This window comes from Flavobacterium gyeonganense (assembly GCF_029625295.1).
Taxonomy (GTDB): domain Bacteria; phylum Bacteroidota; class Bacteroidia; order Flavobacteriales; family Flavobacteriaceae; genus Flavobacterium; species Flavobacterium gyeonganense.
The window spans coordinates 1,211,100-1,326,442 of sequence record NZ_CP121112.1 but is presented as its reverse complement, the minus strand read 5'-3'; the positions used below and the strand labels follow the sequence as shown (position 1 = coordinate 1,326,442).

The following is a 115,343-nucleotide window of genomic DNA, read 5'->3' as shown; positions in this document are numbered from 1 at the left end:
AACAGGTTAAAAACTTTGTATTAAAACCTTTTGATGTTATTAATATTCGAAGAATGGCAGTTTATGAAAAACCACAAATGGTAACAATTAGTGGAGCAGTTTCTTATCCGGGTAAATACGTATTAGCAAACAAAAAAGAATCTGTTTACAATATAGTGATGCGCGCTGGTGGATTAACTTCTGTTGCTAATTTAGAAGGGATGAAAATTAAAAGACCTATTAAGCAAGAACAAATTGATCAAATAGAAAGAGTTGATCTGAACCTGGCTAAAAATGATACCTTAAAGGAAGATCTTGCAAAAAAATTAAAAGAGGAGTTGAAATATGTTACCATTCCTGTAGATTGGAAAAAAATTATGAAAGATAAAGATCATTATTCTAATGTGACTTTATTTCCAGATGATGAAATAGAAATTTCGATATTGAATGAAGGGGTTAAAGTTACGGGAAGTGTTTTACTTAATTCCGAAATCCCTTATCGAAATGGCAAAGGGTTTAGATATTATATAAATGCAGTTGGGGGTGTTGATAATAAAGGATGGAAGAAAAAAGCTTATATTATTTATCCTAATGGGAAAGCTGCAGTGACAGGGTCATTTCTATTCTTTAGATCATACCCTAAAGTAGCACCGGATTCCCAGATTGTAGTTCCTGAAAAGCCGGAAACTAAAAAAATATCTACGGGAGAATGGGTTAGCATAGGAAGTGTAATTACTAGTTTAGCATTATTAATTGTTACTGCTTTTAAATAATTAATTTTTTATGGAAAATAGTTTACCAGTTAAAAAGGATGAAGTTTCATTGAAAGAATTATTAGTGACATTAAAAGAATGGTGGTGCTATTTAGTTTCGCAATGGAAAATTATTTTAATTGCTGCTATAATTGGTGCCGGTTTGGGATTGACTTATTCAGTTATTAAAAAGCCTGTTTATACAGCTACTTTGTCTTTTGCATTAGAAGATGAGAAATCAACGGGATTAGGAGGAGCGTTAGGCTTAGCAAGTTCATTTGGGTTAGATATTGGAGGAACAGGAGGAAGTGTTTTTTCGGATTCTAATTTAGCGGAATTATTTAAATCCCGGAGCATGGTAGAAAATACATTATTGACATCTGTTTTAGTTGATGGAAAAAACATTTCTTTGGCAGAAATGTACATTCAAAATGAAAATTGGCGAGAAAATTGGAAAGATGAACCTAAGATTAAAGATATTCAATTTTTGCCTATCATTAATCGTAAAGGTTTTACTCGAGTTCATGATAGTATTTTAGGTGAAATTTATAGAGATTTATCAAAAAAAATTGTTTGTTTCTAAAAAAGATAAAAAAATAGATATCATTAGTATGGATGTACTTTCTACAAATGAACTATTTGCCAAGTATTTTTGTGAGGCTCTTGCGAGACAAGTAGGGCAATTTTATATAACAACTAAAACTAAGAAGGCAAGAAGCAATATGAATATTTTGCAGAGACAAACAGACTCTATTCGCAGTGCATTAAATAGTGCAATTTCAGGAGTAGCGGTGGCTAATGACAGAACATTTAATTTGAATCCTGCACTAAATGTTAAACGTTCTCCTTCTATAAGAAGACAAGTTGATGTTCAGGCTAATACAGCTATTTTAACAGAGTTAGTTAAACAAACTGAATTAGCTAAAGTGGCTTTAAGAAAAGAAACACCATTGATTCAGGTAATTGACAGGCCTATTTTACCTCTAATGAATGATAAGTTTGGAAAGTTTAAAGGAATTGTTTTTGGTTTGATTTTAGCTGTTTTTTTTGCTACATTAATTTTAGTTTTTAAAAGAATAATAACAAAATCCATAATTAATTCTTAAATAATTTTAAGATAATCAATAAAGGTATTTATGAATGTAATTGAACGATTAGATTGGGATTCCTCTTTTTTTGGTTATGAAGTAGGTAGAATACAGATTGAGGATATTAATGATTTGACTACATCTGATTTTATAGAAAAATCTATTAAGTTTAGATTAATTTATATTTTTTCTAAAAATATTATTGATATTCCTAATATTAGAATAATTGATAAAAAAATAGTTTTATCCCAAAAAACGTTTTTCTTACAAAGCAATAAAAATATATTAATTCGGTCATTCGATATAAATAGAGATAGTTTTGACAGATTAAAGGAATTAGCAATACAAAGTGGTAAATATTCAAGATTTTTCTTGATAAAAACTTCGTTAATCAAGAGTTTGAAAGATTGTATATCAGATGGATTGAGAATTCCTTAACGGATAAATCTAAATTTGATGTATTGGTTGCTGTTATTGATGATCTTATAGAGGGGTTTATAACATTAATAAAGAAAAGTGAAACTGTTGTTGAAATTAGTTTATTAGCTGTTTCTCAGGAATCAAGAGGAAAGGGAATAGGGAAGCAATTAATTGTTGAATCAATTTCCAGATCAAAAGAAGCAGGACTTGATGAAATTAGAGTTACAACGCAGTTAGACAATATACCAGCAATGAGTTTATATAAATCAGCAAATTTTAAAATAATAGAATCAATAAATATTTACCATTTATGGAATTTATAATACCTTTTAATAAACCATATTTAACAGGACAAGAAACAAATTATATAAATCAAGCTGTTGAATCAGGAAAGATATCAGGCAATGGTATTTTTACAAAAAAATGTCAAAGTTTTTTTGAAGATAAATATGGGTTTAAAAAATGCTTGCTTACTACATCTTGTACTGATGCGCTTGAAATGGCAGCTATTTTATCAAATATTAAAGAAGGTGATGAAATTATAATTCCTTCATATACTTTTGTATCTACTGCGTTGGCATTTATAAGGCAAGGAGCTAAAATAGTTTTTATAGATAGTGAAGCTGACACCCCTAATATAGACGTTTCACAAATAGAAAGTTTAATTACTGCTAAAACAAAAGCTATAGTTCCTGTTCATTATGCCGGAGTGGCTTGTGATATGGATTCTATTATGGATTTGGCAAATAAATATAATTTGTTGGTAATTGAAGATGCTGCGCAGGCAATAGATTCATTTTATAAAGGTAAACCATTAGGGAGTATTGGTCATATGGCAGCTTTTTCTTTTCATGAAACAAAGAATATAATTTCAGGAGAAGGAGGACTATTGGTAATTAATGACGAGCGTTTTATTGACAGAGCTGAAATTATTTGGGAAAAAGGGACAAATAGGGCTTCTTTTTTTAGAGGAGAAATAAATAAGTACGGATGGGTGGATACCGGAAGTTCTTTTTTACCTTCTGAGATTATTGCTGCGTTTCTTTGGGCACAGTTAGAAAATCTTGATTTAATTCAAATTAGGAGAAAAAAATATCTGAAATTTATTTTAAAGGTTTAGATGGGCTAGCCAAAAAAAATAGCATCAAGCTATTTTGTGTTCCGGATTATGCAACAAACAATGGTCATATGTTCTACATCGAAACTAAAAATATAAGCGAGAGAACGGCATTATTGTCATACTTTAAGGCTAATAATATTTTAGCAGTATTCCATTATTTGAGTTTACATAAAAGTTCTTTTTATGAACAGAATTATCCCCATTATGCAAACAAACACCTGCCTAATTCAGATAGATATTCAGATACTTTAATTCGTTTGCCTTTATATTATGATTTATCAAATGAAGAAGTAAATTTTATAATTGAAAAAATTAATGTTTTCTATAATAGTCAGATATGAGTGTTGTAAAATCAAGCTTTTATTTAGCAATTTCAACAGTATTAAAAATTATATTAGGTGCCTTAAGTTTAAAAATAATTGCCTATTATATAGGTAGTAATGGTTTTGGGGTCTTGGGACAATTTATGAGTATCATATCTATTATTTCTTTAACAGCTGGATTAGGTATAACCAATGGTGTGATTAGTAATATTTCCAAAAATAAAGATTCTAAAACCGAGATGAGTCATGTTATTTCTGCGGGTTTTTGGATAGGATTTGTTTTTTCGTGTCTTCTCTTTTTTTTATTTGTTTTTTCAAATTTTATTTCTTTTCAATTATTTAAGACTAGTGAATATTCAATTGTAATTAAAGCCCTTGCATTTCTTCAGTTTTTCAACTTGTTTTCTGTGATTTTTGGAGGGTATTTAAATGGAAGGCAATATTCAAAAGACTTTTCATTTATAACAATAATATCTTCTATTATTGGTACTCTTATCTTAACGCTGTTAGTTTATTATTTTAAGGAAATAGGCTCAATGTTAGGTTTAATTATTTTATCAGTTTTTCCGGGGCTAATTCTTTTATTTCTTTATTTTGTAAAATTTAAAAAAGAAATTACAATTTTATATTTCTCTGATCTAAAATATGATACCGTAAAAAGTTTGTTGAGACATTCTGTAATGCTTGTTTTCTCATCTTGTTTACTCCCATTGAGCCAAGTTTTTGTTAGGGATTTAATTTTGATCAATAATAGTTGGAGTAATGTGGGATATTGGCAAGCAGCTCTGAAACTTTCAGAATCAGGAGTGATATTTTTGAATGTTATAATGGTTAATTATTATTTTCCTGAAATTGGAAAATGTAATCATACTGAATTAAAAAAACTAATTAATAAAGCTTATTTAATACTTGGATCATTACTTTTAGTTTATATACTATCTATGTTTTTTTTTAGGGAAATCCTGATTAGTATTTTTTTCGATGTATCTTTTAAACCTGCCCAGGATTTATTGGTTTGGCAAGCAATAGGTGATGCCTTTAAAGTTTTATGCTCTGTGTTTGGCTTTTTAGTTGTGTTTAAAGAGAGTGTTAAAATTTATTTGATACTTGAAACTATTTTGTTTTTGACTATTGTTTCTCTTTCTTATTTTTTTGTTCCTATTTACGGAACTTTAGGGGCTAATTACGCTTATGCACTTTCCTATTTTATTTATTTTATTATTGGATTATTTTATTTGAAAAACTATATTAAAAAATTTAACGTTTTATGAAGATTTTATTTGTTTATTTTGGTTTGCCAATAGGAGGAATAGAATTATTCATCGTTAAAATTGTTAAAAGGCTTAAAAAAAAATATTCATGTAAAGGTTTTATTTTATTCTAATAAAGTTGACAAAACTTTATTAGAAGAATTAAAAGTTAATGCTGATATATATTTTCTCGATGATTATTTATATATACCTGATTTTGTTAAAAAAAACAAAGCTGTATTTAAATTATTATTTCCAATAAAGGTAAATAAAATTAAAAGGGACATTTTAAATGACATATCCCATATACATGCACCAGATGTATTTTCAATTTTTTTCAGTTGTAAAATTAACCTATTAAAAGTTCCGGTTACGACAGGAGTTTATCATATCAATGAATTTAATTTCAATAAGTTCAATGCATACTTTTTTGGAAGAAAGATGGGGAATTTATTAAAGTTAATACCTGGAATGAATGTGCTTTTTTTAATGAGATTTCAAAGGAATTTTATAATCAAGAGTACAATAATAAGTTTACGAATGCTTATATCGCCCCAATTGGTGTGGAATTAGAAAAATACTTTGGTAATTTTTCAGGTGTTCAGAACGACAGAATTGTTTCTATTGGTCGCTTAACTCCTTGGAAAATGTATAATTATCATATGATTGAAGTTGTCAAAAAATTTAATGACTTAGGACTTTCTCTTCGTTATGAATCATATGGTGATGGAATAGAAAGAAAGAATCTGATGAATTTAGTGAAGCAGCTAAAGTTAGAAAAACAAGTGTTTTTTCATAATGAAATACCGTATAGTCTTTTTAAGGAGAAGATAAATAATTCTTTAATGTTTATTGGTGCCGGTACAGCATTAATAGAAGCTTCTGCTTGTGGAATTCCTTCCTTGATTGGAATTGAAAATGAGCAAAAAGCTTTAAGTTATGGATTTCTTCATGATACAAATACTTATTCCTATCAAGAAAAACAATTAGATTTTAAAATGCTTGATATAAAAGATTTTATATTGAAATTGAAAAATAGTGATTTAAAAGATTATTATGAACAATGTAATAAAGCAAGAAATAGATCGAAAGATTTTGATATAGAAAAATCGTCCATGATTTTCATGCAAATGATACAAAGTTCTGAAAGATGGACATGGAAAAGTAACTGGATTACAAATTTATTGATTTTAATTTCATTAATAAAGCACGAGTTACTTTACAAAATTAAAAAAAATGGTAAATCTTTTTCTTTGACCCGACATTAAAATGATTCCTAGTTTATTTAAACTTTATCATGCTTAAGGTATTAATAGTATTATATATACTGCTTGTTTTCTTTACTTTTTTTGATTACATAAAACTTGTAGCGAAAGTAAAACTATCAATAGCTATATTGTTGTATTTTATATTGGCTTTAATATGTGGGCTTCGGTTTGGTGATAGAGATTACGGGGTTTACATGGCGAGTTTTGATCAAGCTCCAAACTGGGGCGAGTCTGCAATGAATATGGAACCTAACTATAGGTATTTAGCTTATGGATTTAAAATGTTGGGATTTTCATGGGAGTTTTTTGTTTTATTCTTTGCTTTTTTTAGTGTTGGTTTAATGTTTCTGTTTTTGAAGAAATATACTCCTTTTATATTTTTAGCAGTACTCATTTATTTTTCACATGCTTTTATATTAAGAGATATGATGCAAATACGTTCATCTCTTGCTATAGGTATAGTTATGTTTAGTATCCCCTATATTGAAAATAGAAATTTTTTAAAAACTTTATTTATAGTATTGTTTTCAGGGCTTTTTCATTTTGTAGGATATTTTTTTATTATTATTTATTTTCTATACCCTTGGTTTAGCATTAAGAGAGCTATCTATGTACTCTTAATAGGTATGATAATAGGAGGCGTTTTAAATCAGACTTTTTTTGAATATATATTAGAAATAACAAACCTTCAAATAATTTATTATTATTTGAATGATGAACTATATAATTATAATTTAGGATTGTTAAATCCCGTTTTAATAAAACATATTTTAGTTATTGTTGTATTGTTGATAAATTATGATTTTTTTAAACAAAAAGTACCTTGCTTTGATGTGATGATAACGAGTTATTTAGTCGCGTTTTTTTGCCTTTCAGCATTTAATAGTTTCGCATTGTTAGCGGGAAGAATCGGAACACTTTTTTCCAATGTAGAACATGTCTTAATTCCCTCACTATTCTTTTTGAAATATAAAAGAATCACTTTGTTTTTAATTATAGCTTATTCATTTGTCGCCTTTCATGCTAAATGGGAAGATTTATCGTTGGTACAATTTGTATTTGACAAATAATAGAATATATGAAAATTGCGTTTATAATTCCTAGCTTAGCCAATCAAGGTCCCGTAATAGTTGTGAAGGATCTCATTAATGAATTAATAAAAAAAGTAGATCACATTGATGTATATTATTTTGATGAAAATCCTGAGCTAAAATTGGCATGTACCACTACGAGAATATCTTTTAGGGAGAAAATTAAGTTTGATGATTATGATATTATACATACTCACATGTTAAGACCTGATTTGTATATATGGTATCATTCTAAAAGCGTAAATAGAGCAAAATGCGTATCTACATTACATCAGGATATTTTTCAAAATTTGAAGTCCAGTTATAATTTTCTAATAGCTGCCATATTTGAAAAAATTTGGATTGAATCTTTGAAATCCAAACAAGCAATTGTTACCTTAACTCACACAATGCGAAATCAATATGCTAAAAAAATTAAAGTAAGCAAACTTCATACTATTTACAATGGGAGACCATTTTTTCAATTTGATGAATTGAAAGAGATAGATGAAATGGATAAAAAAGAAATAATAAAGTTAAAAAAGAAATATAAAATTATTGGGATTTCAGCTCTGTTAACAAAAAGAAAAGGAATTGCTCAAATAATAATGGCTTTGCCATATCTAAATGACTTTGCATTAATTGTTATTGGAAATGGAAAAGAAAAAGACAATTTAGTTAAGTTGGCAGCTAATTTAAAAATTAGTCATAAAATCTTATTTTTGGGTTATCGATTGGAAGCAATTAGATATTTTAAGTTTTTTGATTTTTATGCAATGTCTTCTTATTCAGAGGGTTTTCCGTTAAGTTTATTAGAGGCTGGCAACGCATCATTACCAACACTATGCTCTAATATTCCAATTTTTAAAGAATTATTTTCTAAAAATGAAGTTTCTTTTTTTGAATTAGATGACGTAAAATCACTGGTGAATTCAATTATTAATTTAGAAAAAAATAGTGAAATGTTTTCACAAAACATTTATAAAAAAGTTAATAAACTGTACAGTGTCAATAATATGTCAGAAAATTACTTACTACTTTATGAAAAGATGCTTAAGTAGAATGAAATTTGTAAATAAATCTAGTTAAACAAATAATAAAATGAAAATTTCATCAAGTATAGTTCTATACAATAACAAAAAAAATGAAGTTTCGAGAACTATTAAATCAATTTTTGAAAAAGAAATATCATTACATTTATTTTTAATTGATAATTCATTAAATAGGGATCTAGAAGTTTTAAAAGATATTAATATAAACATAGAATATATCCATAATCCTTCTAATCCAGGCTTTGGTGCTGCTCATAATATAGGTATAGAAAAGGCCATTCAAATGGGATCTGAATATCATTTCATAATTAATCCAGATATTTATTTCACAGTAAATGTAATTGAGTCAATGGCTAATTATATGAAAAATAATTCCACTGTAGGTATGATGATGCCACAAATATTGAATGTAGACGGAACAATTCAAAATTTGCCAAAGTTATTACCTAGCCCTTGGAGTATTATTCTGAGAAAATTGAGCAAGAATACAGTACTATATCAAAAATTCATAAATAATTACGAACTTCGAGAGGCTCAGAGTAAGATATATAACGCTCCCGTTCTTTCTGGTTGTTTTACATTGCTCAATATGGAGGCTATTAAAAAAATAGGAATGTATGATAGTAAATTTTTCATGTATTTTGAAGATTGGGATTTATCAAGGAGAATGCATAAAAATTATAAAACGGTTTATTATCCATCAGTTTCAGTTTTTCATGGATATAATTCTGGTGCAAATAAAAGTTTGAAATTGTTCGTGGTCTATATTACATCTGCAATTATTTATTTCAATAAGTGGGGGTGGTTTTTTGATAAAAATAGAAAAGAAATTAATAAAAAAGCCTTGCTTCAATTTCAATAAATGAAAATAATAATTACAGGAGTGTCTGGCTTTGTGGGAGGGAATCTTCATAATTACTTAAAGACCTCAAATGTTGTAGAATCTTTAAATGCTAGGTATTTATCTAATCAACATTTTGAAATAGATGGAAATGCTGTAATTCATTTAGCAGGAAAAGCACATGATTTAAAAAAGGTATCAAATCCTTCAAATTATTATGAGGCCAATTTTGAGTTGACAAAACAATTATTTGATGGTTTTTTGGCTTCTGAAGCGACAGTTTTTATTTTCATGAGTACAGTAAAAGCTGTAGCAGATCGGGTTAAGGGAATATTAAATGAGGATGAAATTCCAAACCCTAAAACACATTATGGTGTTGCAAAGCGTCAAGCAGAACAATATATATTAAGTAAAGAATTGCCAAAAGGTAAACGAGTGTATATTCTAAGGCCTTGTATGATTCATGGGCCAGGAAATAAAGGAAATTTGAATTTGTTATACCAAATGACTATAAAAGGATGGCCTTGGCCATTGGGAGCATTTGATAATAAACGTTCTTTTTTGAGTATTGAAAATCTTTGTTTTGTGATTAAAGAATTGCTTGAAAATACATCAGTTCCTTCAGGAGTCTATCAGGTAGCGGATGATATTTCCTTGTCTACCAATGAACTGATTCAATTGTTAGGAGAAAGTTTGGGAAAGAAAACGAAAATTTGGAAAATTAATGCAGATTTTATAAAATTTTTAGCCCATATGGGGGATAAAATTTGTCTTCCGCTTAATTCTGAACGTTTACAAAAACTAACGGAGAATTATGTGGTTAGTAATTCGAAAATAGTTAAAGCTATAGGAAAGCCAATGCCTGTTGAAGCAAGGACAGGGTTGTTGAAAACTTTTGAGTCGTTTAAAACTTAGCGACTGGTGATTTTTATTTTTAATGTTTTTACTACAGATTTTAAAAGTATAAGAATATATCATACATCCGATGTGTTATATCAGCATATCAGCTTTTTTAAATAATGAAATAAATGCAATACACAATATTAGGTTTTCTCTTAATGATTTTAATGCTACTGTACTTTAAGGTAGCAAATCATTTTAATATCATCGATAAACCCAACGAGAGAAGCTCTCATACAGAAATCACATTACGAGGCGGCGGGATTATTTTTTGGTTCTCTGCCCTAATTTATTTTACAAAACATATGCAGACTAATTATTTATTGTTTACAGGCATTACATTGGTCAGCTTAGTCAGTTTTTGGGATGATATTCAGAGCTTATCAAATAAAATAAGGATTTCAGTTCATTTTCTGGCACTCACCCTGCTGCTTTTGGATTTAGGAGTTTTTAATAATACGTCATTTTTTATTATTGTATTGATTTATATTGCAGGAATTGGTTTTATAAACATTTATAACTTCATGGACGGTATAAATGGTATTACAGGCTTATACACTTTGGTAATTATGGGGTCATTATTGTATGTCAATAAAAATATTCAGTTATTTACAGACGGCATTTTTATAAAATACTCCATGATTGCGAGTTTGGTTTTTCTGTTCTTCAATTATAGAAAAAGAGCGAAGTGTTTTGCAGGTGATGTTGGAAGTATAGCAATTGCTTTCTGGGTGATTTATTTTATATTAAAATTAATTTTAATAACAAATTCGGCGATCTGGATTTTGTTTTTTGCAGTTTATGGAACGGACGGTGTGTGCACTATATTGCATCGTTTGTATCTGAAACAAAATATTTTTAAAGCTCACCGTTTATATTTATATCAGATTTTAAGCAACGAATATAAAATTGAGCACAGATTAGTTGCACTATATTACGCTTTAGTACAAATAGCAGTATCTGCGGTGGTAATATTTTTATATCAAAAAGTTCATACTTTAGTAATATTTGTAATAGTTATAGTTCCTTTATTTTTAATCTATACTTCTAAATTTTATTTAATGCAAAAAAAGAATTTAAAATTAAGTTAATGGAGGCTAAAGTAATTCAAGGAGGAAATTTTTCCGATCACAGAGGAACTATTTCTTATGTAAATGATTTTAGTTTTAAGAACATCGAAAGATTTTACATCATCAGCAATTCTGATGAAAATCCAATCCGCGCATGGCAAGGACATAAACTAGATGCTAAAAATTTTTATTGCATTAATGGTGCATTCAAAATTCACTTTGTGAAAATTGATAACTGGGAAAATCCCTCAAAAGATTTACAAGTTGAAACTATAATCATGAATACTGAAGAAAGTAAAATTGTACATATCCCTGCAGGTTATGCAAATGCAATTGAATCTTTAGAAGCAGGGTCAAAATTAATGTCATTTTCTACTTTGCCATTGGCTGCAGTCGCAGAAGATGATGTTCGTTATGCTTCAGATTATTGGCAAATTAATGAAGAATAAACGAATTTTTTTATCACTCTCAAAACAAAGCGGTTTTGAAAAACAGTATATCCAGAAAGCATTTGATGATAACTGGATTACTTCAGGAGGGCCAAATGTAAATGATTTTGAAAAAGTTTTAGAAAATTATCTTGGTGCTGACTCGCATGTAACAGCAGTAAATTCGGGAACATCTGCAATTCATTTGGCTTTAGTTTCATTAGGAGTTGGAATTGATGATGAAGTAATTTGTCAAAGTTTAACGTTTTCGGCATCGGCTAATCCAATTTTATATCAAAGAGCAATTCCGGTATTTGTAGACAGCGAGCCCGAAACCTGGAATATGTGCCCTGAGAACCTTGAAAAAGCAATTTGCGAAAGAATTGAAAAAGGAAAAAAACCTAAAGCAATTATAGCTGTTCATTTGTATGGTACTCCATACAAAGTTGATGAAATTCATGCAATTGCCGGACGATATGAAATTCCAGTTATTGAGGATAGTGCAGAGGCTTTAGGAAGTTCCTACAAAGGCAAGAAATGCGGGACGTTTGGGACATTTGGAGTTTTGTCTTTTAATGGTAATAAAATCATAACCACATCAGGAGGAGGGGCTTTAATTTCGAAATCAAAACAAGCAAAAGAGAAAGCCATTTTTTATGCAACCCAATCAAAAGATGAAGCGGTGCATTATCAGCATAGTGAAATAGGCTATAACTACAGGATGAGTAATATTTGTGCCGGAGTCGGACTTGGTCAGATGGAGATTTTGGATAAAAATATAGACTCCAGAATAGAGATGAATCACTTTTACAAGGAAATCTTTAAGAATGTAAAAGAAATAGAAGTATTCCAGACAGCCAATGATGATTTTTTTCTAATTATTGGTTAAGTACAATTTTAATTAATGAGAATAAAAATATAAACCGGAAAACTTTAAGGCTTGCATTTGAAACTGCCAATATTGAATGCCGGCCTATTTGGAAACCCATGCATTTACAGCCGCTTTTTTCAGGTTATCCCTATTACGGCGGTAATGTAGCTGAAAATTTATTTACAAGAGGGCTGTGTCTGCCTTCTGGCTCTCATCTGACAGAACAAGAAAAAGACAGAATAAAAGAGGTAATTCATAACTTCTTGAATAATTATAATAGTTAAAATGAAAATTGAAGAAACATTTATAAAAGATTTATTAATAGTTGAGCCAACAGTTTTTGGCGATGAGAGAGGTTATTTTTTTGAAGCTTATAGTAAGACAAAATTTCAAAATTTAGGAATAGATATTGAATTTGTTCAGGATAACCAGTCTTTTTCTAAAAAAGATACTTTACGTGGTTTACATTATCAAAACCCTCCTTTTGCACAAACAAAACTGGTTAGGGTTCTGGAAGGAGAAATAATGGATGTAGCAATAGATTTAAGAAAGGATTCTTCAACTTACGGAAAGTCATTTAGTATATTACTTTCTGCAGAAAATAAAAAGCAATTGCTGGTTCCTCAGGGATTTGCTCATGGTTTTTCTGTTCTCAGTGAAACAGCATCTGTAATGTATAAATGTGACCAATTTTATAACAAAGGTTCAGAAGGCGGAATCAAATTTGATGATCCATCCTTAAGTATTGATTGGGGAATAGATCTAAATGATGCAATTGTCTCTGAAAAAGATCAGGTTTTGCCTTTTATCCAAAACTGTAATAGTCTGTTTTAATGAAAAAAATTTTAGTAACAGGAGCGAAAGGACAATTAGGGTCAGAACTTTCAGAACTTTCCTCTGATTATTCTCAGTATGAATGGATCTTTGCAGACAGAACTCAGGTCACTTTAGATAATCTGGATCTGCTAAAAACTCAGTTGAATGAAATAAGACCGAATATAATTTTAAATTGTGGAGCTTACACAGCTGTTGATAAGGCAGAATCAGAAAAAAAACTGGCTTTTACAGTAAATCATTTAGCAGTAGAATTAATAGCGAAATATGCAAAAGACAATAATGTAAAATTAATTCATATTTCTACAGATTATGTATTTGATGGCACTTCTTCAGTAGCTTTGGATGAAGAGGCGCAAACAAATCCAATAAATAGCTATGGTGCCAGTAAATTAGCAGGTGAAACAGCTTGTTTAAAAGAAAATCCAGACTCTATTGTTATCAGGACTTCCTGGGTGTATAGTAAATTTGGAAATAATTTTGTTAAAACAATGCAGCGACTTATGAATGAGAAGGATACAGTTAATGTAGTAAATGATCAGGTTGGTTCTCCTACTTATGCTGCAGATCTGGCAAAAGCCATGATACTTATTTTGGAAGCCGAAAAATGGTTACCCGGAATCTATAATTATTCTAATGAGGGTGAAATAAGCTGGTATGAATTTGCGTTGAGTATCCAAGAACTTGGAGATTATAATTGTGATGTAGGAGGTATTCCATCTTCATCATATCCAACTCCGGCAAAACGTCCTGAATTTTCATTATTGGATAAGAAAAAATAAAAAAAGTTTATAATTTGGATATTCCCAATTATAAAGAAAGTTTAAAGAAGATGTTTTAAATTAGAAATTACGATTTAGTATATAAATAACACTAGCTTATGAAAGGAATTATACTTGCGGGAGGTTCCGGCACCCGTTTACATCCATTAACACTAGCTATGAGCAAGCAAATGATGCCAGTGTATGATAAACCAATGATTTATTATCCATTATCAACACTAATGATGTCGGGGATAAATGAAATATTGATTATTTCTACACCTCACGATTTACCTAATTTTAAAAAACTGTTAGGAGACGGTTCTAACTTAGGATGTAAATTCAGTTATGCGGAACAGGCTGTCCCAAATGGTTTGGCTCAGGCTTTTGTAATCGGTGAAGAGTTTATAGGCAATGATGATGTAGCTTTAATATTGGGAGATAACATTTTTTTTGGATCTAATATGCAGGAACTTTTAAAGTCAAATACAAAGCCTAACGGAGCTGTAGTTTTTGCATATCATGTTTCTGATCCCGAAAGGTATGGAGTAGTAGAATTTGATGAAAATCTACAAGCTATTTCTATCGAAGAAAAGCCTCAAAATCCAAAATCAAGTTATGCAGTTCCGGGATTATATTTTTATGATAATTCAGTTGTAGAAATTGCTAAAAGTATTAAGCCAAGTGCCAGAGGTGAATATGAAATCACCGATGTAAACAAAGCATATTTAGAAAAAGGTTTGTTAAAGGTTGGTATTTTAAGCAGAGGAACAGCCTGGCTTGATACAGGGACCTTTAATAGCTTAATGCAGGCGGGACAATTTGTTCAGGTTCTAGAAGAAAGACAGGGATTAAAAGTAGGTTGCATTGAAGAAATTGCGTGGCGACAAGGGTTTATCTCAGATGGAGAACTAGAAGAACTTGCTTTACCATTGATTAAATCAGGATATGGTTCTTATCTAATGGAATTTTTAAGGCAGAAAAAAAGGAAACCGATTTTAATTTTAAAAGGATTTTTAAAACCATTAATTAGTATTTTTGTAAGTGTAAATTTTCAATACTAAAAATAACTAGCTTGGATACAAACCCATTAACTGAAATAGCAGCTTTGTTGTATAATAAATTTTCTCCAAGAAATATTAAGGCAAACATTAATAATCTTAGTTATCTGCCAAGATGGATTATTGTTGCGATTGATATAATGGTTCTTTTATTTTCATTTACATTTACTTATATGTTGTTTGAAGGAACAGCCATAGGTTATATTGTAACTTCATATCATTTTTATTTTATATCAAGTCTTATTATTGTTAATGTGTTTTTTTTCTGGCTTTTTAGAACATATTCAGGAATAATTAGGCACTCTTCATATATAGATGCAATAAAGCTGTTATTTTCTCAAATCTCAGTTTTAATTTTCTTTTTGATTATTAATTTAGTTTTTGAATTATATTCTGGACATAAGGCATTTTTAAATACAGCACTTTTTATAAACTTAGTACTGTCTTTTTGTGGATTATTTTTATATAGAGTAGTTGTAAAACAGACTTTTGAAATTTATTTTTCTGAAAAAACTGATTCAAAATTAATTCGGACGGTTATTTATGGAACAGATGCTAACGCAATTTCTGTAGCAAATGCACTAAAATTTGAAACTCCTTCAAGATTTAAGATAGTTGGTTTTGTAGATAAAAACAGCCAGAATGCATCTAAAAGAATGTTGGATTTGCCTATATTGATTCAAAAGAAAAGATTACCTGCTTTAATGCGTTCCGTTGCCGCAGAGGGTGTTATTATTGCAGACAAAAGTTTATCTAAAGATGAACAGTTGATTATTGTTGACCAATGTTTGGAATTCAATTATAGAGTATACACAGTGCCGTTAATTTCTGATTGGGAAAACCAAAAAGAAATTTCTCAAAAAGTAAAGAATATTCAGATTGAGGATTTGTTAGAAAGAAAGCCGATTGTATTAGACAGTAAATCAATATCTAAACAATTAAAGGATAAAGTTATACTCATTACCGGTGCGGCTGGTTCAATTGGAAGTGAAATTGTAAGACAGGTTTTAGGCTTTAATCCCAAAACAATTGTGATTTTAGATCATGCAGAAACTCCTTTGCATAATTTATGTTTAGAAACCTTTGCACTAGACTCTCAAACTAAAATAAGAGCAGTTATTGCAGATGTTAAAAGTAAAAAAGCTTTAGAAAAAGTATTTGCTGATTTTAGGCCACAGGTAGTTTTTCATGCGGCTGCTTATAAACATGTTCCTTTGATGGAAGAAAATCCTTCACAAGCAATACTTACAAATGTTAAGGGAACAAAAAATTTAGCAGATTTGTCTTGTAAGTATAATGTAAAGAAATTTGTCATGGTTTCTACTGATAAAGCTGTAAATCCTAGCAACGTGATGGGAGCCAGTAAACGTATTGCTGAAAAATATGTACAGTCGTTATTTTTAAAAAATCAAAGAGAACAGCCAGAATGTAAAACTAAGTTTATTACAACCCGTTTTGGAAATGTTTTAGGTTCTAATGGTTCAGTAGTACCTCTATTTACAAAACAAATTGCAGAAGGAGGGCCGGTAACAATTACCCATCAGGATATTATTCGCTATTTTATGACTATTCCTGAAGCTTGTCAGTTGGTTTTGGAAGCAGGAGCAATGGGAAATGGGGGCGAAATTTACATATTTGATATGGGAAAACCGGTAAAGATTATTGATTTAGCTAAAAAAATGATTAAGTTAGCGGGCTTTATTCCTGAGAAAGAGATAAAAATAAAAATTGTTGGTCTTAGGCCAGGTGAAAAATTATATGAAGAACTGCTAAACGATACTTCTAAAACGTTGCCTACTTATCATAATAAAATTATGATAGCACAGGAAATCCAGGATGAATATGAAAGTTTACATTCTGAAATTGAAGAACTCATAGCAATTGCAAATTTTTACACTAATGATGAAATAGTAAGTAAAATGAAAAAAATAGTTCCTGAATTTAAAAGTATGAATTCTACTTTTGAAGTTTTGGATAAATAAACAGTTTGATTAATATTATATAAATAGGTGTTTTTTATAGAAAAACGCCTTTTTGCTTTTTAACCTTTTTTTAAACGGGTAAAAATCCTGTTAATTACAAAATGAATAATACAGATAACAAAGATTGGTTGTTTGAAATAACACCGAAAAATAACTTCTTTTCTCTAAATTTTAAAGAAATTTGGCAATACAGGGATTTATTATTTCTTTTCGTAAAACGGGATGTTATTACAGTTTATAAGCAAACAGTTTTAGGACCCCTTTGGTATTTGATACAACCCTTGTTTACATCTGTGACATTTACTATAATTTTTAATAATGTAGCAGGAATTAACACAGGTACAATACCTCCATTTTTATTTAATTTGGCAGGAATTACAATTTGGAGTTACTTTACAGCTTGTCTTAGTGGAACTTCTGATACTTTCAAATCCAATGCCTACATTTTTGGCAAGGTTTATTTTCCAAGGATTATAACGCCGCTTTCAGTTGTAATTTCTAATTTAATTAAATTCGGGATTCAATTTTTAATATTTATAGGATTTTATTTTTTTTATTATTTTCAGGGGTATAATTTAGTATTGAATATTTCGATATTATTTTTCCCGGTTTTAATCGCTGTTATGGGGATTTTAGGATTGGGTTTAGGAATGCTAATCTCATCATTGGTTACTAAATACAGGGATTTTAGCCATCTTGTTACTTTTGGAATACAATTATTAATGTATCTGTCTGCTGTAATGTATCCAATGGCATTGATAAAAGACAAATTGCCTAAGTTTGGCTGGTTAGTAGAGTATAATCCATTGGCATACATTATCGAAACTTCCCGCTATATGCTTTTAAGTACAGGGCAAATTTCAATATTTGGATTATTCTATACGTTTTTCGTTACTATAACATTATTTTTTACAGGTCTTTTGATTTTTAATAGAACTGAAAAAAGTTTTATAGATACTGTATAAAGAAATAATATTAAAAATCAATTTTAATATATTCCAGAATAACATTTTTTACCTTAATACAATTCTAAATTGAAAGATATAATTTTAAAAGCTGAAAATATTTCTAAGCAATATCGTTTAGGACAAGTTGGCACTGGCACTTTAAGTCATGACCTGAATCGTTGGTGGCATCAGATACGGGGTAAAGAAAATCCGTATTTAAAGATAGGTGACACCAATGACCGATCTACAAAAGGGACATCAGATTATGTATGGGCATTGCAGGACATTAATTTTGAAGTAGAAAGAGGGGAAGTACTTGGGATTATTGGCAAAAACGGAGCAGGAAAATCAACACTTTTAAAAATTCTATCAAAAGTAACCGCACCTACTACCGGAAGCATTAAATCACGTGGTCGAATTGCTTCGCTTTTAGAAGTCGGTACAGGATTCAACGGAGAAATGACTGGGCGTGAAAATATTTTCTTAAATGGAGCCATTTTAGGAATGACCAAAAAAGAGATAAGCTCAAAATTGGAAGAGATTATAGAGTTTTCAGGTTGTGAGCGTTACATTGATACACCTGTAAAACGATATAGCAGCGGAATGACGGTACGTTTAGCATTCGCAGTAGCTGCTTTTTTAGAACCTGAAGTTTTGGTTGTCGATGAGGTACTTGCTGTAGGTGATGCCGAATTTCAAAAAAAAGCCATTGGAAAGATGCAGGACATTTCGAAAGGTGAAGGGAGAACGGTTCTTTTTGTGAGCCATAATATGGCAGCTGTAAAGGGTTTGTGTACTAGAGGATTAGTCTTGGAGCATGGAAAAGTTGTTTTTGAAGGTGGAATTAATGAAAGTGTTGGACATTATTTAAAATCAGATGTAGAACAATTAAGTTGGAGAGGAATTGATGGAGATCATACGGTACAATTAATAGCCACAGAAGTTTTTGTAGAATCCAAATCTGCTGTGTTTATGAATTTTGACACTATTAATATTACTATGAGTTTTATTTTAAATGAAAACTTTAATGATTTAGTTATAGGTTTATCTATTGCTTCAGTGTCTAAAGGGCCAATTATTGGGATGCTGTATAATGATTATAATAATTATCAGAAATTTGAAAAAGGGAACTATACCATATCTTTTGCGATACCGCCTTACAGCTTAGCGACGGGTGACTATGAAGTAAATTTCAATATGTCCATTCACAATGTAAAAAAGTTTACAAGTGATAAATCTAAACTTACTTTTAGTGTTTTATCTGAAAGTGAATTGGGAAATAAATTTTATATACAAAATCATCCAGAATATAATTCAGTTTGTCGCCCTAATTGGTTTTCATATTTAAAAAAATTATAAGAATTCAAAAACTAAGATTTAAAAAGGAATAAAAAAAGGAAAATAACTATTGATTTTGAATGTTTTAAGTTAATGTAAACTTGTTTGTAGGTCATGGGCAATAATAAAAGTAATGTAACTTTTGAAATAAAAGTTTATGAAAATGATTGGGAATATATTTTAAAAGGCAATTATCTTGATAAAATTATTGAGAGATGCAATTATCAGTTTACAAACCGCATTTTATTAATTAATAATGTTACTAATGTTGAAAAGGTTAAAAAATACGCAGAGAAAAAAGTATTAAATGGTGTTTTAGATGCTTATTTCTTAGTTGAAGATTATGCTAATGAAGTTTTAAATTATTTTGGTATTCAAAAGGACTCTTTTGCTGGAGGTTATTATTATTCAATATCTGAACTAGTGAGTATTTATTTATGCAAAACAGAATTTTTACTTCATTTTTCGAGTGATTCTTTTTTGGAAGATAGTAATGTAAATTGGATAGATAGTGCAATCAAGATTTTTAATGAAAGAGATGATATTGTTGTTGCAAATCCAGCTTGGAATTTTGCGTATGAATATGCTAAAAAGTCGTCTATTTCTGAAATAGATGACTTTTATATTGGGTATGGATTTTCTGACCAATGTTTTTTAATTAAATGCATTGATTTTAAAAAGCCTATTTATAATGAATATCATATTGATTCTGAAAGATATCCAAAGTATGGGGGGGAATTATTTGAAAAAAGAGTCGATAGTTTTATGCGTAATTATAATAAATTAAGGATTACAAGCAAAAAAGTAAGTTATATACATATCAATTTTCCTAAAAAAATTAATTTCCTAAAAAAATATATTTTAAATACTTTATTAATAGGCGATTGAAAAAAAGATAAATTTTAAATAATGATAAAAGTTGGATACTTAGTTTCTTATGACTATTGCTTTTTATTGACTTCTCTTAAACAATTATATAATAATGTTGACAGAATCTATCTTGCCATCGATAAAGACTTAAAAACATGGAGCGGAAATGATTTTGAATTACCGCAAACTTTTTTCGATGAATTAAAAGCTTTTGATTCTGATAATAAAATTGAATACTATTTTGATTCATTTTATGTACCAGATTTTTCACCTTCAATGTGTGAAACAAGAGAGCGTAATATGTTGGCACAACGGATGGGTAAAGGCTGGTTAATACAATTGGACGTTGATGAATACATTTATGATTTTGAAAAAGTATCTCATTACTTGAAAAAATATTGGTATCTAAATTTATTACCTAAAAAAACACCAATTGTATTTAGAGGTAAATTAATTACATTATTTAAAAAACTTCCTGATGGCTTTTTATATATTGAAAATAATGAAAAATTTCCTTTTATTACAAATGTTCCTAAATACATAGGGGCGAGGTTCAATAACAATGTAAGAAATCATTTTACAAATATTGCTGCAATACATCAATCATGGGCGCGTTCTGAAAATGAGATTAGTTTTAAAATAAAAAACTGGGGACATAAAGATGCTTTTGATACTAAAAATTTTTTGGCTCTTTGGGACTCTTTAAATAGTACAAATTATAAGGATTTTAGAAATATACATCCTTTAGTTCCTGAAGTATGGAATGAGTTGCAGTTTCTTCAATCTGATTCTATTGAAGAATTTATAGATAAATATTCGAAGAAAAATAAACAAAAATTAATCTATATAGAACCGAAAAAGATTTTAAAAGCGCTTCTTAATAAAGTTTTCAAATAAATGCTTGCTTTAGTTATTCCCTATTTTAAAATAAAATATTTTGAAGAAACCTTAGCATCTCTGGCCATACAAACTGATAAGCGTTTCAAAGTTTATATTGGTGATGATGCAAGCCCTGAATCGCCGGAAAATTTGCTGGAAAATTATGCCAATAAATTTGATTTAGTTTACAATCGGTTTGAAACAAATTTAGGCGGAACTTCTTTAACTCAACAGTGGGAACGTTGTATAAAACTTGCAGATACGGAAGAATGGGTGATGATTTTAGGTGATGATGATGTTTTGGATAAAAATGTAGTTGAAACATTTTACTCAAATCTGAAGGAAGCAAAATCAGAAAATGTAATTAGATTTGCAAGTTGTAAAATAGATGAAAATGGAGATGTATCATCAAATGTTTATTATCATCCTCAAAAAGAATCTTCAGTTGTTTTTTTATTTAAAGAGAAAAAAAGAAACTCATTAAGTGAATATGTTTTTAGAAAAAGTCAGATTATTGAAATCGGTTTTAAGAATTTCCCTTTAGCCTGGTGTTCAGATATTTTAGCTGTTTTAGAATTTTCAAATTTCGGTTTAATTTATTCCATAAACGAAGCTATAGTTTCGATTAGGGTTTCTGGTTTAAGTATTTCAGGAAACCAAGAAAATAGCAGATTAAAGCATATGGCATCTGAAGAGTTTTCTCGCTATATTATTTTTAAAAAATTCCAATTCTTTAATAAAACCCAAAGGCTATCAATACTAAATGGATATGAAGTAGCCATGAAAAGAAACAGAAAATTAAAAATAGATGACTGGTTAATTTTGTTTAACTTATATTTTAGAAATTTTAGCATTGTTCACATATTTAAGCTTTTTCGAAGATTTTTTATCTATATTTTTCAATTATAATTTTGAAAGAGAATATTTTTATGATGAAGATTAAATATATTTTATGCCTCTAATTTCAGTAATAATACCCGTTTACAACTCAGAATTATATATCCGAAAGGCAATAAATTCTGTTTTGGAACAACCGGAGGATATAGAAATCATTATTATTGATGATGGCAGCATTGATTCATCATTTTCTATATGTGAAAATATTGCTAATGAAAATAAAAATATCCGAATACTAAGGCATCCTGATAGCAAAAATCATGGACGTTCAGCAACAAGAAATCTCGGGATTACAAATGCAAAAGGAAATTATATAGCATTTCTTGATGCTGATGATTATTACTTGCCTAATAGATTCAAAAATGATATAGAACTATTAAAAGATGAATCTGTAGATGGTGTTTATAACGCTATAAGTGCTCACTTTTACAGAGATTTTACAGCTATAGAAAGAGAAAAACTAAAATTAACCACGTTAAAAGAAGTAATCTCTCCTAAAAATTTGTTTGAAAAAATAGGTCCAATAGGTCATTTTGGATATTTCTCAGGAATTGGGTTAACAGTAAAAAAAAGTGCTTTTAAAAAGACTGGTCTTTTTAATCAATTGTTAGATGTGGCTGAAGATACAGAGTTATGGTTAAAAATGGCTCTTAAAATTAATTTGAAATCGGGGAATATCAGTGAACCTGTAGCAATGAGAGGAGTTCATAATACAAATAGTTCCTTTAGGGACAAGGAGATGTACATTGTTAATAACTTAAGAATGTATGAATCTCTTTTGAATTGGTGTTTTGAAAATAAAATAGATCTTAAACGAATTGATTTAATCTGGAAAAAAGTATGGATTAACAGAGTTTTAAATGATAAAAAATTAAATTCTGATTTTATTTTCTGGATTTCAAATGTTGTAAGGCATCCTTCTTTGCTGCTGCTAAAAAGAGTTTATAAAACGTTCCCTTTTTTTAGAAGAATAAAAAATATGAAATTCTTTAAAAAATGACTGATAAATTAATTTCAATCATTATACCGGTTTATAATAGAGCACTTTTAATTGGTGAAACCTTAAATAGTGTATTGGAGCAATCTTACTCAAATTGGGAATGCCTTATTATTGATGATGGCTCAACAGATGATACGAATCAGGTGGTTAATGAATATATTTTAATAGATAAGAGATTTCAGTATCACTACAGACCACAAAACAGAAAGAAAGGGGCGAATGCCTGCAGAAATTTTGGATTTGAATTGTGTAAAGGAGATTATATTCAGTGGTTTGACAGTGATGATTTGATGCATAAGGACAAATTAAAGTTAAAGGCAGAATGTTTAGAAAATCATAATGTTGATTTTGTAGTTTGTGAAGGTATAGAATACAGAAATACAATAGATAATGTGATACACCACTGGAATGAAATTCAAAGCGACCATATATTGTTGGATCACATTATCGGAAAAGCAAATTTTCATACCAATGGTCCAATGTTTAAAAAAGACTTTTTGATAGATATTCCTTTGTTTAATGAAGATTTACAAAGAAAACAAGAATGGGAATTCTATTCCAGACTACTTACTTTTTCCATTAGCTATAAACCATTAGCTGTTGTTTTGTATTATTTTAGACTACATCAAAATAGTATAAATGGTTTAGATAAAATATCTACTTTAGAATCGAGAATTTTATCTAATAAATTAGTTTTTAAATTGGCTAAAAATAATTTAAGCGATAAAGATTTAATGATTGTCAGAAAGCAGTTTGTTAATAAATACATTTTATTCTTCAAACTAGCTAAGCAAGGCAAAAAAATTAATCTTATGATTTTATGTTGTTTTTATGGTATTTTGACAATAACTCTAAGTATGTTTTTTAATAGTTTTTTTAAAAGTTGCAGAAGGTTTTTTAAATGAGAGTAGGATATAATCCACATAAAGATAAGATACAGGAAGAATCGATTTTTTTACATCAGGTCATCATACCTGTATATATTCCGAATCAGGACAATTATTTCAAGGATAGCTTTGCCATTTTGAAATTATGTTTAGAGTCTCTTTTTAAAACGGTTCACAATAAAACTTTTATTACTATTGTCAATAACGGAAGTGACGACATAGTTTCAGCCTATCTGGATTTACTTTTTAAGGAAAATAAAATTCAGGAACTTATTCATACCGAAAATATTGGGAAGTTAAATGCTATTCTTAAAGGTTTAGCTGGTAATAGCATCGAATTGGTTACCATTTCAGATTCGGATGTTTTTTTCCTCCCCAATTGGCAAATAGAAACGGTAAAAGTATTCCGAGAAGTTCCTAAAACCGGAGTAGTTGGCATTGTACCCCAATTCAAGACTTATGAAAGTAATTGCGGAAATGTACTGTTTGATACTTTATTCAGTTCAAAACTTCAATTTATGCCAGTTCAAAACAAAGAAGCTTTGGTTCGTTTTTATGATAGTATCGGCTGGGATAGAAATTACAATCACGATTATCTTGAATATACATTAGGATTGAAAATTAATGCGGATTTGAATGTTTTAATAGGTTCCGGACATTTCGTAGCTACTTATAAAAAAGATATTTTTGAAAATATTACTACTTATATAGGCTATAAAATGGGAGGAAATAGTGAAGGATATTTGGATAAGCTTCCATTAAAAAAAGATTATTGGCGATTAACTACTTATGATAACTACGCGTATCATATGGGAAATACGTTAGAAGACTGGATGGATAATACACAAATTCAGGAACAGGAAAATAATATGGATTCATATAACTTTCCTAAAAGAAAAGAAATAAACAGTATTTTCTATTTTATAAAAAATAGGATTTTTGTTAAATTCATTTCAGTAAAACTGACGGTAAAGCTTTTTCTGAAATGGAAAAAACTACCAGAATCAATGATTGCGAAGTATTAATAATGGAAAGCTATGTCTAAGAAATTTTCAATTTTGATAACCACTAAGAATCGTTTAAATGATTTGGTATTTACTCTTAAGAAAATCCAGCATTTAATTGACCGACCAGATGTTGAATGTGTAGTCGTTGATGATGGTTCTAGTGATGACACTACAAATTATATTACCCGGAATTATCCTGCCATTATTTTGCATTCCAATAAAGTTTCAAGGGGATATTTGTATTGTAGAAATAAAATGTTAAATGAAACAAAAGCCGAATTTGCGATATCATTGGATGATGATGCCCATTTTATTACGCAGCAGCCCTTAGAAATCATCGCTGATTTCTTTAATCAAAATCCTAAGGCCGGATTACTCGGGTTTAGAGTATTTTGGTCAAAGCAAACTCCTGAAAATATATTTTCAAATGACTTGCCTGTCCGTATGAAAAGTTTTGTGGGTTGTGGCCATGTATGGAGAATGTCAGCCTGGCGGGAAATACCAAATTATCCGGAATGGTTTATTTTTTACGGGGAAGAGAATTTTGCCTCCTATCAATTGTTCAAAAAGAAATGGGAAATTCACTATTTGCCTTATGTTTTGGTAAATCACAGAGTAAGTTTAAAAGACAGAAAAAAAGCTTCAGATTATGGTGTTAGACTAAGAAATTCATTACGCTCAGGATGGTATTTGTATTTTTTATTTTTGCCGGTCATCCTTATTCCAAGGATAATGGCACATTCTATTTGGATACAATTAAAATTAAAGGTTTTTAAAGGAGATTGGGATGCATTAAAATCTATTTTGTTAGCAATGAAAGATTTGCTTTTCGCTTTTCCTAAAATTATAGATAATAGAAATCGACTAACAAAAGCAGAATACAGAAGGTATCAGGAATTGGCGGACGCAAAATTATATTGGAAACCTGAAGATGAGTTACAACAAAGCAAAATTGATTGTAGATGAAGACTATTGCCATCATTCCGGCACGTGGCGGATCGAAAAGATTACCCAAAAAAACATAAAATTATTGAGCGGAAGTCCATTAATTGCTCATAGTATTTTATATGCTCAGGAGAATAGGAATATCATTGATGAAATTTATGTCTCAACAGATGATCTGGAAATAAGGAACATAGCATTGCAGTTTGGCGCTAAAATAATTGACCGGCCGCAATCTTTATCAGGAGATTTAGAGCCAACAGTTTCTGCTCTTAAAAATGCATTAGAGCAAATCGACGTTGCTGTAGAAAATGTTATTCTTTTGCAGCCTACAAACCCATTACGACCAGAAAATTTATTAAAAGAGGCTTTTGATATTTATGAAAAAGAGAATTATGAAAGTCTTTTTAGTATTTCAAGGAATCATCAGAAATTTGGTAAATTATCAGGTAATAAGTTTGTTCCTTTTAATTATACAATTGGACAGAGAAGCCAGGACTTGGAACCTCTGTTTTTGAAAACGGATTACTTTATATCACAAAAGCAAAGTTGATTTTAGATAATATTATTATTCCAGAAAATGCTTTTCCATTCGAAGTAAATCATATTTTTGCCAATGTAGATATCGATACCCAGGAAGATTTTGAGTATGCTGAATATCTTTTATCAAAAAACTCATAACATATATTTTATGAATCCATATATAGAAATTGCAGGAAGAAAAATAGGTCAGGATTATCCACCTTTGGTTATAGCCGAAATAGGAATTAATCATGAAGGTTCTTTACTAGTAGCCAAAGAAATGGTAGATGCAGCCCATAAAGCCGGAGTTGAAGTTGTCAAACATCAGACTCATATTGTTGAGGATGAAATGAGCGGAGCTGCAAAAAAAGTGATTCCTGGTAATGCTGATGTTTCTATATATGAAATCATGGAAAGATGTTCGCTAAATGAAGCAGATGAATTAGAACTCAAAAATTATGTCGAAAGCAAAGGAATGATTTTTATTTCTACGCCATTTTCGCGTGCTGCTGCAGACCGTTTGAAAAATTTTGATATACCTGCTTATAAAATTGGCTCTGGGGAATGCAACAATTATCCATTGTTAGAACATATTGCTTCTTTTGGGAAGCCTGTTATTTTGAGCACCGGAATGAATACAATTGAAAGTATTCAGAAAGCAGTTGCTATTTTTGATGAACATAATATTCCTGTTGCTTTATTGCATACAACAAACTTATATCCAACACCTATTCATTTGGTCCGTTTTGGTGCTATGATAGAGATGCATGAGGCTTTTCCAGATAAAGTTTTTGGCTTATCTGATCACACTTTAAATAATAATGCCTGTTTGGGAGCGGTAGCCCTCGGCGCAAGCATATTAGAAAGGCATTTTACAGATCATATGCAGCGAACAGGTCCTGACATTATATGCAGTATGGATGAAAAAGTATGTCAGGAATTGATTATTTCAAGTGCAGAAATAGCTTTGATGCGAGGAGGGACTAAAAAGCCAGTTCTGGAAGAACAAGTTACAATTGATTTTGCATTTGCGACTGTCTGTGCTATAAAACAAATTAAAAAGGGCGAAAAATTATCTAAGGAAAATATTTGGGTGAAACGTCCGGGAACAGGTAAAATCCTGGCTGAACATTTTAACGATTTGATAGGTAAAAGAGCTGCGAGGGACATTAATGATGATGAACAATTAGATTTTTCGGATTTCGATTAAAGTATTTAAATGAAAAAAATCCTTTTTCTAACTGGAACCCGCGCCGATTTTGGGAAAATAAAATCATTAATTCAAATTGTTGAAGAACAGTCTGATTTTGAGTCTTTTGTTTTTGTAACAGGGATGCATCTACAGAAAATATATGGATATACCCTTATAGAAATCGAACGCAGTAATTTTAAAAATGTATTTACATTTGAAAATCATACTCACGAAACCACAATGGACTTAACTCTTGCCAAAACTATTGAAGGTTTGTCGGGTTATTGCAAAAAAATTAAGCCGGATATGATAGTTGTTCATGGGGATCGTGTAGAAACACTTGCCGGAGCAATTGTAGGTTCGCTCAATAATATTTTGGTTGCACATATAGAAGGAGGTGAAATTTCAGGAACAGTTGATGAATTAATTCGACATAGTGTAAGTAAATTAAGCCACATACATTTTGTATCAAATAAAGAAGCTGAAAAAAGAATTATCCAAATGGGAGAATTAGAAGAATCTGTATTTACTATTGGATCTCCTGATATTGATATCATGTTTTCCGACCAATTACCGGAGTTGAATATCGTAAAAGAATATTACGAAATTCCATTTCAGGAGTTTGGAATTGTAATGTTCCATCCAGTAACTACTGAATTTGAGTTTATGCAGAAGTATGTAAACACTTTTGTCGATTGCTTATTAAAAGACAATCATAATTATGTAGTTATTTTTCCAAACAATGATTTAGGGAGTCAGTTTATTATTAACGCTTACAAAAAGTTAAAAGATAATGCGAGGTTCAGAATTTTTCCATCAATTCGATTTGAATATTTTTTAACATTATTAAAAAATAGTCAGTTTATTATAGGGAACAGCAGTGCAGGCATTCGTGAAGCTCCTTATTATAGTATTCCCATTATTAATATTGGCACTCGTCAGCAAAATAGATCAGTTCATGCAGATATAATTAATGTTGATTATTCTGAGAAAAGTATAAATGAAGCATTGTCCATAATAAGCCAACACAGAATACAACAGTCTAATAATGATTTTGGACAAGGAAATAGTGCGGGATTATTTCTTCAATGTCTCCAAAAATCGGATATTTGGAAACTCAATCAACAAAAACAATTTAGAGACAGTTAATGCCAAACAAAAAGATTTTTATTTTATTGCCAGACGGAATAGGATTGCGAAATTTTGCTTTTTCAAATTTTTATAAAATTGGATTGGAGAAAAATTTTGATATTAGATATTGGAATAATACCCCATTTGATTTAACTTCATTAGATTTTGATGAAATTAAAATTCATGGTGCGAAATCAAATCTATTAACAGATAGTTATAAAAACGCTCGTAAACACATCGAACTTAATTTGAGTATTAAAGCTCAAAAAGATACTGTTTATGATACTTATAGATTTCCTTTCACATATAATAAAATAAGGCCTGCACTCAAAAATCTGGCTGCTAAATTTTTGATTGCGACTCATTCTTCTTACAGAGGTCTGGAAAAAATTCGAAAAAAAATTAAAAATTTAGAAAGCAGTACTCCATATTACAATACTTGTATTGAAATACTTCAAAAAGAAAAACCAGATTTTGTTTTCTGTACCAATCAACGTCCTGTCTTGGCAATTGCTCCTTTATTGGCAGCAAAAAAGTTAGGGATTCCTACAGCAACATTTATTTTTTCCTGGGATAACGTACCAAAAGCAACAATGGTAGTCGAAACGGATTTTTATTTTGTTTGGAGTGAGCATATGAAAAAAGAATTACTACAATATTATCCTTATATTAAAGAAAGTCAGGTTTTTATTACTGGAACACCTCAATTTGAGTTTCATTTTGATAAACTCAAATTGATCTCAAAAGAAGAATTTTTTAAAGAGCATCAACTTGATTTAGATAAAAAATACATTTGTTATTCAGGTGATGATATTACAACCTGTCCAGATGACCCACAGTATTTGAATGATGTTGCCAAAGCGGTTCGTAAATTAAATTCTCAGGGAAATTCCCTCGGAATTATTTTCAGAAGATGTCCGGTAGATTTCTCAGATCGATATGATTTTATTTTAGAAAAAAATAAAGATATTATTACGCCAATTGCTCCTTTATGGCAAAAGATAGGTGAAGGATGGAATACTGTTTTGCCAACTCGGGGAGATAATTTACTTCAGGTTAATACAATATGTCATACTGAAATGGTTATTAATTTAGGGTCATCAATGGTTTTTGATTATGCATGTTTCAAAAAGCCATGTGCATTTGTTAATTATGATGTATCAAATAAGATAGACAAAAAATGGTCGGTTTCTAAAATTTATAATTATATTCATTTTCGTTCTATGACTGATAAAAAAGCTGTGATTTGGCTAAATTCTAAAGATGAAATAGCAGATAAAATTAAACTTAGTTTAGAACAAAAAAATGAGATTGTTAACAATGCCCAAAACTGGTTTAAAATAATTAATCAGGATCCGCCTGAAGATGCTTCTATTAGAATTTGGGAAAATATTGAAGCTATTTTAAGTAAAAAACATAATGAAAAAAATTAGAAAAGCTATTGTTAAAGGATTAGCGAAAATTGGAATCACACCATATGTTTATTACGCTTTTAAGTGGAATGATCCCTTTTTAATAAAAAATAAATTATTTAACAAAGTTGAAAATCAAATAATATTTGATGTCGGGGCTTTTGATGGCAGGAGTATTGAACGCTATAAAAAAGCATTTCCTAAAAGCACAATTTTTTCATTTGAGCCAACTCCAGGGATATATGCTGGACTTCAAAAAAAATATGCAGGGAGGAACGATGTAAAATTATCAAATGCAGCGCTTTCTTCGAACATTGGAGAGGCTTCTTTTCATGTAAATAATTCACTGTTAACGAATTCTTTGCTTGAATCGGCAAAAAGTGAGGATAAGGGGACAAGTATTTATGATACGAATGAGAAAATAATTGTCTCGACAAATACAATTGATAATTATTGTCTGGTTGAAAAAATTGAAAAAATTAATATACTTAAAATAGATGTTCAGGGAGCAGATCTAATGGTGCTAAAAGGCGCCGAAAAAGCTTTAGAGAGTAGAAAGATAGATTTAATATTTATTGAGGTTGAATTTGTAGAATTATATGATAAGCAACCACTTTTTCATGATATAAGCACTTATCTCCACTCAAAAGGATATTATCTTTATTCCTTATATAATATGAGTATATCAGACCAGGGGCAGTTAATATACGGTGATGCAGTGTTTATAAGTCCGGATATAAAACTGTAAAATTGACGATTTAAATAATATGTTTTTCAACTCCATAACTTTTGCTGTTTTTCTTCCGATAGTCTTTTTTCTTTATTGGTTTGTTTTTAATAAAAATAAAAACACGCAAAATACTCTATTAATCGTTGCCAGTTACTATTTCTATTCCTGCTGGGACTGGAGATTCTTATTTTTATTAGTTTTCTCTACATTTCTGGATTATTTTACCGGAATTCAAATCGAAAAAAGTAACTCCGAAAAAGGAAGAAAGTTTTGGTTCTGGCTTAGTATTTCAGTAAACTTAGGCTTTTTAGGAATTTTTAAATACTATAATTTCTTTGCCTCTTCATTTGCACAAATGTTCACTTCTTTTGGATTTAAAGTAAGCCCATTTCTGTTAAATGTGATTCTTCCGGTTGGTATTTCATTCTACACTTTTCATGGACTGTCCTATGTAATTGATATCTATTACAAAAGAATTAAAGCAGAATATAATTTTGTAGATTATTCATTGTTTGTAAGCTATTTTCCTCTGCTTGTTGCCGGTCCAATCGAAAGAGCGACGCATTTACTTCCTCAGGTTAAAGTAAAAAGAGAGTTTAATTTTGAAAAAGCGAAAGAGGGAATTTACCAAATCATTTGGGGATTGGTAAAAAAAGTAATAATTGCCGACACTTGTGCCACTTATGCCAATGCAATTTTTGATCACTATACGGCAATGAATACCTTCTCATTAATTTTAGGAGCTGTTTATTTCGCATTTCAGATTTATGGCGATTTTTCAGGCTATTCAGACATAGCTTTGGGAACTTCAAAATTGTTTGGATTAGACTTACTACGAAACTTCAATTATCCTTATTTTTCAAGAGATATAGCTGAGTTCTGGCGCCGCTGGCACATTTCACTTTCATCCTGGTTTCGCGATTATTTGTATATTCCTTTAGGTGGAAGCAAAGGCGGTCTTTGGATGAAAATTAGAAATACTTTTATCATTTTTGTGGTAAGTGGTTTCTGGCATGGGGCCAATTGGACGTACATTGCCTGGGGTTTTATAAACGCATTTTATTTTTTGCCTTTGCTTTTGTCCAACAGCAACAGAGATAATATGGGACCAATAGAATTAAAGTGGGATTTTGATTCTGTAAAAACATTATTAAGTATTTTTTCAACCTTTTTGATTACTTGTGTTGCCTGGGTATTCTTTAGGGCAAAGACCATAACAGATGCTGTTTTGTATTTGAAACGGATACTTTTAAACGGTGATTTTAGTTTTCAGTATTTAGCTAATGAACGTTATAATTATGAATTGCTCTTAATGATCGCATTATTTGTTTTGGTGGAATGGAACAATCGTAATAAAACAGAACCCATTTCAGGAAAAAGAAGTTTGCTAAAAGCTGCTTTGGCAATATTTACTATAATAGCTTTCGGCACCTTTTCAGATTACAAAGAGTTTATATATTTTCAGTTTTAGGATTTATCTTTCTAATTTCTTGTTGGATGATATGAAGTATAGCGTGTTTAAAAAAATAATGAATTAAAGAGATGAAAAAGTTTTTAGGATTTATTATAAAAATAGGATTTATGACGCTGCTATCAGCAGTACTATTAGATTATTTTTATACTAGTGTTTATTTAGCATCTGATAAACGTAATAAAATTGACTTTGTTTACAATTCTAAAAATAGAAATTATGATGTAGTAATTCTGGGATCATCAAGGGCAAATAATCACTTTGTTAGCGCAATGTTTGAACAAAAGGGGCTAAAAACATATAATTACGGAATGAGTGGCGGACATTTGTTTGAAGCATCTTTAATTCTGAAGCTGATGATCGAGCGTAATTATAAAATTAAAACACTGATCTTAGAGTCTGATTTGAATTTATCAAACGAACATCAGTCAGAAGGTGTCTCTGCAAAGTATTTACCTTACATACATAGTTCAGAAATTGTGAGAAAGCATTTTGAAAACGAAACAGATTTTAATGAGTTGTATTATATCCCATTTTATCGTTATATTAAATATGAAACAAAAATTGGAATAAGAGAGGTGTTTTTTAGTATGATTCAGAAAAAATCAAAATTGTTAGAAGATGGAGGCTATTATTCTTTAGGAAATACAAAAGGCAATATGAAAAATAATATTGTAAACCTTAATCCTTTGCCTCATAACAAATACTATGAAGAAATAAAAAACACTTGCAAAGCAAACAATATTAAATTTATTGCAATAATGACTCCAATGTGTGAAAATGTTGCTGGGATGAATTACTTTGATAAAGTAAAAAAAGCGTATCCCGAAATTCATAATTATGAAAATGTGGTTGTGGATAATAAATATTTCTCTTCCTGCGGGCATATGAACGATGCTGGTGCAAGGTTATTCACCGCAAGAATTCTAAAAGATTTTTTAAGAAATAAAAACATGCATATTGCTTTTTTAACTCCTGAATACCCCCACAAACGTGTAAGTCATGCTGCGGGAATTGGTACAAGTATTAAAAATCTTGTGGATGTTTTAGTCACAACAGAAGTACAAGTTTCTATTTTTGTTTATGGACAAAAAGAAGATGCTGTTTTTGAGGAAGATAATGTGAAGATACACTTGATAAAAAATCAAAACTATAAATTCTTAGGTTGGTTCTTACACCGAAAACACATTCAAAATTACCTTAATAAATACATTGTTTCTGATGCTGTCGATTTAATTGAAGCTCCTGACTGGACAGGAATTACAGCGTTTATGAAACTGAAAGCACCGTTGATAATTCGTTTTCACGGAAGCGATACTTATTTTTGCCATTTAGAAAAACGAAGGCAAAAACTTAAAAATTTTTGGTTTGAAAAATTAGCAATTGGCAAAGCTACAGCATTTATTGCACCTACTCATTTTGCCGGCGAATTGTCAAAACAACTTTTTCATATTAGAAATAAAACAGTAAAAACAATTCATTCAGGATTGAAGTTGAGTGATTTTCACAATACTAATCCATTGGTCTATCAGAAAGGGCTGGTTTTATACATAGGTACTATTATTCGAAAAAAAGGAGTCCTCGAATTACCTTCAATTTTTAAGAAAGTCAGGTGTGAGTTTCCAGATGCACAGATGGTTTTAATTGGCAGTGATTCTTATGATGTTCAGACAAATTCTAAATCAACCTGGGAGATTTTGAAACAAGAATTAGATAGCGGAGATTTGGATGCTGTTTCATATTTGGGTAAAATACCTTATCAGCAAGTTCAGGAATATATTAAAAAAGCACATGTTTGTGTTTTTCCTACTTTTGCAGAAACTTTCGGTATGGTAACAATTGAATCTATGGCAATGCAGAAACCCGTTGTTAATAGTAATATAGGCTGGGCTCAGGAATTGATTGTTGATGAAGAAAGTGGTTTTTTGGTTCATCCTTCAAATCATAATTTGTATGCAGACAGAATTGTTGAGTTGTTAAAAAATAAAGATCTTGCAAATGATATGGGCAATAAAGCAAGATTAAGAGTAGAGGATAATTTTGATACGGGACAACTAGTAAAATTAAATATAGAATTTTATTCTAAGATTATAAATACAATTCTAAGATAATGATTATAATCTATCATCACAACAATAAACTAATTAGTGTAACAAAAGATGGTATAGAAATACCATTTGAAAGTCCAAATATCTCCAAGACCTTATTCATACTTGCTGAGAAATTTTCATCTGAATGGTTGATTTGGTGTCATATTGAATTAAAAGAATATTTGAATACGACATCTTTTGAAAAAATATTTCACCATAATAAAATAATGGCATCTTTTACTGTCAATAAGCTTAAAGATTATTTACCTGAATCGATTGGTTATATTGAAGAATCGGTGTTCCTGAAAGTTAATAGAAAAGTATCTTATCCAACATGGCTTATGAGTAGTGATGCAGGTGGAATACATGCTTCAGTATTATTAAAATTTATCAATAAAATTAAAGTAAATCAAAATTTTAATTACTTTTTAAATAGTGTCGCAAAGAATGGTTATCTAAAAGGGTTATTATGTTACTCTGAACCTAAACTTATTTTAGATAATGAGATAACTATTTCAGTTCAGCAAGCTAGTATCTTTGATTTGTTTAAGTTTGTGAAACAACATTATCGTACTCGTTGGACATTTATATTATTTCTTAATTTTTATTTTTTGAAAAAAGGTTAACTATCATACCATTATTTCTTTCTGTAAGATTTAAAAACTTAAAAAAGATTGGTATTGATTTATCAGAAATCTTGGTTCAGTCAAAGCTGAAAGTGATAGATAAAAAGACAATTGACGTAATTATTCCTACCATTGGAAGAAAAAAATACTTGTATGATGTTTTAAAAGATTTAGCAAAACAAACGCATTTGCCAAAAAATGTTATCATTGTAGAGCAGAATCCGATTGAAGAAAGTGTTAGTGAGTTAGATTATGTATCGAAAGAAGAATGGCCTTTTTTAATTAAACATATATTTACACATCAGGCAGGAGCCTGTAATGCACGGAATTTAGCGTTAAGTCAGGTTACAAGCGAATGGGTTTTCTTAAATGATGACGATAATAGATTTGATTCAAATTTATTAAATGATATTTTTTGTAAAATTGAACAATACGGAGTATTTGCAGCAACAACTTCATACATTCAAAAAAACGAAAAACTTGTTTTTAAAACAATTCATCAATCAGGTATATTTGGCTCAGGAAATAGTTTTGTCAAATCAAGCTGTTTGAAAAATGTTTCATTTTCAATGGCTTTGGAATTTGGTTATGGAGAAGATTCGGATTTTGGTTTACAGTTGCGTCATGAAGGTTTTGATATTATTTATTTTCCCGAACCCGCTATTATACACTTAAAAGCACCTTTTGGAGGATTTAGGATTAAACCAAAATTTGAATGGGATAACGAAATATATCAACCAAAACCGTCTCCAACAATTATGTATGTTAAACAAAAGTACATGACCCAAAAACAAATCAAAGGCTATAAATTCATACTCTTTTTTAAAATTATGAAAAAACAGTCTTTTTTTAAGTGGAACTCCATTTACAAATTCTTAAATGAAAAATGGAATGTAAGCCTAAAATGGAGTGAAAAATTAGAAAATTTCTAATACATTTTAAGGCAATTTGAGAGCAATTAAAAAAAAATAGCTGAAGGTTATAAATATTTAATTTTATATAAGTACTATATAAAAAAAATAAGCTTTTCAGAGAAACCTGAGAGAAAAAAAATTGTTGTTTGTTTTGATGGCAAGGTAGCACATGGCGGATTAGTAGACAGATTAAAAGGAATTATTTCTTTTTATGAAATGTCCAAAATTTTAGGTTTTGAGTTTAAAATTTTATTTAACCATCCATTTGAACTTACAGATTTTTTAGAACCTAATGCTGTTAATTGGAATATAAAGGAGGAGGAGTTAAAATATTCTTTGTTCTCATCCCGAATTTTATATTTGATGAATAATTTTAATGCCAATCCCTTGGAATTAATCAGAAAGTCTAAAGCAAAAACATTTTTTGTATATGGAAATGTCGATTATTTGTCTGTGCTGTATCCTAACAAAAACAAGGAAGAATCGGAAGAGATTTGGAGAAATAATTATAAAGCTTTATTTAAAACTTCGGTTTATTTAAATAATAAACTTATATTGAATACTATTGAATCCCGAATAGTTTTTCATACTCGTTTTACTACATTAATGGGAGATTTTGCAGATACAACAAAGTTAGTATTGAATGAAAATGAAAAAAAACTGTTGATTGGCAAAGTTGTAAATTGTATTGATAATGAAGCAAAACTATACGGTGATGGGGTTATCTATATAGTATCTGATAGTGAATATTTTTTACAATATATAAAACAAAATACGGTTTATAAAACCTTAAATGGTTTGCCAAAACATTTAGAAAATAAGAATAGAAATAGTGATTATCATTCTAAAACATTTATTGATTTTTATTTTATAGCTCAAAGTGATAAAGTTGTTTTAATACAAACAGATAAAATGTATAACAGTGCTTTTTCTAAATATGCTGCTATATTAGGGAATAAACAATTTAAAAAGATAACGGGCTAAATGCTGAAAATATACACAGATAGTAATTTTTTAAAAGCTGATAACAGGAAAAAAATATTTCCGCTTTTATTTGATATGGTATATTTGCCTAATGATAAAACCAGATCTTGTTTTGTTTTGACCGATTCGCTTTCAGAAGCAGATATAGCGGTGTTTCCAGTTGATATTGTTTCTTTTTTAAAAGATAATAAAGATAATTTTCTGGAAAAGTGGATTGAAAGGGTATCAGAATATCAAATTCCAATCTGGGTATACGCGGCAGGTGATTTAGGCTTTAGTTTAAAAAAACAAATGTATTTACTTTTAGGTTTGGAGGTTTTAATTCAAAATTAGACTCCTCTACCTTTGTAATGCCATGTTTTGTAAATGACCCATACAGAAATATTTTGAAAAATGATTTTTTTATACTTCCAAAAGGCGAAAAACCAAGTATTGGCTTTGTTGGAAATGCAAATGGATCTTTTTTAAAATGGAGTAAAGAATTTGCATTACACATTAAAAGGAACCTTAGTAATTTGTACTCTGGAAACAGGGAAGATTATCATTCTTTTTTTCCTGCGCCAAGGAAGAGGTATTTATTATTAAATAGAATGGTAAAAGAAGACCAGATACAGGACAATTTTATTCCGAGAAAAAAATATAGAGCAGGAGCAGTAAATACAAATGTTACCAAAGAACAAACAACACTTGAATTCTTTGAAAATATCCAGAATAATCTATACACATTTTGCCTTCGAGGTAACGGAAATTTTTCAGTTAGGTTCTATGAAACTTTAATAATGGGAAGAATTCCTGTTTTGGTTGATACTGATGTAAGGCTGCCTTTGGCTGATGAAATTGATTGGAAAAGTCACTGCTTAATAGTTTCAGAAAAATTAATAGTTGAAGATTTAATAACTTTTCATGCTTCAAAAACAGATTTTGAACTTCAGGAAATGCAGAGAAATAATAGAAAACTGATACTGGAAAAATTAAACAGAATAGATTATTTTATCCAGTTAAGCAGCAAAATTAAGCCAGAATGACATTTTCATTAATTATATGCACCTATATGCGTTCAAAACCACTGCTTTCTTTATTGGAGTCGGTTGAAAAACAGAGCATGTATCCTGATGAAATTTTAATTATTGATGGATCATCAGATACTAAAACAGAATTAATGCTAAAAAAGAGGAGGTTCAGGAATTTATACTATTTTGCTGTTCCTCCGGAACACAGAGGTTTAACAAAACAAAGAAATTATGGCATTGAACGAGTGACTGATAATGCAGAAATAGTTTGTTTTTTAGATGATGACACCATTTTGGAGACAGGCTATTTTGAAGAATTAATCAAAACGTTTAAATCGGACTCAAATATATCCGGGGTAGGAGGAGTGGCTATCAATGAAAACAAATGGAAACCAATAGAACAAGGCAAAAAGTATAACCCAAAAAAGTATTATTTTTTTGATGGTTTTGTTTATAAAGAGGGACAACGTAATATGGTACGTAATTATTTAGGATTACAATCTAATCTTGGACCTGGTAAAATGCCAAATTATTCACATGGGCGTACTTGCGGTTTTCCTTTAAATAACAAAATCCATGAAGTAGATTTGTTAATTGGGATGTCAATGGCTTTTAGAAAAAATGTAGTGGATCAAATTCAGTTTTCATCTTACTTTGAAGGTTATGGCTTGTATGAGGATGCTGATTTTAGTATTAGAGCATTGCAATTCGGGAAAAATGTAATCAATTCAAATGTGCAGTTAAAACATTTCCACAATCCTTCCGGACGTCCTAAGCATTTTAAGTATGGAAAAATGGTAGTAAGAAACGGTTGGTATGTTTGGCGGGTAAAGAATCCAAATCCAACATTTATGGATAGTTATAAATGGCACTCCATAATTATTTTGCTTATGTTGATTAGATTTACAAATACTATTAAAGGTATCGATAGGAAAGCAGCTTTATCAGAAGCATTAGGAAGGATGATTGGATGGTGGAGTTTACTTTTTAATAAACCCAAATTAAATTAATTTACAATGTAGTTTGCGTCAAAATGATATATAAATTGTAATCTTTTTGACTGTCATAAATAATTTAGTTAAAAACTAATGAAATTTACAATTATTACCCATGTCAATCATATAGAAAAAGAGGGCCAATATTTTGGTTATGCCCCCTATGTTCGCGAGATGAATGTCTGGTTGAAGTATATTGATGAATTAATTATTGTAGCCCCTGTTATTCAGGTAAGTAATACGGAAATTGATAGTGCTTACAATCATAGTAACATTAAATTTTTAAAGATCGAAAACATTAATTTACTGGGTTTTAAATCCATTTGCAATGCAATTATAAAAATACCTAAAATAGGCTGGCAAATTTTCAAAGCAATGAAAGAAGCTGATCATATACATTTACGCTGCCCGGGTAATATTGGTTTATTGGGCTGTTTTGTTCAGATTTTATTTCCCGATAAACCCAAAACCGCAAAATATGCAGGTAATTGGGATCCTAAATCAAAACAGCCGTGGAGTTATCGCCTGCAAAAATGGATATTAAATAATACATTTTTAACGCGAAATATGCTGGTTTTGGTTTATGGAGAATGGGAAGGAAGCACAAGGAATATAAAACCATTTTTTACGGCTACCTATTCAGAGCAGGAAAAATCCCCAATTAAGACCTTGAATTTAAAAGAAAAAATACATTTTGTTTTTGTAGGAACATTGTCTTCGGGTAAAAATCCTCTGTATGTAATACAATTAGTTGAGGTATTATTTAGAAACGGACATAATGTGATTTTGGAATTGTACGGAGAGGGATCAGAACGGAAAATAGTAGAGGATTATATTAGATCTAATGGATTACATGAAATTATAGTATTGCATGGAAATAAAAATCAGGAGACTGTAAAAATAGCTTACCAAAACAGTCACTTTGTTATTTTGCCTTCAAAAAGCGAAGGCTGGCCAAAAGCTATTGCTGAAGGAATGTTTTGGGGTTGTGTGCCAATTTCGACAAAAGTTTCTTGTGTCCCTTATATGCTGGATAATGAAAATAGAGGACTTTTGCTTGAAATGGAACTTAATAATGATGTAGCAAAAATTGAAAAGATCATCAATAATGAAGGTGATTTTATAATTAAAAGTAAGCTGGCAAGTCAATGGTCACAGCAATTCACACTTGAGGTTTTCGAAGACGAGATTAAAAAACTTACAGTAAAATGAGAATTATTCAAATAATAGATTCACTTGATGCTGGCGGAGCTGAACGTATGGCCGTAAATTATGCAAATGTTTTAGCAGATGAAATTCAATTTTCAGGTTTAGTTTCGACACGCAAAGAAGGTTTTCTTAAGGAAGAAATTAATCCGAATGTATCTTATTTATTTTTAGAGAAAAAACAACAACTTGATTTTAAAGCGCTTTTGCGACTACGATCTTTTGTTGTGAAAAATAAAGTTTCTTATATCCATGCTCACAGTACTTCTTTTTTTAGCTTTTTTATTAAAAATAACGCTACCTTCTGTTAAGTTGATTTGGCATCTTCATTATGGAGGTATTAAGTTTATGCCTACAAGAAAATTATTAGTTTTAAGACTCGTTCTCCCTTTTTTTAATAATATTATAGCGGTAAATCAAAAGTTAAAGGAGTGGACTGAAAAAGAAATGCGTGCTAAAAATGTTATTTATTTGCCGAATTTTCCTTTAAATGCAAATCAGGCGTCTGGAAATACTGTTTTGAAAGGATTTCAGGGGAAACGGATTGTATCTCTTGCAAACCTTAGAGAGGATAAGGATCATTTTTTATTATTGGAAGTGGCAAAAAAAGTCCACGACTTTTATCCGGACTGGACATTCCATTTAATAGGGAAAGATTTTGAAGATGATTATTCGAAAGAAATAAAGAAAAAAATCTCTGATTTTAATCTAGGAGATAATGTTTTTATATACGGCTCCAGACAAGACGTCCCGGAAATTTTAGCACAAGCTGATATCGCTGTTTTAACATCAAAATCTGAAGGCCTTCCGGTGGTACTTTTAGAATATGGATTGTATAAAAAAGCTGTTGTTGTAACGCGGGTAGGAGAAGTACCCATGATTGTTCAACATGGAAAAAATGGTTTTATAGTTGATTCAAATCAACCTGATTTGTTTTATCTATCTTTAGAAGAATTGATTTTAAATAATCTTTTGAGAATTGATTTTGGAAATACACTTCATGGTGTTATTAAGGCTGATTATACTGCAGAAAATGTAATGAAAAAATATTTAAAATGGCTAGTCAGTTAAAATGAAAAAAGAACATTTATCGTACATTTATTTATTACTAATTCATGCCCTTATTGGCATATTTTTATACGTTTTACCTATTATTTCGACAGTATTAACCGTTTTAGTGTTTGCATTGGGATTTTATTATATTTCAAAAAATAGAAACCGAAATAATGAAGCACTCGTTATGTCAGCATATGTGGTAAGTATTGAGGTGCTTTTGAGAATGACAGGGGGAGGAATTTTTAATGAATTCGGAAAATATACGATCTTAATCTATATGTTTTTAGGAATGATCTATTCCGGATTTTCAAGAAATAGTCTGATATATTGGTTCTTTTTGCTATTATTGATTCCGTCCATTATCCTTTCATTTATTTCACTTAGCTTTGAAACGAATATCCGAAAGGCTATTGCTTTTAACATATCAGGTCCGGTTTGCTTAGGGATTTCTGCAATCTATTGTTATAAACGGGAAATAACATTTGATCGTTTAAAGGGAGTAATTACAGCATTTTGTCTACCTATGATTTCTGTAGTGATTTATTTATTTTTATATACTCCAAGTGTTAAGGATGTAGTTACAGGAACACAATCTAATTTTGCAACCTCTGGGGGATTTGGCCCCAATCAGGTTTCTACTATTTTGGGTTTGGGTGTTTTTGTTTTTTTTGTGCAACTACTACTAAATTCCAAAAGTAAATTACTACAATTAATAAATGCGAGCTTTGTTTTAATTTTTGCTTTTCGTGGAATTGTTACTTTCTCCAGAGGAGGAATAATAACGGCAGTGGTGATGATTTTTTTGTTTGTAATAGTATTGTTCTTTCAGGCTAATGCTAATATAAAACCGAAGATAGCATTAATAATAATATTTTCATTTTTAGCTGGAATGGGTGTTTGGGGGTATAGTTCGTTGCAAACCAGTGGTTTGATTAATAAACGTTATGCTAATCAGGATGCTTTGGGAAGGGAAAAGAAAAGTCAACTGACTGGCAGGGAAACGCTTATGGAATCTGAACTGAAAATGTTTTTCGAAAATCCTGTTTTAGGAGTTGGAGTTGGAAAAAATAAAGAAATTAGGGCAAAAGAAACCGGAATTGTTGCAGCATCACATAATGAAATTACGAGAATGCTGGCAGAGCATGGTTCACTTGGTTTGTTTGGTTTACTAATTTTATTTTTCACACCTCTGTTTTTATTTTTAAATAACCGTCAAAATATATTAGCATTACCTTTTTTGGCTTTTTGGCTTTTAACCATTAATCATGCTGCTATGCGTCTTGCCGCTCCGGCCTTTGTATATGCATTATCACTTCTTTTAGTTCAGGTTAAAATTCCTGAAAAAGCAGAAAATTCGGGCGATTAAATTTTATTTTTTATTATACATTTGCCTCAAATTAAGAAGCTTGTAAATCAAACGACTATGCAAACAAACAAAAGAATGCATTTTGAAATTTCAGAAAGAAAGATACTTCTTAGGGTTTTTGATATTGCTTTTGTTTTACTTGCAATGTATTTAATGGATAAGATTTTTTATTATCCATATTTCAATTTGGATGATTCAAATTATCAAAGACCAATACTATTTATTGTGTATCTGAGTATTTTCGGAGCAATCTTTGAGATTTATAATCTTCAAATAGCCAGCAACCAGTTTCAGATTCTTAGAGGCGTTATCTTAACTGTAACAACAGCTACTTTAGTATATTTGTTTACCCCTGTTTTGTCGCCTGAACTTCCAAAGCAGCGTTTGGTGATTCTGATTTTTTATTTTACAATTCTGGGGGCTTTATTACTTTGGCGCTTTTTTTATGTTTTCTTTTTAGCGACTCACCGCTTTTCACAAAACGTAATTTTAGTTTGTAATAAACATCAGGTTGATGAACTCGTTTTAGGATTAGAAAATGTAGATCCACATTATAAAATCATTGGTTTTGTGAATTCAGATATTTTAGCTGATCAAGATTTCTCATTAAACTATATAAAAGAAATTGAAAAAAATGATCTGCTGGCTTTTGTGGATAAAAATAATATTTCAGAAATTATTATAGCTTCACAAAAAACTGAGGGCATCACAGCAGATTTGTATCAATATTTGCTTCAGTTATTGGAATCAGGAAATATTATTAGAGAATACACGCAGGTTTATGAAAGCAAAACACAGCGTATTCCGGTTCAATATATTGCTAGGGATTTTTATCGATTTTTCCCCTTTAGCTGTAGCAATAATAATAAGCTTTACTTATTATTAGTAAGTTTTATTGAATTTGTTTTTTCATTAACGGGCTTATTCTTTTGCACTTTTTTTATCCCATTGATTTTTATCGCAAATATCTTTTGGAATAAAGGCTCTTTGTTTTATACACAAGAACGTGTAGGTAAAAACGGAAGAGTATTCCAAATTTATAAATTCAGGACAATGGTTGAAAATTCAGAAAGCAATGGAGCTGTATTTGCAAAATCAAACGATAAAAGAATTACGCCATTCGGTAAATTTATGCGTAAAACAAGAATTGATGAATTTCCGCAATTTATAAATGTTTTAAAAGGCGATATGGCTATTATTGGACCAAGACCTGAAAGACCATTTTTTGTTAAAGAAATTGCTGAAATAATGCCATTTTATGAAACCCGTCACGTAATTAAACCCGGACTTACCGGCTGGGCACAAGTAAATTATTCATATGGGGAGTCCATAGAAGAAAGCCTCATCAAACTACAATATGATTTATATTATATTAAGCATCGAAGTGTCTTTCTGGATTTGAGTATTACTTTTAAAACAATAACAACTGTTTTATTTTACAGAGGACAATAAACTAGATTATTATGGGTATTCTTTTTTTATTTCTAATCGCTACTCTTACCAAAACAACACCAGTTGTAATTATTATTGGTAAAACGATGAAAAAATGCGATTTGTTAATTATAAAAAGTGCATAAATAAGTAATAAGACCAAATGAAATGTAGCAAATTTATAAGTCCATTTTTTGTTGTTAATCGCTGAAAAAGCTATCAGCAGCAATAACAACGGACTAAATAAAAGGATATTATAGTTCATTGCCAATTCATGGTGGAAAGAATAAAACCCCATCGAAACAAAAAAGATTCCCATTAAGGATAGGATAAACAAATAGATTTTGTCAATAAATCTTTTATTTACTAGGATAATAAAACCAAGAATCATAATATAACTGTAAATGTTATTCCACCATGAAACTGGTGTTTCTTTTTTAAAACTTAAGAGTGTTTTGCTTTTACTCGCAAAGGCATGGTTTTGAAAAGTTGTTTTTTCTAAACTGTTTTTTAATTCAAATGGGAGGAAAATTTTAGTTCCTGACTGATCTACTTTAGTTCCAAAAATGATGCTCGTTCCTAGTTTCTCGTAAAAATGACCATCAAAGTAAGGGAACAATATGCTTCTATACGTTTTTTTAGTATCTCCTTTTTTGGTAATTACCTCTTTATTTAATGTTTTATTAATGATATCTACTACCATAGAAGTGCAGTTTTTATCAATAAATTTATAAGTATAATAACGATCTTCCGAAAGCAGGGTAGTGTTTAAGTTATCAAAAAGTTTTTGTTTCGCTTCTTGTGGAATAAGGAGTTCTTGTTCATAAATGCTTCTTTTTTCGTAATTATATTCGTTTATAAAATCGACGAAAGAATGTGCAATTACAAAATATTGTAAATCACCTTTTGCAAATTTAGCAACAAAATTAGGAGTTCTAAAATCAAAAGCACCATAATTATATACAACATCAATATTATTTGCAGGATCAGCAACACGTATAGCAGTATGCCCGAAAAAAGAATACGATTCGTTGCCAAGACCACAAGTTAATACACTTACATGTGCTTTTTTTGATAAGGGTAAACTTTGTCCAAAACTAAAATTGAACATCAGTAACAACAACATTATTTTTTGAAACGTAAAACCTCTCATGGCTGGATTTTTTTAATAATAAATCTTATCTAAAGATCCCTAAATCTACTTTAAGTGAAAAAATATTAGAATATAAAGCAGTACTTTGATTTCCTAAATCAGTCAGTGCATAATCAACCTGAATTCCTTTGTATTTAAAACCAAGACCAATATTAGGCTGAAAATTTAATTTCTCTGAATTATCTAATTGGGTCACATTTTGAAAATTTCCTGCCCCTGCTCTTAAAAAAACAAGTTCTGTGTAACCAAATTCAAATCCAACTGCGGGATCAATACTTACAATATTTGATGAAATAATATCGTTGGTTTGTTCAAAACGCATGTTTAAATTTGTGGCAACCAAAAGACTTGTGTCATTATGAAATTCAAACTTTTTTGAAACTCCTAATTGTGCTTTCGGTAATGTAATTTCAGTGCTTTCCGGTAGTTCCTGATTTTCACCCGGAATGGCATTTGAGATCTTTTTGTATTCTTCTTCGTCAATATTCCAAACATTGTAAGTAGTCGTAATATCCCGCAACATCAATCCGAATTTCCAGTCGTTTCTTTCAAACTGAAGACCAAAATCAAATCCAAATCCCCAGGAATTAGCAAATTTTCCAATAACACGTCTGATTATTTTGGCATTTACACCATATTGAAATCCTTCAATGGGCAATTTTCTGGCATATGAAAATGTAAAACCATAATCAGCGGTAGAGAACAAACTTATGCGGTTGTAATCAATATTTCCCTGATTGTCGATTAATTGCGTAGTGTCCATAATATCATCAACTCCAAAGCGAATCATCGATATTCCCCAGGCGCTTCTCTCATCAATCGGGTTTGCATATCCGATATAATCGTATTGTGCGATATTAGCAAAATAACTGGCATGCATTAATGAAATCTGATGGTCTTCAAGATGCGTAAGCCCCGCCGGATTCCAATACACAGAATTGACATCATTAGTCGAAGCAACAACAGCACTTGACATTGCCAGGGCAGAAGCATCAACACCAATATTCATAAATTCATTCGAATATTTTCGAACCGTCTGTGCATAATGTGATGTGCAATTCCAAAATAATAAAAATACTAAGATTTTTTTCAAGGCATTTATTTTTTCAAACCTGAGCTTGTTTAAATTTTTACCAAAAATATAATTTTTTACTGAGCTTATTTCTTCCTTACTATAAATAATATAAAAGTAGGGTGCCTGAAGAAAAAACTCTATTAAAAACGCATATAAGAATGACTTATTATGCTAAATTTGCTTTGTAAATCTTCAAAAATATAAAATATGAATATTAAAAAGCATATTCCTAATTTAATTACTCTCATTAACCTTTTCTGTGGCTGTATTGCAATAGTTTTTGTTTCTAAACAAAATTATGAAATGGCTTTTTATATGGTTTGTTTGGGAATCTTTTTTGATTTTTTTGATGGTTTTTTTGCAAGGTTGTTTAAAGTTTCAAGTCCGCTTGGGTTGCAGCTGGACTCATTGGCAGATATGGTAACAAGCGGAGTAGTGCCGGGATATGTTATGTACAGTTTGTTTGTGAAAAGCGCTAATCCTATTGATGTAATCGCTTCAGTTTTTATTCCGTTTTTAGGATTTATTGTAACCTTGGGATCGTGCTACCGACTGGCTAATTTTAATATAGACACGCGTCAGACGGATTCATTTATTGGTTTGCCAACACCTGCAAATGCACTTTTTATTTTGAGTCTCCCTTTAGTAATTGAATATTCAGATTCTTTCATGTTATTCGAAATATTAACGAATCATTGGGTTTTGGGGGCTATTGTACTGTGTAGTGCTTATATTTTGAATGCTGAAATTCCACTATTTGCTTTAAAGATTAAAAAGTTTACTTTCAAAGATAATATGCTTCAAATTGTTTTTTTAGCAATTTCTATCTTTTTGCTTCTGTTGCTTCAATTCAGTGCAATTCCTGTGATTATTATTTTTTATGTATTGTTATCAGTAACAAATAATAAATTTTTGAAAAAAGTAGTTTATTCGAATGGCCAGAAAAACCACTTATCGTAAAACGGCTTCCAGAAAAAGCGGCAGATCCTTTTTTAGCAAGATATTACGTTTTATTTCTTTCTCCGTTTTCGCAATACTTTTTGTTGCAGTAATCTATCATTATCGAAGAGGACTAGCCTATTATTTAGGTTTTAAAAGCAATAAAATGTCTGAAAAAGAGATTGAAGATAAGCGTTTATCAGATATTCGTAATTTTCAGGTTCTGGCAAAGCATGAAGGTAAATCAATTGGTTTGGATGTATCGGAATATCAGGGCAAAATAAGCTGGTCGTATGTTGATACCTTAGAACAAAAGTATCCGCTTGATTTTGTTTTTATAAGAGCAACTGTTGGTAAAGACAGAAAAGATTTTCAGTTTAAACGAAATTGGATTGGAGCTAAAAAGAATAAAATGATCAGAGGAGCTTATCATTATTACAGGCCAAATGAAAATTCTATTGAACAGGCTGATCTTTTTATTGAGACAGTAAAGCTGGAAAAAGGAGATTTGCCTCCGGTTCTTGATATCGAAAAATTATCGAAGAGCCAATCTTTGGATAGTTTAAAAAAAGGATTGAAACGCTGGCTTTTAAAAGTAGAAAATCATTATAAAGTTCGTCCAATAATTTATACAGGAGAACGATACTATTCAGATTTTTTGAAAGATGAATTTGGCGAATACCTGTTTTGGATTGCCAATTATAATTTTTACAGAGAAAAAATTGAAGATGACTGGCTGTTTTGGCAGTTCACAGAAAAAGCGAGCGTACCTGGTATTGATCGTACTGTGGATATAAATATTTATAACGGAGATTTACAGCAATTGCAGTTTATTACAGTTGATTAGTTTTTTGTAAAAAGTAATTTTTAAAAGAAAAATGGTAAGAATTAAATAACTATTTTAGTTCTTACCATTTGATATCGCTTAAGAATTTTTAGAATTCTAATTTCTTCTTTCTTAATTCGAAGTTCTGTCCAAGATAAACACGGCGTACCATTTCGTCTTCAACTAATTCTTCGGGAATTCCTGCTTTCAGGATTCCTCCTTCGAACATTAAGTACGTTTTGTCAGTAATTGCCAAAGTTTCCTGAACGTTATGATCTGTAATCAGAATTCCGATATTTTTGTTTTTTAACTGTGCTACAATTCGCTGAATGTCTTCTACAGCAACTGGATCAACTCCGGCAAAAGGTTCATCTAATAAAATAAATTTTGGATCTGTGGCAAGTGCGCGTGCAATTTCGGTACGACGACGCTCTCCTCCGGAAAGTAAATCGCCCCGATTAGTGCGAATATGTTCTAAACTGAATTCTTCAATTAAACTTTCCATCTTGGCAATCTGAGCTTCTTTTGAAAGTTTTGTTAATTGTAAAACACTCAATATGTTGTCTTCAATACTTAATTTTCTAAAAACAGATGCTTCTTGCGCCAGATAGCCAATTCCTTGCTGTGCACGTTTGTACATAGGATAGTCAGTAATATTCAAATCATCAAGGTAAATATTTCCCTGATTTGGTTTTACCAATCCTACAATCATATAAAAAGAAGTTGTTTTTCCAGCACCATTTGGTCCCAAAAGCCCAACGATTTCTCCCTGGTTTACTTCAACAGAAATTCCTTTTACAACACTGCGACCTTTATAAGTTTTGATTAAATTATCGGCTCTTAATTTCATTGTTTAATTAGATAATTAGGTAATTTGAAAATGAGATAATTTCAATCTCAGATCGGCAAAATAAATAAAAATTAATTAATCAAATAAATGAATTAACATATCGTGTTAAATTATCTAACTGACTAATTATCAAATTATCTAATTTTCTGACTCTTCAAGCGCTTCCCAGAATTCGTAAGCTCTTCTCAAATGCGGAATTACAATAGTTCCTCCAACAAGAGTTGCGATTCCCATTGCTTCCATCATTTCTTCTTTCGTAACACCTTCTTTATGACTGGTTTCTAAATGATATTTTACACAATCATCACAGCGTAAAACTGCTGAAGCTACTAGGCCCAAAAGCTCTTTTGTTTTTACATCCAGAGCGCCTGGTGCATAAGCATTAGTGTCAAGATTAAAAATTCGCTTTACGATCTTGTTGTTGTCAGCAAGTAACTTTTCGTTCATTTTAGAACGATAGTCATTAAACTCTTGTATAATATCAGACATTTTCTTTCTCTTTATTTTTATAAACAATCTTTGAAATTAGGATGCTCACTTCATAGATAATCAACATTGGTATTGCTACAATTGTCTGACTTACCACATCTGGAGGTGTTACAATTGCTGCTATAACGAGGATCAGAACTACGGCATATTTCCAATATTTTCTTAAAAAAACCGGAGTTACTAAGCCTAATTTTGTTAAGAAATAAATGATAATAGGCAGCTCAAAAAACAAACCACCTGCCAGGACACTTGTTTTTACCATTCCCATATAAGAATCAAGGGTAAATTGATTTTTTACTACATCACTCACTGAGAAAGTGGCAACGAAATTCACGGACATCGGAATCACAATAAAATATCCAAAAATTACTCCTAAAAAAAACAGGAGAGAAGAAGTGAAAATAAACAATTTAGCATTTTTTCTTTCTTTCTCGTATAAAGCGGGGCTGATGAATTTCCAAAGCTCCCATAAAATATAGGGGAAACCTAAAATGAAGCCCACCAAAATACACATCCATACAAAAATATTGACCTGTCCTTCCATTTCAGTGTTTTGAATAATGAAATTCAGTTCAGTAATACAAATGCTGTCTGCGAATCCTAATTGATGTGATAAATCACAAAACCATACATAAGTAAAAAAGGTAGGTCTTGTTGGTCCCAGGATTATTTCATCAAATAAATAATCACTAAAAAAATACGTAACAAAAGCCATTATAAGAATAGCAATTGTACTTCTGACTAAAAGCCATCTTAATTCTTCGAGATGGTCTAAAAATGACATTTCGCCAAGGTTTTTCTTTGCCATTATATAATTCCTTCTTTTAAAATGTCATGTAAATGTAAAACTCCTTTGTATTCTCCATTATCAGCAACAATGAGCTGGGTTATAGAGAAATCTTCTAAAATATTTAGTGCATCGACTGCCATGGTTTCAGATGAAACTAATTTTGGGTTTTTGCTCATAATATCTTTTGCGGTTAAATCTGCAATACTGTCGCGGTCATTCAGCATTCTTCGGATGTCCCCATCAGTAATGATTCCAACTATTTTTTCATTTTCAACTACTGCTGTTACACCCAGTCTTTTTTCAGAAATTTCAAAAATTACTTTTTTAACGGATGTTTCAGGGGAAACTGTAGGTTTTAATGAATGTTCGATCATGTCTTTTACACGAAGTAGTAATTTTTTTCCTAAAGCACCGCCTGGATGATAAACAGCAAAATCTTCTGGTTTAAAGTCACGTATTTCCATCAGGCAGACTGCAAGCGCATCGCCCATTACAAGCTGTGCTGTTGTACTGTTTGTAGGAGCCAGATTGATAGGGCATGCTTCCATGTCAACAGTGGTATTTAAAACATAATCAGAACCTTTAGCCAAAAAAGAAGTTATATTGCCTGTCATTCCGATCAAAGTATTTCCAAAACGTTTTAATAAAGGAACTAAAGCTTTTATTTCAGGACTGTTTCCGCTTTTTGAAATACAAATAATGATGTCGTTATTTTGAACCATTCCTAAGTCGCCATGAATAGCTTCAGATGCGTGGAGAAACATTGAAGGTGTTCCCGTTGAATTAAAAGTAGCAACCATTTTTTGCGCAATGATGGCACTTTTTCCGATTCCGGTAACAATTAATCTGCCTTTTGTTTCGTATATGCGTTGAACAGCCTCGTAAAAATTCTCGTCAAGAAAATCAATTAGCTTAGTAATTGCTTCACTTTCAGAGAGAATTGTTTTTTTTGCGATAGCTAAAATATTTTCTTTTGTAATCAAATCAGGAAAGTTAAAATTTGTGAGTGTGAAAGAAATTCGTATCTTTATGTGTTGCAAATTTATACAAAATATCCATTAATATAAAGAATGAGTTCAAACGAAATTGAAATACATAAAGAATTAAAGAAGTATTTCGGCTTTAGCCAATTTAAAGGCTTGCAGGAGCAGGTCATTAGAAGTATTTTAGATGAGAAGAATACTTTTGTAATTATGCCTACGGGTGGTGGAAAGTCTCTTTGTTATCAATTGCCCGCTCTGATTAAGGATGGGACTGCAATTGTTGTTTCTCCTTTAATTGCTTTAATGAAGAATCAGGTGGATGCCATAAGAAGTCTTTCTTCTGAAAATGGAATAGCTCATGTACTAAATTCATCTTTAACAAAAACAGAAATTGCCCAGGTTAAAACGGATATAACGTCTGGTTTAACTAAACTTTTATATGTTGCACCCGAATCGCTGACAAAAGAAGAATACGTAGCTTTTTTGCAGAGCGTACCGATTTCATTTGTAGCAATTGATGAAGCTCATTGTATTTCAGAGTGGGGGCATGATTTCAGACCGGAATACAGAAACCTTAGAAATATTATTAAACAATTGGGGAAAGTACCAATTATTGGACTTACAGCTACTGCCACACCAAAAGTTCAGGAAGATATTCTGAAAAATCTGGATATGGTTGATGCCAATACTTTTAAAGCATCATTTAACAGACCAAATCTATATTACGAAGTTCGTACTAAAACTAAAAATATTGAATCGGATATTATTCGTTTTATCAAACAGCATAAAGGGAAATCCGGAATTATTTATTGTCTGAGCCGTAAAAAAGTAGAAACTATTGCTGAAGTTTTGCAGGTTAATGGAATCAGTGCTGTTCCGTATCACGCGGGTCTGGATGCGAAAACCCGTGCTAAGCATCAGGATATGTTTTTGATGGAGGATGTTGAAGTAGTCGTAGCTACAATTGCCTTCGGAATGGGAATTGACAAGCCGGATGTTCGTTTTGTAATTCACCACGACATTCCAAAATCGCTTGAAAGTTATTATCAGGAAACCGGTCGTGCAGGACGCGACGGAGGTGAAGGGCATTGCCTGGCTTATTATTCTTTTAAAGATGTAGAAAAGCTGGAAAAATTCATGTCTGGCAAGCCTGTTGCAGAACAGGAAATAGGTTTTGCTTTATTGCAGGAAGTTGTGGCTTATGCTGAGACATCAATGTCAAGAAGAAAATTTCTTTTGCATTATTTTGGTGAAGAATTTCCTGATGATGGAGATGGAGCGGATATGGATGATAACGTACGAAATCCTAAAAACAAAATTGAAGCAAAAGATCAGGTTGTTAAATTGTTGGAGATTGTTCGCGATACCAAACATATTTATAAATCAAAAGAAATTGTATTTACTTTAATAGGTCGTATTAATGCAGTTATTAAGGCTCATAAAACAGACACACAATCCTTTTTTGGTTCCGGTTCAGATCATGATGAAAAATACTGGATGGCATTGTTGCGTCAGGTTTTAGTATCTGGATATTTGTCAAAAGATATTGAAACATATGGGGTTGTAAAAATAACGCAGCAAGGTTTGGATTTTATCAAAAATCCAGTTTCATTCATGATGTCTGAAGATCATGAATATAGCGAAGCCGATGATGAATCAATCGTAGCATCATCTAAATCATCAGGGACTTCTGATGAGGTTTTGACTGCAATGTTAAAAGAACTTCGAAAAAAGGTAGCGAAAAAACTCGGTGTGCCTCCTTTTGTGGTTTTTCAGGATCCTTCTCTGGAAGATATGGCTTTGAAATATCCCATTACATTACAGGAATTGTATAATATTCATGGGGTGGGCGAAGGAAAAGCAAAAAAATACGGTGGTGAATTTGTTGCTTTAATAAGCAGATATGTTGAAGATAATGATATTATCCGTCCGGATGATTTGGTTGTAAAATCTACAGGAGTTAATTCTGCTAATAAATTATACATTATTCAGAATATCGACAGAAAGCTGCCGCTAAGTGATATTGCTTCCGCAAAAGGATTAACAATGGATGCTCTGATTAAGGAAATGGAACAAATTGTTTATTCCGGAACTAAATTAAATATCAAATATTGGGTTGATGATATGCTTGATGATGATCAGCAGGAAGAAATCCACGATTATTTTATGGAATCAGAATCCGACAAAATTGAAGATGCCTTAAAAGAATTTGATGGAGATTACGATATTGACGAATTGCGATTAATGAGAATTAAGTTTATTAGTGAGGTTGCGAATTAAATTCCAATTTTGAAATTCCAAATTCCAAAAATAGCAGGAAATAAAATATAAATTCCAAATTCCAATTGTATCGTCAACTTGGAATTTGGAATTTTTTTATTGAAAATTTAGAATAGTTTTGGAATTTCATTCCATATAAACTTCTCCCCGATGTGGTTTTAAAGTATCTCTTACCTGAATCATGTTTTCATCAGTTACCACCATAAAAGCAACCGCATGCATATCGCTTATGATTTTAAATCCCGTAATATTCAACGGGAGTTTTTCAATTGTAATATATTCTTTCAAATGGATTTCGTGATGTTCTGCTGTTTTGGCAGAAGCCGGACCACGAAAATCCCAAATTAGTTTTATTTTTCTTGACATTATTATAGCTGCAAAGTTTCAATGAGGCAAAGGTACGAAGTCTCAGTTCAAAATGTTATTTTTGCATGTTCTTTTCATAAATAGAAAAGCTAATCCAATAAATAAACAAAATGCCCAGAGAACTTTTACTTCAGGTAACTCCCGAAATAGCAGCAAATGAATTATTACTGAAAGACTATTTGTCTAAACAAATAAAAATTTCTTCTCAGGAAATTCAGCATGTTTCGATTCTGAAACGTTCAATTGATGCGCGACAGAAAGCAATAAAAATCAATTTAAAAGTAGTTGTTTATTTAAAAGGAGAATCTTTTCAGGAATCTAAAATTGAGCTTCCTATATATAAGGATGTTTCAAAAGCACAGGAAGTGATTGTTGTTGGTGCTGGACCGGCCGGTCTTTTTGCGGCTTTACAATTAGTTGAATTAGGCTTGAAGCCAATTGTACTCGAACGTGGAAAAGACGTGCGCGGACGTCGCCGCGACCTGAAAGCAATCAATCGGGAGCATATAGTAAACGAAGATTCTAATTACTGTTTTGGAGAGGGAGGTGCAGGAACTTATTCTGATGGAAAGTTATATACTCGTTCTAAAAAGCGCGGTGATGTAACCCGTATTTTAGAACTTTTAGTCGCTTTTGGAGCATCTGAAGATATTTTGGTAGAAGCACATCCTCATATCGGAACCAATAAATTGCCTAAAATAATAGAAGATATCCGCAATAAAATAATCGAATTTGGAGGTCAGGTTTTGTTTGACACCAGGGTAACAGATATTTTAGTAAAAAACAATGAAGTAGAAGGAGTCGTCACTCAAAATGGAGACAGGATTCTTGCAAATAAATTAATCTTAGCAACGGGGCATTCGGCTCGTGATGTTTTTGAACTATTAGATAAAAAGAATATTTTTATAGAAGTTAAACCTTTTGCTTTAGGTGTGCGTGCTGAACATTCTCAGCAATTAATAGATAGTATTCAATACAGTTGTGATTATCGTGGAGAACATTTGCCTCCCGCTCCGTATTCTATAGTGAAACAGGTAAACGGTCGTGGCATGTATTCATTTTGTATGTGCCCGGGTGGTGTAATCGCACCATGCGCAACGAGTCCCGGTGAAGTAGTCACAAACGGCTGGTCGCCCTCTAAACGTGATCAGTCAACTGCAAATTCCGGAATTGTGGTCGAATTAAAATTAGAAGATTTTAGGCCTTTTGCTAAATTTGGTGCACTGGCCGGGATGGAATTTCAAAAAAGTATCGAACAAAAGGCATGGCATCTTGCCGGGGAAACTCAAAAAGTTCCTGCTCAAAGAATGATTGATTTTACACAAAGCAAGGTTTCAACAGATATTCCAAAAACATCTTATGTTCCTGGTACTACTTCGATAGAAATGGGGAAGGTTTTTCCTGGCTTTCTGGCTCAGATTATGCGTCAGGGTTTTTGGAATTCGGAAAATCGATGCGGGGTTATTTAACAAACGAAGCTATTCTGCATGCTCCTGAAAGCAGAACGTCATCTCCGGTTAGAATTCCAAGAAATCATGATACTTATGAACATTTACAGATTAAAGGATTGTATCCTTGTGGGGAAGGTGCAGGTTATGCAGGAGGAATTATTTCAGCTGCAATTGATGGAGAAAAATGCGCTTTGATGATTGCCGCATCTTTGAAATGATTTTCTGGTTGATTTGTGTGGTATGGATATTAGATTTTTTAATCAGATAGAAATCTACTCTTGTTTATTTCCTATAAAATTCAATTAGTAGCTCCCTTTTGTAATTAATTAATATAGAACTAATTATTGGAATAAAACGGAAGCTCGGTTTTCTTGTATAAAACATTTTTTAGAATGTAATAAATGTCAAGTTTTTCATCGTAAAATTAACATTTATTACATTTTTAATTTTCTTAATATCTTTTATTCGGGATAAATACAGTTTTGTTATTTGTTTATTTTGTATCTAAATACTTGGTAATCTTTGCTTTTATAAAAAAATACTTATATAATTTATCATAAATTATTGAATTTATTTTTATAGAATATTCAATAATTATATATGATGGTTTTTTATTTCTTAATAATCGTTGTTTAATTTTGATTAAATTTATACTAATTCAATTTTTTAGTATTTTTTTTTGAGAAATAGAAAATATAATGCAAAAAAATATGAGGAAATTGAAAAAAAAATCTATTTTTATGCAATCGATTACAATAGTATTCTTGAGGTAAAATTCTTCAATGAAAAGATTTTAAATTTTTCTTTTTGGAACATTTTTTGCTCGGGAGTATTTTTAAATTGATTTTACAAAATTATTTAATCCAAAAACACCAAAAAAATGAAAAAAATTAGAACTTATCTTTTATTATTATTCGCAAGTACTACTTTTATAATTCATGCCCAAAAAGCACCAAAAATAGATTTGACTTTATGGAAGTTAACTATTCCTGAAGGTTCGGTAACCACTTACAAAGCACCAAAACTTTTGGATTATTCTGAAAATGTTGAAATTACTAAATTCATGTTCAATGATTTGACTGACAGGTCTTTGGTTTTTTATGTTTATCCTTCTATCAAATCGAAAAGATCTTTTAATAAAACAGATCTAAAAGAGCAAAACTCATTTGGAGGTGATGCAAGCTGGTCTTTTAAACAAGGTGCAAAATTAAAAGCTTCGATTAAAATGGGGGATATTTCTAAAAAAAATGACCAATATCCGCGTGTTATATTTGCTCAGATTGGAGGAAGGTTAAAAGAAGATCAGGTTAATCAAATTGGTGCCAAAGATAAATCTGCTCCATCAATCTTAAAAGTTTTTTGGGATAATGGATATGTGAAATTGAGATCAAAGAGGTTAGCAGATCCTTCTATTACAGGCATTGATATTTTAAAAGAAGATTCGTGGATTGATGATGATGGTTATACTTTTAAAAATAAAGTTGATTTTGATAAATTTAATTTCCAGATTGAAATTAGTGATGGAAAGATGGAAGTTAGTGTAAACGGTGAGAAAAAAGTGTATTCTGGAGGTGATTACAAACTATGGAATTCATTTGATAATTATTTTACTGTTGGATGTAATCTTCAGGGAGATCAAACAGGAGCATTCGCAAATGTGAAATTTTACTCATTAGATGTTACTCACTAAGAAAATCTAAACAATAAATATGAAAAAGTCTGTGGCGCATTTGGCACAGACTTTTTTGTTGGTAATATATAACCGTTTCTTAAGGTTTATTTTTTAGTTTGTCTTTAAAAACTTTTTCAAACTTTTCGATTTTAGGCTGAATCACCATTTTACAATAGGGTTGGTTTTTGTTGTTGGCAAAATAATTCTGATGGTAATTTTCGGCCTTATAAAATTTTGTAAGCGGTTCTATTTTGGTTACAATCGGGCTGTCGTAAACTTTTGCCTTATTAAGTTCTGCAATAATGTTTTGAGCAGCCTTTTTTTGTTCTTCATTTGTATAAAAAATTGCAGAACGATATTGGGTACCCACATCAGCGCCTTGTCTGTTCAATGTAGTAGGGTCGTGGACAGTAAAGAAAACCTTGAAGATTTCATTAATGTTTGTTATGTTTTTATCATAAGTAATTTGTACCACTTCGGCGTGACCCGTTTTACCCGTGCAGACTTCTTCATAGGTTGGATTAACTGTTTTACCTCCGGCATAACCGGAAACAACAGATTTTACTCCATTTAGATTTTCATAAACAGCTTCGACACACCAATAACATCCTCCACCAAGTGTAATAGTTTCAATATCGACTGTTTTTTTCTGAGAGAATCCGTTCAATGAGAAAACAAAAAAACAGATTAAAAGTATTTTTTTCATGAATAAATATTTATTATTTGTTATCTGGAATGAAATCCATTGCAATCGAATTCATACAGTAGCGTTTTCCTGTTGGTGGCGGGCCATCATCAAATAAATGACCTAAATGTCCGTTGCATCTTCCGCAAAGTGCTTCAATTCTTTCCATGCCTAACGAATTATCATTTTTATAAACGACACTTTTTTTATTGTCTTGTTCAAAAAAACTTGGCCACCCGCAATTGCTTGCAAATTTAGTACCCGATCTGAAGAGTTTGTTTCCACATGAAGCGCAGTAATAAGTGCCTTTTTCATCAGTATTCCAATATTTTCCTGTAAAAGGTCTTTCGGTGTCAGCTTCACGCATTACTGCGTACACGTCTTCAGGAAGTACTTTTTTCCATTCTGCATCCGTTACATTTAATTTGGTAGAATCTGTATTTGAATAATAAGGATTTCCGGGTTTATTTATTTTATTTCCCATGGTAGAAGTTTGTGTATTGTTTTTTTTTGATGATTGTCCACAAGCCTGAAAAATAAATACCAGAATTAAAAAGCAAAGCCTGAAAAATTGTGTTCTTGTTTTCATTGTTTGAGTGCTTTAAGTTTTTATTCAAATGTACAATTAGGTTTTGAATCAAAATGATACTAACTATACAATTGAGTTTTTTTTAAGTATGTTTTAACTTTATATTATTTACGAAGAAATGCGCTCTATAGTTTTAGGGTCTTATTTTTAAGGCTTTTTTTGAATTTATTTATTGTAGTCTTTTGATAATTAGGTAAATGCATAATTTCTTGTCAGTTAAACTTTTCACAATCTTTTCTGAGATTTTCCAGCCAATTCTTTTTTCGTATTTTTGTATATCAACATGCCCTATGATAGAAGAAAACGTAATACTAGTCAACCAAAATGATGAGCAGATTGGCTTGATGCCAAAATTAGAAGCACATGAAAAAGCCGTTTTACATCGTGCTTTCTCAGTTTTTGTTTTAAACAGTAAAAATGAAATCATGCTGCAGCAACGTGCACATCAAAAATATCATTCGCCTTTGTTATGGACCAACACATGCTGCAGTCATCAGCGTGAAGGAGAGTCAAATATAGAAGCGGGTAGCAGACGACTGTTTGAGGAAATGGGTTTTAAAACCGAATTAAAAGAGCTGTTTCATTTTATATACAAAGCACCTTTTGATAATGGCCTGACCGAACATGAACTTGATCACGTCATGATTGGGTATTACAATGAAAATCCGGAAATTAATTTAGAAGAAGTAGAGGATTGGAAATGGATGAAAATTGAGGATATAAAAGAAGATATTGAAAAGCACCCCGAAATATATACTGTCTGGTTTAAAATAATTTTTGATGAATTTTATCATTATTTGGAAGACCACAAGATTTAAAACCTGCTAACCATAACCTAATGAAAGTAACCATATCAAGAAAAGCGCATTTTAATGCTGCACATCGATTATATAGAAAAGACTGGACATTTGAAAAAAATGATGAAGTTTTTGGAAAATGTAACAATCCTAGTTTTCATGGTCATAATTATGGTTTAACAGTAAGTGTTACAGGAAAAATTGACCCGGAAACCGGTTTTGTTTTAGATGTGAAAATATTAGCGGATATTATACGTGAAGAAGTAGAAGTTCCGTTTGATCACAAAAACCTGAATCTGGATGTTCCGGAGTTTCAGGATTTGAATCCAACTGCAGAAAATATTGCCGTTGTGATATGGAATAAAATCAGAAAAAGAATTCAGCCCGATTTTGATTTAGAAGTCGTGCTTTATGAAACAGACCGCAATTTTGTAACTTATAAAGGAGAATAATAAATGTCATTGAAAATAGGAGATATAGTTCCGAATTTTACTGCAAAAGATAGTCACGGAGAAGTTTTTGAAAGCCGAAGTGTTTTGGGTCGAAAGCCACTAGTGATTTATTTTTATCCCAAAGACAATACACCGGGATGTACTACCGAGGCATGTAGTTTTAGGGATCAATATGAAGATTTTAAGGATTTAGGTGCTGAGGTAATTGGGATAAGCAGTGACAGTGTAAAATCGCACCAGAAGTTTGCTAAAAAACATGAATTGCCTTTTATCTTATTGTCAGATCAGGACAAGAAATTAAGGCACCTTTTTGGAGTTAAAAATAACTTATTCGGACTTTTGCCTGGAAGGGTAACATATGTTATTGACAGAAATGGCGTCGTGATTTTGATTTTTGACAGTATAAATGCCGCCAGTCACATTCCGAAAGCACTGGATACAATTAAAGAATTGGTGTTGTAGGTTAGCAAAAATAATAGTACCTTTTTATTTAATTATAAATATTAGCCTTAAAATTAAAGTATGAAATCGAATTTATACCCTTTACAATTCCAGCCGATTCTAAAAGAAAGAATCTGGGGGGAGAAAAACTTAAAACTATATTAAATAAATCAATTACTTCAAAAATTACTGGTGAGAGCTGGGAACTTTCAACTGTAGAAGGAGATGTCAGTATTGTGGCTGAAGGAGAGTTGAAAGGAAAATCCCTAATGGATCTTATTGATGATATGCCGGAAGAAATTTTGGGAACGTCAGTTTACAAGCGTTTCGGTAAACAATTTCCGCTGCTTTTTAAATATTTAGATGCACGTGAAGATCTTTCGATCCAGGTTCATCCAAATGATAAACTGGCGAAAGAGCGTCATAATTCTTTTGGAAAGACCGAAATGTGGTATGTAATGCAGTCTGATACAGATGCCAGGATTATTGTAGGCTTTAAAGAAGATTCAAGTAAAGAAGAATATTTGAAACATTTAAATAATAAAACTTTAGTTTCTATCTTAGACGATGTTAAAGCAAAATCAGGGGATGTTTTCTTTTTAGAAACCGGAACTGTACATGCAATAGGGGCAGGACTGGTTGTAGCTGAAATTCAGCAGACTTCAGATATAACATATCGCTTATATGATTTTGACCGTAAAGATGCACAGGGAAATACAAGGGAATTGCATGTAGATCTTGCACTTGACGCAATTAATTATAATAAAGTTAATACGCAGAAAATTTACGAGAAAAAGACCAATGTGTCAAATCTAGTAGTTGATTGTCCTTATTTTACAACCAATTTCATTCCGTTAGAAAATAAAATAGAAGTTGTTAAATCTGGGGAAACCTTTACAGTTTATATGTGCATTGAAGGAAGTTTTGAAATTGAATACGATGGTTTTCAGCACTCCTATAAAAAAGGGGATACAATTTTGGTTCCTGCTGAGATAAAAGGTTTTGTTTTGAGTGGAAATGCTTCAATTTTAGAAATTTACATTTCTTAACATATATTCTAAAGATAATATGTACTTTTGCAGACGCAAATTTAAATTAAAATAAAAAATGGCAAACGTTAAGAATTTAAAAAAAGACATCAACTTCGTATTAGGAGATATTATTGAAGCAGTTTACTTGTTTGAGATGTCTACAACAGGAAATCCAACTCCGGAAACGAATGCTTTAATCGATGAAGCTATTGCTGCATTTGATACTTTGATTACAAAAGTGAACGCAAAAAACGTTGAAAATAAAAAAGCACACTTTAAACAAATCAATGTTGAATTAGAACAAACTGCTAATCAATTGATTGAAAAAATCAACGCGTTATAAGCGAAAAAAAGTATAAAAAAGTGCAGATTTATTTTGGCAAAACCAAAAACCGCTTTATATTTGCACCCGTAATGAGGCCGATGTAGCTCAGCTGGCTAGAGCAGCTGATTTGTAATCAGCAGGTCGTGGGTTCGAGTCCCTCTATCGGCTCAACGGAAACCATCACAGAAATGTGATGGTTTTTTAATTATAGAGAAAGGTGTCAAATTTATTTTGGAAATGTAAAAAACAATTTTATCTTTGCACCCGTTAAATAGGCCGATGTAGCTCAGCTGGCTAGAGCAGCTGATTTGTAATCAGCAGGTCGTGGGTTCGAGTCCCTCTATCGGCTCAAAAAACCATCACAGAAATGTGGTGGTTTTTTTTTGCTCAATTTTTATTTTTAGAATTTTTGATCCAGTTTTTTTAAACAATATTTTTCTTATGTTTGTTGCTTAACCAGAAAAAATATTACAATGGAAGAAACTTCAGTTTTTGAAAAATTTGAGCTGCATCTCGATGAATCTGCAAAAGGCTTTTTAAAAGAAACCGCAAAATGGGCTTATTTCTTATCCATCCTTGGGTTTATAGGCGTTGCAATCATGGCTGTTATAGCTTTGTTTGCCGGGACTCTTTTTTCAACGCTGGGAAGTACAGTTCCTGGAATGGGCGGAATGGGTGGTTCTTTTGGAGTAGTGATTGGAGTTGTTTATTTTGCTTTGGCAGCGATTTATTTTTTTCCAGTGTATTACTTAAATAAATTCGCTGCAAATGCAAAAAAAGCTTTTAGGGAAAATGACTCAGAAGCATTGACCAATTCTTTCGAATACTTAAAATCACATTATAAATTCATCGGAATCTTTACTTTGTCTATTATGATTTTGTACGGATTGATATTAGTATTTGCTGTTATTGGAGGATTGCTATCATAATATAGTTAATATCAAATAAAACAAAGCGTCCCAACTTAATTTCGGGACGCTTTGTTTTTTATGGAGTGGTACCTTTTTAATGCGCTTCTAACCAATCTTTACCTAATCCAAGTTCAACTTCTAGTGGAACGGCCATTTTAAAGGCGTTTTCCATTTCGTGTTTGATCATAGGCTGGATTTTTTTCTAATTCGTCATTATATACGTCGAATACAAGCTCATCATGTACCTGAAGTAGCATTTTCGATTTCCAGTTTTCTTCCTTAAGTTTTTTATGGATGTTAATCATTGCAATTTTAATAACGTCTGCGGCACTTCCTTGAATTGGAGCATTTACAGCATTTCGTTCGGCAGCACTCCTAACAACTGCGTTTGCAGAGTTTATATCTTTTAAATAACGTCGACGTCCTAAAATCGTTTGTACGTAGCCATTTTCACGTGCGAACTCAACCTGATCTGAAATGTATGATTTTAACTTAGGATAAGTGTTGTAATAGGCTTCAATCAAAGCAGCGCTTTCGCTTCTTGATAACGAAGTCTGGTTGCTCAATCCGAAAGCTGAAACTCCATAGATAATGCCGAAATTTACAGTTTTGGCGTTGCTTCTCTGTTCGCGTGAAACTTCGCCTAAAGGAACGTTAAAAACTTTTGATGCAGTTGCTTTGTGAATGTCTTCTCCATCCTGAAAAGCTTTAATCATATTTTCTTCTCCACTTAATGCAGCAATAATTCTAAGTTCAATCTGCGAGTAATCCGCAGAGATTAAAGTATGGTTTTCATCGCGGGCCACAAAGGCTTTACGAATTTGACGTCCTCTTTCGGTACGAATTGGAATGTTTTGTAGGTTTGGATTATTAGAACTCAAACGTCCTGTTGCGGCAACCGTCTGCATATAATCAGTATGAACACGTAAAGTCTTTTTGTCAACCTGTTCTGGTAGAGCTAAAATATAAGTGCTTTGCAGTTTTACCATTTGACGCCAGTCCAGAATTTGTTTTACAATTGGATTGTCATTGGCTAAATAAGTCAAAACTTCTTCTCCGGTTGCATATTGACCGGTTTTGGTTTTCTTTTGTTTTGCTCCGCCAATTTTAAGTTTGTCAAATAAAATATCGCCTAACTGTTTTGGGGAAGCCAGGTTGAATTTCTCCCCGGCAGTTTCATAGATTTTTTCTTCTAAAGATTTGATTTCAATGTCCATTTCAGAAGACATCGCTTTTAAAAATTCCACATCCAGACGAATGCCTTCAGTTTCCATATCAGCCAAAACACTTACTAGTGGAATTTCAATTTCGTCAAAAAGCTTTTTGGTTTCGGTTTTGTCTAATTCGGCAGTGAAGATTTCTTTTAATTGTAAAGTAATATCGGCATCTTCGGCAGCATATTCTTTAATATCTTCTAAAGGAACATCGCGCATAGAAAGCTGATTTTTCCCTTTTTTACCAATTAAAGTTTCAATAGATTTTGGAGAATATTTCAAATACGTTTCGGCTAAAATATCCATATTGTGACGCATATCCGGATTAATCAGATAATGCGCAATCATGGTATCAAAAAGTTTTCCTTTTACGTTGACACCATAATTAGAAAGGATTTTTAAATCGTACTTTAAGTTTTGCCCGATTTTCTCAATATTTTCATTTTCAAAAAACGGAACAAATTTATTAACTAATGCCTGAGCTTCTTCCTGGTTTTCCGGAAACGGTATATAAAAAGCTTTTCCTTTTTCGTAAGAGAAAGACATTCCCACTAATTCTGCATGCAAAGCATCGATTCCTGTAGTCTCTGTGTCGAAGCAAACAGAAGTCTGTTTTTCTAAATTCTGCAAAAGCAATTTGATCCCTAAATCACCTTGGATAGTCTGATACGAATGTTCAGTATTTTCTAAAGTATTGTAAAATGAATTTCTTGCAGCTTCGGCACTTTCATCAAGAGTGGTGCCGCCTCCGCCAAAAAGATCAAATTGGTCTTCATTCTTTGGCTGTGGTTTTTTGTATAATTTGGCATCAGCAGGACTATTATTTGCTAATTCGTTTCCTCCTCCAACTTTAAACAAATTATCAAACTGTTCTGCCATTCTTCTGAATTCTAATTCCTGAAAAATAGCATCTGTTTTTTCAATGTCTGGTCTTGAAAGTTCGTAATCTTCTTCATTAAAAGTAACATCACAATCACACATAATTGCTGCCAGTTTTTTAGATAAAATACCTTTTTCTTTGTTGGCTTCGATGTTTTCTTTCATTTTGCCCTTCAGCTTATCTGTATTAGCCAGAAGATTTTCCATCGAACCAAATTCTTTCAGGAATTTTTTAGCCGTAACTTCACCAACTCCAGGCAATCCGGGAATATTATCGACAGCATCACCCATCATTCCAAGAAAATCAATTACCTGTTCTGGTCTTTCAACTTCAAATTTTGCCAAAACTTCCGGAATACCCCAAATTTCGATTCCATTACCCATTCGGGCAGGTTTGTACATAAATATATTTTCAGAAACTAGTTGGGCAAAATCCTTATCAGGTGTTACCATATAAACCTTATAGTTTTGTTTTTCGGCTTGTTTGGCAATTGTACCAATTAAATCATCAGCTTCACAACCTGCAAGTTCAATAATTGGAATATGCATGGCTTTTAATAATTCCTGAATATAAGGAACAGCAATTTTAATAGCTTCGGGAGTTTCGTCGCGGTTAGCTTTATATTCGGCAAACATTTCTGTTCTCGCGTGGCTTCCTTCTTTATCAAAAGCAACGGCTAAATGATCTGGTTTTTCTCTTTTAATAACATCCAATAAGGAGTTCATAAAACCCATAATTGCAGAGGTGTCCATTCCTTTTGAGTTGATTCTCGGGTTTTTTATAAAGGCATAATATCCACGAAAAATTAGTGCATAAGCATCTAGAAGAAAAAGACGTTTTTGAGTTGACATATAAAAAATATTAGTCTGTAAAAATAAACAATTGGGTTTTCATAAAATTAGACTAACAACATTTTTTTTCACTATGTAAGTTATATAAATCCATTTTATCAATGTGAGTAGTTGTGGCTGTTAATATGAAGTTGCTAAAATGAACTTTTATCATTTCTACATTTCAAAATCGGCAAAACGTTAATATCTAGTTAAATCCTCATATCTGGTGATTTCTTCATTTTGGCTTCATTTTTCGAACTTAATTTTGACATATAAATTAAAAGGTTATTAATTCTTAAATCTTAGAAATCATGAGAAATTTAGTAATGTTATTAGTAGCAGTTTTAGGAACAAGCGCAATGGTTCATGCATTTCCTGCAAAAAATGGAAAAGAAATTCCGGCTAAAGAAGTAAAAGCAACAAAAAATCCTAAACACAAAACTTCTAAAAAAGCAAAAATAGAAAAAACGGAAACTAAAGCAGAAGCTCCAAAAACTGAAACCGCAAAAATGAAAAAATAATAATTGTTTTTGTTTTGCTTTCAGACAATTGTATTGGAGGCAAAACAGGAATAATGATTATGAGAATGCGATTGAAGAAGCTGATGAAGAAATTTGTCAGCTTTTTTCATTCGTAAAATATTTAATAATGCGCAGCTTCACTTTTGATAATTCATTAATTTTAGTTGCGTTTAAATAGCAGGCTTATGAATATTTTGATTGTTGAGGACAATAAGGAACTTGCAGCAGAAGTGTATGATTTTCTATGCAAGTCAGGCTATATCTGTAAAATTGCAAATAATTGCGCCGATGCTCTGGAGGAATTTGGCTCTAGTGATTATGATGCGATGCTTTTGGATTTGGGACTTCCGGATGGAGACGGTTTTGAGGTTTTGAAAGAAGTCAGGAAAACGAAGTCTAAAATGGCAGTTATTGTGTTGACAGCGCGCGGGGAACTAGACGATCGAATTAACGGACTTCATCTCGGGGCAGATGATTATTTGACAAAGCCTTTTGCCCTGACAGAATTGGCTGCGAGAATATTTGCTGTAATTCGAAGAATTCACGGTTTTACATTAAATAATTTAGGTATTCACGGATTTTTATTGCAGCTTCAGGATTACAAGGTTACTTTTAACGAAGTTTCGATTAATCTGACTAAAAAAGAATTTGATATTTTTCAGTATTTGGTTTTGAATAAAAACAGGGTGATTACCCGTCTCCAATTGACTGAACATATTTGGGGAGATATATTAGAAATAAATTCAGATTCGAATTTTATAGATGTTCATGTTCGAAATCTCCGGAAAAAACTCGATAAACATACTCCTATAGATTGGTTTGAAACAGTTCGCAATGTTGGTTATCGTATAAATGAGTAAATAGTTTATTGTGAAAATAAAACATCAATTAGCCATTTTTAATGCACTGACAAGATTGTTGGTAATTTTGATTTTGTGGCTGATGCTGCCTATTTTGGTTGAAAATGTTCTATATCGGCATATTAATAATGGTCTTATAGAAAAAAAGAAAAAATTTATTGAACATTTAAATCAACAGGAGATAAATGATTTTATCGAAAATGAAGGAGATTCAACAGAAACATATTCGCAATTTTCAACGCTTCACAGCGAATTTTTAGTTCTTTCAAAAATGCCTGCCAGATATCATCAAAAACGAACTATGTTTAAAAATGAGTACAGGATTATTGAAGGAGAAGAAAATGAATATAGAATACTGAAATATCATTTTGTATATGGAAATCAGAGTTATCAACTGGAAATAGGAAGCAGCCTTAGTGAAGTAAACGATCTTACATTCATTATCAGGTTTTTTATTATAATTGTTTTGGTTGTCATTCTTTTGGTGACTTTTTTGGCTGATACCGTTTACATCGAATATCTGCTTAAGCCTTTTTATAAAATTATTGACACAAAGATAAGGAGGGTTAATGAACCTGAAGCTTTTGATCATACGCCAATAAATGCCAAATCAAGAGATTTTAAAGAACTAGATCTCGTTCTGAATCAAATGATGGATCGAATTGCAGATGTATTTAAAAAAGAAAAACAGTTTATTTCAAATGTTTCGCACGAACTTTTAACTCCGATTGCTTTATTGAAAAATAAGTTCGAAAACCTTTTGCAAAATGAGTCATTAGATGATAATGCAATTGATAAAATTGCAGGCTCCCTCAAGACTTTGGATATGCTGAAGAAAATTATAAACAATTTGTTACTGATTTCAAGAATTGAAAATCATCAGTACGAATCAAATGAAAGGATTAATTTTCAGCACATAATAAATGAATTGCAGGAAGGTCTTCAGGATCGGATTGAGGACAAGGGAATTCGGTTTAGTAATGAAACAAAACATGATTTTGTCTTTACAGGAAACAAAACATTAATTCACATACTGATTTATAATCTGGTTACTAATGCTATAAAATATAATACAACTAATGGTGAAATTATAGTTTCGGATGGTTTTTTACAGGATCGATATTTTATTTCAATTGCTGATTCCGGTATTGGGCTGAATGAATCTCAGGTTGAAAATATTTTTAACCGTTTTACAAGAGTAAATTCTGAACAGGAAGGACAGGGGTTAGGACTGGCTATTGCAAAAAGTATAGCGGTTTTTCATCACATTGAAATAAAAGTTTCTTCTGTTATAAATGAAGGAACAGTGTTTACTTTGTTGTTTTAATAAAGTCTGAAAATATAATTTAAAGTTAATTTTTTATATGGATGTTAAACTTCATTTTGTCTTCATTTAGCGATTCTATCTTTGAATCAAATAAATGAAACAATACAAATTAAAAAACTAAGATCATGAAAAAATTAGTAATGTTAGCAGTATTTCTTTTAGGAACAGCTGCAATGGTAAATGCTCAGACAACTCCCGCTCAGGGAACAGCTTCAAAAGAAGTTAAAGCTGTTAAACACGACAAAAAAGGGCATAAAAAAGCAAAAGCAGACAAAAAAGCAGAAACAGATGCAGCTAAGCCGGAAGCTGCAAAATCTCAAAAATAAACTTCAAAAGTTTGTTCAACTAACTTTGTTGTGGATTATAAGAAGGTTTTAAAAAATTTTGTAGCGAAAGCTGATGGAGTAATTCATCAGCTTTTTGTTGTTTGTTGAGTTAAATTTTTGATAATAGAAAGCATTAAAATTTTCATTCTTTGTTACTTTGTTTAAAACTGTAAATAATGATTCTTCGTTTTATAATTCTGTGTGCTCTTTTTTTACTTATTGAGTTCTATTCTTACCAGGCCTTTCGTACTTTGATTAAATTAAGATGGGTTTTAATAGCTTATCAGGTTATTAGTGTATTGCTTTTAGTTTTTATCGTTTATTCCTTTACGCAGTTTGATCGTTCTGTTGGACAAACTAAATATACCATGTTTACAATGGGACTCATGTTGATGGTTTATGTTCCTAAAATTGTAATTACGCTTATTTTGTTTGGAGAAGATATTTTTAGGATTGGAGCCAGCATTTTGAACTATTTTATGTACAATGTGCCAAGGAAGGAAATGATGCCTGAACGCCGAAAATTTGTTAGTCAATTGGCTTTAGGATTAGCAGCTGTTCCTTTTTTGTCTTTAATTTATGGGATTTTTGAAGGAAAATATAACTTCAAAGTATTTAAGCAAACCATATTTTTTCCTGATCTTCCTGATGCCTTTGATGGTTTTAAAATTACCCAGATTTCAGATGTACACAGCGGTAGTTTCGATAACGCCGAGAAAATAAATTATGCAATTGATCTTATTAATGAGCAAGATTCAGATATGATTTTGTTTACAGGCGATATTGTCAATACGCATGCTAAAGAAATGGATACATGGTTAAGTACTTTTAACAGAATTAAAGAGTATAAATACGGAAAATTTTCTATCTTAGGTAATCATGATTATGGTGAGTATGTTACCTGGCCGTCTCAAAGGGAAAAAGATGAAAATTTTAAGGCAATTAAGAATCTTTACGGACAAATTGGATTTAAATTGATGCTCAACGAGCACACTTATATTCAAAAGGGAAAAGATAAAATAGCTTTAATTGGAGTAGAGAACTGGGGAGTGAATTTTAAGAAAGCAGGAGATTTGAATAAAGCATCTCAGCATGTTGATCAGCATGATTTTAAAATTTTAATGAGTCATGATCCAAGTCATTGGGATGCAGAAATAAAAGACCACCCTAAGAATTTTCATTTAACATTGTCAGGACATACTCATGGAATGCAGTTTGGTATTGAGATTCCGGGTTATTTTAAATGGAGTTTAGCGCAGTATATTTATAAGCAATGGGCAGGATTATATGAGAGTTTAGGCAGGTATATTTATGTCAACAGGGGATTTGGCTTTCATGCCTATCCTGGAAGGGTCGGAATTATGCCTGAAATCACGGTAATTGAACTAAAAAAAGGTAACAATGTGGCTTAATTCGGTAAAAATGCTACATTTGTATAATGGTAATCTCTTTTAGTAGATTTAAAAAATTTAAATTTTTGGTTTTATGTCAAAATTTGGAGAACTAATAAATGCACAGGTTCCTGTGTTGATCGATTTCTATACAGACTGGAATGAATCATCGGTTTCTATGCATCCTGTTATAAAGGATGTTGCAGCTGCACTTGGTGATAAGGCCAAGGTGATCAAGATTGATGTAGATAAAAATCAGGAACTGGCAGAAGCTTTACGAATTAAAGGCCTTCCTACTTTAATGATTTATAAAGAAGGGCAGATGATCTGGAGACAGTCAGGAGAACTGGATGCTAATACTATCATTGGACTTGTTCAGGATCAGTTCGGTTCATAGATTTTATCATCAGCAAGTTTAGCTGACAACATCAAATACAAATCCATTTTCTTTCAGAAAGCTCAAAGTTTTGGGCAGCGCAAATTTTAAATTTTGTGATGCTTTTATACTGTCATGAAAAACAATTACACTTCCTGATTTTACGTTTTTTGTTACATTTTCGAGACATTTTTGTGGAGTAATGCTCTGATCAAAATCAGCACTTAAGACATCCCACATCACTATTTTATAGCCCAGGTTTCTTAATATTTTAGATTGTGCTTTTTTGATTTTTCCATAAGGTGGGCGAAATAATAAACTGCTGAGTTTTTTGCCAGCTAATACGGTGGCACAATTTTTTACATTTTCAATATAATCGTTTGTTTTGCTTTTCCAGCCATTTGTATGGTTCATGGTATGGTTTCCTATTGAATGCCCTTCTGCTATTAATTTTTCAAATAAAGAAGTATGTGCATTAATGTTTTTTCCTATACAGAAAAAGGTTGCTTTTGCATCAAATTTTTTCAATTCTGATAAAACCCAGTCTGTAATCTCAGGAGTTGGTCCATCATCAAATGTAAGGTATATTTTCTTTTCTGTATTTGGAATATCCCAACAGTATTTAGAAAATACCCTTTTGATGAATGAATTTGTTTTGACCCAGTAAAAGCTCATTTTGACACAATTTAGAGATATGTAAAATTAAAAAATGCGGTACTATTTAGCTAATAGCACCGCATTTTTTTAATTAGAATATTTTTTGTATATTATTCTTTTTCTCTTCCAAAACGCTCGAAGACATTTACGTAAGTGTTGAAAGTCTTTTTATGGTTGTTATAAAAAGCTAAATCTTTGTTTGTTTTCATAACCTGAAGAAGGCTTCTGTAACGTTCAATATCTGTTATGATATCAATAGCCAAATCAGACTGGTCGCTTCCACTCAAAGTTGCATAATAATTAAGGTTCTCTTTGTATTTCAGAACTAATTTATTTAGCAATTCCTGGGCTTTTTCTTTTTCTCCAACTTTATAATAGCCGTCTGCAAAAGGTTCAACTAAAGAATAATATCCGTATTTATCCAATGGCATTTTTGTCATTGCCAAATTGATGATATTTTTTGCTTTATCTGTTTTTCCTTCAGCAATAAGCTGATTCATTAAACGGGAAAGGTTTGTGCGATAAGTGATACTGTTTCTTCTGGTTTCAGGATCATGATAAATGTTGCCATTACTATTGCCCCAGTCCCATTTTGTTACAATATTGTACATTTTATCTGCATCAATTTGTCCCATATCCATTGGTCCACCGTCTTTTGAAGGTGTGTTTTTAATTGGAACTAATCTGTAAACCATTCCGTCTAACTGAAGATAATCTTTTAGCCATAAATAGTCTTCATCGTCAAAAGCTCCTCCGCTAAAATAAATAGGTCTTTTCCAGTTATTATTGGCTAAGATATCCAACATCATCAGGCGATTTTTGTATAATGCACTTCCTTTGATATCAATATCCATGTATGGTACGATAGAATCATTGTACTTAGGATTGACCACTTTATTTTTGATAATGGTGTTTTTATCAATGTTGAGCCTAATTTTATTCGTAGGATAAAAATGAATTGTTTGACCATTTTGTAAACCAACAGTTGATTTCGGATGTTTAATGAAGCTAATAAAATCATTAATGTCCCAACGGGTTTCTACTTTTGGAATGTGAGCTACATAATCTAATTTATCCCCAACATATTGGTCATGTGTGAATGATATTGGTAATGGGTCAGATTCGTATGCTTTAGCTTTCATCTGGTCAATATACCAGTCAGTCATGAAAAGGCTGGTGTTTACAATTTTCACATCAGTACGAATGCCTTCGATTTCCTGAGCATACCATAACGGGAATGTATCGTTGTCTCCAATGGTAAATAAAATAGCATCTTTATCGCATGATGTCAGATACGCTTTTGCCATTGCAACCGCTGTGTATTTGCCTGATCTGTCATGGTCATCCCAGTTTTGAGAAGCCATTAAAACAGGAGCTGCTAATAGGCTTCCGGCAATAATAACCGGGCCTGCAATTTTAGGCGCTAAGTATTTTTGAATAGTTTCGTATAAAGAATAAACTCCGAAGCCGATCCAGATTGCAAAAACATAAAAGGAACCAACTAAAGCATAATCTCTTTCACGAGGTTCAAAAGGTCTTTCGTTTAGGTAGATTTTAAGCGCAATTCCGGTAAATAAAAACAGCACCAAAAGCACATAAAAACTTTTTAAATCCTTGTTTGCATGATACATAAGTCCAATAAGTCCTAAAATGAAAGGCAAAAAATAGTAAACGTTTCGTCCCTTATTGTTTAAAACATCTGAAGGTAAATTATCCTGAGATCCTAAATGTAATGAGTCTAAGGGCTTGATTCCGCTGATCCAGTTGCCATCTAAATTATCATATTTGCCCTGAACATCACTTTGGCGCCCTACGAAATTCCACATCAGATATCTCCAGTACATATATCCAAACTGGTATTCAAACATAAAACTAAAATTATCAACGGTTGATGGTTTTTCGATGATTAAATAGTCGCTGTAACTTCTTAGAAATTTTACATAACCTTCATTGTCAATTTGTTTTTGAGCATAAGCCTGTCGGAATTCATGCACTGTTTTTTCTACTTCATTACGCAATTGCGCAATGGCTTTATTGTATTCTTCTTCACTTAACTGACTCGGATCAATTCCGTATTTTCCCAAATCATCTTCATAAGGGTAATTTGGATTTATTTTGAACTGAGGCGGATTCGTGAAATTAATGTAATTCTGAATGTGTCCATTTTCGGTGCTCCACATTCTAGGCAGAATTGTTTTTTGATTATCATCACTATTTTGTTCTGCATTTTTATAATTGTTGGTAATGATATATTTACCCGTTTTATAATCTCTCTCGTAGTTTGGCTTTTTATCCAGATACGGTGTTTTTTCATCTAATCCGGCAAAAACTTCGGTGTACTGAGGGCCATAAAACAATGGGTTTACACCATATTGTTCACGATTATAATAAGCTAAAACTTCAGTAGCATCAGATGGTTTGTTTTCGTTGATCACTGTATTGGCGTTGGCGCGTACTGGCAGCATCATCCATGTAGAGAAACCAATTAAGATAAATAAAATACACAAAATAATAGTATTGTAGAAAACCAATCCTTTTTGTTTAGTGTATTTTAATCCAAAATAAAAGAAAGCAATAAAAAGCAGGGCAACGAAAATAGTTCCTGAATTAAAAGGTAATCCCATGCTGTTTACCATGAATACTTCGGTTTTACCAAAGAATGCCATGGTTAAGGGAAGAAGTAATTTAAAAATAAACAACAAAATAGCAATCACTACAATATTTCCTATAATGAAATTTTTTATGGTTACTTTCTCATAATGTTTAAAGAAATACAGAAAACCAATAGCAGGGATAGTTAACAGAGCCATAAAGTGGACTCCAAACGAAAGACCAATAACAAGAGAAATAATAAGCAGCCATTTGTTTCCCTTTGGTTTGTCCATATCTTGCTCCCAGCGTAATCCAAGCCAAAAAAGCAAAGCTATTAATAATGATGCCATTGCATAAACTTCAGCTTCAACAGCATTAAACCAAAAGCTGTCTGAAAATGTATAAGCTAAAGCTCCAACAAAAGAGCTCCCTAAAATTACAATTGAATTATTTTGGTCAATTTCAGCAAAACGTGCTACAATTTTTTTCAAAATCATAGAGGATGACCAAAACATGAATAAAATGGTAAAAGCGCTTGAAAAAACAGACATCATATTTACCATTAGTGCAACGTGTTGATTGTCGATTGCAAACATGGCAAAAAAGGCACCTATCATTTGAAATAAAGGTGCACCTGGGGGATGGCCAACTTCAAGTTTGGCAGCTGTTGCAATATATTCGCCGCAATCCCAGAAGCTCATAGTAGGTTCAACAGTTAGTGTGTAGGTAATTAAAGCGATTGCAAATGCAAACCAACCAATAATTGTATTCCATTTATTGAAATTGAATTGTGCCATATTCAGGTGTTAAAATTTTGTATGTTTTCTATTTTACAAAGAAAATGTTTTTTTGTGTAAAGAAACGACCATTAACAAAAAATTCTATAAAAGTATTTGATTCTTGTAACCAGTTGTTTTTGAAATATTTGTAGCGATTTAGCGGGTTTGAAAGAAAAAAATGATAAAAAAAGTGATTTTTTTTATCAAAAAGTTTGCGCAAACTAAAAAAAGCTTTAAATTTGCACTCGCTTAACCGCACTACTTTATTGGTCTATGGTGTAATGGTAACACTACGGTTTTTGGTGCCGTCTTTCTAGGTTCGAGTCCTAGTAGACCAACAAGTAAAATAAATCCTGTAAAGTTTAATGCTTACAGGATTTTATTTTTATAATCAAATGGTATATCCGAATATTCTAAAAAATACAAAAGGCCTGAAATATTTCCAGGCCTTTTTGGGTTTTTAAAGTAAAATTATTTCTTTTCCTCTTTTTTAATTTCATTTACATACTTGGTTAGTTTTTTACCATATAATGAATTTGCAACTTTAGGTGTCATAGATTTTTGAATAGTATCCAAAAACTTAAGATTAATATCGTAAATTTCTGCTAAAGCAATATAGGGTGCTATTTCATGATCTTTGTGGTTAATTGCAAAGTTAGTAGCAAATAAATATTTTCGTTTAATGTTCGAATCACCTCTTGCTACAATGCTGTCAACCGCTTTTTGATCCTGTCTTTTTAAAGCTTTGAATTTTGCTTCAATTAATGAAAGGCTTTCATCTTTAAAACGAGAGTTTACTTTTTGATACTCTTCATATAACTCATGGTTTTTTGATCCGGTAATTTTAGCACCATTGATAAAATTATCCAGATTCGCATCGATATTTATATTGCCCGGTTCTGCAAAAAATATAATATTATTGTCTAATGAATTGGTAACTCCACGATCCAGAAATAGATAAAGCATCTCTGGTGATTCTAATTTTATATTTGTTTCGAAGGCTGAATTTCCATCAATTTTAATACTGTCAATAGCTACTAAAGCTGTGTCATTATATCTTTGGATATATAATTTCCCCTCTTTTAGTCCTTTTATGTTTCCTGTAAGATGCAGGCCGTCTGTTGATTCTTTTTTGTCACATGAGACAGCTAATAAGCCAATTGCAATAATTGCAATAATTGATTTTTTCATTGTTTTTTCGATTTGGGGTGCAAAATAAAGAAATTTTTTAAATGGAGGAGATTGAAGGTTTAATTTTTCAGAAATAATACAATTGATCCTTAATATTAAATTCTGCCTTTTTAATTTTAACATTGAGCTAAAAACTAAGTACTATCTTTGCAGGCTAAATTTTTTAAATAAAACAAGAATGTCACAAAAAAATGTTCTCAAAGGAGTTTTTCTGGTTGCTTTAGGCGCTACAAGTTATGGTATGCTGGCTACCTTTGTAAAAATGGCTTATGAAGAAGGTTTTACTACTGCAGAAGTCACCACATCTCAATTTATATTAGGGCTTATAGGTATTTTGCTGATTAATGCTTTTCAAAAGGTAAAATATAAAACAAAAGTGGTAAGAGCCACATCAAAAAATATTTTTAAGTTAATGCTGGCAGGAACTTCGCTCGGAATGACGAGTTTGTTTTATTATCTGGCTGTAAAATATATTCCGGTTTCTATTGGTATTGTTTTATTGATGCAAACGGTATGGATGGGCGTTTTGCTCGAAATGATTTTAGAGAAGAAACTTCCGTCACTTCAAAAAATAATTGCTGTTTTTATTGTTTTAATTGGAACTGTGCTCGCAACGAATATCCTTAATAGCAGTATTGAGTTAGACTGGCGAGGTATTGGCTGGGGTGTTCTTGCGGCTGCATCATTTACCACAACGATGTTTACTGCGAACCGTGTTGCTCTTGAAATTTCTTCGGCGCAAAGAAGTTTATACATGCTTTTGGGTGGTGCTGTTATTGTTTTTTCGTTTGCTTTTGCTACACAAATCACACCCTTCAATTTTTCAATTTTCCTAAAATGGGGCATTGTGCTTTCTCTTTTCGGAACTATAATTCCGCCAATGCTTATGAATGCTGGATTTCCATTGACCGGAATTGGTTTAGGGAGTATTGTTTCGGCTCTTGAGCTTCCTGTTTCTGTAATGATGGCATTTGTTTTATTGAATGAAAAAGTGGTTTTTTTACAATGGATTGGGATTATTTTGATTATTCTGGCTATTATCATAATGAATATCAATTTCAGAAAGAAAAACTGACCTTGTAAAAAGACTTTAATAAGAAGGGAGAAATCAGATGTATAATTGATTTTTTCCTTTTGTGTTTTTGGCGAATATTTGCTTTGAATTAAATGATACATTATAAATTTTGCAAACTTGATGCTAAAAATTAACATAGTGTAAAAAAATGCTAAAATCAATTAAAAAAATATAGTTAATCTGAGCAACTAATTATTTTTTTTATTAATATTGATACTTAAATTGAAAATCAATCTATTAATCATTAACCTCTATTTTGAATTAATTTTCACGTGATGAAAAAGAGTAACCGCAAAGAATTGAATTGGGAACAAACTGAAAAGCTTGTTTCGTTGGCATTAGAAGAGAGAAATCCATTCGAAATTATAAAAAAAGAATTTGGATTGTCAGAAAAAGAAGTTCTGGAAATAATGAAAAAGAAAATGCCTCTTGAAAAATTCGAGATGTGGAAAAAGAAGGCAATCGCAAATAAACCAAAGCCAAAACCAGTTAAAATAGACGATTTTGACGAAGATCTGGATGGAAAATACTATATAAAAAATAAATTAGACTAAATAAAAACTCCTGCAATCAGGAGTTTTTTTTATTTATATCTTTACTGTAACAGTTTTACATTTTATAAGACTGATATAAAAAATTAAAATTTTAATAAATGAAAAAAATAATTTGCACATTAGCGCTTGCAGTTACCTTATGGAGCTGTAAAACAGGGACGTCAAGTGCAGCGAAGGAAAACGTTGCTGTCAATATTAATCTTACTGATGTAAAAGATGATAAAGTTTTGGTTACAGTAACCGCACCTCAGATAAAAACTGATGAAGTAATTTACAGTATACCTAAAACTGTTCCGGGAACCTATTCTACAGATAATTACGGAAAATATTCAGATGATTTTAAAGCTTTTGATGTAAAAGGGAATGCATTAAATGTAAAAAGAATCGATGATAATTCATGGTCAATTTCGGATGCAAAAAAATTGAAGACAATTACCTATTTGGTTGGCGATACTTTTGATACAGAAAAAGGAACGGGTTTTGGTAATGATGATGTGTTTTCTCCAGCGGGAACAAACATAAATGCCGGAATCAATTTTATGGTAAATACGCATGGCTTTGTTGGATATTTTCAGGATAAATTAGATGTTCCGTATAAAGTTACCATCACACATCCAGAAACACTTTGGGGAGCAACTTCAATGACAGATGAAGATGCAAGCAAAACAAGTGATGTTTTTACAACACCTCGTTATGCTGTTTTGGTAGAGAATCCAATTATGTATTCTAAGCCTGATTATACTACATTCAATGTTAACGGGATGGATATTTTGATTGCTGTTTATTCTCCAACCGGAAAATTCACTGCAGAAAGTATTACTCCGGAAATGAAAACAATGATGACGGCACAAAAAAACTTTTTAGGCAAAGTAAATGCTACTAAAAAATATACAGTTTTATTGTATTTGTCAAGTATGGCAAAGGATGATGCGCATGGCTTTGGGGCTTTAGAACATCCAACAGTCACTACAGTTGTTTTACCTGAATCGATGCCGAAAGAGAAATTGGTTGAGTCGATGAAAGATGTAGTTTCACACGAATTTTTTCATATTGTAACGCCATTGACTATTCACTCTAAAGAAATTCAGTATTTTGATTATAATGCTCCAAAAATGTCTGAACATTTGTGGATGTACGAAGGTGTAACAGAATATTTCGCGAATCTTTTTCAGATTAATCAGGGCTTAATTGATGAACCTGAATTTTATACCCGTATTGCGGATAAAATCGAACAGGCAAAAAGTTTAAACGATACGATGTCATTTACAGTGATGAGTAAAAATGTACTGGAGCAGCCTTACAAAGACCAATATTTAAATGTATATCAAAAAGGGGCGCTAATCGGAATGTGTATCGATATTATTATCAGGGAAAAAAGTAACGGAGAAAGAGGGATTCTCGATCTGATGCATAAATTATCTGAAGAATATGGAGTTGAAAAACCATTTAATGACAATGAACTTTTTGATAAAATCACAAAATTGACTTATCCTGAAGTTGGGGAATTCCTGAAAACCCATGTTGCCGGAACGACTCCTATTCAGTATGATCAATATTTAGCTAAAGTGGGCGTTACAAAGGCATCTGAGAAAAAAGCGGGTTCAGTTTTCATAAAAGGGCAGATGCCATACATAGGAGTTGATCCAAAAACGAAACAAATAAGTGTTCGTCAGGATGTTGAGTTAAATCCGTTTTTTACTAATCTGGATCTAAAACCAGGAGATGTAATTTTGTCAATAAATGCTAAACCATATACTTTAGACAATATATATGATTTAATTGGTGAGAGTGAAAACTGGAAAGAAAATGATCCCATTACTGTTCAGATAAAAAGAGCTGGTGCTGATAAAACAATAAAAGGTACAGTAAAATTACCTTACGAAGAAAGTGAAACGTTTAAAGCTACAGATGCTTCAAAAGAAAAACTTAAAAATGCCTGGCTAAAAGGATAGTAAAATAAATTAAGCGAAGCCCCTAAAATTTTTACTTTTTAGGGGCTTTTGTTTTGTTTAACTTGAACAAGCCGTTTTTTGAAAAAGGACTAATTTGAAATAAAATGTTTTTTAAGATGCAGAAAATTGTCAATTGCGAAAAAAATGGTAATTTGTATACTAATGTTTTAAAGTATACTTAAATTTGCATTCCAGTTTTTAACTAATAAAAAAGAGAGTATGTATCATTCAAAAATTGCGGGCTTAGGATATTATGTTCCTTCAAATGTGGTGACAAACGATGATTTGTCTAAGATTATGGATACCAATGATGAGTGGATTCAGGAACGGACCGGAATTCAGGAAAGAAGACATATTATTCGTGGTGAAGACACTACAACTTCGATGGGGGTCAAAGCTGCTAAGATAGCAATTGAACGTTCCGGCGTAGCCAAAGAAGATATAGATTTTGTAGTTTTTGCAACATTGAGCCCTGATTACTATTTTCCAGGACCCGGAGTTTTGGTACAGCGTGATTTGGGATTACGGACTGTAGGGGCATTAGATGTTAGAAATCAATGTTCAGGTTTTGTGTATGCTATTTCTGTTGCGGATCAATATATTAAGACCGGAATGTATAAAAACATTTTAGTAATTGGTTCTGAAGTACATTCTACAGGATTAGATATGACCACAAGAGGGCGTGGGGTTTCCGTAATTTTTGGCGATGGGGCAGGAGCGGCAGTTTTAAGCCGTGAAGAAGATTTGTCAAAAGGAATTTTATCAACGCATTTACATTCTGAAGGGCAGCATGCTGAAGAACTTGCTTTGCAGGCTCCGGGAATGGGGGCACGCTGGGTAACTGATATTATTGCAGATAATGACCCTAATGATGAAAGTTATTATCCGTATATGAATGGACAATTTGTGTTTAAAAATGCAGTTGTGCGTTTTGCAGAAGTTATAAATGAAGGCTTAGAAGCAAATGGTTTGCAAGTGTCGGATATTGATATGCTGATCCCGCATCAGGCAAATTTAAGAATCTCGCAATTCATTCAGAATAAATTCAAATTATCAGACGATCAGGTTCATAATAATATCCAGAAATACGGTAATACAACTGCAGCGTCTATCCCGATTGCTTTAACAGAAGCATGGGAGCAGGGAAAAATCAAATCCGGGGATACTGTTGTTTTAGCAGCTTTTGGAAGTGGATTTACCTGGGCAAGTGCCATTATCAAATGGTAAATTAATTTCTGTAAATTATATAAAACCTGTTTCACTTTGAAGCAGGTTTTTTTATATTTGGTTTAATTGAAATTACTTTGTATAATGAAAAAAAGCCAACTCGAAATAGCGTGCTTTAATTATGAATCAGCATTGATTGCTCAGGATAACGGTGCTGACCGAATCGAATTGTGCGAAAATATGAAGCTTGGAGGTACAACTCCAAATTATGTTTTAACGGTCAAGGTTCGTGAAAAACTTTCCATAAAAATGCATGTGATCATAAGGCCACGAGGTGGAGATTTTTTTTATACAGATGAGGAAATTGCCGAAATGAAACAAGATATAAAACAGTTTAAAAAGTTAGGAGTTGATGGTTTTGTTTTTGGGATTTTAAATGAAGATGGTACTATCAATAAAAAGAAAAATCTGGAATTAGTCAATTTGGCCAGACCGCTTCCGTGTAATTTTCATCGGGCTTTTGATGTAGTTGAAAATATCGAACAATCTTTAGAAGATATTATAGATTGTGGTTTCAAAACGATTTTAACCTCCGGACAGGAAATAAACGTTGAAGAGGGGATTTTTAATCTTGAAAAAATTCAAAAATTATCCGGTGACAGAATTGAAATTATGCCTGGAGGGGGATTACGATCTTCAAATATTAAGTTATTGCAGGATAAATTAGAACCTACTTTTTATCATTCATCAGCTATTACTGATGATACAGAAACAGCAAATCCCGAAGAAGTAAAAGAAATTCGAAATTTTTTATAAAAATGAATTCGTAAAAAAGGCCTGAAGCTGGCAAACTTCAGGCCTTTTTCTCTACAAGTGTTAATTAAAAATAGTAAAAAAGTTAAAGCGTTAAAACATTCCGCCAGCATCTTTACTGGTATTGTCATCTCTTTGTTTACGTTGTAATTTTTTGATTTTTGCACCACCAAAGTTGTAAGTTAAACCCAGGTAAACCGTTTGACTTTCCCAGGTAAACTGTCCTGATTGAGGATAAGGATATTGGGTGTCAAAAGCATATTTCATAGTATTGAAAACATCATTAAAACGTACACTGATATTCATTTTGTTGTCTAATAACGTATAGCGTGAACCCATATCTATTTTGTACATTTCCTTTCTTTCCTGCTGTACATCTTCAACTGGTCCTCTGTAAAATCCGAATAATAAAAAGCTTAAACGTTTTGTGGCCTTGAAGTTAGAATTCATACGGGCGTTGAATGCTGCCATCGTAACTGTTCTCTCATCTGCAGTGCTTTTTGTGGGTTGTGTTTGATCATATTTAAACACAACTCCTTGCTGATTAATGCTTGAAAAGTCGATAGAAGGCTGAATATCCCACCATTTTGTAATTTTGTAATTTAAAGAAACTTCAAATCCATACGAAGTATTATGATCATAATTAGTAAAACTCATAATTTGTTTATTTGGATTTAATTCATCTGGTCTTAAAGTTCTGCTAATCGGATCGTTAATACTTCTGTAAAATACACCTGTAGTAAAGCTTCCTTTTTCTAAAGTTTTGGTATAATTTAATTCTACAGAATTGGTAAACTGAGGTCTTAAGTCCTGATTTCCAAATGAGGTAACCAATGGAGTTGAAAACTCACGAATCGGTTTTGTCTGTTCTAAACTTGGGCGATCAACACGACGGCTGTAACTCAACTGAAAAGTGTTTTTTTCGTTCAGATTATACGTTAAATAAGCAGAAGGATATAAGGTAATATAATCATCATTAAATATTTTATAACCATAATTTAAATTGGATTTGAGATTATAACTTTCAAAACGCGCGCCCAGTTGATAACTGATTTTTTTGAATTTCTGACCAAAAGTTACATAAGCTGAATAGATATTAGTATCATAGATATAATTAGATACAGGGAATTCAGCAAACGGATTTTCAGTTGCATAATTATTCTCTGTTTTCGTTATTCTGGCTTCAGCTCCAGCTTCCAATGTCGTTTTTTCATTTAAAGGATTTATATAATCCACATTCAAAGTACTTAATTTACGTTTGTCATTTATGAAATCACTATAAACATTTCTGTTGGTTGTATTATCTGTTTTTATGGTTTCAGTATCAAAAGAAGCATTCTGAGTTTCCTCTGTAGTACTATAATTTCCTTCAAAATCTAATGTGTGGCCTTCTTTTTTAAAGATGTGTTTGTAAGCCAGATTATAAGTTCCGGTTTTGTTTGGGCCTTCATATCTTCCTTTTTGATATACATTACTAATTTCTTCCGGTGAATTAAAGTAATCAATATCTGTATTTACGAATCCAAGTCCTGTTGCTTTATTTTGTGTACTATAAAAAGATAATGTATTATGATCATCAATTAAATAATCCATTCCAATTTTATATAAATATGAATCATTTTTATTAGAAATATCTAAGTTCTGGATAGTGCTTTTATCTGTTTTTTTGATGAAGCCATCATTAAAATAAGTCCCGAAATTAGTTCCGCCGTTTCCAAAGAAATTTACTTTTCCTGTTTTATAATTCAAATCTAATGACTGATTGTATTTCGCAGTTTCCCCAAAGGTGATTCCACCGCTATAACTTCCGTTAAAACCAGTATTGGCATTTTTGTGCAAAACAATATTGATGATTCCCGACATTCCCTCAGGGTTGTATTTCGCACTTGGATTGGTAATCAATTCAATTTTTTTGATAGAAGTCGATGGAATTTGTTTTAATAATTGCGCTGGATCAATATTAGAAGGTCGTCCGTCAATTAATACACGTACATTGTCATTTCCGCGAAGCGAAAGCTTTCCGTCCTGATCTACATTCACAGACGGAATATTATTCATGATGTCAGATGCCGAAGCCCCTGCTGTGGTTAAATCTTTCCCAACATTGATTACTTTACGATCGATTTTCTGCTCAATTGTAGAACGTTCCGCAACAATATTTACGCCTTTTAGCTGCGTTGCTTCTTCTTCAAGCGATACATTCACGGTAGCCGTTTTTTTGTTTTCACTCAAAATTACAGACCCGATATATTTCCTGAAACCAATATACTGTATTTCGATTGTGTAACTTTTTAGGGCAAGGTTTTTAATCGTAAAATCCCCATTGTCGTCTGTATTCACTCCGGAAACGACTTTTCCGTTGTCTTTGATCGAAACTGTAGCATAAGAAATAGGCGCCTTATTCGATTTTTCAATAATTTTACCGGATACAGTTCCCGTATTCTGGGCAGTAGTTGTTGCAATTATTCCCAGTAATGCGAACAATAAAAATTTTAATTTCATAATTAGTTTAATTGATTATTTTGATTTGATTGATGATTGTGTTCAAATTTGCTAATAAGACCTTTTTATTAATGATTTGTTACAATATTTTTACAGAAAAAAGCTAAAATTTATTTTGAGGCTCTGTTTTATAAGGTATTAGTGTTTTGTTTTTTTGATAATTTTAACAAATTAGGATCTTCTTTTTTTAAGAATTTCTAACTCTTTTCTACTATTTAATATGTTTTTCGTTTTCTCAAATTGATGAATAAGCAGTATATTTGCTCACCTTAAAAAAAGTTTACATGTCATTATCACAAATTCTTACTCCTTCTATACAAAACGCCATTCAGGCATTATTTGATGTTACTGTCGATAAAATCGAATTTCAGGCTACGCGAAAAGAGTTTGAAGGCGATATTACAATGGTGATTTTTCCTTTATTGAAATTGACTAAAAGTAATCCTGCCGAATTAGGAAATAAAATTGGAGATTATCTTGTTGAAAATGTTGCCGAAGTTGCAAGATTTAATGTTGTATCTGGTTTCCTTAATATCGTAATTGCTGATCGTTATTATCTGAATTTCTTTAATGAGATACGAGACAATACCAAATTTGGTTATGTAACTCCAAATACTAAAGAGAAGGCAATCATGGTTGAGTATTCTTCGCCAAATACCAATAAACCTTTACACTTAGGGCATGTTCGTAATAACTTATTAGGCTATTCTGTTGCTGAAATTCTGAAGGCTTCTGGTAAAAAAGTATATAAAACACAAATCATCAACGATCGTGGAATCCATATCTGCAAATCGATGCTGGCCTGGGAAAAATTTGGAAATGGAGAAACTCCGGAATCTTCAGGATTAAAAGGAGATAAGTTAGTAGGGAAATATTATGTTGAGTTTGATAAAGCTTATAAAGGTGAAATTAATCAATTAATAGAAACCGGCAAAACGGAAGAAGAAGCAAAAAAACAAGCACCCATTATAGTCGAAGCGCAAGATATGCTGAAGAAATGGGAAGCGGGGGATGAAAAAGTAATTGCACTTTGGAAGAAAATGAACCAATGGGTATATGACGGTTTTGATACCACTTATACGAATCTTGGAGTTGATTTTGATCAATATTACTACGAAAGCAATACTTATTTATTAGGAAAAGATGTGGTTCAGGTTGGACTTGATAAAGGGGTTTTTGAAAAAGATCCTGACGGTTCAGTTTGGATTGATTTGACAGATGAAGGTTTGGATCGTAAAATCGTATTGCGCTCTGATGGCACTGCCGTTTATATGACACAGGATATCGGGACTGCAATTCAGCGTGTAAAAGATATGCCTGACGTTGGCGGAATGGTTTATACCGTTGGAAACGAGCAGGATTATCATTTTAAAGTATTATTTTTAATTCTAAAAAAGTTAGGTTTTGACTGGGCTTCAAGCTTATATCATTTGTCATACGGAATGGTTGATTTACCATCCGGAAAAATGAAAAGCCGTGAAGGAACAGTAGTAGATGCTGATGACCTGATGCATGATATGACGGCAACAGCAAAACAAATCTCTGAAGATTTAGGAAAATTAGACGGTTATTCTGCTGAAGAAAAGGCTAAATTGTACAAAACAATTGGACTTGGCGCATTAAAATATTACATTTTAAAAGTAGATCCTAAAAAGCGTATTTTGTTCAATCCGGAAGAATCTGTTGATTTTGCTGGTAATACAGGTCCGTTTATTCAATATACGTATGCGAGAATTCAATCGATCATACGTAAAGCCGATTTTGATTTTTCTACTGTAACTACCATTGAAGAGTTGCACGAAAAAGAAAAAGAGCTGGTAAAACTAATCCAGCTTTTCCCGGAAATAATTCAAAATGCGGCACAAAATCATAGCCCGGCTTTAATTGCGAATTATACGTATGACTTAGTAAAAGAATACAATTCATTTTATCAATCAGTACACATTTTAGGAGAAGTTGACCTGACTAAAAAGATTTTTAGGGTACAGCTTTCGCAAAAAGTGGGTGAGGTCATCAGATCTGCTTTTACTTTATTAGGAATTGAAGTTCCTGAAAGAATGTAAGAACTTATATCAAATACATAATAACAAAGAGCCGATAAGTTTTAAAACTATCGGCTCTTTTAACAACTAAAACAAAATATTTATTTTACGAACTTTTGGATGATAGCATCAGTCTCTGATTTTGCAGCATCTGGTTTCAAATCAAACAAAAGGGAATAAAGCGTTTTCTTCTCTACTTTGGTTTCTAAGTTTAAATCCTGATGCCTGTCAAAAAGAGTTTGCCATTTGTCACGAACATTTTTCCAAAGTGCATTATTTTCCTTCCACCATTTCTGTCCAGCAATACATTTACTATCCGGAACTTTAGTATAAATGTCCATTCCTTTTTCCTGCGCCAGCAAAACATCTTTTCCACTATCATCACGAATCAATTTGTCATTGTCCTGTTCATGGTTCCAACCAGTTGCAGTAATTTCATGAATGTTTCTTCTTTTAAAACGTTATAATCATTACGTTTTGTATGTTCTCTTCTTGGCAGGGGAGCATCCGTCATGTTTGCCCAATAATCCTGTCCGTCAACATGTACCCAGGTTGCAGTTCCTTCGTATCGTGGACTGTCATCTACCTGATATACTTTTTGAGTCCATTGTCCTTTTACAGCTTTTTTATCTAGTTTTTTATATTTCCAGGATGTGTTTTTGTCGAACAGATATAAATCCGTGTTTTCATACAGCCAGTCTTGTCTCCAGTGCTTGATGATCATATCGTCACTTACAATTAATAAATGCTGCATGACAATTTTATTTGGTGTGTCCTCAACCAATTCCACCCATTCTAAAGCAGACTCGTGCTTTGTCTGTGAAGGTTTATAAGAAGCCGAATCCTTTGCATACTGAAAAGTTTCTGCAAAATTAAATTTCACTTCATAGCATCCACACATGGATTTTATCGATTTAATATCCTGTTGTTTTTTATCCTGACTGAATCCAAGACTGCAGGTTACAGCCATAACGGCTAATAAGTAGAGGCTTTTTGTAATCATAACTGAATTATTTAGTTTAAAAATTTTTGCAAATATATAAAGTTTATTTAGAACAAATAAAAATAATTATATATTTGCACTTATTATTAAGACTTAATAAAAATAATGAAAATTAAAATTACCCTTTCTACACTATTTGTTTTTTGTCAAATTACAATTGCTCAGCAAATGCAAAAAGATAGCATTGAAACAAATGAATTATCGGAAGTTAAAGTAACAACAGCGACCAGAACAGAGAGGGTAATTTCATCATTGCCTTTGCCAATGACAATTATTACTGCTGAAACGATTATTAAATCTGGTGTTACGAGATTGAATGAAATTTTAAATGAACAAACCGGTATTATATTAATTCCTGATGAAAGTGGTTTTGAAGGTATTCAAATACAGGGAATGGACGCTGCTTACACCATGATTTTGATTGATGGTTTGCCACTTGTAGGAAGAAGTTCAGGAGTTTTGGATTTGTCCAGGATTTCTGTTGGAAATATTGAGAGAATTGAAATTGTAAAAGGTGCATCATCAGCTTTATATGGTTCTGAAGCAATGGGTGGAGTTATTAATGTAATTACAAAAAGACCTAAGAAAGATATGTTGGCAGGCGGTCTTTCTTATAGGTATGCAACATTTAATACCAGTGATGCCAATGCTAATTTGCTTTGGAAGAAAAAGAAATTTGCAGCCAATTTGTTTGCTAACTATTATTCAACCGATGGATTTGATTTGAACGAAAGTTCAGTACTGAAAAATGTAGAAGGATACTATAATACTACAATTCAGCCAAAATTATATTATGATTTTTCTGAAAATCTGAAACTAATTGTAAGTAATCGTTTTTTTAATCAAAAAGCAGATAATGCAGCTGTGATTGGATCTGAAATATATAGTGGCGAAGCAAAGGAAAACGAATGGAATTCGCAAATCAAATTAGAACACAAATGGACTCCTAAAGTATATTCTGAATATGAATTTTATGCGACCAATTATAAAAATGATTCGTTTTTAAATGACCAGAGCGATGTTCGTTATGAAGATACATATTACGACCAATGGCTTTTCAGACCCGAGGTCAGAACTACTGTTTCAATAAATAAGGACAAGTTAACAGCCGGAGTAGGATTAAATTATGAAAGTCTGGACAGAACCTATTTTAAAGATAATGTGAAATTTAATTCGCAGTATGTTTTTGTACAATATGATTACAATCCTACTGAGAAGTGGAATATTCTGGCCGGATTCAGGTATGATAATCATAGTGTTTATGCATCGCAGTTAAGTCCTAAGCTAGCTGTAAATTATAAAATTAATAATAATTTATCTTTAAAATCTTCGGTTGGGTATGGCTATAAAGCACCGGATTTCCGTCAGTTGTATTTCGATTTTACGAATCCTTCTGTTGGTTACACCGTTTTAGGGTATAATGTTGCCGAAGCTCGTCTGGATCAGTTTGAAGAGCAGGGACAGCTTTTATCCAGAATAGCAGGAATTAGTTTTGACAAACCATTAGAAGCAGAAAGTTCAATCAATTTCAATTTTGGAACTTATTATAAAAGAAATAAACTAAGAATGGATATCAATGCCTTCTACAATACTATTAGTAATTTGATTGATACACAGGTTGTGGCTCAAAAAACAAACGGTCAGAATATTTTTAGTTATTCTAATTTCGATAAAATTTTCACCTATGGTATAGAGTATAATTCAACGTATAGTTTTACCAAAGAATTCTCTTTATCATTAGGATACCAATATTTAATTGCCAAAAATGAGGATGTTGTTGACAATTTTGAAGACTATCAATATATCCGTAATTCAGAGCTACAAACGGTTAAAATCAATAAATCAGATTATTTTGGAATATATAACAGATCAAAACATACAGCCAATCTTAAAGTTTTGTACACGATTCCAAAGATAAAAACCGATATTAATTTGCGTGTTTTTTATAAAAGTAAATACGGAATGTTTGATAGCAATGGAAATAGCATTCTGGATAAATACGACAAATTTGTAAATGACTACTTTTTAACCAATTTATCAATTTCAAAAACTGTAGCTGATAAATTAATGCTTCAGGCTGGGGCTAATAATTTATTTGATTATACAGATCCGGGACAGATTCCGAGCCTTGCCGGAAGACAGCTTTTTGCAAGAATTCAATATAATTTTTAATTAATATTTATTTAAACACCTTTACCATGAAAACACAATTCTTAAAACTTTCATTTTTAGCATTATTTATTTTTACAGCATCTTGCAGTAGTGACGATGATAATAACGATACGATTCCGGCTGTTGAAACTATAAAAGTTTCTGATCTTCCGGCGCCACAAACAGGCGGGCAAGGACAGCCAGTTGGAGGTGAATTCACAAAATTCAGTTTTTCTGAAAATAAAATTGTCACTACAGATAAATGGGACATCGCATTCCGTGGTACAGTAATTATCGTAAATGGAGGAGCTAAATATAATGCTGAAGATGCAGGTGAACCATCAAGAACAGGATCAGGTGCTGTGAGTATTGTTTCTGGAGCATTTGCCAGTGTTACAACATTTCCGGTTGCAAACACTTTCACTCAGGATGCGGCTTCAGTGTATGCATTTCCAACTTCAGGAGCAAATGCTTGGTATGATTATAACGGACAGACTCATATAATTACCGCCAAAGCAGGAAAGGTATTTGTTGTAAAAACTCACGATGGTAAATATGCAAAAGTTGAATTTTTAAGCTATTACAAAGGAGCTCCGGCAACTCCAACTGCAACATCTGAATCCAGATTCTATACTTTTAACTTCGCATATCAGGCAAATAGTACTACAACATTCTAAGAGATTACAATATTTAACTTTCAATTAGTTAATAACTTGGTTTTTTTTATTTTTTTTTGATAGAGGTTAGAGTTTTTTCTAACCTCTTTTTTTGTCTGAATAACTTTCGATTGAAATATTAAAACATGATATGCAATAAAAAAAGCGTCAAACTATTTTGGAGTTAAATAGTTTTGACACTTTATTCTAACAATTAATTTTGGCTTTTGACAGCCTTCCAACTATTTGATAATTATTTTTTTCCACGTTTTTTCCTGATCGTTTTGCAATTCTATTAGGTAAATTCCAGATTGCAAACTTTTCAATGATACATCAACAGTATTAGCTTTGTTTTTTACTTCAATACTCTCAACAAGTGTCCCTACTAAAGAATATACATTTATTTTATCTAAACCTGTTTTCGTTTCAATGGTAAAATTTCCGTTTGATGGATTTGGAGAAATTGAAGATGCTTTTAACCCAAAATCTTCTACACCCAAAGTAGTAGATAAAGCTGTATCTATAGCATATCCGCGGTTTCCTCCATGATTGTTTAGTGATTGTCCGGCAGAGCTATTTTTGGCCCATGCAAAATCTATAGTAGTGTTTGTATAATTAAAGGTATAATCATTTGCATCACCGGTTGAAAAATTTCGTTCTGCTATTATAGTTCTAATTCCGGAGACTACGGTATTAGAAGTTACAGTCCAGTTTTGTGTAGCATCTGTACTTGGAGTAACGCCAACTCCGTTTTGTCTTGCATCAACCAGAGTGCTCCCGTTTGAGTATATTAAATCTTGTCCTGAGACCATACCACCACCATTTGCAAAATTTCCAAACTGCAAAGCAAACCATCTATCAGAAGGGCCGGTGAGTTTAATAGTGGCTTTTGATGTGTTGTTATTTAATGTTAAATTGGCTGTCATATTATTTGACAAAGTAACATCTCCTGTCGATTTTTGCTGGGCAAAACAGCTTATACCAATTAATAAAAAAGTTAAAAGAGTAATTTTTTTCATGATTTACTTATTTTAAAAGGTTAATGATGGGTTCATTTTGAGAAAAAACAGCATATTCAAATGCTGTTTTTCCTTTGTTATCTTTAATTGTTTTATCCGCTTTATAATCTAAAAGCATTTTTACTAATTCAGTATTCTTAAATTGAACAGCGAGTGACAATGCTGTTATTCCGTTTGCATCTGTTGCATTTGGATTTGCTTTTTTCTCTAATAATAGTTTTACTAATTGTGGCTGGTTTTTATACGTTGCCGCCATTAGAGCCGTTCCCATATCAGAATTGTAGTTAATATCTTTTACATTTTCTATTAAAAATTGCGCAACTTCAAGGTTTCCTCTGTAGCAAGCCAGGATCAACGGACTTGTTTTATTTTCGTTAAGCGAATTGATTAAATCCGGGTTTGATTTGTTTAGGTTTTGAATCTCTGCTAAAGTTCCGTTTCTTGCAACATCAAAAACGGTTTTGTCTTGTGCTTTAGAAATAGAAAAGAAAAGCAACATTGTAAGCAATACTAATTTTTTCATAGTAGAAATAGTTTTGATTAATTAGCTTCAAGAACGAAATTCATGGCAACTTTTACGTTTTCGGCAATTTTTCCTTTTACCAGGCTTGGAATTTCAATTTTGTAATCCTGTGGTTTAACTGAAATTGCACTAGATGCCAGAATTTTGGCCCCGTTTAAGGTAAGATTGATTTTGGTTTTTATTTTTTTAGTAACACCATGAATGGTTAAATCACCTTCTAAATCGTAAGCTGTTTTTGAAGCAGACAATTTTTTGGCATCAAAATTTAAAATCTTTCCTTTAAAAGTCGCTTTTGGATATTGGGAAGATTCCATATAATTTTCATTAAAATGTTCTTCCATTAAAGGTGCTTTGAATTTGAATGATTTTATCAGGGTGAGGGCTACAAAGTCACCTGTACTTTTTTCAAGAATGCAGGAGGTTGTTTTATTAGTCGCCGCTACCTCCTCAAAAGCAGGCATGGAAGCTTCAAATTTTACTTCACCGGTTCTGGTGATCATCTTTTGCGAAAAAACTACGTTTCCCGCTAATAAAAACAATGCAGATATTATTATTTCTTTCATTTTAAATATATTTTAATTTTTATATCCTTCTTTTTGCCAAAGTATAATCATATCAATAGTTTGTCTTGGCATGGCTCCCGATCTCGGCATTACGTTTCCGCAAGACTGAGTTTGGTCAATTCTGCAAATTAGGTCACCGTTTTGAGTGGCATCTTTTACCTGCTCGTAAGTCTGTAAAGTTGGGAATCGGCCTCCTGCTGAGTGACAGCTCACACAATTTGCTTGTATGACTGGACCAACGTTTGCTGTATAAGTAGGTGAAGTATTTGTCTCTGTTTCTGAAATTTCTTCGTAAGTTCTTGGTGTACACGAGACTAAAAATGCAGCACAGGAAAATAGTATTATTAATATATTCTTTTTCATATTGAGATGATATTTTAACTTAAATAGTTGTTGTTTTAAAAGGATCTGTACATGTTAAATCCAAAATAAATCTTTCCTTTATTCCAGTCTCCTGACGCAGTTGAGAATACTGCAACATCATTCATAGGCTGGCTGTTTGAGAATACGAGTTGAAAAATGTGTCCCCCGGTTTCTATATCTAAACCAACTGTAAGCGGATTATGATAGGGGTCTGTAGCTTTTTCTTCTGTAATGACACGCGCGGCGTATTCAAGATTAACGCTCATTCTTTTGGCAATTTTATATCGTAACCCTCCTGCTGCAGAAAATACATTTTGCTGTTCAATTGAATCGTCGTATAAATTTTTGTAAACATTAATAAGTCCCAATTCGACAGAAAGCTTTTCATTTACTTTTCTGGAAACTAGCAATTGAGTTGTAAAAGCCAAACGATCCGAAAATTGAATGTTCGGATATATTTCTTTTTCCAGTGCGCTATTGATATCCATCGTATTATATCCCACAATTGTAACAGGAAATCCGTTTACTTCCTGATTCGCCATTTTATATTTGGCTGTAACTTCATAGATTTTATTATAGGTATGGCGTGTAGCACCAAAGCTTAGCCAGTTTGTTACACCATAGATTCCGCCAAATTTTGTAAGGGCATTATCTAAACCAAAGAAATTATTAAATCCTTCAGATAAATCACCAAAACGGTGTGAAACAAGCATATACCATTCTCCTTTTGCAGGTAGCTTTGTAGATTGCATGTTACCTATCTGCAAACCTTTGAAAGCGGCAATTTCTATTTGTTTTTCATCTGATTTAATGGTGTCTAACTGATTTAGCAAATCGTCCTGGGCAAATAGATTTGCCGTTAAAAAAAACACAAGCACAAAGCTTAAAAAATTCCTCATTTTAATTGTATTAATCGTTATTTACTACTGAACACTGGTCTAATTTTAATTCGCCCATTAAGTCATCATATCCTACAACTCTTCCTTTTAGGGTCAAAGGCTGACCTTGTTTAATTGAGGGGTCAGATTCTTTTAAATCACAAACAATGGTATGGTCTATAATAATTTGTTTTGGGCTTATTTTGCTGACAATTCCTTTTACAGCTATTGCTTTTTCGAGGTATTTTGTGTTTGATTTTTCAATATCAGAATCAAATTCATCAATGATGTTTTTTGATGAAACACTAAAAGCAGCGTCTTCGGCCGAAACATTTCTGGCACCTCCATACCAGACATAGTAATAACCAAATGCTCCTAATGCAATTATTGCTAAAGTTGCAAGGATTATTTTTTTCTTCATTTTTTTCGTTTTAATAGATTTAATAGTAAAACAGACTTGATAAAGATTACCCTACCAAAGAATAGTTGTTTTTTGTAAAAAAAAGATGAAAAAAAATTGAAATGTTTTATTATTAGGGATAGTCTGAATTAAAAAGAAACCCTAAAGCTCAGATTTGGAGTTCTTTGAAGAGAGAATGTTTCAACTTCTTCAATAGAATTTGAGAGCGGACTCATTCTGTAATATTCACTAATTTCATTTTTCCTGTTTAGAATATTTAAGATTGATATTCCTAATTTGTAAAGAACACCGCTAGTTGTTTCCCACTTATAAGTGGAGGAAAGGTTGACTTGTGAAAAAATCCTCAAATTTGTATTGTTGGGTTTATTGTAAACTAAAACAGGATTTGAAAGGTCAATTTTACTAAGGTCCGGAGACGTTTTAGGCCTGCCGGAAGACCATTTTGTTCCCAAAGCAATTTTGAAATTGTTTCTTTCATAAATTCCGGCCCATGATACAGTATGGGTTAATTCGAAGTTGTTAGGAAAACTTTGATATTCATAATTCTCAAAATGATAATTATTATTGTTGTACGTATAACTAAGCCAGGTTAGAAAATGATTCATCTTTTTCTGAATCAGAATTTCTGTTCCCATGATTTCATAATTGCCCGTTATACGTACAAATTCAAGCTGATTCTGAAAACCCTGGCTTGCACTTGTAATTCCGCTTACTTTTTTATAAAAATTTTCAATATCCAGCAGCCAGTCATTTTTTTTATAAAATAAACTTAACGATAGCTGTTTGCTTTTCTGAATTGGAATTGACGAATTGTTTGAAATAATCCATCGTCTTTTTTCGATACCAAAATAATCTTTTTGCAAATCAATAATTTGCTGAGAGTTTTGACTTTTAATTTCGCCTAGTAATTCAATATTTAAATTTTTGTTGAAGCCATAATTAAATTGAATTCGGGGCTCTGGAATGTATTTTTTGAATTTTTCAATATAATTTAGTCTTAGTCCGGTATTAAGAATTATTCTGGAAATGGTGTCGTTATATTTTCCTTCCAAAATTAGCGCATGAGTTCTTAAAACTTCTTTAGTTTTACGGTAAAAATCCGGATTGCTTACATGCTCTAAATTAATAACACCAATTTCATTAAACTGGTATCCATTATTAAAATTGAATTTTGAACTTATGGTATGGTTATTTTCTAAATTGATTCCATTATTTGCAACAGTATTTTCCTGAATTACGATTTGGTCTCCATTAGTCGTTTTTTGATTAGCAAGAAGCTCATACGAAGAGTTGTAAATATTAATTTTAGTCGTATTAAAGTTATTCCAGTTTCTTTTCCAGGATAGGTTTCCGCCAAAATTTTGCTGGCGTAAAATATTATTTTCAGATTTAACTACATTGTAAGAAGCAGCACTCTGAAACACCTTTAAGTTATCTTGTATGGTAATCAGATCTAATAGTATTTCATCTTTTAATCCTATTTTTTGAAGGTATTTGAGAGTAGCATCGTAGAAATCGAATTCTTTATCACTTTTATAATTGATGTTTTGATTTCGGGCAAAATCAGTAATAGTAGTGTTTTGGAATACTTTATTAAAATATTCTTTATAAGTTGGGGTTTCTACAAAGTCAGTAATCGATTTTCGTCCTGAAATTTCTACATAACTTTTTTTCGAAAGGTTATATTTTGCATAAATATCAGCATTAATCATGTTGATTCCTGCGCTAAAAGAGTTTTTTTCTGCTGTCTCAGGTGTAGAAGAAATAGCCACGACACTAGAAACACTTTCGCCATAGAAAGGAGAACTTCCGTTTTTGTGTATAGAAATAGTATGTGCCAGATTGGGATTAAAGACTGATATTAAACCAAAAAAATGTCCCGTTTGAAACATTCGTATTCCGTTCCATAAAAATAAATTCTGATCATGTGTTCCTCCCCGAACATTAATACTTGAAACGCTTTCGTCCAGACTGTTTACACCAGGAATTTGCTGCATGGTCTGCAGGGCATCAGGTTCGATAAGTCCAGGCAGGATACCAAACTTTTTAGGTTTAATTTCAAAAGAACCATTACTATTTTTAGAAATTCCAGAGGCAAGAATAGGATTGGCCTTAATTTCTTCGAGTTCTGTGACTTCTGATTCTAAAATGATGTTGAGGCATTCTTTAGAATTGATATTTGCTATTGAAATCTTTTTGGGTGTAAATCCAACGTGACTAATAGAAAAAACATTCTTAGATCCTTTCTCAAATTCAAAATATCCATTTGAAGCCGTTGCGGTGTGTGTATTAGTATTAAAATGAATATTAGCACCTTCAATGGGGTTTTTATCAATATTGGAAAAAACATACCCGCAAATTATCTCAGTTTTATTATGATTTCTATAAACGTTAATATACTTATTGTCTAAATTTTCAAAAGATAAGCTCGTTCTTTGTGTGAGATATTGCAGTTTTTGTTCTAATGAAAGGGACTTTTTAGGAGGTGTTAATTGTAAACCAAAGACATTATCCTCAGTATAATTAAAGTTTACCTGATGCTGGTTTTCAATATCAATTATTATTTTTTTTAAAGATGTAGTTTTCCCTTTGCCCTGAGCGAAAAGGTTCAGGACAAGAAAAAATAATAAAAACGAAAAATAAAATCGTTTGGGGCCCAACATCTATTTTTCGTCAAAAATTATTTTGTTTTCAGATACTTTTCTAGCCTGCAAATGGTAGGTTGTACTTATGATTTGTATTGCCGTATCAAGATCGTTATCTGGCAATTTTCCGGTAAACAGGGAGGTTGTATCTTTTGTATTTAATATGATTGTGATATTGTATTGCCTTTGAACTTCGTCCAGTAAAGTTTTGATATTCTCTTTATTAAATAAAATTTGATTATTCATCCATTCAGGTTTAGAGGAATTGATGGAGGTTTTGTATTGTTTTCCATTTTCAAAAGTTACACTTTGTCCATGAATTAAAATGAGTTGGGTATTAGCATAATTTACTTTTATACGACCTTCGTAACACGTTACATCAAATCTGTTTTTTCTGGCTTTTACATTAAATTGAGTCCCTAAAACAGCTACTTTTCCCAGATTGGTCTGAACCTCAAAACGCCTGCCTTTGGATACTTTGAAATAAGCTTCTCCTTTTAGTTCAAGTCGTCGTTTATTGTCCCAGTTCCATTTTTTATAGTTTATTTCAGAACCAGAATTCAGTACTACTTCAGAGTTATCGGGTAACAAAAATGTGTTTGTCTCTCCAAAACTGGCAGTTTTAGTCTCCGGGACAAAATTCTTTACCGAAAAGGCAACTCCAAGAGCCAGAACAAAAATAGCTGCAGCACGGAACATCCAGGATTTATATATTGGAATCACTTTTAGAGTTGTTTTTTCCTGCTGAAGAATATTTGACAGCATTGGATCTTCATCCAAATCGCCAACTTCCAGATACTGGGTGTAGTTTTTAATTTTTTGGTATTTTTTGAAATCCGGACTCGCTTGAAATTCAGCTAATTCATCTTCTGTTAAATCATCGTTGAGCCATTTGGCCAATAAGCGATTTGTTTTCATTATTTGGAAATTATATCATTAAAACAATTAGAACTGTTTTTGCCCTACTTTATATATCAATTTCTTTGCGCAAGTTTAACAAAGCCAGGTGGATGCGCTTTTCTACTGCTTTTACACTTATTTCTAAAACTTCGGCAATTTCACTATACTTTTTTTTATCTATTCGATGCATCAAAAAAGCCACGCGCTGTTTTTCATTTAAATTTTCAATAGCTTTTAAAAGTTTTGCCTGAAATTGTTTTTCTTCCAAAAGAAATTCCGGGCTTTCATTAGTGCTGTCTAAACCGTTGAAGTTTTTTTCGTATTTCAGGACGACTTTTTGATGTGCAATTTCATTTAAAGTGCTGTTATTTGCAATTGTATAAATATACGATTTTGCCTTTTCAATTGGTACAGCAGCACAATTTTGCCAAAGTTTCAAAAACGCTTCCTGAGCCACATCTTCAGCCTGGTCTTTATTACCATATTTGTAAAAAAGAAAATTCCGAAGTGCTTTAATATGGCTCTTAAAAAAAGACGAAAATATTATTTCGTCACAAGTATTTGACTGGTTTAATTTTAACATTAGTAGTAAAATCTTTCAATTGGGAATTTGCAAAAGTATTTCTTTTTAATTCAAGTAGGGTAAAAGCAAAGTAAATTGTTTTTATTCAGGTATAGACAGAGTGAATTATACATTCTTCTAAAAACTATTTTTAGTCTCTTCAGGTTTTAATTTCAGGTGTGTACTTTCCTTGTAAAAAAAGGATTACTTATGCGGTAAATAAGCTCAATTACGCATAGCTGAAAGGCGATTTAGAGAAAACAGATTCTTAAATTATTACCTTTGTAAAAATGTTAATATGTTACGCTTTCATAAATATTTATTAGTAGTTGCCTGTTTATTCTTTTTCTCTTGTCAAAATGAAATAGACGAACAAAATCATAACGACCAGACTGTTACTAACGCTTCTCCGCTTACATCTTATCTGCAAAGGGTAGCAATGGTAAAAACAGTTCAGGATAATATAATCGACGGTTCAAGTTATTGTACTATAAAACTACCCTATACTGTTACAGTTAATAATGAGACTATTGCCATAAATACAACGGCTGATTATCAAAAAGTAATAGATAATATCAACGCATATAATACTGATGATGATATTGTGAGAATCAGTTTTCCGGTAACTATGGTATACTATAATTATATCGAAAAACTAATTCCAAATCAATCCGATTTTGATACCTTAATTGATTATTGGAATCTTTATCCTGATCTTTTGTCTAAAATAAATGGACTAAATATTCAATATCCAATATCTATTAATATTTATAACAGTTACAACCAGCAAGCCAGTTCTGTTACGATTACCAGCGATCAGGTTTTTTTGATTTTATAAAGAATTTGAACGCCAGTCAGTATATTTCATTACGTTATCCTGTTTCGATAAAAGATTATAATAATCAGACAAAATCGATTACAAATAATTTGGAATTTGAAAATGCCATTAAATATGCAATTGACAATTGCTCAGAAAATAACATTGTATCGCTTGATTTTGCACAAACAATAACTAATGGCTCCTGGAAGATTGCTTATTTTTTCAAGGATTCAGATAAAACTACTTCCTATAGTGGATATAAATTTGCTTTTAAAAACGACAAAACTGTGGTCGCTACAAAAGATGGGATTTCTACTACAGGACAATGGGATTATAATATAGTAAACGGTGCTAAAGAGTTCAAAATTTACTTTAGTTACAGTTCCTTACTGCTTCATAAATTGGATTATAGCTGGGTATTATTTGAATTTAATAATTCTGTAATACGCTTTCGAGACATAACTAACAGTAACTATCTTTATTTTGAAAAAAATTAAATTCATAAGAGAACATTATTAGCGTCAGAATTATAGAGTATAGCAAAAAACCAGTAAGTTAAGCTGGTTTTTTTATTGATATTCTCTAAATTTTACAAGTTGGTATCTTTGTGACTTTGCAACTTTAGTTTATATTTGCACTTCAATAAAAGAAAACAAAATTATGTTTGATAATTTAAGCGATAAATTAGATAAAGCGTTTCATATACTAAAAGGACACGGTAAAATTACAGAAGTAAACGTTGCCGATACTTTAAAAGAAGTTCGTCGTGCATTGCTTGATGCCGATGTTAACTTTAAAATTGCCAAAGATTTTACTGCAAGGGTAAAAGAAAAAGCAATTGGCCAGGATGTATTGACTACATTACAGCCAGGACAATTGTTGGTTAAGTTAGTAAAAGACGAACTTACCGAATTAATGGGAGGTGATGTTGCAGGTGTAAATCTTTCCGGAAATCCAACAGTGATCCTGATGTCTGGTTTGCAGGGTTCAGGTAAGACCACTTTTTCAGGGAAATTAGCTAATTTCTTAAAAACAAAGAAAAACAAGAAACCACTTTTAGTAGCGTGTGATATCTACCGTCCAGCGGCGATTAATCAGCTTCATGTTGTGGGGGATCAGATAGGCGTTGAGGTTTACTCAGAGCCTGAAAATAAAAATCCTGTAGAAATTGCCCAAAATGCAATTAAACACGCAAAAGCAAACGGATTCAATGTTGTTATCGTCGATACAGCAGGTCGTTTGGCAGTCGATCAGGAAATGATGGACGAAATTGCACGTGTCCACAAAGCAATTCAGCCTCAGGAAACCTTGTTCGTTGTCGATTCTATGACAGGACAAGATGCAGTAAATACAGCAAAAGCGTTCAACGACATCTTAAATTTTGATGGAGTTATTTTGACAAAATTAGATGGTGACACCCGTGGTGGAGCTGCTCTTTCGATTAAATCGGTTGTAAACAAACCAATCAAATTTGTCGGGACAGGAGAGAAAATGGAAGCAATTGACATTTTCTACCCGGATCGTATGGCTGAGCGTATCTTAGGAATGGGAGACGTTGTGTCTCTTGTTGAAAGAGCTCAGGAACAATTTGATGAAGAGGAAGCCAGAAAACTTCAAAAGAAAATCGCCAAAAACGAATTCGGTTTTGATGACTTCCTGACTCAGATACAACAGGTTAAGAAGATGGGTAATATGAAAGACTTGGTCGGAATGATACCAGGTGCTTCAAAAGCCATGAAGGATGTAGAAATTGAAGACGATGCTTTCAAACACATCGAAGCGATTATTTATTCAATGACTCCGGGTGAAAGAAGTAAACCGGCTATCATCGATGTAAAAAGAAAAGCCAGAATCGCTAAAGGTTCCGGAACTAAAGTTGAGCAGGTGAATCAGCTAATGAAGCAGTTTGACCAAATGAGCAAGATGATGAAAATGATGCAGGGACCAGGCGGAAAAAACCTGATGAAAATGATGGGTGGCATGAAAGGTATGCCAGGTGGAATGCCGAGATAATAAAATTAAAAGTTTCAAGTTTCAGGTTTCAAGTTGTTGAGACTGGAATTTGAAACTTTTTTTATAAAAATAAATAGGATTTTGCTTTGATGTGAAACCTGAAACTTTAAACCTGAAACTAAAGAAAATGCAAATACTAGACGGTAAAAAAACATCTGAAGACATTAAAAACGAAATTGCAGCCGAAGTTCAATCCATAAAAGCCGCAGGAGGAAAAGTACCTCATTTAGCAGCAGTATTAGTTGGAAATAACGGAGCAAGTTTGACTTATGTAGGGAGTAAAGTAAAATCCTGCCAGCAAATTGGTTTTGATTCTACTTTAGTTGCTTTGCCGGAAGATATTACCGAAGCAGATTTATTAGCCAAAATTAAAGAATTAAATGAAGATGAAAACCTGGACGGCTATATTGTTCAGTTGCCTTTGCCAAAGCATATTGATGAGGAAAAGATTCTTTTAGCAATCGATCCGGATAAAGATGTTGATGGTTTTCATCCGACAAACTTTGGAAGAATGGCTTTAGAAATGGAAACCTTTATTCCCGCTACTCCTTTCGGAATTATGCAGTTATTAGAGCGTTATAAAGTTGAAACTGCTGGAAAACATACTGTTGTTATTGGAAGAAGCCACATCGTAGGCCGTCCAATGAGCATCTTGATGAGCCGCAAAGGAAATCCTGGGGATTCAACAGTAACTTTAACGCACAGCCGTACCAAAAACTTAGCTGAGTTCACTAAAAATGCAGATATCATCATCACGGCTTTAGGAGTTCCTGAATTTTTAAAAGGAGACATGGTAAAAGATGGCGTCGTAATTATTGACGTTGGAATTACCAGAGTTGACGATCCTTCAAATTCAAAAGGGTATGTGATTAAAGGAGATGTTGATTTTGATGAAGTAAGTAAAAAAGCATCATTTATTACTCCGGTTCCTGGTGGAGTAGGACCAATGACTATTGCAATGTTACTTCAAAATACACTTTTGGCCAGAAAAATTAGAAGTAGAAAATAATAATTTCATACTGTATCAATAACTAAAACCCACTCAAACGAGTGGGTTTTGTTGTTTTAATATTTAATTAATAGTTTAAAGTTTTCGGTATAAAAAATAAAAGATACTTTTGCACCACTTAAAAAACACTTCTCCAAATGGACGATTATTATTCGTTAGTATTAAATTAAAGTAGCTTTTGAAAATTTCAAAATGCTGCGTTAAAACCTGTATTTTGAAATGAAAGCCTTTTACACAAACAACAACGGAGTTGTAGAAATCTCCAAATGGACTCCAAACTGCTGGATAAATGTTGAATCCCCAACCGAAGCGGAAAAAAAATATTTGCTGAAAGAACTTCAGATTCCTGAAGCCTTTTACAACGATATTGAAGATATCGACGAAAGACCCCGTATAGAAATCGAAGATGGCTGGACGCTTATTATTATGCGTGTTCCTGTAAAAAGTGGTGATATTAAACTACCTTTTCAAACCATTCCGCTTGGGGTTATTTTCAAAGATGAAATTTGCGTAACGATTACCTTTTATAAAACAGAAATTATAGCTGATTTTGTATTGTACTCACAGCGTAAAAATATACTAATAAAAGACAATCCAGATTTGGTTTTGAGACTGCTGCTTTCATCAAGCGTATGGTATCTGAAATATTTGAAACAAGTCAACCAGAAAATAAAATTGGCAGAAGATAATTTAGAAAAATCAATCAAAAATGAAGAGCTGCAGGCTTTGCTTCAGATTGAAAAGTGTTTGGTGTTCTTTATAACATCACTAAAAGCCAACGACGTCTTATTTCAGCGTATTAAAAATCTAAAAGCACATAAATTAAATTATGATTTAGAGTTACTGGAAGATGTAGAAATCGAATTGAGTCAGGCGCTGGATACAGCCAATATTTACAGCAATATTCTCACCGGAATGATGGATGCCTATGCCTCCGTAATCTCCAATAATATGAACAACATCATGAAGCAGATGACTTCAATTTCAATCATTCTTATGATTCCCACGCTGATTGCCAGTTTATACGGAATGAATGTGCCAAACGGCCTGGAAGAAAGTAAATACGGAATCTGGATTCTGCTTTTTGTTTCAATATTGTTATCAACATTTGGAGTCTTCTTGTTTAAAAGAAGAAGATGGTTTTAAATCAATAAATAATTAAAGTTTAAAGGTCTGTTTGTCTGAACAGGCCTTTTTTGTTTATATATTGGGCGTGACCGTATTTGCAAAATGCGCTATGTCACATTCCGATTATGTGCGCCTTTCACAAATACGGTCGGGCTATCCATGCTACTTCGGTAGCTTATTTCTATCCCTCACGCGACCTCGTAAGGTCATTATTCTCGTTAATTTCTTAAAGAGATAGTTTTAAAGATTAAAATAAAAAGTATTTTTAGTTTGTCAATCCAAAATAAATAATAACTTTGCAACACAAAGTACTTTAGTTATGAACCAGCAGCACCAGGAAGATTTAGCACACATTCGTTCTATGATGGAACGTTCTTCAAGATTTATATCCCTAAGCGGACTCTCAGGAGTCTTTGCAGGTTTATCAGCTTTGATAGGAGGATTGTACGTGTATGAGTTATTTAAATCCAACGGGATGGATTATTTAAATGACGATCACAGGTTATATTCGACCAATCTTGTTTCAGAACTATTTTGGATAGCAATTATAATTTTAATTTGCGCATTTACATTCGGAACTTTTTTTACCATAAGAAAAAGCCGAAAATATAATTTACCTATCTGGACATCTGCGACAAAAAAAATGCTGTTTAATCTTTCGGTTCCGCTTCTAGCCGGTGGAATATTTTGTCTGGCTTTAGTATACCACGGATATTTTGGTCTTGTGGCGCCCTCAACTTTAATTTTTTACGGACTTGCAGTTATAAATGCCGAAAAATATACTTTTTCAGATGTAAAATATTTAGGTTTTTCAGAACTGATTTTGGGATGCATTTCTCTTTTTTATATAGGTTACGGATTGCTTTTTTGGATATTTGGTTTTGGTATTTTACATATCTTGTACGGATTAGTAATGTTCAAAAAATATAAATAAACCAATGGGAATCATTGATAAGCTAAATAAAGATTTTGAAAGCCGTGTCAGACTGGGTATAATGTCCGTTCTGATGGTGAATGATTGGGTTGATTTTACTGAGATGAAAACCATACTGAATATCACAGACGGAAATTTAGCGAGTCATTCCTCAGCATTAGAAAAAGCAGAATATATTGAAGTCAAAAAAGAATTCGTTGGTAAAAAGCCAAAAACATCCTATCAGGTTACTCCATTGGGGCGTGCTGCCTTCAAAGAGCACTTATCTTATCTTGAAAAATTAATGAAAAATTAAGAACTAAATTTTTTTCCTTAATAACTTTGAAATGCAAAGTACTTTTTAATAAAGAGAATATGGAGTCGCTTTATAAATGTGCATAAAAAAACAATTGATAATCGCGCTAACATATTTGACCACTAATAAATAAATTCTACAAATATGAAAAAACTACATTTTATTTTAGTCAGCAGCTTACTGTTTACGCTGCTTTTTTACAAACAGGAGTTAGGTGTGAACCTCGGACTTTTTGGCTTAGGATTAACAGCATTGATTTGTTATTTCTTTCAGGATCGGTTTACTCACAGATCACATCTTGTTTTGGTAATAACTACTATCCTCTCTTGTTATGCTTTTGCCTGGTATGGTGATTTTGCTTCATTTTGGGCTTTGGCCTTATCGATTGTTTTTTTGCAATTCAAAATACAGGAACCTAAACTTAAAATGTTGCAGTTGTTTCCGTTAATATTCGTAAATGGAGTAGCTTCATTAGGACGCATATTCATGTTTAGTCAATATTTTCCCAAAAGAAAGGTAAACAACGGTTTTGCAAAAAAAATGATAGCTTATTTTATTATTCCGGCCCTGTTTTTGGGATTGTTTTTTATCGTGTATTCATTTGGAAGCAACCATTTTTCATCTCTGTTTACAGATTATGAGTTAGATATTGACATCTGGCAGCTTATAGTGATTAGCGGTCTAGGATTTTATATCTCATTCAATTTCTGGAATTACTGGATTCCTGAAATTTGTTATGAAAAAAATCAGCTTTTGGATAATGACTTTAAAGATGAGGTCAGAAATCAAAACCAAAGTTCTTTTTCATTTCTTGATATTGATTTTGAAAGAAAAAGCGGCGAAATTACTTTGGCCCTTTTAAATGTATTGCTGCTTATTTTTATTGCAACTTATAATTATGAGCAGTTTTTTGAAGCTGTCGAAAAAACAAATCTGAGCTCAGATACACATGAGAGGGTAAATGCTGTCATTTTCTCAATTCTTATGGCTGTTGGTGTAATCTTATTTTATTTTAAGGGAGGTTTTAATTTTGATGCGAAAGCCACAATGCTTAAAAAATTAGCTAAAATATGGATTTTATTAAACGGCGTTTTAATTGTAAGTGCCATAATCAAAAATTCAGAATACGTGTCTTTTTTCGGATTAACATATAAGCGTTTAGGAGTATATGCGTTTCTGATTTTAGTGACAATTGGTTTGGTGTATGCATTTTTAAAGATTGCCAGACAAAAAACCAATGCATACCTTTTTAACCAAATGGTTTGGTATTGCTATGGTTTGTTATTGTTGTGCAGTTTTGTCAATTGGGGAAACCTGATTACGAATTACAATATATCAGTTAATAAAGGAGTAGAGCCGATATTTTTAAGCGATCTCAATTTTAATGATGAATCAAGGAGGGAATATTTTTTGCAGCATAATTTAAATGGTAAGCTAAAAGAAACAGTAAGAGAATACGAGATTCATTCTTATCAGGAAAAATCTTTTTTATCTAAACCGCTGTATTATACTTTTTTGAAAAAATAATTAAAAACTACAAAAGTCCTACCTGATAAAAGGTAGAATTTTTTTGTAAATTATTTTTATGAGTGATTTTTTATTGACAAAAAGCAAATAATAACGTTGAATGAACAGGTAAATAAAAGTTATTAAGAAATACTTTGTTATATTTGATTTTTGAAATTTGCTGATTTTGTAAGACAAAAAGTCTTATTTAGCAATGTTTCGTTGTAAATTAAATATTATTAACCTAACCCCCTAAAATTATTTATTATGGAAAAAACTACCCTTTATTCACCAACTTCAAAAATCTTTCCACCAGGTAAGTGTATTAAAAAAGCAACTAAGAGTAGATTAACCCAAAAGCCTATAAGCTTTCCTGAAAACAAATCACAAATTCCTTTTTCTCCTATAGTGCAGGCAACTTTTACAGATGCTGATACACTTCAGGTTAGAGCAGTCTTTTTAGTGTCAACCAATACGCAACTAAATGGCGATAAATTAGAATTTATGATTTATCAAAATTGGTATGTAGATCTTGATGGAAAGCGCCAGTTGCAGTTTTTTATCACTTATGATATAGATGATGCGATAAGTACAGACTTTGATGTTTATGAAATAAGCTTTAAAGCAGAAAAAGATCCTTATGGAGAAGATGCATTTAAGAGTATTGAAATAATCCAGACTTTTCTTTGGGATATAGATCCGGAGACTTCACGAGGGACAGAAACTGCTGTGGAAAGAACTTAGAGTGAATGTAAATATAGCATTGAACAATGATTAAAAATGTTTTTTTTTGCGTTATCTTTTTTGTTAACTCCTTTTTTTATTTTTTCACAAGAGAAACTCGTAGATAGTTTACTCAAATTTGAAATAAAAAAGAAAGTTTTAAAATATAATCATGAAGTTAATTTTAACAAAGCGCAACATTTCTTTTTTGAAAAGAATTGGGATTCAACATTAGTTTATTCAATAAAGCAGCTTAGTAGTAAAAAAGCTCCTGAGTTACAAAATTATTGTCATTATTTTAGAGCAATTAGTTTCTTGGAGAAAAAAATTTTTAAAGAAGCAAAAAAAGAATTTAATTTAATTTCTTCTAATTTTAGATTTAACTATAAAGTCAATTTTTTACTTGGTGAAATTGCCTTAGAACAAAATGAATTTGAAATTGCATTATTACATTTTAATTCTATCGAAAAACTTAGTGAAGATCTGTATGATTTTAAAAAAAGTACTGTTATCAATAATATAGGATTGTGTTATTTACATATTGGAAAATTTGATGATGCAGAAAGGTATTTGTTTAAAGGAGTCGAATTACAAGAGATTGAAAAGGATAGTTTAATGCTTATACGTTCTTATATGAATATTGCAAATTTGTATTATACACAATATAAAGACATTCAGGCAATTCCTTATTTTGAAAAAGCTTATGGCTTGTCCAAAAAAGTAAAATCATTCGATTTAAAAAGAATGACAGCCAAAAACATGGCAGTAGTAGAGGAAAACAGAAAAAACTTTCCGTTAGCATTAACTTACAGAAAAGAATATGAAGCCTGGAAAGACTCCTTAAACGATCAAAACAAAGTCTGGGCGATTGCTGATCTCGAAAAGAAATTTGCCATAAAACAAAAACAAAAAGAAGTCAACGTTCTCGCTGCAGAGAATAAAGCAAAAATAGCCGAAAGAAATGGGTTTCTCATTTCTTCGGTTTTATTGTTTGTACTGTTGGGTACCGGAGTTTATTTTTACAGGCAGAAAATCAGAAGCAATAAAATAATCTTAGCGCAGAAAAATGAATTGGATGAGCTTAATGCTACAAAAGATAAATTGTTCTCAATCGTTAGTCATGATTTGCGTTCTTCTGTAAATGCTCTGAAAGTGAGTAATAGTAAACTTCTGGACAATCTGGAAAGTAAAAACTATACGGAGCTCGATGTTTTACTCCATAAAAACAGTTCAATTGCAAGTGGTGCATATAATTTATTAGACAACCTGCTAAATTGGGCTTTATTGCAAACCCAGCAGGGGTATTTTTACAGGGAATCATTGCATCTGACTTCGATAGTGCAGCATGTAGAGTACAATTACAAACCTTTGATGTTGAATAAAAATATTGATTTTAAAAGTAATGTTTCAGCTTCAGACTACGTATTTGCTGATCTGGATTCGCTCAAAATCATCATTCGGAACTTTTTAGACAATGCGATTAAATTCTCTAAAGAAAACGGAACGATTTCTATTTACAGCCGTTCTGCATCAGAAGATTTTTGTTATCTGGTCATCGAAGACACCGGGTTAGGAATGAATGAAGCAACAAGAAAAGAATTATTAAAAGAAACCATTTTGCTTTCTAAAAAGCAAAACGATGATATCATAGGAACCGGGTTAGGAATGCAGTTGTGCAAAAGCCTGATTCGTAAAAACGAAGGAAAACTCGATATAGAGAGTGAAGAAAATGTTGGAACCAGGGTTATCATAGCATTACCAAAGTTTAAAAACCATGGATAATATAAATGTACTTATTGTCGAAGATACAACAGCCGAAAGTGATGCACTTGTAAAAGTACTTACTGATAATAATTATAATGTTGTAGGCATTGCCAGAACGCATCAGGAGGCACTAACACTCTTTTACCAAAACACAATCGACATTGTGGTAATTGATGTTTTTTTAGACGGAAAACCAGACGGAATTACTTTTGCAGAAACGATCAATATAGTGCCCGACGGACAAAAACCATTTGTTTTTTTAACCAGTTCAAAAGACCGTCAGATTTTTGAGAGGGCTAAATTGACTAAACCTTTTAGCTTCTTATTAAAACCTTTTAATGAACTTGAAATTTTGTATGCACTGGAAATGGCTGTTGAGAAATTTTATGAGCAAACCAATGTTTTTCATAGTGAAGATCAAAATACGGTTGTAAGCAGGGATTCTCTTTTTATCAAAAAAAATAAGGTTTTAAAGAAAGTTCAAATCAAGGATATTTTGTACATAGAAGTTGAAGACCGTTATTGCAATATCATTACTGATGCAGAGAAATTTGTTATTTTAATATCCTTAACAAAAATTATTCAGTTACTCGATGCGGCGAAATTTTGCCAGACGCATCGCAATTATATAGTGAATCTCAGTAAAATTGAACAAATAAATGTAAATGATAATTTGATCATTTTAAAAGGAAACCACAAAATAACCCTTAGCGATAAGTATAAAGACTTTGTGAAAAACTTCCGTATTTTGAAGTAATCATTTAGTTTCGCAGAAATTATTTAAGTAAAAAATCCTTCAGCATCTGAAGGATTTTTTAGTTTATAAGAATCAATAATCACCTCTTTTTTTAAATCGGGGATCGTGTTTTGAAATAAATTCTGTTCTTCTTTTGGGAGCTTCCGGTTTAGGGAAACTAGCTTCTTCAGTTTTACTTGATGGTTCAATCAGCTGATTTAATTCTTTGATTTCAGCATCTGTTAAATCTCTGTAGCGTCCAACAGGGACATCTAATGAAATATTGATAATCCGAATTCGTTTTAGTGCTGTAACTTCATAACCTAAATACTCGGACATTCTTCGAATCTGACGGTTTAAACCTTGCGTCAGAATGATTTTGAAAGTGTATTTACTGATTTGCTCGACCTTGCATTTTTTGGTAACAGTATCTAAAATGGGAACACCGTTTCCCATACGTTGTATAAAACGGTCCGTTATGGGTTTATTTACGGTTACAGTATATTCTTTTTCATGATTGTTTCGGGCACGTAAAATCTTGTTTACGATATCGCCGTCATTGGTCATGAAAATCAGTCCTTCACTGGCTTTGTCCAATCTTCCTATTGGAAAAATACGCTTTGGGTAATTGATATAATCGACAATATTGTTTTTGACTTCAAGATTAGTTGTGCATTCTATTCCAACAGGTTTGTTGAAAGCCAGATAAATCATTTTTTCGTGTTTTTCGACGATTAATTTCCCATCTATACGCACTTCGTCATCAGGTGAAACCTTGGTTCCCATTTCAGGCACGGAACCATTGATGGTTACACGGCCTTCTTCGATGAGTTTATCTGCTTCGCGGCGTGAACAATAACCGGTTTCCCCAATAAATTTATTAAGACGTTTTAGATTTTCTTCCATGTTACAAAAATACAGATTTTGAGGATTAGATGAGGTTAAATGATAACCAAAAAATTACAATTGCTTATTCATAGCCCCAATTGAAGCGATATACCCAATTTAAAAAAATAAAGCTTTTTGTTATCTTTTTTATTAGGGAATAAAGGAGAAAGAGCAAAAGCTGTTGGTGAAAAAAGTCTATTGTTTCGATTCAAATAAAAAATCAATCACTTTTTGGTATAGTTTATCATCGTGCATACCATGGCCTAAACCTTTGGTTTCGATGAACTGACAGTTTTTCCAGTTGCTAGCGATTTTTTTACCTTCTTCAAAAGCAACAATTTTATCTGTTGTGTCATGCGCAATTAAACCCGGAATATTAAATTGAGAAGCAAATTTTTGTCCGGAGAAATCTTCGAGTTTAAAATTGAAATGCGTTAAAAAGCGATTTTCCAATAGTGTAAACATTCTGTTGTTTAAACTCAGCATCGATACATAATTGTCAATCAGTGTTTTTAAATCTGATGGAGCTCCCAAAATGACCATTTTATTTATACTGGTATTCGGAAACAAATACTGATGGTAAACGCAGGCTGCGCCGCCAATAGAGTGCCCAATTATAATGTCTGGCTGGTATTTTTCTACCGTTTTATTGATGAACTCGGCATATAGCGGAACATTAAATTCCTTACCGCTGCTTTGTCCGTGTGCCGGGGCATCAAGCGCGATAATGGAGCTTCCTGACTTTTGTAGATGCGGAAGTGTTTTTTTCCAGCGTGAAGAATTGCTTTCCCAACCATGAACCAAAAGGATTTTGGTTTCGTTTCCTTTCCAGATATAGATTTGAAAATGGTGTTCATTGTGTTGAAAGGTTTCAGTTTCTGTATTCTTCAGAATTTTAGGCAATTTTTCTTTTAGTAATCTTCCATCTCGCGGCTGACTGAAAAGTGCATATGAAAGTTCGACAGCTTTTTGCGGACGGATGTAACTAAGGAAGTTAATGTATTGTCCAACCAATTTTAATGTAATAAAACGAATTCCTTTTTTAAGTCCCAAGACCATTAAATTTTATGGTAAAAAAAAGTCCCGATGTTGATCGGGACAATTTTATTTAGATTTTAGCGAACAATTGTTCCATTTTTTCTCTCTCTTCGTCAGCAAGTGCGCTGTCAACTAAGATTCTTCCTGAATGCTCATCGGTGATGATTTTCTTTCTTGAAGCAATTTCTACCTGAGTTTGTGGCGGAATTGTGAAAAATGACCCTGCAGAAGCTCCTCTTTCAATAGATACTACAGCTAATCCGTTACGTACACTGCTTCTGATTCTGTTGTAAGCCGCCAATAATCTCTCTTCGATTTGGGCAGCATACTCAGCAGATTTCTCAGTTAAGAAGATTTCTTCTTTTTGAGTCTCAGCCATAATAGCATCTAACTCAGATTTTTTATGTTTTAAGTGTGAACTTTTAGCTTCTAATTTTTCTTTTAGATTTGAAATAACTTCTTTCTTATGTTCGATAGAAGCTTTCATCTCTTTTATTTGTTTTTCAGCCAATTGAATTTCTAATTCCTGAAATTCAACTTCTTTTGTCAAAGAATTAAATTCTCTGTTATTACGAACTGATTCTTGTTGTTTTGTGTACTTTTTAATAACTTCTTTGTGCTCTTCAATTGCATTTTTCTTTGCTTTGATTTGCTCTTCAACCACTTCAAGTTCACCTTTTAGTTTCTCTGAACGAGTGCTCAGACCCGCAACTTCATCTTCTAAATCTTCAACTTCTAATGGAAGTTCCCCTCTTACGTTTCTGATTTCGTCAATTCTCGAGTCAATAAGCTGTAAATCGTATATTGCTCTTAACTTGTCCTCAACACTTAATTCTTTCGTATTCGTCATATTCTATAAGTACTTAACTGGATTTGTATTTTCTTCTGATAAAATGATGGCAAAATTAAGGATTTTTTTTCTAAGATAATCAACAATATAATTTTTTGTATAGCGTTCACTCTCAAAATGACCAATATCGGCCAAAAGTAATTTGTTTTCGGCTTCATAAAACTGATGGTATTTTAAATCAGCAGTTAAAAAAGCATCTGCCCCAGACTGAATTGCATTTTTTATGGCAAAACTTCCTGAGCCTCCTAAAACGGCAACTTTCTTTATTTTTTTTCCTGTGAAGGCTGAATGTCGGATTCCATTGGCAATCATTTTATCTTTTACGAAGTGAAGAAAATCTTTTTCATCCATTTCAGATTCCAGTTCGCCAATCATACCTAAGCCTATATTTTGATGCGAATTTTGTAAATTATAAATTTCATACGCTGCTTCTTCATAAATGTGATTTGAAAAAAGGGCTTTCAAAATTCCCGATTGTAAATGTTTTTCGAAAATAACTTCAATTTTTGTTTCTGTTCCGGTATGTAATTTTCCTTTTTCTCCAATTACGGGATTGCTATCTTCATTTCCCTGAAACGTAAAAAAGCCTTCAGAATTGAAACTGCAGTTGTCATAATTTCCAATTTTACCTGCACCTGCTTCAAACAATGCGTTCCTAACTTTGTCTGAATTGTCAGAGGTGGTGTAAGTAACTAATTTTTGGATGAAATTCTGCTTTGGAACCAAAACCTTTCTATTGGTTAGGCCTAAAGCATCACAAAATATTTTGTTTACTCCCTGAGAATGATTGTCTAAAGCGGTGTGAACAGCATAAATAGCAACATCATTTTTGATAGCTTTTAAAATCGCACGTTCTACATAGTTTTTGCCTGTGATTTTTTTGATTCCGGAGAATAATATCGGATGAAAACAAACCACCAGATTGCAGTTTTTGGTAATAGCTTCTTCAATTACATATTCTAAAGTATCGTGACAAACCAGAACTCCGGAACTTTCTGTTTCTGTATCGCCCACTAAAAGTCCAACGTTGTCAAAATCCTCGGCATAAGCCAAAGGAGCCATTTCTTCGAGTATAGCGATTATTTCTTTTATTTTCATGTTCAGTTTTTTGTTGAAACCTAAATCTGAAACAAATTAACGAAAAAAATTATACTTTCGTAAAATGAACTTACTTCGAAAAATACTTTTTCCATTTGCTGTTTTATACGGATTTATTACTTCGATCCGTAATTTTCTTTTTGACAAAGGAATCCTGAAATCTACTTCATTTGATCTTCCGGTTATAGCAGTTGGTAATTTAAGTGTAGGTGGAACCGGTAAAACGCCTCAAATCGAATATTTGATCAGATTGTTATCTAATCAATACAAAGTGGCTACTTTAAGCCGTGGTTACAAAAGAAAATCGGAAGGTTTTATTTTGGCCAATTCAACTTCAAATGCTGAAATTCTGGGTGATGAACCTTTTCAATTTTATCAAAAATTCCCTAATATTCAGGTGGCGGTAGATGCTAATCGTACTAATGGAATTGTACAATTACTTTTACAGAAAAGCAAACCGGAAATAATTTTACTGGATGATGCTTATCAGCACCGAAAAGTAAAAGCCGGGTTTTATATTTTATTAACTGCATTTGATGATCTGTATGCAGATGATTTTATACTGCCAACTGGAAATTTACGTGAGAGCAGGAGTGGAGCCAGGAGAGCCAATATTGTTATCGTTACAAAGTGTCCTAAAAACCTGTCTGATGTAAAGCAGGAAGAAATCCGTTTAAAATTAAAGTTAAATTGCTCACAACAACTTTATTTTACTTTTATAGAATATGATGATGCAATTTATAATATAGAAGACAAAATAGCTGTAACCGAAATAAAATCAGAATCAAAAGTGCTTTTAGCCGGAATTGCAAAACCGAAACCATTTTTTGATTTTCTAAAAACCGAAAATGATGAATGCTTGATTTTTCCTGATCATCATCATTTTTCTGAAACAGACTTAAATGAAATTCAGAATAAGGCTCAAGGCAAAAAAATCATTACAACTGAAAAAGATTACGTTCGGTTGAAAGAGGTCCGGATGATTTCTAAATTGTATTATTTGCCTATAAAAAGTACTTTTGTCAATCATCAGCAAAATTTTGACGCTACTATTTTGAATTATGTGAAAAGTTGATTTCAGAATTGAGTTTAATCAAAGAATTGAGCAATAGTATTGTAGAATATATCAGGCACAAAAGGTTTTGTAATCACATCATTCATTCCAAAAGATAAAAGCTGTTCTCTGTTTTCGTCCAGTGAAATGGCGGTAAGAGCAATGATTGGTGTTGTTTTGTCAAATTCCCGGATTAGCTGAGTGGCTGTTGTGCCATTTATGCCTGGTAAGTGGACATCCATTAAAATTAAATCAAAACTTTTTGTTTTCAACAATTCGATTGCTTCTTCGCCATTGTCAAGTATCTCACAGCATATAGATTTGTTTTCGAGCATTTTCCGGGTGATCATCTGATTGATTTTATTGTCTTCAATCAATAAAATGAGTTTGTTTTTTAGATGGTCATCATTGTAATGTTTTATCTCCGGATCTCTTTTTGATGGGCTTTTGCTGATATCAAAGTTTAATTTAAAATTAAATGTAGAACCTTTGCCAACTTCACTTTCTAAATGAATTTTGCCTCCTAAGAGGTGAATCAGTTTTTTTACGATAGTGAGTCCCAGACCTGTTCCTCCATATTTACGATTTACTTCGACAGAACCTTGCGAAAAACTTTCAAAAACTTTTTTATGCTTGTCTTTTGGAATCCCGATTCCGGTATCAGTTATTTCAAAATAAACAGTCGCTTTTTCATTTTCCAGGGCATGCAGTTTGGCAATAACTGTGACTTTTCCGTTTTGAGTAAACTTTAATGCATTGTTGATTAAGTTCAGGATTATTTGTGAAAGCTTTGTTGTATCTCCAATCAAATTGTCCGGAATAGCATCGTCTATTTCCAGTAAGAAATCATTGTTATTTGCAGCTGCTAACTCTTTTAGCGAATTCTGAATATTGTTAATTAAAGCTTTTAAATCGAAACTAATTTTTTCTATTTCAATTTTACTTGAATCAATTTTGTTTATTTCAAGTATCTCATTGATAAATGTAGTAAGGTAATTTCCGGAGAATTTTAACGAATCTAAATATTTTAATTGGGATTCTTTGGGATTTTCTTCAAGTAATAAATGTGCAATACCATTAATTGCATTTAATGGGGTTCTAAGTTCATGGCTTACTGTAGATAAAAACTCAGATCTGGCTTTTGAAGCCTCTTCAGCTTTGTTTTTTGCCAGAATAAGCTCTTTGTTTTTTTCTCTTAAAAGTAAATTATTCTGGTTTCTGATAACATTGTTTTTGTAGAGAGCAAGACTCAGTAAGGATAAGATAGATATCAGCGCAATAGCCAGAATACTGATTAATTTGGAGTATCTGTATGTTTTAATCTGTGCTTTTTCTTCATTTATTCTTCTTTCTTCGTTTAAAAGATGAACTTCATTTATTTTTTTATATTTATCAAAATTGGATTTACTATTCTTCAATTTTAGAATATTCTGTTCAATCTGATAATGTTCGTTTAGATAGCTATAAGCACGTTCGAATTCCTTTTTGTTTTTATAATATTGGCTTATTGCTAATATAATACTGGCTTTTTGTTTTAAGTTTTGAGTTTTTGCATTTAAATCCAGAGCTTTATTAAAGTGGAAAATGGCCGAATCACTTTTCTTTAATTGGGTTTCTATTAATCCAAGTTGATAATAGGATTCTGATTTGATTGCTAAAGTTTTGGTGTTTTCCGGACGCCGGATTATTTCTTTTAGTGTTTTGGAAGCTAAATCGTATTTTTTTAACGATTTAAAAGACATCGCTTTCTGGAAATTCAAATATTCATAAGAATTCCTGTAATCCGATTTGTCAGCAGCTTTTTTATATGAGCTGGACACTATATCATCATGCAAAATGGTATCTGTATTCGGTTTAATTTGCGAATACAAAAGGGAGGAAAAAAACTGATAAAAATAAAAAGGTATTTCATAATGCAATACTTTTTATAAAGGAATCTTATGTTTTTTTCATCAGCAAAATTAAATCGATAAGCCTTGATGAATAACCTATCTCATTATCATACCAGCCAACCACTTTTACCATTTTATCAATGACAGAAGTTAGTTGAGAGTCAAATAAGCATGAATTTGTATTACCTATTACATCTACAGATACGATTGGATCTTCTGTGTAATCTAATATATTTTTTAAATATGTTTTTGATGCATTTTGAAAAGCATCATTAATTTCTTCGATAGTTACAGCGCGTTTTACGTTGAACGTAATGTCTGTTAAAGAGCCGTCCGGTACCGGAACACGGATGCCACAACCCCCAATTTTTTGATGCAGATCAGGGAAGATTTTTGTAAGCGCCTTAGCTGCTCCTGTTGTAGTAGGAACAATTGACTGGCTGGCACCTCTTGCTCTTCTTAAATCTTTATGCGGCTGATCGTGTAAACTCTGGTCAGTCGTGTAAGAGTGAATTGTTGTAATGTAAGCTTGTTCAATACCACACAATTCATCAATTATTTTAATCATTGGAGCTGCATTGTTTGTCGTACAGCTTGCATTCGAAACAATTTTTTCACTTCCGTCTAAAATCCCTTCATTTACTCCTAAAACAACAGTTTTTATGGTATCTACTTCAGATGGAGCAGAAAGAATTACTCTTTTGGCCCCTGCTTCAATATGTGTATTTAATTCTTCGTAGGTTTTGTATTTTCCCGTTGATTCAATTACAAAATCAATAGT

At 31.9% G+C, this 115,343-nt stretch carries 106 protein-coding genes, 3 tRNA genes and 8 pseudogenes (2 of these 117 cut by a window edge); 87 read left to right on the top strand and 30 right to left on the bottom strand.

The genetic code is table 11. The features are described 5' to 3' along the window. The 47 genes and pseudogenes from P5P89_RS21770 to P5P89_RS05540 form a co-directional block, all read left to right on the top strand. A pseudogene (locus P5P89_RS21770) lies at nucleotides 1-752 on the top strand (SLBB domain-containing protein); it begins 1,673 nt to the left of the window's first position. Nucleotides 753-762: 10 nt separating this feature from the next. Beyond that, nucleotides 763-1,314 carry a Wzz/FepE/Etk N-terminal domain-containing protein gene (locus P5P89_RS05770; RefSeq protein WP_278011125.1) on the top strand — a complete coding sequence of 184 codons (552 nt, stop codon included), beginning with the start codon at nucleotides 763-765 and terminating at the stop codon, nucleotides 1,312-1,314. Beyond that, nucleotides 1,271-1,837: a hypothetical protein gene (locus P5P89_RS05765; protein WP_278011124.1), complete on the top strand. Its 567-nt coding sequence runs from the start codon at nucleotides 1,271-1,273 to the stop codon at nucleotides 1,835-1,837. The genes P5P89_RS05770 and P5P89_RS05765 overlap by 44 nt, the downstream gene beginning before the upstream one ends. 30 nt (nucleotides 1,838-1,867) lie before the next feature. Continuing rightward, entirely contained in the window at nucleotides 1,868-2,257 is a 390-nt protein-coding gene (locus P5P89_RS05760; RefSeq protein WP_278011123.1) for a hypothetical protein, read from the top strand. Continuing rightward, the gene (locus tag P5P89_RS05755; protein ID WP_340696529.1) at nucleotides 2,227-2,562 is read left to right on the top strand and encodes a GNAT family N-acetyltransferase; all 336 of its coding nucleotides are present in this window, start codon (nucleotides 2,227-2,229) and stop codon (nucleotides 2,560-2,562) included. The genes P5P89_RS05760 and P5P89_RS05755 overlap by 31 nt, the downstream gene beginning before the upstream one ends. Continuing rightward, nucleotides 2,550-3,700 (top strand): annotated as a pseudogene (gene rffA / locus P5P89_RS05750) (dTDP-4-amino-4,6-dideoxygalactose transaminase). Before P5P89_RS05755 ends, rffA begins: the two are co-directional and overlap by 13 nt. Further along, nucleotides 3,697-4,953, top strand: coding sequence for an O-antigen translocase (locus P5P89_RS05745; protein WP_278011121.1), 1,257 nt, complete (start codon nucleotides 3,697-3,699; stop codon nucleotides 4,951-4,953). Before rffA ends, P5P89_RS05745 begins: the two are co-directional and overlap by 4 nt. A gap of 60 nt (nucleotides 4,954-5,013) precedes the next feature. Beyond that, nucleotides 5,014-5,505: a hypothetical protein gene (locus tag P5P89_RS05740; RefSeq protein ID WP_278011120.1), complete on the top strand. Its 492-nt coding sequence runs from the start codon at nucleotides 5,014-5,016 to the stop codon at nucleotides 5,503-5,505. After that, a complete protein-coding gene (locus tag P5P89_RS05735; RefSeq protein ID WP_278011119.1) occupies nucleotides 5,496-6,200 on the top strand; it encodes a glycosyltransferase in 705 nt (234 codons plus the stop codon). The genes P5P89_RS05740 and P5P89_RS05735 overlap by 10 nt, the downstream gene beginning before the upstream one ends. A gap of 29 nt (nucleotides 6,201-6,229) precedes the next feature. Beyond that, entirely contained in the window at nucleotides 6,230-7,270 is a 1,041-nt protein-coding gene (locus P5P89_RS05730) for an EpsG family protein (RefSeq protein ID WP_278011118.1), read from the top strand. 8 nt (nucleotides 7,271-7,278) lie between these two features. Then, on the top strand, nucleotides 7,279-8,331 hold the full coding sequence (locus P5P89_RS05725) for a glycosyltransferase family 4 protein (protein WP_278011117.1): 1,053 nt from the start codon (nucleotides 7,279-7,281) through the stop codon (nucleotides 8,329-8,331). Between the two features lie 40 nt (nucleotides 8,332-8,371). Continuing rightward, nucleotides 8,372-9,184: a glycosyltransferase gene (locus P5P89_RS05720; RefSeq protein WP_278011116.1), complete on the top strand. Its 813-nt coding sequence runs from the start codon at nucleotides 8,372-8,374 to the stop codon at nucleotides 9,182-9,184. After that, entirely contained in the window at nucleotides 9,185-10,078 is an 894-nt protein-coding gene (locus P5P89_RS05715) for an NAD-dependent epimerase/dehydratase family protein (protein ID WP_278011115.1), read from the top strand. A 113-nt stretch (nucleotides 10,079-10,191) separates the two neighbouring features. Further along, nucleotides 10,192-11,154, top strand: coding sequence for an MraY family glycosyltransferase (locus P5P89_RS05710; protein ID WP_278011114.1), 963 nt, complete (start codon nucleotides 10,192-10,194; stop codon nucleotides 11,152-11,154). After that, nucleotides 11,154-11,582 carry a WxcM-like domain-containing protein gene (locus tag P5P89_RS05705; protein WP_278011113.1) on the top strand — a complete coding sequence of 143 codons (429 nt, stop codon included), beginning with the start codon at nucleotides 11,154-11,156 and terminating at the stop codon, nucleotides 11,580-11,582. The genes P5P89_RS05710 and P5P89_RS05705 overlap by 1 nt, the downstream gene beginning before the upstream one ends. Then, nucleotides 11,572-12,716: pseudogene (locus tag P5P89_RS05700) on the top strand (DegT/DnrJ/EryC1/StrS family aminotransferase). Before P5P89_RS05705 ends, P5P89_RS05700 begins: the two are co-directional and overlap by 11 nt. 1 nt (nucleotide 12,717) lies before the next feature. Then, nucleotides 12,718-13,266, top strand: a complete 549-nt coding sequence (gene rfbC / locus P5P89_RS05695; protein ID WP_278011112.1) for a dTDP-4-dehydrorhamnose 3,5-epimerase — start codon at nucleotides 12,718-12,720, stop codon at nucleotides 13,264-13,266. Beyond that, nucleotides 13,266-14,107, top strand: a pseudogene (gene rfbD, locus P5P89_RS05690) (dTDP-4-dehydrorhamnose reductase). The gene rfbC and the pseudogene rfbD overlap by 1 nt, the downstream one beginning before the upstream one ends. Before the next feature lie 39 nt (nucleotides 14,108-14,146). Next, complete coding sequence (gene rfbA / locus P5P89_RS05685; protein WP_278011111.1) at nucleotides 14,147-15,091, top strand: glucose-1-phosphate thymidylyltransferase RfbA; 945 nt, start codon at nucleotides 14,147-14,149, stop codon at nucleotides 15,089-15,091. Between the two features lie 11 nt (nucleotides 15,092-15,102). Beyond that, nucleotides 15,103-17,070 carry a polysaccharide biosynthesis protein gene (locus tag P5P89_RS05680; RefSeq protein ID WP_278011110.1) on the top strand — a complete coding sequence of 656 codons (1,968 nt, stop codon included), beginning with the start codon at nucleotides 15,103-15,105 and terminating at the stop codon, nucleotides 17,068-17,070. Nucleotides 17,071-17,171: 101 nt separating this feature from the next. Next, nucleotides 17,172-18,035 carry an ABC transporter permease gene (locus tag P5P89_RS05675; RefSeq protein ID WP_278011109.1) on the top strand — a complete coding sequence of 288 codons (864 nt, stop codon included), beginning with the start codon at nucleotides 17,172-17,174 and terminating at the stop codon, nucleotides 18,033-18,035. 69 nt (nucleotides 18,036-18,104) lie between these two features. Further along, nucleotides 18,105-19,376, top strand: coding sequence for an ABC transporter ATP-binding protein (locus P5P89_RS05670; RefSeq protein ID WP_278011108.1), 1,272 nt, complete (start codon nucleotides 18,105-18,107; stop codon nucleotides 19,374-19,376). Between the two features lie 93 nt (nucleotides 19,377-19,469). Continuing rightward, complete coding sequence (locus tag P5P89_RS05665; RefSeq protein ID WP_278011107.1) at nucleotides 19,470-20,243, top strand: hypothetical protein; 774 nt, start codon at nucleotides 19,470-19,472, stop codon at nucleotides 20,241-20,243. Between the two features lie 21 nt (nucleotides 20,244-20,264). Beyond that, a complete protein-coding gene (locus P5P89_RS05660) occupies nucleotides 20,265-21,122 on the top strand; it encodes a hypothetical protein (RefSeq protein WP_278011106.1) in 858 nt (285 codons plus the stop codon). Next, entirely contained in the window at nucleotides 21,123-22,013 is an 891-nt protein-coding gene (locus tag P5P89_RS05655) for a glycosyltransferase family 2 protein (RefSeq protein WP_278011105.1), read from the top strand. 43 nt (nucleotides 22,014-22,056) lie between these two features. Continuing rightward, entirely contained in the window at nucleotides 22,057-23,001 is a 945-nt protein-coding gene (locus P5P89_RS05650; RefSeq protein ID WP_278011104.1) for a glycosyltransferase family 2 protein, read from the top strand. Further along, on the top strand, nucleotides 22,998-23,906 hold the full coding sequence (locus P5P89_RS05645; RefSeq protein WP_278011103.1) for a glycosyltransferase family 2 protein: 909 nt from the start codon (nucleotides 22,998-23,000) through the stop codon (nucleotides 23,904-23,906). The genes P5P89_RS05650 and P5P89_RS05645 overlap by 4 nt, the downstream gene beginning before the upstream one ends. Beyond that, nucleotides 23,903-24,913 (top strand): glycosyltransferase family A protein, encoded by a 1,011-nt coding sequence (locus tag P5P89_RS05640; RefSeq protein WP_278011102.1) that lies wholly within the window; start codon nucleotides 23,903-23,905, stop codon nucleotides 24,911-24,913. The genes P5P89_RS05645 and P5P89_RS05640 overlap by 4 nt, the downstream gene beginning before the upstream one ends. Nucleotides 24,914-24,925: 12 nt before the next feature. Next, on the top strand, nucleotides 24,926-25,861 hold the full coding sequence (locus P5P89_RS05635) for a glycosyltransferase family 2 protein (RefSeq protein WP_278011101.1): 936 nt from the start codon (nucleotides 24,926-24,928) through the stop codon (nucleotides 25,859-25,861). Next, on the top strand, nucleotides 25,827-26,390 hold the full coding sequence (locus P5P89_RS05630) for an acylneuraminate cytidylyltransferase family protein (RefSeq protein WP_340696527.1): 564 nt from the start codon (nucleotides 25,827-25,829) through the stop codon (nucleotides 26,388-26,390). Before P5P89_RS05635 ends, P5P89_RS05630 begins: the two co-directional genes overlap by 35 nt. A gap of 138 nt (nucleotides 26,391-26,528) precedes the next feature. After that, a complete protein-coding gene (locus P5P89_RS05625) occupies nucleotides 26,529-27,569 on the top strand; it encodes an N-acetylneuraminate synthase family protein (protein ID WP_278011100.1) in 1,041 nt (346 codons plus the stop codon). Between the two features lie 9 nt (nucleotides 27,570-27,578). Then, nucleotides 27,579-28,700, top strand: a complete 1,122-nt coding sequence (gene neuC / locus P5P89_RS05620; protein ID WP_278011099.1) for a UDP-N-acetylglucosamine 2-epimerase — start codon at nucleotides 27,579-27,581, stop codon at nucleotides 28,698-28,700. Further along, complete coding sequence (locus P5P89_RS05615; RefSeq protein ID WP_278011098.1) at nucleotides 28,700-30,115, top strand: glycosyltransferase family 28 protein; 1,416 nt, start codon at nucleotides 28,700-28,702, stop codon at nucleotides 30,113-30,115. Before neuC ends, P5P89_RS05615 begins: the two co-directional genes overlap by 1 nt. Then, a complete protein-coding gene (locus P5P89_RS05610) occupies nucleotides 30,102-30,842 on the top strand; it encodes an FkbM family methyltransferase (protein WP_278011097.1) in 741 nt (246 codons plus the stop codon). Before P5P89_RS05615 ends, P5P89_RS05610 begins: the two co-directional genes overlap by 14 nt. Nucleotides 30,843-30,861: 19 nt before the next feature. Continuing rightward, complete coding sequence (locus P5P89_RS05605) at nucleotides 30,862-32,295, top strand: MBOAT family O-acyltransferase (RefSeq protein WP_278011096.1); 1,434 nt, start codon at nucleotides 30,862-30,864, stop codon at nucleotides 32,293-32,295. A 110-nt stretch (nucleotides 32,296-32,405) separates the two neighbouring features. Next, complete coding sequence (locus tag P5P89_RS21645) at nucleotides 32,406-34,406, top strand: glycosyltransferase family 4 protein (protein ID WP_340696526.1); 2,001 nt, start codon at nucleotides 32,406-32,408, stop codon at nucleotides 34,404-34,406. Further along, complete coding sequence (locus tag P5P89_RS05590; RefSeq protein WP_278011095.1) at nucleotides 34,406-35,011, top strand: hypothetical protein; 606 nt, start codon at nucleotides 34,406-34,408, stop codon at nucleotides 35,009-35,011. The genes P5P89_RS21645 and P5P89_RS05590 overlap by 1 nt, the downstream gene beginning before the upstream one ends. A 92-nt stretch (nucleotides 35,012-35,103) precedes the next feature. After that, nucleotides 35,104-35,943, top strand: coding sequence for a glycosyltransferase family 2 protein (locus tag P5P89_RS05585; protein ID WP_278011094.1), 840 nt, complete (start codon nucleotides 35,104-35,106; stop codon nucleotides 35,941-35,943). A gap of 198 nt (nucleotides 35,944-36,141) precedes the next feature. Further along, entirely contained in the window at nucleotides 36,142-36,909 is a 768-nt protein-coding gene (locus tag P5P89_RS05580) for a hypothetical protein (RefSeq protein WP_278011093.1), read from the top strand. Next, entirely contained in the window at nucleotides 36,910-37,242 is a 333-nt protein-coding gene (locus P5P89_RS05575) for a hypothetical protein (RefSeq protein ID WP_278011092.1), read from the top strand. Between the two features lie 53 nt (nucleotides 37,243-37,295). Next, nucleotides 37,296-37,934 (top strand): exostosin domain-containing protein, encoded by a 639-nt coding sequence (locus P5P89_RS05570; protein WP_278011091.1) that lies wholly within the window; start codon nucleotides 37,296-37,298, stop codon nucleotides 37,932-37,934. Then, entirely contained in the window at nucleotides 37,931-38,929 is a 999-nt protein-coding gene (locus P5P89_RS05565) for a glycosyltransferase family 2 protein (protein WP_278011090.1), read from the top strand. The genes P5P89_RS05570 and P5P89_RS05565 overlap by 4 nt, the downstream gene beginning before the upstream one ends. Before the next feature lie 78 nt (nucleotides 38,930-39,007). Further along, nucleotides 39,008-40,126, top strand: coding sequence for a glycosyltransferase (locus P5P89_RS05560; protein ID WP_278011089.1), 1,119 nt, complete (start codon nucleotides 39,008-39,010; stop codon nucleotides 40,124-40,126). Further along, on the top strand, nucleotides 40,123-40,431 hold the full coding sequence (locus P5P89_RS05555) for a glycosyltransferase family protein (RefSeq protein WP_278011088.1): 309 nt from the start codon (nucleotides 40,123-40,125) through the stop codon (nucleotides 40,429-40,431). The genes P5P89_RS05560 and P5P89_RS05555 overlap by 4 nt, the downstream gene beginning before the upstream one ends. A 37-nt stretch (nucleotides 40,432-40,468) precedes the next feature. Beyond that, nucleotides 40,469-41,191: a glycosyltransferase gene (locus P5P89_RS05550; RefSeq protein WP_278011087.1), complete on the top strand. Its 723-nt coding sequence runs from the start codon at nucleotides 40,469-40,471 to the stop codon at nucleotides 41,189-41,191. Nucleotide 41,192: 1 nt separating this feature from the next. Next, a complete protein-coding gene (locus P5P89_RS05545; protein ID WP_278011086.1) occupies nucleotides 41,193-42,542 on the top strand; it encodes an O-antigen ligase family protein in 1,350 nt (449 codons plus the stop codon). Between the two features lie 57 nt (nucleotides 42,543-42,599). Continuing rightward, complete coding sequence (locus P5P89_RS05540; RefSeq protein WP_278011085.1) at nucleotides 42,600-43,994, top strand: sugar transferase; 1,395 nt, start codon at nucleotides 42,600-42,602, stop codon at nucleotides 43,992-43,994. A 1-nt stretch (nucleotide 43,995) separates the two neighbouring features. Here the strand turns inward: P5P89_RS05540 and P5P89_RS05535 are convergent, their stop codons facing one another. Beyond that, a complete protein-coding gene (locus tag P5P89_RS05535; protein WP_278011084.1) occupies nucleotides 43,996-45,126 on the bottom strand; it encodes an Lnb N-terminal periplasmic domain-containing protein in 1,131 nt (376 codons plus the stop codon). 25 nt (nucleotides 45,127-45,151) lie between these two features. Continuing rightward, the gene (locus tag P5P89_RS05530) at nucleotides 45,152-46,219 is read right to left on the bottom strand and encodes a putative type IX sorting system protein PorV2 (protein ID WP_446681912.1); all 1,068 of its coding nucleotides are present in this window, start codon (nucleotides 46,217-46,219) and stop codon (nucleotides 45,152-45,154) included. 189 nt (nucleotides 46,220-46,408) lie between these two features. Between P5P89_RS05530 and P5P89_RS05525 the strand changes: the two genes are divergently transcribed. Together P5P89_RS05525 and P5P89_RS05520 are read left to right on the top strand one after the other, a co-directional pair. Next, the gene (locus P5P89_RS05525) at nucleotides 46,409-47,161 is read left to right on the top strand and encodes a CDP-alcohol phosphatidyltransferase family protein (protein WP_278011083.1); all 753 of its coding nucleotides are present in this window, start codon (nucleotides 46,409-46,411) and stop codon (nucleotides 47,159-47,161) included. Next, nucleotides 47,136-47,987, top strand: coding sequence for a glycoside hydrolase family 25 protein (locus tag P5P89_RS05520; protein ID WP_278011082.1), 852 nt, complete (start codon nucleotides 47,136-47,138; stop codon nucleotides 47,985-47,987). Before P5P89_RS05525 ends, P5P89_RS05520 begins: the two co-directional genes overlap by 26 nt. A gap of 88 nt (nucleotides 47,988-48,075) precedes the next feature. Here P5P89_RS05520 and lptB read toward each other — a convergent pair whose 3' ends face one another. The 4 genes from lptB to P5P89_RS05500 form a co-directional block, all read right to left on the bottom strand. Continuing rightward, nucleotides 48,076-48,816 (bottom strand): LPS export ABC transporter ATP-binding protein, encoded by a 741-nt coding sequence (lptB, locus tag P5P89_RS05515; RefSeq protein WP_031455966.1) that lies wholly within the window; start codon nucleotides 48,814-48,816, stop codon nucleotides 48,076-48,078. A 138-nt stretch (nucleotides 48,817-48,954) separates the two neighbouring features. Then, nucleotides 48,955-49,305 carry a carboxymuconolactone decarboxylase family protein gene (locus P5P89_RS05510; protein WP_110347804.1) on the bottom strand — a complete coding sequence of 117 codons (351 nt, stop codon included), beginning with the start codon at nucleotides 49,303-49,305 and terminating at the stop codon, nucleotides 48,955-48,957. After that, nucleotides 49,298-50,113 carry a twin-arginine translocase subunit TatC gene (gene tatC, locus P5P89_RS05505; RefSeq protein ID WP_278011081.1) on the bottom strand — a complete coding sequence of 272 codons (816 nt, stop codon included), beginning with the start codon at nucleotides 50,111-50,113 and terminating at the stop codon, nucleotides 49,298-49,300. The genes P5P89_RS05510 and tatC overlap by 8 nt, the downstream gene beginning before the upstream one ends. Beyond that, nucleotides 50,113-51,078 carry a KpsF/GutQ family sugar-phosphate isomerase gene (locus P5P89_RS05500; RefSeq protein WP_278011080.1) on the bottom strand — a complete coding sequence of 322 codons (966 nt, stop codon included), beginning with the start codon at nucleotides 51,076-51,078 and terminating at the stop codon, nucleotides 50,113-50,115. The genes tatC and P5P89_RS05500 overlap by 1 nt, the downstream gene beginning before the upstream one ends. A gap of 87 nt (nucleotides 51,079-51,165) precedes the next feature. Here P5P89_RS05500 and recQ point away from each other — a divergent pair, with 87 nt between their 5' ends. Next, the gene (gene recQ, locus P5P89_RS05495; protein ID WP_223679975.1) at nucleotides 51,166-53,358 is read left to right on the top strand and encodes a DNA helicase RecQ; all 2,193 of its coding nucleotides are present in this window, start codon (nucleotides 51,166-51,168) and stop codon (nucleotides 53,356-53,358) included. A 126-nt stretch (nucleotides 53,359-53,484) separates the two neighbouring features. Here recQ and P5P89_RS05490 read toward each other — a convergent pair whose 3' ends face one another. Further along, on the bottom strand, nucleotides 53,485-53,724 hold the full coding sequence (locus P5P89_RS05490; RefSeq protein WP_278011079.1) for a hypothetical protein: 240 nt from the start codon (nucleotides 53,722-53,724) through the stop codon (nucleotides 53,485-53,487). Between the two features lie 110 nt (nucleotides 53,725-53,834). Between P5P89_RS05490 and P5P89_RS05485 the strand changes: the two are divergent. Both P5P89_RS05485 and P5P89_RS05480 read left to right on the top strand, forming a co-directional pair. Then, a pseudogene (locus P5P89_RS05485) lies at nucleotides 53,835-55,393 on the top strand (NAD(P)/FAD-dependent oxidoreductase). A gap of 662 nt (nucleotides 55,394-56,055) precedes the next feature. Continuing rightward, nucleotides 56,056-56,865: a polysaccharide lyase family 7 protein gene (locus tag P5P89_RS05480; RefSeq protein WP_278011078.1), complete on the top strand. Its 810-nt coding sequence runs from the start codon at nucleotides 56,056-56,058 to the stop codon at nucleotides 56,863-56,865. Between the two features lie 79 nt (nucleotides 56,866-56,944). Here P5P89_RS05480 and msrA read toward each other — a convergent pair whose 3' ends face one another. Then, nucleotides 56,945-57,553, bottom strand: coding sequence for a peptide-methionine (S)-S-oxide reductase MsrA (gene msrA, locus P5P89_RS05475; RefSeq protein WP_278011077.1), 609 nt, complete (start codon nucleotides 57,551-57,553; stop codon nucleotides 56,945-56,947). A gap of 13 nt (nucleotides 57,554-57,566) precedes the next feature. Further along, nucleotides 57,567-58,121, bottom strand: a complete 555-nt coding sequence (gene msrB, locus P5P89_RS05470) for a peptide-methionine (R)-S-oxide reductase MsrB (protein WP_278011076.1) — start codon at nucleotides 58,119-58,121, stop codon at nucleotides 57,567-57,569. Nucleotides 58,122-58,411: 290 nt separating this feature from the next. On the opposite strand from msrB, the gene idi reads away from it, so the two are divergent. The 8 genes and pseudogenes from idi to P5P89_RS05430 all read left to right on the top strand — a co-directional run bounded on the left by idi (nucleotide 58,412) and on the right by P5P89_RS05430 (nucleotide 62,096). Further along, on the top strand, nucleotides 58,412-58,939 hold the full coding sequence (gene idi / locus P5P89_RS05465) for an isopentenyl-diphosphate Delta-isomerase (protein ID WP_278011075.1): 528 nt from the start codon (nucleotides 58,412-58,414) through the stop codon (nucleotides 58,937-58,939). A 20-nt stretch (nucleotides 58,940-58,959) separates the two neighbouring features. Then, complete coding sequence (locus tag P5P89_RS05460) at nucleotides 58,960-59,370, top strand: 6-pyruvoyl trahydropterin synthase family protein (protein ID WP_278011074.1); 411 nt, start codon at nucleotides 58,960-58,962, stop codon at nucleotides 59,368-59,370. A 3-nt stretch (nucleotides 59,371-59,373) separates the two neighbouring features. After that, nucleotides 59,374-59,832, top strand: coding sequence for a peroxiredoxin (locus tag P5P89_RS05455; RefSeq protein WP_223679936.1), 459 nt, complete (start codon nucleotides 59,374-59,376; stop codon nucleotides 59,830-59,832). A gap of 60 nt (nucleotides 59,833-59,892) precedes the next feature. Further along, nucleotides 59,893-60,860, top strand: a pseudogene (locus P5P89_RS05450) (type I phosphomannose isomerase catalytic subunit). Nucleotides 60,861-60,918: 58 nt separating this feature from the next. Next, the gene (locus P5P89_RS05445; protein WP_012022371.1) at nucleotides 60,919-61,185 is read left to right on the top strand and encodes a hypothetical protein; all 267 of its coding nucleotides are present in this window, start codon (nucleotides 60,919-60,921) and stop codon (nucleotides 61,183-61,185) included. A gap of 76 nt (nucleotides 61,186-61,261) precedes the next feature. Continuing rightward, nucleotides 61,262-61,335: transfer RNA gene (locus P5P89_RS05440), tRNA-Thr, on the top strand. 107 nt (nucleotides 61,336-61,442) lie between these two features. After that, a tRNA-Thr gene (locus P5P89_RS05435) sits at nucleotides 61,443-61,516 on the top strand. Between the two features lie 124 nt (nucleotides 61,517-61,640). After that, nucleotides 61,641-62,096 carry a hypothetical protein gene (locus tag P5P89_RS05430; protein ID WP_278011073.1) on the top strand — a complete coding sequence of 152 codons (456 nt, stop codon included), beginning with the start codon at nucleotides 61,641-61,643 and terminating at the stop codon, nucleotides 62,094-62,096. 76 nt (nucleotides 62,097-62,172) lie between these two features. Here P5P89_RS05430 and polA read toward each other — a convergent pair. Next, nucleotides 62,173-65,023, bottom strand: a pseudogene (gene polA / locus P5P89_RS05425) (DNA polymerase I). Nucleotides 65,024-65,316: 293 nt separating this feature from the next. On the opposite strand from polA, the gene P5P89_RS05420 reads away from it, so the two are divergent. The 6 genes from P5P89_RS05420 (at nucleotide 65,317) to P5P89_RS05395 (ending at nucleotide 69,827) form a co-directional block, all read left to right on the top strand. Then, the gene (locus P5P89_RS05420; RefSeq protein ID WP_278011072.1) at nucleotides 65,317-65,526 is read left to right on the top strand and encodes a hypothetical protein; all 210 of its coding nucleotides are present in this window, start codon (nucleotides 65,317-65,319) and stop codon (nucleotides 65,524-65,526) included. 185 nt (nucleotides 65,527-65,711) lie between these two features. After that, entirely contained in the window at nucleotides 65,712-66,386 is a 675-nt protein-coding gene (locus P5P89_RS05415) for a response regulator transcription factor (RefSeq protein ID WP_278011071.1), read from the top strand. Nucleotides 66,387-66,396: 10 nt separating this feature from the next. Then, a complete protein-coding gene (locus P5P89_RS05410) occupies nucleotides 66,397-67,713 on the top strand; it encodes a sensor histidine kinase (RefSeq protein WP_278011070.1) in 1,317 nt (438 codons plus the stop codon). Between the two features lie 125 nt (nucleotides 67,714-67,838). Continuing rightward, complete coding sequence (locus tag P5P89_RS05405) at nucleotides 67,839-68,039, top strand: hypothetical protein (protein ID WP_269237444.1); 201 nt, start codon at nucleotides 67,839-67,841, stop codon at nucleotides 68,037-68,039. A 176-nt stretch (nucleotides 68,040-68,215) separates the two neighbouring features. Continuing rightward, nucleotides 68,216-69,451 carry a metallophosphoesterase gene (locus tag P5P89_RS05400; protein ID WP_278011069.1) on the top strand — a complete coding sequence of 412 codons (1,236 nt, stop codon included), beginning with the start codon at nucleotides 68,216-68,218 and terminating at the stop codon, nucleotides 69,449-69,451. A gap of 73 nt (nucleotides 69,452-69,524) precedes the next feature. Beyond that, nucleotides 69,525-69,827, top strand: coding sequence for a thioredoxin family protein (locus P5P89_RS05395; protein ID WP_278011068.1), 303 nt, complete (start codon nucleotides 69,525-69,527; stop codon nucleotides 69,825-69,827). Between the two features lie 18 nt (nucleotides 69,828-69,845). Here P5P89_RS05395 and P5P89_RS05390 read toward each other — a convergent pair whose 3' ends face one another. Further along, a complete protein-coding gene (locus tag P5P89_RS05390; protein WP_278011067.1) occupies nucleotides 69,846-70,481 on the bottom strand; it encodes a polysaccharide deacetylase family protein in 636 nt (211 codons plus the stop codon). Nucleotides 70,482-70,573: 92 nt separating this feature from the next. Next, nucleotides 70,574-73,852: a glycosyltransferase family 117 protein gene (locus P5P89_RS05385; protein WP_278011066.1), complete on the bottom strand. Its 3,279-nt coding sequence runs from the start codon at nucleotides 73,850-73,852 to the stop codon at nucleotides 70,574-70,576. 249 nt (nucleotides 73,853-74,101) lie between these two features. Here P5P89_RS05385 and P5P89_RS05380 point away from each other — a divergent pair. Continuing rightward, nucleotides 74,102-74,172 (top strand) — tRNA-Gln (locus P5P89_RS05380). Between the two features lie 133 nt (nucleotides 74,173-74,305). Here P5P89_RS05380 and P5P89_RS05375 read toward each other — a convergent pair. Then, complete coding sequence (locus tag P5P89_RS05375) at nucleotides 74,306-75,025, bottom strand: DUF4369 domain-containing protein (RefSeq protein WP_278011065.1); 720 nt, start codon at nucleotides 75,023-75,025, stop codon at nucleotides 74,306-74,308. A 178-nt stretch (nucleotides 75,026-75,203) separates the two neighbouring features. Here P5P89_RS05375 and P5P89_RS05370 point away from each other — a divergent pair, with 178 nt between their 5' ends. From P5P89_RS05370 to P5P89_RS05350, 5 genes are all read left to right on the top strand, one after another. Next, nucleotides 75,204-76,100 (top strand): EamA family transporter, encoded by an 897-nt coding sequence (locus P5P89_RS05370; RefSeq protein WP_278011064.1) that lies wholly within the window; start codon nucleotides 75,204-75,206, stop codon nucleotides 76,098-76,100. A gap of 275 nt (nucleotides 76,101-76,375) precedes the next feature. Continuing rightward, a complete protein-coding gene (locus P5P89_RS05365; protein WP_007803893.1) occupies nucleotides 76,376-76,654 on the top strand; it encodes a DUF2805 domain-containing protein in 279 nt (92 codons plus the stop codon). Between the two features lie 98 nt (nucleotides 76,655-76,752). Continuing rightward, on the top strand, nucleotides 76,753-78,606 hold the full coding sequence (locus tag P5P89_RS05360; RefSeq protein WP_278011063.1) for a M61 family metallopeptidase: 1,854 nt from the start codon (nucleotides 76,753-76,755) through the stop codon (nucleotides 78,604-78,606). Between the two features lie 219 nt (nucleotides 78,607-78,825). After that, nucleotides 78,826-79,833 carry a 3-oxoacyl-ACP synthase III family protein gene (locus P5P89_RS05355; protein WP_278011062.1) on the top strand — a complete coding sequence of 336 codons (1,008 nt, stop codon included), beginning with the start codon at nucleotides 78,826-78,828 and terminating at the stop codon, nucleotides 79,831-79,833. Between the two features lie 84 nt (nucleotides 79,834-79,917). After that, the gene (locus P5P89_RS05350) at nucleotides 79,918-80,589 is read left to right on the top strand and encodes a copper homeostasis protein CutC (protein ID WP_278011061.1); all 672 of its coding nucleotides are present in this window, start codon (nucleotides 79,918-79,920) and stop codon (nucleotides 80,587-80,589) included. Nucleotides 80,590-80,679: 90 nt separating this feature from the next. Here P5P89_RS05350 and P5P89_RS05345 read toward each other — a convergent pair whose 3' ends face one another. Continuing rightward, a complete protein-coding gene (locus P5P89_RS05345; RefSeq protein ID WP_278011060.1) occupies nucleotides 80,680-83,088 on the bottom strand; it encodes a TonB-dependent receptor in 2,409 nt (802 codons plus the stop codon). A 284-nt stretch (nucleotides 83,089-83,372) separates the two neighbouring features. Here P5P89_RS05345 and argS point away from each other — a divergent pair, with 284 nt between their 5' ends. Then, nucleotides 83,373-85,151 carry an arginine--tRNA ligase gene (gene argS / locus P5P89_RS05340; protein WP_278011059.1) on the top strand — a complete coding sequence of 593 codons (1,779 nt, stop codon included), beginning with the start codon at nucleotides 83,373-83,375 and terminating at the stop codon, nucleotides 85,149-85,151. An 80-nt stretch (nucleotides 85,152-85,231) separates the two neighbouring features. On the opposite strand, the pseudogene P5P89_RS05335 reads toward argS, so the two are convergent. Beyond that, nucleotides 85,232-86,133: pseudogene (locus P5P89_RS05335) on the bottom strand (DUF6607 family protein). A 105-nt stretch (nucleotides 86,134-86,238) separates the two neighbouring features. Here P5P89_RS05335 and P5P89_RS05330 point away from each other — a divergent pair. After that, on the top strand, nucleotides 86,239-88,305 hold the full coding sequence (locus tag P5P89_RS05330; protein WP_278011058.1) for a TonB-dependent receptor plug domain-containing protein: 2,067 nt from the start codon (nucleotides 86,239-86,241) through the stop codon (nucleotides 88,303-88,305). Nucleotides 88,306-88,331: 26 nt separating this feature from the next. Beyond that, nucleotides 88,332-88,961: an HmuY family protein gene (locus P5P89_RS05325; RefSeq protein ID WP_278011057.1), complete on the top strand. Its 630-nt coding sequence runs from the start codon at nucleotides 88,332-88,334 to the stop codon at nucleotides 88,959-88,961. A gap of 221 nt (nucleotides 88,962-89,182) precedes the next feature. Here the strand turns inward: P5P89_RS05325 and P5P89_RS05320 are convergent, their stop codons facing one another. The 9 genes from P5P89_RS05320 to P5P89_RS05280 all read right to left on the bottom strand — a co-directional run bounded on the left by P5P89_RS05320 (nucleotide 89,183) and on the right by P5P89_RS05280 (nucleotide 96,835). Next, a complete protein-coding gene (locus P5P89_RS05320; protein WP_278011056.1) occupies nucleotides 89,183-89,959 on the bottom strand; it encodes a T9SS type A sorting domain-containing protein in 777 nt (258 codons plus the stop codon). Between the two features lie 7 nt (nucleotides 89,960-89,966). Continuing rightward, a complete protein-coding gene (locus P5P89_RS05315) occupies nucleotides 89,967-90,482 on the bottom strand; it encodes an ankyrin repeat domain-containing protein (RefSeq protein WP_278011055.1) in 516 nt (171 codons plus the stop codon). 17 nt (nucleotides 90,483-90,499) lie between these two features. Then, on the bottom strand, nucleotides 90,500-91,045 hold the full coding sequence (locus P5P89_RS05310; protein ID WP_278011054.1) for a YceI family protein: 546 nt from the start codon (nucleotides 91,043-91,045) through the stop codon (nucleotides 90,500-90,502). A gap of 12 nt (nucleotides 91,046-91,057) precedes the next feature. Next, complete coding sequence (locus tag P5P89_RS05305; RefSeq protein ID WP_269235113.1) at nucleotides 91,058-91,408, bottom strand: hypothetical protein; 351 nt, start codon at nucleotides 91,406-91,408, stop codon at nucleotides 91,058-91,060. Nucleotides 91,409-91,443: 35 nt separating this feature from the next. Continuing rightward, entirely contained in the window at nucleotides 91,444-92,307 is an 864-nt protein-coding gene (locus P5P89_RS05300; RefSeq protein WP_278011053.1) for a DUF5777 family beta-barrel protein, read from the bottom strand. Between the two features lie 10 nt (nucleotides 92,308-92,317). Next, nucleotides 92,318-92,707: an OB-fold protein gene (locus P5P89_RS05295; RefSeq protein WP_278011052.1), complete on the bottom strand. Its 390-nt coding sequence runs from the start codon at nucleotides 92,705-92,707 to the stop codon at nucleotides 92,318-92,320. Nucleotides 92,708-92,835: 128 nt separating this feature from the next. Beyond that, nucleotides 92,836-95,370, bottom strand: coding sequence for a TonB-dependent receptor (locus tag P5P89_RS05290; RefSeq protein ID WP_278011051.1), 2,535 nt, complete (start codon nucleotides 95,368-95,370; stop codon nucleotides 92,836-92,838). Continuing rightward, the gene (locus P5P89_RS05285; protein WP_278011050.1) at nucleotides 95,371-96,270 is read right to left on the bottom strand and encodes a FecR family protein; all 900 of its coding nucleotides are present in this window, start codon (nucleotides 96,268-96,270) and stop codon (nucleotides 95,371-95,373) included. A 49-nt stretch (nucleotides 96,271-96,319) separates the two neighbouring features. Beyond that, nucleotides 96,320-96,835, bottom strand: coding sequence for an RNA polymerase sigma factor (locus P5P89_RS05280; protein WP_278011049.1), 516 nt, complete (start codon nucleotides 96,833-96,835; stop codon nucleotides 96,320-96,322). A 277-nt stretch (nucleotides 96,836-97,112) separates the two neighbouring features. Here P5P89_RS05280 and P5P89_RS05275 point away from each other — a divergent pair, with 277 nt between their 5' ends. The 11 genes from P5P89_RS05275 (at nucleotide 97,113) to P5P89_RS05225 (ending at nucleotide 107,763) form a co-directional block, all read left to right on the top strand. Beyond that, nucleotides 97,113-97,652 (top strand): hypothetical protein, encoded by a 540-nt coding sequence (locus P5P89_RS05275; protein ID WP_278011048.1) that lies wholly within the window; start codon nucleotides 97,113-97,115, stop codon nucleotides 97,650-97,652. A 5-nt stretch (nucleotides 97,653-97,657) separates the two neighbouring features. Beyond that, nucleotides 97,658-98,131, top strand: a complete 474-nt coding sequence (locus P5P89_RS05270) for a hypothetical protein (RefSeq protein WP_278011047.1) — start codon at nucleotides 97,658-97,660, stop codon at nucleotides 98,129-98,131. A gap of 163 nt (nucleotides 98,132-98,294) precedes the next feature. Then, entirely contained in the window at nucleotides 98,295-99,647 is a 1,353-nt protein-coding gene (gene ffh, locus P5P89_RS05265; protein WP_278011046.1) for a signal recognition particle protein, read from the top strand. 127 nt (nucleotides 99,648-99,774) lie between these two features. Beyond that, nucleotides 99,775-100,656, top strand: a complete 882-nt coding sequence (locus tag P5P89_RS05260; protein ID WP_278011045.1) for a bifunctional 5,10-methylenetetrahydrofolate dehydrogenase/5,10-methenyltetrahydrofolate cyclohydrolase — start codon at nucleotides 99,775-99,777, stop codon at nucleotides 100,654-100,656. A gap of 219 nt (nucleotides 100,657-100,875) precedes the next feature. After that, the gene (locus tag P5P89_RS05255) at nucleotides 100,876-101,802 is read left to right on the top strand and encodes a magnesium transporter CorA family protein (protein ID WP_278011044.1); all 927 of its coding nucleotides are present in this window, start codon (nucleotides 100,876-100,878) and stop codon (nucleotides 101,800-101,802) included. A gap of 301 nt (nucleotides 101,803-102,103) precedes the next feature. Next, the gene (locus P5P89_RS05250) at nucleotides 102,104-102,718 is read left to right on the top strand and encodes a hypothetical protein (protein ID WP_278011043.1); all 615 of its coding nucleotides are present in this window, start codon (nucleotides 102,104-102,106) and stop codon (nucleotides 102,716-102,718) included. A 4-nt stretch (nucleotides 102,719-102,722) separates the two neighbouring features. Then, nucleotides 102,723-103,013: a winged helix-turn-helix domain-containing protein gene (locus P5P89_RS05245; RefSeq protein WP_278011042.1), complete on the top strand. Its 291-nt coding sequence runs from the start codon at nucleotides 102,723-102,725 to the stop codon at nucleotides 103,011-103,013. Nucleotides 103,014-103,157: 144 nt separating this feature from the next. After that, the gene (locus P5P89_RS05240; RefSeq protein WP_278011041.1) at nucleotides 103,158-104,540 is read left to right on the top strand and encodes a DUF4153 domain-containing protein; all 1,383 of its coding nucleotides are present in this window, start codon (nucleotides 103,158-103,160) and stop codon (nucleotides 104,538-104,540) included. A 246-nt stretch (nucleotides 104,541-104,786) separates the two neighbouring features. Continuing rightward, entirely contained in the window at nucleotides 104,787-105,263 is a 477-nt protein-coding gene (locus tag P5P89_RS05235) for a hypothetical protein (protein ID WP_278011040.1), read from the top strand. A gap of 294 nt (nucleotides 105,264-105,557) precedes the next feature. Beyond that, nucleotides 105,558-107,024: a tetratricopeptide repeat-containing sensor histidine kinase gene (locus P5P89_RS05230; protein ID WP_278011039.1), complete on the top strand. Its 1,467-nt coding sequence runs from the start codon at nucleotides 105,558-105,560 to the stop codon at nucleotides 107,022-107,024. Next, nucleotides 107,017-107,763: a LytR/AlgR family response regulator transcription factor gene (locus P5P89_RS05225; protein ID WP_278011038.1), complete on the top strand. Its 747-nt coding sequence runs from the start codon at nucleotides 107,017-107,019 to the stop codon at nucleotides 107,761-107,763. Before P5P89_RS05230 ends, P5P89_RS05225 begins: the two co-directional genes overlap by 8 nt. 72 nt (nucleotides 107,764-107,835) lie before the next feature. Here P5P89_RS05225 and rluF read toward each other — a convergent pair whose 3' ends face one another. The 4 genes from rluF to P5P89_RS05205 form a co-directional block, all read right to left on the bottom strand. After that, nucleotides 107,836-108,648: a 23S rRNA pseudouridine(2604) synthase RluF gene (rluF, locus tag P5P89_RS05220; protein WP_278011037.1), complete on the bottom strand. Its 813-nt coding sequence runs from the start codon at nucleotides 108,646-108,648 to the stop codon at nucleotides 107,836-107,838. A 177-nt stretch (nucleotides 108,649-108,825) separates the two neighbouring features. After that, nucleotides 108,826-109,683, bottom strand: a complete 858-nt coding sequence (locus tag P5P89_RS05215) for an alpha/beta fold hydrolase (RefSeq protein ID WP_278011036.1) — start codon at nucleotides 109,681-109,683, stop codon at nucleotides 108,826-108,828. Nucleotides 109,684-109,738: 55 nt separating this feature from the next. Then, nucleotides 109,739-110,518 carry a zinc ribbon domain-containing protein gene (locus P5P89_RS05210; protein WP_223679829.1) on the bottom strand — a complete coding sequence of 260 codons (780 nt, stop codon included), beginning with the start codon at nucleotides 110,516-110,518 and terminating at the stop codon, nucleotides 109,739-109,741. 3 nt (nucleotides 110,519-110,521) lie between these two features. Continuing rightward, nucleotides 110,522-111,616, bottom strand: a complete 1,095-nt coding sequence (locus P5P89_RS05205; RefSeq protein WP_278011035.1) for a Nif3-like dinuclear metal center hexameric protein — start codon at nucleotides 111,614-111,616, stop codon at nucleotides 110,522-110,524. A 64-nt stretch (nucleotides 111,617-111,680) separates the two neighbouring features. Between P5P89_RS05205 and lpxK the strand changes: the two genes are divergently transcribed. Continuing rightward, the gene (lpxK, locus tag P5P89_RS05200; RefSeq protein ID WP_278011034.1) at nucleotides 111,681-112,691 is read left to right on the top strand and encodes a tetraacyldisaccharide 4'-kinase; all 1,011 of its coding nucleotides are present in this window, start codon (nucleotides 111,681-111,683) and stop codon (nucleotides 112,689-112,691) included. 14 nt (nucleotides 112,692-112,705) lie between these two features. Here the strand turns inward: lpxK and P5P89_RS05195 are convergent, their stop codons facing one another. Beyond that, nucleotides 112,706-114,505: an ATP-binding protein gene (locus P5P89_RS05195; protein ID WP_278011033.1), complete on the bottom strand. Its 1,800-nt coding sequence runs from the start codon at nucleotides 114,503-114,505 to the stop codon at nucleotides 112,706-112,708. Nucleotides 114,506-114,608: 103 nt separating this feature from the next. Continuing rightward, a protein-coding gene (gene gap / locus P5P89_RS05190; RefSeq protein ID WP_278011032.1) for a type I glyceraldehyde-3-phosphate dehydrogenase crosses the window boundary here: on the bottom strand, nucleotides 114,609-115,343 show its 3' portion. 264 nt of this gene lie beyond the right edge of the window; only the last 735 of its 999 coding nucleotides appear in the window; its start codon lies beyond the right edge, outside the window; its stop codon occupies nucleotides 114,609-114,611.

What these genes read in the sequence shown, in the direction of transcription:
- P5P89_RS05770 (WP_278011125.1), top strand. Translation starts at nt 763, where the DNA reads ATGGAAAATAGTTTACCAGTTAAAAAGGATGAAGTTTCATTGAAAGAA.
- P5P89_RS05760 (WP_278011123.1), top strand. Translation starts at nt 1,868, where the DNA reads ATGAATGTAATTGAACGATTAGATTGGGATTCCTCTTTTTTTGGTTAT.
- P5P89_RS05745 (WP_278011121.1), top strand. Translation starts at nt 3,697, where the DNA reads ATGAGTGTTGTAAAATCAAGCTTTTATTTAGCAATTTCAACAGTATTA.
- P5P89_RS05730 (WP_278011118.1), top strand. Translation starts at nt 6,230, where the DNA reads ATGCTTAAGGTATTAATAGTATTATATATACTGCTTGTTTTCTTTACT.
- P5P89_RS05725 (WP_278011117.1), top strand. Translation starts at nt 7,279, where the DNA reads ATGAAAATTGCGTTTATAATTCCTAGCTTAGCCAATCAAGGTCCCGTA.
- P5P89_RS05720 (WP_278011116.1), top strand. Translation starts at nt 8,372, where the DNA reads ATGAAAATTTCATCAAGTATAGTTCTATACAATAACAAAAAAAATGAA.
- P5P89_RS05715 (WP_278011115.1), top strand. Translation starts at nt 9,185, where the DNA reads ATGAAAATAATAATTACAGGAGTGTCTGGCTTTGTGGGAGGGAATCTT.
- P5P89_RS05710 (WP_278011114.1), top strand. Translation starts at nt 10,192, where the DNA reads ATGCAATACACAATATTAGGTTTTCTCTTAATGATTTTAATGCTACTG.
- P5P89_RS05705 (WP_278011113.1), top strand. Translation starts at nt 11,154, where the DNA reads ATGGAGGCTAAAGTAATTCAAGGAGGAAATTTTTCCGATCACAGAGGA.
- rfbC (WP_278011112.1), top strand. Translation starts at nt 12,718, where the DNA reads ATGAAAATTGAAGAAACATTTATAAAAGATTTATTAATAGTTGAGCCA.
- rfbA (WP_278011111.1), top strand. Translation starts at nt 14,147, where the DNA reads ATGAAAGGAATTATACTTGCGGGAGGTTCCGGCACCCGTTTACATCCA.
- P5P89_RS05675 (WP_278011109.1), top strand. Translation starts at nt 17,172, where the DNA reads ATGAATAATACAGATAACAAAGATTGGTTGTTTGAAATAACACCGAAA.
- P5P89_RS05665 (WP_278011107.1), top strand. Translation starts at nt 19,470, where the DNA reads ATGGGCAATAATAAAAGTAATGTAACTTTTGAAATAAAAGTTTATGAA.
- P5P89_RS05660 (WP_278011106.1), top strand. Translation starts at nt 20,265, where the DNA reads ATGATAAAAGTTGGATACTTAGTTTCTTATGACTATTGCTTTTTATTG.
- P5P89_RS05655 (WP_278011105.1), top strand. Translation starts at nt 21,123, where the DNA reads ATGCTTGCTTTAGTTATTCCCTATTTTAAAATAAAATATTTTGAAGAA.
- P5P89_RS05650 (WP_278011104.1), top strand. Translation starts at nt 22,057, where the DNA reads ATGCCTCTAATTTCAGTAATAATACCCGTTTACAACTCAGAATTATAT.
- P5P89_RS05645 (WP_278011103.1), top strand. Translation starts at nt 22,998, where the DNA reads ATGACTGATAAATTAATTTCAATCATTATACCGGTTTATAATAGAGCA.
- P5P89_RS05640 (WP_278011102.1), top strand. Translation starts at nt 23,903, where the DNA reads ATGAGAGTAGGATATAATCCACATAAAGATAAGATACAGGAAGAATCG.
- P5P89_RS05635 (WP_278011101.1), top strand. Translation starts at nt 24,926, where the DNA reads ATGTCTAAGAAATTTTCAATTTTGATAACCACTAAGAATCGTTTAAAT.
- P5P89_RS05630 (WP_340696527.1), top strand. Translation starts at nt 25,827, where the DNA reads ATGAGTTACAACAAAGCAAAATTGATTGTAGATGAAGACTATTGCCAT.
- P5P89_RS05625 (WP_278011100.1), top strand. Translation starts at nt 26,529, where the DNA reads ATGAATCCATATATAGAAATTGCAGGAAGAAAAATAGGTCAGGATTAT.
- neuC (WP_278011099.1), top strand. Translation starts at nt 27,579, where the DNA reads ATGAAAAAAATCCTTTTTCTAACTGGAACCCGCGCCGATTTTGGGAAA.
- P5P89_RS05615 (WP_278011098.1), top strand. Translation starts at nt 28,700, where the DNA reads ATGCCAAACAAAAAGATTTTTATTTTATTGCCAGACGGAATAGGATTG.
- P5P89_RS05610 (WP_278011097.1), top strand. Translation starts at nt 30,102, where the DNA reads ATGAAAAAAATTAGAAAAGCTATTGTTAAAGGATTAGCGAAAATTGGA.
- P5P89_RS05605 (WP_278011096.1), top strand. Translation starts at nt 30,862, where the DNA reads ATGTTTTTCAACTCCATAACTTTTGCTGTTTTTCTTCCGATAGTCTTT.
- P5P89_RS21645 (WP_340696526.1), top strand. Translation starts at nt 32,406, where the DNA reads ATGACGCTGCTATCAGCAGTACTATTAGATTATTTTTATACTAGTGTT.
- P5P89_RS05590 (WP_278011095.1), top strand. Translation starts at nt 34,406, where the DNA reads ATGATTATAATCTATCATCACAACAATAAACTAATTAGTGTAACAAAA.
- P5P89_RS05580 (WP_278011093.1), top strand. Translation starts at nt 36,142, where the DNA reads ATGTCCAAAATTTTAGGTTTTGAGTTTAAAATTTTATTTAACCATCCA.
- P5P89_RS05575 (WP_278011092.1), top strand. Translation starts at nt 36,910, where the DNA reads ATGCTGAAAATATACACAGATAGTAATTTTTTAAAAGCTGATAACAGG.
- P5P89_RS05565 (WP_278011090.1), top strand. Translation starts at nt 37,931, where the DNA reads ATGACATTTTCATTAATTATATGCACCTATATGCGTTCAAAACCACTG.
- P5P89_RS05560 (WP_278011089.1), top strand. Translation starts at nt 39,008, where the DNA reads ATGAAATTTACAATTATTACCCATGTCAATCATATAGAAAAAGAGGGC.
- P5P89_RS05555 (WP_278011088.1), top strand. Translation starts at nt 40,123, where the DNA reads ATGAGAATTATTCAAATAATAGATTCACTTGATGCTGGCGGAGCTGAA.
- P5P89_RS05550 (WP_278011087.1), top strand. Translation starts at nt 40,469, where the DNA reads ATGCCTACAAGAAAATTATTAGTTTTAAGACTCGTTCTCCCTTTTTTT.
- P5P89_RS05545 (WP_278011086.1), top strand. Translation starts at nt 41,193, where the DNA reads ATGAAAAAAGAACATTTATCGTACATTTATTTATTACTAATTCATGCC.
- P5P89_RS05540 (WP_278011085.1), top strand. Translation starts at nt 42,600, where the DNA reads ATGCAAACAAACAAAAGAATGCATTTTGAAATTTCAGAAAGAAAGATA.
- P5P89_RS05535 (WP_278011084.1), bottom strand. Translation starts at nt 45,126, where the DNA reads ATGAGAGGTTTTACGTTTCAAAAAATAATGTTGTTGTTACTGATGTTC.
- P5P89_RS05525 (WP_278011083.1), top strand. Translation starts at nt 46,409, where the DNA reads ATGAATATTAAAAAGCATATTCCTAATTTAATTACTCTCATTAACCTT.
- P5P89_RS05520 (WP_278011082.1), top strand. Translation starts at nt 47,136, where the DNA reads ATGGCCAGAAAAACCACTTATCGTAAAACGGCTTCCAGAAAAAGCGGC.
- lptB (WP_031455966.1), bottom strand. Translation starts at nt 48,816, where the DNA reads ATGAAATTAAGAGCCGATAATTTAATCAAAACTTATAAAGGTCGCAGT.
- P5P89_RS05510 (WP_110347804.1), bottom strand. Translation starts at nt 49,305, where the DNA reads ATGTCTGATATTATACAAGAGTTTAATGACTATCGTTCTAAAATGAAC.
- tatC (WP_278011081.1), bottom strand. Translation starts at nt 50,113, where the DNA reads ATGGCAAAGAAAAACCTTGGCGAAATGTCATTTTTAGACCATCTCGAA.
- recQ (WP_223679975.1), top strand. Translation starts at nt 51,166, where the DNA reads ATGAGTTCAAACGAAATTGAAATACATAAAGAATTAAAGAAGTATTTC.
- P5P89_RS05490 (WP_278011079.1), bottom strand. Translation starts at nt 53,724, where the DNA reads ATGTCAAGAAAAATAAAACTAATTTGGGATTTTCGTGGTCCGGCTTCT.
- P5P89_RS05480 (WP_278011078.1), top strand. Translation starts at nt 56,056, where the DNA reads ATGAAAAAAATTAGAACTTATCTTTTATTATTATTCGCAAGTACTACT.
- msrA (WP_278011077.1), bottom strand. Translation starts at nt 57,553, where the DNA reads ATGAAAAAAATACTTTTAATCTGTTTTTTTGTTTTCTCATTGAACGGA.
- msrB (WP_278011076.1), bottom strand. Translation starts at nt 58,121, where the DNA reads ATGAAAACAAGAACACAATTTTTCAGGCTTTGCTTTTTAATTCTGGTA.
- idi (WP_278011075.1), top strand. Translation starts at nt 58,412, where the DNA reads ATGATAGAAGAAAACGTAATACTAGTCAACCAAAATGATGAGCAGATT.
- P5P89_RS05460 (WP_278011074.1), top strand. Translation starts at nt 58,960, where the DNA reads ATGAAAGTAACCATATCAAGAAAAGCGCATTTTAATGCTGCACATCGA.
- P5P89_RS05455 (WP_223679936.1), top strand. Translation starts at nt 59,374, where the DNA reads ATGTCATTGAAAATAGGAGATATAGTTCCGAATTTTACTGCAAAAGAT.
- P5P89_RS05445 (WP_012022371.1), top strand. Translation starts at nt 60,919, where the DNA reads ATGGCAAACGTTAAGAATTTAAAAAAAGACATCAACTTCGTATTAGGA.
- P5P89_RS05430 (WP_278011073.1), top strand. Translation starts at nt 61,641, where the DNA reads ATGGAAGAAACTTCAGTTTTTGAAAAATTTGAGCTGCATCTCGATGAA.
- P5P89_RS05420 (WP_278011072.1), top strand. Translation starts at nt 65,317, where the DNA reads ATGAGAAATTTAGTAATGTTATTAGTAGCAGTTTTAGGAACAAGCGCA.
- P5P89_RS05415 (WP_278011071.1), top strand. Translation starts at nt 65,712, where the DNA reads ATGAATATTTTGATTGTTGAGGACAATAAGGAACTTGCAGCAGAAGTG.
- P5P89_RS05405 (WP_269237444.1), top strand. Translation starts at nt 67,839, where the DNA reads ATGAAAAAATTAGTAATGTTAGCAGTATTTCTTTTAGGAACAGCTGCA.
- P5P89_RS05400 (WP_278011069.1), top strand. Translation starts at nt 68,216, where the DNA reads ATGATTCTTCGTTTTATAATTCTGTGTGCTCTTTTTTTACTTATTGAG.
- P5P89_RS05395 (WP_278011068.1), top strand. Translation starts at nt 69,525, where the DNA reads ATGTCAAAATTTGGAGAACTAATAAATGCACAGGTTCCTGTGTTGATC.
- P5P89_RS05390 (WP_278011067.1), bottom strand. Translation starts at nt 70,481, where the DNA reads ATGAGCTTTTACTGGGTCAAAACAAATTCATTCATCAAAAGGGTATTT.
- P5P89_RS05385 (WP_278011066.1), bottom strand. Translation starts at nt 73,852, where the DNA reads ATGGCACAATTCAATTTCAATAAATGGAATACAATTATTGGTTGGTTT.
- P5P89_RS05375 (WP_278011065.1), bottom strand. Translation starts at nt 75,025, where the DNA reads ATGAAAAAATCAATTATTGCAATTATTGCAATTGGCTTATTAGCTGTC.
- P5P89_RS05370 (WP_278011064.1), top strand. Translation starts at nt 75,204, where the DNA reads ATGTCACAAAAAAATGTTCTCAAAGGAGTTTTTCTGGTTGCTTTAGGC.
- P5P89_RS05365 (WP_007803893.1), top strand. Translation starts at nt 76,376, where the DNA reads ATGAAAAAGAGTAACCGCAAAGAATTGAATTGGGAACAAACTGAAAAG.
- P5P89_RS05360 (WP_278011063.1), top strand. Translation starts at nt 76,753, where the DNA reads ATGAAAAAAATAATTTGCACATTAGCGCTTGCAGTTACCTTATGGAGC.
- P5P89_RS05355 (WP_278011062.1), top strand. Translation starts at nt 78,826, where the DNA reads ATGTATCATTCAAAAATTGCGGGCTTAGGATATTATGTTCCTTCAAAT.
- P5P89_RS05350 (WP_278011061.1), top strand. Translation starts at nt 79,918, where the DNA reads ATGAAAAAAAGCCAACTCGAAATAGCGTGCTTTAATTATGAATCAGCA.
- P5P89_RS05345 (WP_278011060.1), bottom strand. Translation starts at nt 83,088, where the DNA reads ATGAAATTAAAATTTTTATTGTTCGCATTACTGGGAATAATTGCAACA.
- argS (WP_278011059.1), top strand. Translation starts at nt 83,373, where the DNA reads ATGTCATTATCACAAATTCTTACTCCTTCTATACAAAACGCCATTCAG.
- P5P89_RS05330 (WP_278011058.1), top strand. Translation starts at nt 86,239, where the DNA reads ATGAAAATTAAAATTACCCTTTCTACACTATTTGTTTTTTGTCAAATT.
- P5P89_RS05325 (WP_278011057.1), top strand. Translation starts at nt 88,332, where the DNA reads ATGAAAACACAATTCTTAAAACTTTCATTTTTAGCATTATTTATTTTT.
- P5P89_RS05320 (WP_278011056.1), bottom strand. Translation starts at nt 89,959, where the DNA reads ATGAAAAAAATTACTCTTTTAACTTTTTTATTAATTGGTATAAGCTGT.
- P5P89_RS05315 (WP_278011055.1), bottom strand. Translation starts at nt 90,482, where the DNA reads ATGAAAAAATTAGTATTGCTTACAATGTTGCTTTTCTTTTCTATTTCT.
- P5P89_RS05310 (WP_278011054.1), bottom strand. Translation starts at nt 91,045, where the DNA reads ATGAAAGAAATAATAATATCTGCATTGTTTTTATTAGCGGGAAACGTA.
- P5P89_RS05305 (WP_269235113.1), bottom strand. Translation starts at nt 91,408, where the DNA reads ATGAAAAAGAATATATTAATAATACTATTTTCCTGTGCTGCATTTTTA.
- P5P89_RS05300 (WP_278011053.1), bottom strand. Translation starts at nt 92,307, where the DNA reads ATGAGGAATTTTTTAAGCTTTGTGCTTGTGTTTTTTTTAACGGCAAAT.
- P5P89_RS05295 (WP_278011052.1), bottom strand. Translation starts at nt 92,707, where the DNA reads ATGAAGAAAAAAATAATCCTTGCAACTTTAGCAATAATTGCATTAGGA.
- P5P89_RS05290 (WP_278011051.1), bottom strand. Translation starts at nt 95,370, where the DNA reads ATGTTGGGCCCCAAACGATTTTATTTTTCGTTTTTATTATTTTTTCTT.
- P5P89_RS05285 (WP_278011050.1), bottom strand. Translation starts at nt 96,270, where the DNA reads ATGAAAACAAATCGCTTATTGGCCAAATGGCTCAACGATGATTTAACA.
- P5P89_RS05280 (WP_278011049.1), bottom strand. Translation starts at nt 96,835, where the DNA reads ATGTTAAAATTAAACCAGTCAAATACTTGTGACGAAATAATATTTTCG.
- P5P89_RS05275 (WP_278011048.1), top strand. Translation starts at nt 97,113, where the DNA reads ATGTTACGCTTTCATAAATATTTATTAGTAGTTGCCTGTTTATTCTTT.
- ffh (WP_278011046.1), top strand. Translation starts at nt 98,295, where the DNA reads ATGTTTGATAATTTAAGCGATAAATTAGATAAAGCGTTTCATATACTA.
- P5P89_RS05260 (WP_278011045.1), top strand. Translation starts at nt 99,775, where the DNA reads ATGCAAATACTAGACGGTAAAAAAACATCTGAAGACATTAAAAACGAA.
- P5P89_RS05255 (WP_278011044.1), top strand. Translation starts at nt 100,876, where the DNA reads ATGAAAGCCTTTTACACAAACAACAACGGAGTTGTAGAAATCTCCAAA.
- P5P89_RS05250 (WP_278011043.1), top strand. Translation starts at nt 102,104, where the DNA reads ATGAACCAGCAGCACCAGGAAGATTTAGCACACATTCGTTCTATGATG.
- P5P89_RS05245 (WP_278011042.1), top strand. Translation starts at nt 102,723, where the DNA reads ATGGGAATCATTGATAAGCTAAATAAAGATTTTGAAAGCCGTGTCAGA.
- P5P89_RS05240 (WP_278011041.1), top strand. Translation starts at nt 103,158, where the DNA reads ATGAAAAAACTACATTTTATTTTAGTCAGCAGCTTACTGTTTACGCTG.
- P5P89_RS05235 (WP_278011040.1), top strand. Translation starts at nt 104,787, where the DNA reads ATGGAAAAAACTACCCTTTATTCACCAACTTCAAAAATCTTTCCACCA.
- P5P89_RS05225 (WP_278011038.1), top strand. Translation starts at nt 107,017, where the DNA reads ATGGATAATATAAATGTACTTATTGTCGAAGATACAACAGCCGAAAGT.
- rluF (WP_278011037.1), bottom strand. Translation starts at nt 108,648, where the DNA reads ATGGAAGAAAATCTAAAACGTCTTAATAAATTTATTGGGGAAACCGGT.
- P5P89_RS05210 (WP_223679829.1), bottom strand. Translation starts at nt 110,518, where the DNA reads ATGACGAATACGAAAGAATTAAGTGTTGAGGACAAGTTAAGAGCAATA.
- P5P89_RS05205 (WP_278011035.1), bottom strand. Translation starts at nt 111,616, where the DNA reads ATGAAAATAAAAGAAATAATCGCTATACTCGAAGAAATGGCTCCTTTG.
- lpxK (WP_278011034.1), top strand. Translation starts at nt 111,681, where the DNA reads ATGAACTTACTTCGAAAAATACTTTTTCCATTTGCTGTTTTATACGGA.